This is a genomic window from Streptomyces sp. SID5464, assembly GCF_009862985.1.
In the GTDB taxonomy this organism is placed as follows: Bacteria; Actinomycetota; Actinomycetes; order Streptomycetales; family Streptomycetaceae; genus Streptomyces; species Streptomyces chartreusis_D.
This window is the reverse complement of the sequence record NZ_WWIQ01000004.1, coordinates 212,597-295,807: the sequence shown is the minus strand read 5'-3', so window position 1 is coordinate 295,807 and position 83,211 is coordinate 212,597. Positions and strand designations below refer to the sequence as shown.

Annotated in this window: 72 protein-coding genes and 2 pseudogenes (1 of these 74 running past the window's edge); 45 read left to right on the top strand and 29 right to left on the bottom strand. The window is 71.9% G+C overall.

From position 1 onward, the window contains the following. Positions 1-423: ATP-binding protein (locus GTY47_RS04920; protein WP_010039223.1), on the top strand; the 423-nt coding region annotated here is incomplete at its 5' end. Between the two features lie 144 nt (positions 424-567). On the opposite strand, the gene GTY47_RS04915 is transcribed toward GTY47_RS04920, so the two are convergent. After that, on the bottom strand, positions 568-1,623 hold the full coding sequence (locus tag GTY47_RS04915) for a type II CAAX endopeptidase family protein (RefSeq protein ID WP_231911107.1): 1,056 nt from the start codon (positions 1,621-1,623) through the stop codon (positions 568-570). Between the two features lie 559 nt (positions 1,624-2,182). Here GTY47_RS04915 and GTY47_RS04910 point away from each other — a divergent pair. Both GTY47_RS04910 and GTY47_RS04905 read left to right on the top strand, forming a co-directional pair. Continuing rightward, a complete protein-coding gene (locus GTY47_RS04910; protein ID WP_010039219.1) occupies positions 2,183-2,659 on the top strand; it encodes a hypothetical protein in 477 nt (158 codons plus the stop codon). 124 nt (positions 2,660-2,783) lie between these two features. Further along, positions 2,784-3,092, top strand: a complete 309-nt coding sequence (locus GTY47_RS04905; RefSeq protein WP_010039216.1) for a hypothetical protein — start codon at positions 2,784-2,786, stop codon at positions 3,090-3,092. A 1,772-nt stretch (positions 3,093-4,864) separates the two neighbouring features. Here the strand turns inward: GTY47_RS04905 and GTY47_RS04895 are convergent. The 7 genes and pseudogenes from GTY47_RS04895 to GTY47_RS04865 all read right to left on the bottom strand — a co-directional run bounded on the left by GTY47_RS04895 (position 4,865) and on the right by GTY47_RS04865 (position 10,324). Beyond that, positions 4,865-5,578, bottom strand: coding sequence for a DUF4145 domain-containing protein (locus GTY47_RS04895; protein ID WP_040903049.1), 714 nt, complete (start codon positions 5,576-5,578; stop codon positions 4,865-4,867). Positions 5,579-5,689: 111 nt separating this feature from the next. After that, positions 5,690-5,911, bottom strand: a complete 222-nt coding sequence (locus GTY47_RS04890) for a hypothetical protein (protein ID WP_010039210.1) — start codon at positions 5,909-5,911, stop codon at positions 5,690-5,692. A gap of 568 nt (positions 5,912-6,479) precedes the next feature. Then, a pseudogene (locus GTY47_RS04885) lies at positions 6,480-6,995 on the bottom strand (methyltransferase); the annotation flags it as partial. Positions 6,996-7,098: 103 nt separating this feature from the next. After that, positions 7,099-7,905 carry a helix-turn-helix domain-containing protein gene (locus GTY47_RS04880; RefSeq protein ID WP_010039203.1) on the bottom strand — a complete coding sequence of 269 codons (807 nt, stop codon included), beginning with the start codon at positions 7,903-7,905 and terminating at the stop codon, positions 7,099-7,101. A 69-nt stretch (positions 7,906-7,974) separates the two neighbouring features. After that, complete coding sequence (locus tag GTY47_RS04875; protein WP_010039201.1) at positions 7,975-8,415, bottom strand: hypothetical protein; 441 nt, start codon at positions 8,413-8,415, stop codon at positions 7,975-7,977. Between the two features lie 118 nt (positions 8,416-8,533). Then, positions 8,534-9,427, bottom strand: coding sequence for a hydrolase (locus tag GTY47_RS04870; protein WP_010039198.1), 894 nt, complete (start codon positions 9,425-9,427; stop codon positions 8,534-8,536). A 93-nt stretch (positions 9,428-9,520) separates the two neighbouring features. Continuing rightward, on the bottom strand, positions 9,521-10,324 hold the full coding sequence (locus tag GTY47_RS04865) for a polysaccharide deacetylase family protein (RefSeq protein WP_010039197.1): 804 nt from the start codon (positions 10,322-10,324) through the stop codon (positions 9,521-9,523). A 105-nt stretch (positions 10,325-10,429) separates the two neighbouring features. Here GTY47_RS04865 and GTY47_RS04860 point away from each other — a divergent pair, with 105 nt between their 5' ends. The 12 genes from GTY47_RS04860 to GTY47_RS04805 all read left to right on the top strand — a co-directional run bounded on the left by GTY47_RS04860 (position 10,430) and on the right by GTY47_RS04805 (position 22,764). Continuing rightward, on the top strand, positions 10,430-11,392 hold the full coding sequence (locus GTY47_RS04860) for an NAD-dependent epimerase/dehydratase family protein (protein WP_010039194.1): 963 nt from the start codon (positions 10,430-10,432) through the stop codon (positions 11,390-11,392). 151 nt (positions 11,393-11,543) lie between these two features. Further along, positions 11,544-13,202, top strand: a complete 1,659-nt coding sequence (locus GTY47_RS04855) for a carbamoyltransferase C-terminal domain-containing protein (protein ID WP_010039192.1) — start codon at positions 11,544-11,546, stop codon at positions 13,200-13,202. Further along, entirely contained in the window at positions 13,199-14,197 is a 999-nt protein-coding gene (locus GTY47_RS04850; protein ID WP_010039190.1) for a glycosyltransferase, read from the top strand. The genes GTY47_RS04855 and GTY47_RS04850 overlap by 4 nt, the downstream gene beginning before the upstream one ends. Next, a complete protein-coding gene (locus GTY47_RS04845) occupies positions 14,194-14,793 on the top strand; it encodes an HAD-IIIA family hydrolase (protein ID WP_010039188.1) in 600 nt (199 codons plus the stop codon). Before GTY47_RS04850 ends, GTY47_RS04845 begins: the two co-directional genes overlap by 4 nt. Next, positions 14,790-15,779 carry a glycosyltransferase family 9 protein gene (locus tag GTY47_RS04840; RefSeq protein ID WP_010039187.1) on the top strand — a complete coding sequence of 330 codons (990 nt, stop codon included), beginning with the start codon at positions 14,790-14,792 and terminating at the stop codon, positions 15,777-15,779. Before GTY47_RS04845 ends, GTY47_RS04840 begins: the two co-directional genes overlap by 4 nt. After that, complete coding sequence (locus GTY47_RS04835; protein WP_010039184.1) at positions 15,776-16,726, top strand: glycosyltransferase; 951 nt, start codon at positions 15,776-15,778, stop codon at positions 16,724-16,726. The genes GTY47_RS04840 and GTY47_RS04835 overlap by 4 nt, the downstream gene beginning before the upstream one ends. Then, positions 16,723-17,940: a glycosyltransferase gene (locus GTY47_RS04830; protein WP_010039182.1), complete on the top strand. Its 1,218-nt coding sequence runs from the start codon at positions 16,723-16,725 to the stop codon at positions 17,938-17,940. Before GTY47_RS04835 ends, GTY47_RS04830 begins: the two co-directional genes overlap by 4 nt. After that, positions 17,940-18,542, top strand: coding sequence for an SIS domain-containing protein (locus GTY47_RS04825; protein ID WP_010039181.1), 603 nt, complete (start codon positions 17,940-17,942; stop codon positions 18,540-18,542). Before GTY47_RS04830 ends, GTY47_RS04825 begins: the two co-directional genes overlap by 1 nt. A 1-nt stretch (position 18,543) precedes the next feature. Further along, on the top strand, positions 18,544-19,908 hold the full coding sequence (rfaE2, locus tag GTY47_RS04820) for a D-glycero-beta-D-manno-heptose 1-phosphate adenylyltransferase (protein ID WP_010039180.1): 1,365 nt from the start codon (positions 18,544-18,546) through the stop codon (positions 19,906-19,908). A gap of 86 nt (positions 19,909-19,994) precedes the next feature. Beyond that, positions 19,995-20,972: a glycosyltransferase family 9 protein gene (locus tag GTY47_RS04815; protein WP_010039179.1), complete on the top strand. Its 978-nt coding sequence runs from the start codon at positions 19,995-19,997 to the stop codon at positions 20,970-20,972. A 17-nt stretch (positions 20,973-20,989) separates the two neighbouring features. Next, positions 20,990-21,871, top strand: coding sequence for a glycosyltransferase (locus tag GTY47_RS04810; protein WP_010039178.1), 882 nt, complete (start codon positions 20,990-20,992; stop codon positions 21,869-21,871). Beyond that, the gene (locus GTY47_RS04805) at positions 21,868-22,764 is read left to right on the top strand and encodes a glycosyltransferase (RefSeq protein ID WP_010039177.1); all 897 of its coding nucleotides are present in this window, start codon (positions 21,868-21,870) and stop codon (positions 22,762-22,764) included. The genes GTY47_RS04810 and GTY47_RS04805 overlap by 4 nt, the downstream gene beginning before the upstream one ends. A gap of 10 nt (positions 22,765-22,774) precedes the next feature. Here the strand turns inward: GTY47_RS04805 and GTY47_RS04800 are convergent, their stop codons facing one another. Further along, positions 22,775-23,095, bottom strand: coding sequence for a DUF3040 domain-containing protein (locus GTY47_RS04800; RefSeq protein ID WP_010039173.1), 321 nt, complete (start codon positions 23,093-23,095; stop codon positions 22,775-22,777). Between the two features lie 85 nt (positions 23,096-23,180). Next, positions 23,181-24,089 (bottom strand): polysaccharide pyruvyl transferase family protein, encoded by a 909-nt coding sequence (locus tag GTY47_RS04795; protein ID WP_010039168.1) that lies wholly within the window; start codon positions 24,087-24,089, stop codon positions 23,181-23,183. A gap of 223 nt (positions 24,090-24,312) precedes the next feature. Here GTY47_RS04795 and GTY47_RS04790 point away from each other — a divergent pair, with 223 nt between their 5' ends. Continuing rightward, the gene (locus tag GTY47_RS04790; protein WP_010039166.1) at positions 24,313-24,900 is read left to right on the top strand and encodes a transcriptional repressor; all 588 of its coding nucleotides are present in this window, start codon (positions 24,313-24,315) and stop codon (positions 24,898-24,900) included. Here the strand turns inward: GTY47_RS04790 and GTY47_RS04785 are convergent. Continuing rightward, positions 24,787-25,383, bottom strand: coding sequence for a class I SAM-dependent methyltransferase (locus GTY47_RS04785; protein ID WP_158688406.1), 597 nt, complete (start codon positions 25,381-25,383; stop codon positions 24,787-24,789). The genes GTY47_RS04790 and GTY47_RS04785 overlap by 114 nt on opposite strands. 284 nt (positions 25,384-25,667) lie before the next feature. Then, positions 25,668-26,735 (bottom strand): LacI family DNA-binding transcriptional regulator, encoded by a 1,068-nt coding sequence (locus GTY47_RS04780; protein ID WP_231911106.1) that lies wholly within the window; start codon positions 26,733-26,735, stop codon positions 25,668-25,670. Positions 26,736-27,021: 286 nt separating this feature from the next. Here GTY47_RS04780 and GTY47_RS04775 point away from each other — a divergent pair, with 286 nt between their 5' ends. From GTY47_RS04775 to GTY47_RS04750, 6 genes are all read left to right on the top strand, one after another. After that, on the top strand, positions 27,022-28,326 hold the full coding sequence (locus GTY47_RS04775) for an ABC transporter substrate-binding protein (protein WP_010039158.1): 1,305 nt from the start codon (positions 27,022-27,024) through the stop codon (positions 28,324-28,326). Positions 28,327-28,337: 11 nt separating this feature from the next. Then, entirely contained in the window at positions 28,338-29,399 is a 1,062-nt protein-coding gene (locus tag GTY47_RS04770) for a sugar ABC transporter permease (RefSeq protein ID WP_010039156.1), read from the top strand. Next, positions 29,396-30,229 carry a carbohydrate ABC transporter permease gene (locus GTY47_RS04765; protein WP_010039154.1) on the top strand — a complete coding sequence of 278 codons (834 nt, stop codon included), beginning with the start codon at positions 29,396-29,398 and terminating at the stop codon, positions 30,227-30,229. The genes GTY47_RS04770 and GTY47_RS04765 overlap by 4 nt, the downstream gene beginning before the upstream one ends. A 23-nt stretch (positions 30,230-30,252) precedes the next feature. Beyond that, complete coding sequence (locus tag GTY47_RS04760; protein ID WP_010039152.1) at positions 30,253-31,914, top strand: glycoside hydrolase family 13 protein; 1,662 nt, start codon at positions 30,253-30,255, stop codon at positions 31,912-31,914. Positions 31,915-31,935: 21 nt separating this feature from the next. Next, positions 31,936-32,763, top strand: a complete 828-nt coding sequence (locus tag GTY47_RS04755; RefSeq protein ID WP_010039151.1) for an AraC family transcriptional regulator — start codon at positions 31,936-31,938, stop codon at positions 32,761-32,763. A 63-nt stretch (positions 32,764-32,826) separates the two neighbouring features. Next, complete coding sequence (locus tag GTY47_RS04750) at positions 32,827-33,279, top strand: VOC family protein (protein ID WP_010039146.1); 453 nt, start codon at positions 32,827-32,829, stop codon at positions 33,277-33,279. On the opposite strand, the gene GTY47_RS04745 is transcribed toward GTY47_RS04750, so the two are convergent. Beyond that, positions 33,272-34,789 (bottom strand): MFS transporter, encoded by a 1,518-nt coding sequence (locus tag GTY47_RS04745; protein ID WP_050810225.1) that lies wholly within the window; start codon positions 34,787-34,789, stop codon positions 33,272-33,274. The genes GTY47_RS04750 and GTY47_RS04745 overlap by 8 nt on opposite strands. Positions 34,790-35,086: 297 nt before the next feature. Here GTY47_RS04745 and GTY47_RS04740 point away from each other — a divergent pair, with 297 nt between their 5' ends. Then, the gene (locus GTY47_RS04740; protein ID WP_010039139.1) at positions 35,087-36,640 is read left to right on the top strand and encodes a Re/Si-specific NAD(P)(+) transhydrogenase subunit alpha; all 1,554 of its coding nucleotides are present in this window, start codon (positions 35,087-35,089) and stop codon (positions 36,638-36,640) included. 6 nt (positions 36,641-36,646) lie between these two features. Then, positions 36,647-38,080 carry a Re/Si-specific NAD(P)(+) transhydrogenase subunit beta gene (gene pntB / locus GTY47_RS04735; protein WP_010039138.1) on the top strand — a complete coding sequence of 478 codons (1,434 nt, stop codon included), beginning with the start codon at positions 36,647-36,649 and terminating at the stop codon, positions 38,078-38,080. Positions 38,081-38,161: 81 nt separating this feature from the next. Here pntB and argG read toward each other — a convergent pair whose 3' ends face one another. The 4 genes from argG to GTY47_RS04715 form a co-directional block, all read right to left on the bottom strand. Further along, the gene (gene argG, locus GTY47_RS04730) at positions 38,162-39,616 is read right to left on the bottom strand and encodes an argininosuccinate synthase (protein WP_010039136.1); all 1,455 of its coding nucleotides are present in this window, start codon (positions 39,614-39,616) and stop codon (positions 38,162-38,164) included. An 84-nt stretch (positions 39,617-39,700) separates the two neighbouring features. Further along, a complete protein-coding gene (meaB, locus tag GTY47_RS04725) occupies positions 39,701-40,693 on the bottom strand; it encodes a methylmalonyl Co-A mutase-associated GTPase MeaB (protein ID WP_010039134.1) in 993 nt (330 codons plus the stop codon). Continuing rightward, positions 40,690-42,882 (bottom strand): methylmalonyl-CoA mutase, encoded by a 2,193-nt coding sequence (gene scpA / locus GTY47_RS04720; RefSeq protein ID WP_010039130.1) that lies wholly within the window; start codon positions 42,880-42,882, stop codon positions 40,690-40,692. The genes meaB and scpA overlap by 4 nt, the downstream gene beginning before the upstream one ends. Continuing rightward, the gene (locus tag GTY47_RS04715; protein ID WP_010039128.1) at positions 42,882-44,690 is read right to left on the bottom strand and encodes a methylmalonyl-CoA mutase family protein; all 1,809 of its coding nucleotides are present in this window, start codon (positions 44,688-44,690) and stop codon (positions 42,882-42,884) included. The genes scpA and GTY47_RS04715 overlap by 1 nt, the downstream gene beginning before the upstream one ends. Before the next feature lie 383 nt (positions 44,691-45,073). Between GTY47_RS04715 and GTY47_RS04710 the strand changes: the two genes are divergently transcribed. The 3 genes from GTY47_RS04710 to GTY47_RS04700 all read left to right on the top strand — a co-directional run bounded on the left by GTY47_RS04710 (position 45,074) and on the right by GTY47_RS04700 (position 48,703). Next, entirely contained in the window at positions 45,074-46,417 is a 1,344-nt protein-coding gene (locus GTY47_RS04710; protein ID WP_010039126.1) for an MFS transporter, read from the top strand. Positions 46,418-46,567: 150 nt separating this feature from the next. Next, complete coding sequence (locus GTY47_RS04705; protein ID WP_010039125.1) at positions 46,568-47,533, top strand: YihY/virulence factor BrkB family protein; 966 nt, start codon at positions 46,568-46,570, stop codon at positions 47,531-47,533. Between the two features lie 54 nt (positions 47,534-47,587). Next, positions 47,588-48,703 (top strand): winged helix DNA-binding domain-containing protein, encoded by a 1,116-nt coding sequence (locus GTY47_RS04700; RefSeq protein WP_010039123.1) that lies wholly within the window; start codon positions 47,588-47,590, stop codon positions 48,701-48,703. A gap of 13 nt (positions 48,704-48,716) precedes the next feature. On the opposite strand, the pseudogene GTY47_RS04695 reads toward GTY47_RS04700, so the two are convergent. The 4 genes and pseudogenes from GTY47_RS04695 to GTY47_RS04680 all read right to left on the bottom strand — a co-directional run. Further along, positions 48,717-49,181 (bottom strand): annotated as a pseudogene (locus tag GTY47_RS04695) (LysE family translocator); the annotation flags it as partial. Between the two features lie 152 nt (positions 49,182-49,333). Then, positions 49,334-50,125 (bottom strand): serine protease, encoded by a 792-nt coding sequence (locus GTY47_RS04690; protein WP_010039119.1) that lies wholly within the window; start codon positions 50,123-50,125, stop codon positions 49,334-49,336. A 214-nt stretch (positions 50,126-50,339) separates the two neighbouring features. Next, positions 50,340-53,192, bottom strand: coding sequence for a LuxR family transcriptional regulator (locus GTY47_RS04685; RefSeq protein ID WP_010039117.1), 2,853 nt, complete (start codon positions 53,190-53,192; stop codon positions 50,340-50,342). 204 nt (positions 53,193-53,396) lie between these two features. Further along, on the bottom strand, positions 53,397-54,206 hold the full coding sequence (locus GTY47_RS04680; RefSeq protein WP_010039115.1) for a helix-turn-helix transcriptional regulator: 810 nt from the start codon (positions 54,204-54,206) through the stop codon (positions 53,397-53,399). Between the two features lie 125 nt (positions 54,207-54,331). Here GTY47_RS04680 and GTY47_RS04675 point away from each other — a divergent pair, with 125 nt between their 5' ends. Then, positions 54,332-56,011: an AMP-binding protein gene (locus tag GTY47_RS04675; protein ID WP_010039114.1), complete on the top strand. Its 1,680-nt coding sequence runs from the start codon at positions 54,332-54,334 to the stop codon at positions 56,009-56,011. Continuing rightward, positions 56,008-57,606, top strand: coding sequence for an AMP-binding protein (locus tag GTY47_RS04670; protein ID WP_010039113.1), 1,599 nt, complete (start codon positions 56,008-56,010; stop codon positions 57,604-57,606). The genes GTY47_RS04675 and GTY47_RS04670 overlap by 4 nt, the downstream gene beginning before the upstream one ends. On the opposite strand, the gene GTY47_RS40655 is transcribed toward GTY47_RS04670, so the two are convergent. The 3 genes from GTY47_RS40655 to GTY47_RS04655 all read right to left on the bottom strand — a co-directional run bounded on the left by GTY47_RS40655 (position 57,519) and on the right by GTY47_RS04655 (position 59,627). Further along, positions 57,519-57,857: a GNAT family N-acetyltransferase gene (locus GTY47_RS40655; RefSeq protein ID WP_010039112.1), complete on the bottom strand. Its 339-nt coding sequence runs from the start codon at positions 57,855-57,857 to the stop codon at positions 57,519-57,521. The genes GTY47_RS04670 and GTY47_RS40655 overlap by 88 nt on opposite strands. Positions 57,858-58,086: 229 nt before the next feature. Continuing rightward, positions 58,087-58,593: a GNAT family N-acetyltransferase gene (locus GTY47_RS04660; RefSeq protein ID WP_010039111.1), complete on the bottom strand. Its 507-nt coding sequence runs from the start codon at positions 58,591-58,593 to the stop codon at positions 58,087-58,089. A gap of 158 nt (positions 58,594-58,751) precedes the next feature. Continuing rightward, positions 58,752-59,627, bottom strand: a complete 876-nt coding sequence (locus GTY47_RS04655) for a hypothetical protein (RefSeq protein ID WP_029181124.1) — start codon at positions 59,625-59,627, stop codon at positions 58,752-58,754. Between the two features lie 210 nt (positions 59,628-59,837). On the opposite strand from GTY47_RS04655, the gene gcl reads away from it, so the two are divergent. Then, positions 59,838-61,622, top strand: a complete 1,785-nt coding sequence (gene gcl / locus GTY47_RS04650) for a glyoxylate carboligase (protein WP_010039109.1) — start codon at positions 59,838-59,840, stop codon at positions 61,620-61,622. 69 nt (positions 61,623-61,691) lie between these two features. On the opposite strand, the gene GTY47_RS04645 is transcribed toward gcl, so the two are convergent. The 5 genes from GTY47_RS04645 to GTY47_RS04625 all read right to left on the bottom strand — a co-directional run bounded on the left by GTY47_RS04645 (position 61,692) and on the right by GTY47_RS04625 (position 66,432). After that, on the bottom strand, positions 61,692-62,300 hold the full coding sequence (locus tag GTY47_RS04645) for a TIGR04222 domain-containing membrane protein (RefSeq protein WP_010039106.1): 609 nt from the start codon (positions 62,298-62,300) through the stop codon (positions 61,692-61,694). 179 nt (positions 62,301-62,479) lie between these two features. Further along, positions 62,480-62,716, bottom strand: coding sequence for a hypothetical protein (locus GTY47_RS04640; protein WP_029181123.1), 237 nt, complete (start codon positions 62,714-62,716; stop codon positions 62,480-62,482). Between the two features lie 311 nt (positions 62,717-63,027). Continuing rightward, positions 63,028-64,485 (bottom strand): catalase, encoded by a 1,458-nt coding sequence (locus GTY47_RS04635; protein ID WP_010039103.1) that lies wholly within the window; start codon positions 64,483-64,485, stop codon positions 63,028-63,030. A gap of 206 nt (positions 64,486-64,691) precedes the next feature. Then, entirely contained in the window at positions 64,692-65,585 is an 894-nt protein-coding gene (locus GTY47_RS04630) for a 2-hydroxy-3-oxopropionate reductase (protein WP_010039101.1), read from the bottom strand. A gap of 25 nt (positions 65,586-65,610) precedes the next feature. Next, positions 65,611-66,432, bottom strand: coding sequence for a TIM barrel protein (locus GTY47_RS04625; RefSeq protein ID WP_010039099.1), 822 nt, complete (start codon positions 66,430-66,432; stop codon positions 65,611-65,613). Between the two features lie 394 nt (positions 66,433-66,826). On the opposite strand from GTY47_RS04625, the gene GTY47_RS04620 reads away from it, so the two are divergent. From GTY47_RS04620 to GTY47_RS04550, 15 genes are all read left to right on the top strand, one after another. Next, positions 66,827-67,543, top strand: a complete 717-nt coding sequence (locus GTY47_RS04620; protein WP_078602810.1) for a gamma-glutamyl-gamma-aminobutyrate hydrolase family protein — start codon at positions 66,827-66,829, stop codon at positions 67,541-67,543. Continuing rightward, positions 67,543-68,229, top strand: coding sequence for a GNAT family N-acetyltransferase (locus tag GTY47_RS04615; protein ID WP_010039097.1), 687 nt, complete (start codon positions 67,543-67,545; stop codon positions 68,227-68,229). Before GTY47_RS04620 ends, GTY47_RS04615 begins: the two co-directional genes overlap by 1 nt. A gap of 44 nt (positions 68,230-68,273) precedes the next feature. Next, on the top strand, positions 68,274-70,073 hold the full coding sequence (locus GTY47_RS04610) for an FAD-dependent oxidoreductase (protein WP_010039093.1): 1,800 nt from the start codon (positions 68,274-68,276) through the stop codon (positions 70,071-70,073). 34 nt (positions 70,074-70,107) lie between these two features. Then, the gene (locus tag GTY47_RS04605; protein ID WP_010039090.1) at positions 70,108-71,571 is read left to right on the top strand and encodes a pyridoxal-dependent decarboxylase; all 1,464 of its coding nucleotides are present in this window, start codon (positions 70,108-70,110) and stop codon (positions 71,569-71,571) included. Positions 71,572-71,618: 47 nt separating this feature from the next. Further along, positions 71,619-72,641, top strand: coding sequence for a DMT family transporter (locus tag GTY47_RS04600; protein ID WP_010039088.1), 1,023 nt, complete (start codon positions 71,619-71,621; stop codon positions 72,639-72,641). A 437-nt stretch (positions 72,642-73,078) separates the two neighbouring features. Then, positions 73,079-73,684 (top strand): LmbU family transcriptional regulator, encoded by a 606-nt coding sequence (locus tag GTY47_RS04595; protein WP_010039085.1) that lies wholly within the window; start codon positions 73,079-73,081, stop codon positions 73,682-73,684. A gap of 327 nt (positions 73,685-74,011) precedes the next feature. Then, the gene (gene fdxA, locus GTY47_RS04590; protein ID WP_010039084.1) at positions 74,012-74,347 is read left to right on the top strand and encodes a ferredoxin; all 336 of its coding nucleotides are present in this window, start codon (positions 74,012-74,014) and stop codon (positions 74,345-74,347) included. 76 nt (positions 74,348-74,423) lie between these two features. Next, complete coding sequence (gene amrS / locus GTY47_RS04585; protein ID WP_010039083.1) at positions 74,424-75,860, top strand: AmmeMemoRadiSam system radical SAM enzyme; 1,437 nt, start codon at positions 74,424-74,426, stop codon at positions 75,858-75,860. 41 nt (positions 75,861-75,901) lie between these two features. Continuing rightward, positions 75,902-77,407 carry a radical SAM protein gene (locus tag GTY47_RS04580; RefSeq protein WP_010039081.1) on the top strand — a complete coding sequence of 502 codons (1,506 nt, stop codon included), beginning with the start codon at positions 75,902-75,904 and terminating at the stop codon, positions 77,405-77,407. A 67-nt stretch (positions 77,408-77,474) separates the two neighbouring features. After that, on the top strand, positions 77,475-78,773 hold the full coding sequence (locus GTY47_RS04575) for a coproporphyrinogen-III oxidase family protein (protein ID WP_010039079.1): 1,299 nt from the start codon (positions 77,475-77,477) through the stop codon (positions 78,771-78,773). 98 nt (positions 78,774-78,871) lie between these two features. Next, positions 78,872-79,501: a LysE family transporter gene (locus tag GTY47_RS04570; RefSeq protein ID WP_010039077.1), complete on the top strand. Its 630-nt coding sequence runs from the start codon at positions 78,872-78,874 to the stop codon at positions 79,499-79,501. Positions 79,502-79,826: 325 nt separating this feature from the next. After that, positions 79,827-80,519 (top strand): hypothetical protein, encoded by a 693-nt coding sequence (locus GTY47_RS04565; protein WP_010039075.1) that lies wholly within the window; start codon positions 79,827-79,829, stop codon positions 80,517-80,519. A 164-nt stretch (positions 80,520-80,683) separates the two neighbouring features. Then, positions 80,684-81,682 carry an acetamidase/formamidase family protein gene (locus tag GTY47_RS04560; RefSeq protein ID WP_010039072.1) on the top strand — a complete coding sequence of 333 codons (999 nt, stop codon included), beginning with the start codon at positions 80,684-80,686 and terminating at the stop codon, positions 81,680-81,682. 214 nt (positions 81,683-81,896) lie between these two features. Continuing rightward, complete coding sequence (locus GTY47_RS04555) at positions 81,897-82,259, top strand: cupin domain-containing protein (protein WP_029181121.1); 363 nt, start codon at positions 81,897-81,899, stop codon at positions 82,257-82,259. Positions 82,260-82,262: 3 nt separating this feature from the next. Beyond that, positions 82,263-83,211: the 5' portion of a class I tRNA ligase family protein gene (locus GTY47_RS04550; protein WP_010039068.1), read on the top strand. The gene runs 674 nt beyond the window's last position; only the first 949 of its 1,623 coding nucleotides appear in the window; it begins with the start codon at positions 82,263-82,265; its stop codon lies off the right edge, out of view.

The window sequence follows — 83,211 nt, the reverse complement described above, 5'->3', positions numbered from 1 at the left end:
GGCGACCGGGACGACGACATCGCGCTGCTCGCCGCCCGCTTCGACGGGATCGCACCCAGCGACGTGGCCTACTGGTTCCTGGAGCCGGATGACACGGCCCCCAGCCGGGCCCGACGTCTCGCCCGCCGCGCGCTCACCCGCTGGGGCATGGAGGAACTCACGGACTCCGTGGAACTACTGGTCAGTGAAATCGTGACTAATGCAGTGCGGTACGCCTCCCGGCCGGTCACCATGCGGCTGCTGCGCACGGACGTGCTGCGCTGCGAGGTCAGCGACGACGTGCCGCAACTCCCTCGGCTGCAGCAGACCCGCGTCACCGACGAGGCCGGACGTGGCCTGTACCTGGTGAATCGGCTGGCCCACCGCTGGGGCGCGACCCGGCTGAGCACTGGCAAGGTGGTCTGGTTTGAACTCAACCGGTGAGATTGGGCTGCCGCGAGTGTGGGAGACCAGGCAGCCCTCTGGCCAAAGTGTTCAGGCTCACTTCCTGCATGGCGCGCCCTATCAGCTCGGGGTCAGCGCCTGGCCCTGCTCATCCTGGGGTGGCAGCACCGCCGCGGGGGGCCATCAGATGCCTCTCTTTGGCGTCTCGGCGCAGTTTGGCCGGTCCCGCCCGGAAGCTGTGTCGTATGAGCAGGACCTGCCGGTCGGAGGCGTGACGAACGGCTGGGGGTACGGGTCCGGTGCCGGTGGTGCGGGCGGCGTGGCCACCGGGGGTGCGAGGTGTTGCGGGCGTTGGCGACGGGCAACTCGCAGCACGATCGCGGCGTACAGCAGGACGGTTGCCATGTCCGCGAGGGCGAGTTGCCAGGGTGCGTCGGCTGCGGTCTCGTCGGAGGACAGTCCGTCGACGACTGCGGCGGAGACGCCGAAGGCCAGCAGGTTGTTCAGGACGTGCAGGGCGATGGTGGCTTCGAGGCCGCCCGTGCGGATGGTCAGCCACCCCGCCACCAGGCCGAAGACAAGCAGGTCGATGAAGCCCCACGTGGTGCCCCAGCCGTGGGCGGTGGCGAACAGCGCGGCTTGGGGGAGTACGGCAAGCCACGGGGAGCGCAGGAAGGCGCCGACTGCCTGGGTCAACCAGCCCCGGAAGACGTATTCCTCGGCTGCGGCCTGTACCGGAACGAAGACGGCCAGGACGGCCAGGGAGACGAGGAACGATCGCCAGCCGACCCATGCCGCGGACGTTCCGGAAGCAGAACTGTCGTCCGGCAGAAAGATGGTGCTCAGCGCCAGAAGGGTCACGGGGAAGAGAGCGGCGAGCAGGCACCATGCCAGCCAGCGGATGCGCAGTCGTCCGGTAACCGAGGACAGGGTGCCGGCAGGTCGTCGCTCGGTCCACCGTACGGCGAGCAGGATGAGGGGCAGGGCGACCGCGAGGTACGTCAGGTCCAGTGCTGTGTTGCGCAGTGGGCCTAAGTCCACACCGCCGTCGGCTAGTTCCGGGTATCCGGCTGCTGTTCCGAGGGCGTAGGAGAAGGCGTACAGCAGGAGAACGAGCACGAGCCAGCTCGGGAGGAACAGCACGCTGCCGAGCACTGGCCGCCACCAGCGCTGCCGACTGGTGCGGCGGCCCATGCGGTGATACGCGAAGCCGGCGAGGTCCGGAGATGCAGTTGTCATGATCGCCAGCATCCCAACAGCGGAGTGCCGGGGCGTCCGCCCGAAGCAGGAGTGACCGCTCAGCCCAGGGGTGGATACTCCGGTCCCTTTCGAGACATCGGTACAGCGGACCGCTCCCGCCCGTGTTCCGGAAGCCACCACCAGCACCGGTGTGACGTTTTCGCGGGCCCCGCACGCTGTTGTCCACGGGAGTAACTCGGTGGGATATACGTGAGTTGAGCGGAACCTGAGGTTTCGGGGTGGCGGTAGCAGCCAGTCCGGTTTGTTCTTTCCGCCGGGCAGCTTGCCGTAGATCGTCCGGATCTGTCCGTCCGGTATGCGAAGAATCTCCTGAGTGCCCGTCCGGAGGCAAGGAAAGGTTCAGGGCATATGCGTCTCAACATCTGGAACTGATGATCGAAAGAGGGCTAGGTTCTTCACCGCCCCCGGCACAGACGCCCGGGGGTGCGGGCACCGCCATTTCCGACGCACACGGTTTCCAGGCCATCAGTGCACCGGGAGGCAGCGCCCGCACCGTCTTACCCGAAGGACCACGATAGTGAATCGTCGGCATATCCGCATGAGTGCGGTCGCTGCTCTTGCTGCCCTCACCCTGGGTGCCGCTGGTACCACGGCGGCGCAGGCGACCGAGCAGCGCCGGACGGCCGCTGCCGCCTCCGTCACCCCGGAGGAGTTCGACCCGGAGTTCGAGTTCTCCTCGCATGAGGCGTTCGTCAGCTATCTCGACTCCGCTGAGGGCCAGCAGCTCCTGAGAGAAGAAGGCCTCACCCAGGCGGAGATCGCTGCCGTCTACGCCGGCGACGACGTCGCTGCCAAGGGCTGGCTGGACAAGCTGAAGAAGAAGGCGCTGAAGAAGGCCTTCAAGGCGCTGCCCGACTCCTGGCAGAAGAAGCTGACGGACTGGGCGAAGAAGGGCAAGGGCTACTTCAAGGAGAAGTGGAACTCCCTTCCGGGCTGGGTGAAGAAGGCCCTGACCCTGGGGGGCGCGATCTCCGTCAAGACGGCCATCGAGTGGCTCATCGACATCATCCTGTGATGTACCGCTCCACCTGATGCGGCCCCTCCCCGGGGGCTGTAACACCCATGTGCGCCCCACGGTTGTTCCCCCTGCCGTGGGGCGCACGTCCATGCCGACACCTACCACGCTTCGGAGGCATCCCATGATCGATTCCAGTAGCTCTGAGAGGGTTCGGGAGTTCAGCCCGGCTCAGTACATCGCCCCCTACCTCCTGCTTATCATCGGCAACGCCGGAGTGCAGAACGCGCCGACGAGTGATCGACCCGTGCTTTTCTGGGTGTTCACAGCGATCGCCGCACTCGGTGCCGTTTCCGCCGTCGTGCGCCTGAAGCGCATGTGGAACACCCATCAGCGCCGTACCCTGCCCGCGTGGACACGATTCCTCGGCCTGCTCCTCACTCTGTACGGCCTGTACGTCGCCTACTGCATCATCGACGGCATGGGCGCATAGAACTCGGGATCGGCCCCTCCAACACCATCGCGGCCGCCCCTCCAGCCAGCTCGACCAGCCCGGCGGTGTCCTCGCCGTCGGCTCCGACCAGGGTCCCGACTGGCTCCGGCCGCTGCCGGTCGAGGCCCTGCACGGCATCGGCCCGCGCCAGGCGCAGATGCTGCGCGAATACGGCATCTACAGCGTCGGCCTGCTCGCCGCCGTCCCGGCCGCCACCGTGCAGCGTCTGTTGGGCGGCCGCGCCGGCCGCCTGGCCGCCGACCGGGCCCGCGGCATCGGCCCGCGCCGTTACCCTGCCGCTGACGTTCGCCGACGGCAGCCCCCGGTGGGAGAAGACCCGCCGCCTGGCCGAACCCTCCGCCCACGACGACGAACTGCACACCCTGGACTACCAGTTGTTGGACACCGCCGGTCTCCAACGCGGCCGGCTCACGGGGATCGCCCTCAGGGGCGAGGACCTCGTCGACGCCGGTCAGGTCGCCCCCAGCAGATCAGCCTCGATGACGCCCGTGAAGACCGGCTCGTGGCCGAAGCCGCCGTCGACCGCGTCTGCGAGCGGTGAGGCCGGTGCTGCTTGATCCGCCGGGATGGAGGACGTGGCCTCAGGCGCTGCCGCATTGGCCGTACGGGCAGGCCGTCGAACAGGCCCTCACCGACCGGGCATTCCGCCGGGCACCGTCCGGGCCGACCGGACATCTCGCGCCTACCACCAGGTCGATCGTCGCCAGACGTGGCATCCGCAACCATCTGCCTGAGGAAACCGGCCAGCAGCGCTCCCATACCCTCTCGGCCGGACAACCGCACCGCGGTCAGGAGACGGACCTTGTCCTGCGGCACGGGCAGGAGTTGGCGGGGCAGTTGCACCATGATGCCGTCCACAGCGCCGGTGTCCGCTTCTGCCCAACCGTGCCAGGGGCGCGAGGTGTCGTAGAGCGTCATCTCGCCCGCGGAGCTTGTAGTGTCGCAGCCTCCCGCCCGAAATCCGGGCAAGTGGTGGTGACCGGCAGAGAGTTGACGAACAGCTACGAGTGCGCCTGCGGCACCTGGGCCCGCATCACCCACAAGGACACTCTCGCCCAGCACCGCATGCCGGAGGGGGAGCGCTGCCCGCTGTCCGGGGAGCCGATAAGCACTCCAGCCACTCCCCGCCCCGCCGTGAAAGGGCTGCTGCGCATGGTGCCGCCCGCGCTAACCCAAGGGTGGCGGGCGGAGTCGGCCCCCAGCAGCAGTGGTTCCAGCGTGTACGCGATCCCGGCTGGCCTGCCCGGTCACGGCCGAAGGCGACGCTGACCACCTGCTGGCCGCCGCCCCGGCTGACGGACCCGCGCCCGTTTCGCGCCCCGGCCTGGTGTGTCACGCTGTGAGATCTGTGAGGCTCACAGGCCGTTTCCCCTGAGGTTGTGAGGCGCAGCTCGCGCCCGTGTGGCTCCTGACATGCGATCTTGGTCCGTTTGGTAAGTGATCTTGACCGGTTTGGGGAGCGCAAAAGATCACAGTGTTCCTCCGCGCCTGACGACGGCCGCGCCAGGGTTTCATTCCGGGACCCGGACCAGCATCGGGCAGGAGCGCCCGGACTCTGCTCCGTCGCGAGGGAGTCGATGCCCAGGATGCGGACGCGGAGGCGGGTCCTGCGCGCTGGCCCGAGTGAGCGCCCGCCCGGCGTGCTCGCCCGCCGGGGCCAGGAGTCTCCGGATTTGGCTCCGGCACACCGAGACGGCGTCGGGAAGGATAAAGAGCATTTCTTTCTCCCCGCACACCCTGGGCCCGATCGGCTACGGGTTTCCAGCAGCGAAGGCGTCGCGCCGCGCCTTGCGGGCGTCGCGCATCGCCCGTCGCTCCTCGGGCTGCACGTACAGGATGTGGACGGCCTCGGCGATCAGGCCGGCGACGTCGGCGACCTCCTCGGCGGAGAACTCCAGGCCATCGTGCAGGCTCCAGTTGCCGAGGAAGCGGGCCTCGTGGAGGTCCTCCACAATCTCTTGGGTGACGCCCCGGTTGACCAGGTCATTGATCTTGCTGGCGAGGTTGTTGCCCTCGGCGCCGAGGTCCTTGCAGATCTCCTCGACGGCAGCCCGATACATCGCCCCCGCCGCGCGGTATGCCTCGGCGGCCTCCGCCCGCGCGCCCTCCGCGAACAGGTCGCGCACCGTGTTCGGGACGGAGGTGTGCAGCTCGCGCGGCTGCCGCTCCGGCCAGACCTGGATCACCCGAAGCACATCACCGGTCTTTCCGTCTTCGTTGAAGCGGATCAGCTGGTGCAGGACCACGGTCTTGCTGCAGTGCCCGCAGATGGCGGGAATCTGCCGCAGCCAGGTGCGCATCCCGTATTTGATCTGATGCTCGACAGACGGGTGCTCGGTCTGAGGATGCGGCCAGATGTAGGTGCTAAGTCCGGAGTTTCGGACCGAGAAGCCGGTGTTCAGGTGGCAGTTCGGGCACAGGCCCGGGGGGACGAGGCCGTTCTGGTCAACGGTGAGACTGGTCATGGTCCAGGGATAGCGGACCGCCGGGGTATTCGGCAGCGAGTTTCCTGTCCCGGTCCACCATGCTCTGAGCTGGGCGGTCAAACTCACCTGGCAAACAGTCAAGATTATCTGTCAGAGGTCACCGTGCTTTCGCACACCCTGGTCCGGCCCGCCGACGCGGAGGACGATGGAGTCATGGGCGTGCACGACCAGGACCAGGGCGACGTCGCCGAACCAGCGCGGCCGCCGCTGAGTGCGGCCCGCGCCCGGGAGATGACGGTCGGGCTGCGCGAGGCGATGGACGACGTCCGGCGCTCCGTTGCGGTGCTCGTCGCTCGGGTCCGCGACGCGCACGCCGCCCGCGTCTGGTGCCGCTCAGGCATGGCAGCTGGGAGTCGTACTGCGCCGCGGAGTCGGCATCAGCCGCGCACAGGCGTACCGGCTGCTCGACGTCGCCCGCGCCCTCGCCGCGATACACGGCGCGGTCAGCGCCGGCACCGAGACGTCTCGCACGCGAGACACCGACTCGGCCACCGCGACCGCGCTCGACTACGGCCTGTCCCAGCGCGCCCTGATCGCCGTCGCCGGCCGTACCGCTGACGTCGCGGAGCTGATCACCTGTCCGACACCGAGGCGGCCGACGTCCTCGCCCAGCTCTGCGAGGAGATCGGCGAGCCCCTCGATCACGGCCTCGCCCCCGCCGCTACGCGATCTCTGGCGACCGGCGCGCCCTGCACGGCACCGTCCTCTGACGCCGCCGCTCGTGGACACCCGACTCCTGCTATGAGTCACACACCCTGTTTTCCCCTGGTGGGCGGGGAGCGCTGTGAGGCTGTCATATGTGAGGCGAGGTCGGGCAGGGCCCTGGTGCTGCTCCTGGTGGTGGTCGTCGGGTGGTGGCGCGGATGCAGCGCAGCATTTGCATGACGGCCGCCAGCAGCGTGCCGTCGCCGCCGCCGCCGACGTCCGTGACCGTGCCGAACCGGCCGAAGTCGAAGGCGTGCGGCAGCGCGGCGGCGGTCTCCGCGGTGGCCTGGCTCATCGCGGCGTTGAACTGCGCGGACAGCTCCGGTCGCCGGGCGAGGTGGCGGAAGAAGTCCGTGCCGAAGACGGTGTCGAACGCGACGTCACCGGTGCGGACGCTGTCGTCCAGGTGCTCCCAGGCGCGGATGATCGCCGGGTCGGTGAACATCCGCACGAAGGAGGTGAGCGAGCCGGGGCGGCCCGGGTCGAGGAGCGCGCCCGCGGGGGCCACGGCGAAGGTGCCGAAGCTGTGTTCCCTCAGCAGGCCGAGGCCCGCCAGGGCGCGCAGCAGCCGGGTCATGGGCTGGGGTTCGGCTCCGGCGTCGGCGGCCACGTCGGCTGCCGGGCGCGGGGTGTCGCCGATCAGCTCGACGACCCGCAGCCGGACGGCCGCGCGTACGGTCTGCGCGGCCATGCTGCCGAAGACGAGCCGTACGAGCAGGTCCCGGTCGGTCATGTCCGGTGCCGGGGCATGGGTGTCCGTCACAGGTCTTCCTCTCCTACGTGGTGTCGTCCGGTCAGCCGGCGGACGTCGCCCTGCCGGCGAGGGCGGTGGGCGTGCAGCCCGCGAACGTCAGTACGTCGCGGTGGAGATGGGGCTGGTCGACGTAGCCGCAGGCCAGGGCGACGTCGGCGGCGTTCTCGCCCGCGGTGAGGGCGCGGGCGGCGTGGTCGAAGCGGACCAGCATGGCGGCGCGCTTCGGGGTCAGGCCGATCTGGGCGCTGAACCGGGACCACAGCCGCTTGCGGCTCCAGCCGCAGGCCGCGGCGAGGTCGCCGATCCGCACGCGTCCGCGCCGGGCCACGATGGTGTCCCAGGCGGCGGCCACCTCGGGCGCCATCGCCGGTGCCCGCGCGGCCCGTCCGGCGAGGAACTCGTCGACCAGCGTGAGCCGTTCCTGCCAGGCCGGGGCGTCGGTCAGCCGCTCCGGCAGTTGTCGCTCGTCCCGTCCCCAGAGGCCCTCCAGGCCGGTGACGGAGCCGTCCAGCTCGCGCGGGGAGACGCCCAGGAGGGCATAGGCGGCCCGGGGCGACAGGCGCATCTCGACGCACTCGACGCCCTCGGCGCGGATCCGGGCCGGGCCGGGTGTCAGTGCGGCGGCGAAGCTCGGCAACTCCTCGTGCCCCCGGGCACCTGCCACCGAGAACGGGCTCTCCCCGAGCCCGATGACGACGACCACCGCCGGTTGCGGAAGCACCCGCAGGTCCAGCCCGGCGGCGGCCCGCTCACGGAACCCGGCCATACGGACGCCGTCGAGTGACAGGCCGTCGCGGGGGAGGACGACGTCCCAGCCGGGCTCGCTCTCCGCTTCGTAACTGCGCATGTCCCTACGGTCGCCGACCCGGCCGCTCCTGTCTTGGACGAAAGTTCCGCACCGGCTGCCGCCGGGGCGTCACGGACGTCTGAGCAAACGGTTCAGCGCCCGGCCGAACACGTACCGGGCCGAGGACCGCAGCACGCCGTCGAAGAGCGACGGCAGCAGCCGGATCCGGATCTCCTCCCGCCAGACGACCCGGGCACGCCCCCCGGGCCCCGGCCGCACCTCCAGCTCCGCCCAGCCCAGCACCACCCGGCCCCGCTTCTCCAGGCGGCACATCCCCGGAGCCCCGTCCTCCGGCGGCTGCCACACCGTGACCTCCATCGGGTCCTCGAAGGCCAGCGGCCCGACACCCGTCCGGGCCACGACGACGGTGCCGGGGCCGGTGAGCGCGGGCGGCACCACCGAGACCCGCGTCAACGGCACCACCTCACCGTGCCGCCGCCACTGCGTGACCCGCCGCCACGCCTCGTCGAGGGGGAGCGGGACCGTGCGTTGGAGCAGGATGTTCACCACGTCACGATCGTAGGGACTCCCCACAGCTCGGCACCCCGCTCGCCCCCTGCTCACCCACTCGGCCCAGCCGGGCGGTCGCGCGGCACGCGTGGACGGAAGAGGCCGATGACCGCTGCGGCTAGGGAGCCACCCGGGCCACCGCCCCCGTCTCCAGGGCCGCCCACACGGTGCCGTCCGGGGCCGTCGTGATGCCGTGCGGTTCGGAGTCGGGGGAGGGGAGGGGGTGTTCGAGGACCTTGCCTGAGGGGGTGAGCCGGCCGATGCGGTTGCTGCCCCACTCGGTGAACCAGCAGTCCCCGGGGGAGGTCGCGGTGATGGCGTGCGGGCGGGAGGTGCGGTCGGGGAGCGGGAACTCCTCGATCCGGCCGTCCGGGGAGGCCTTGCCGATCCGGCCCGCCGCGATCTCGACGAACCACAGGTCGGTGCCGTCGCTGGTGATGCCGACCGGGGCGGCGTCCGGGGTGGGCAGCGGGTACAGGCGGATGTCGCCGTCGACGGTGACGCGGCCGATGGCGTTGGCCTGGTTGAGCGTGAACCACAGGGCGCCGTCCGGGCCCTGGGTGATCGCCGAGGGGAACGCGCCCGTCACGGGGAGGGCGAACTCGGTGATCTCCCCGTCCGTCGTCAGACGGCCGATGCGGTCCGTGTTCATCTGGGTGAACCAGATCGCGCCGTCCGGACCCGCCGTGATGCCGTAGGGTCCGCAGTCGGGCGTCGGCAAGGCGAACGATCCGGTCTCGCCGTCGACCGTGACGCGGTCGATCCGGTGGTCCGCGAAGCGGGTGAACCACAGGGCCCCGTCCGGTCCGGGCGTGATGACCGTGGGGCGGCAGGACGGCGAGTCCAGCGCGTACTGGGTGAGCTCGCCGTCCAAGGTGAGACGCCCGACCCGGCCACGGTGGACGAGGGTGAGCCACAGCGCTCCGTCCGGCCCGGCCGTGATGCCGTACGGCCCGGCGTCCTGGTCCGCCACGGCGAACTCCTGGACGACCGGGGTGTCAGAGTGCGACAACGGATCTCCCTTCAACGCCCTGGGGGTGCCCGCACCCTCCCGGCGCGCGACAGCGGCCGCAACTCCTTTTCCGGGCCGGAGCGTTGCGCCGTCCTACCGGTACACCTTCCCCGGCTCCGCCTTTCCGGGCGCCAGCAACTGCGGCACCGTCACGAACGCGTACCCCCGCTCCTTGAGCGCGTCGATGATCCCCGGCACCGCCGGCACCGTGCCGTCGTAGATGTCGTGCAGCAGGATGATCCCGTCCCGGGACGCCTGGGCGAGGACGCGGCGGGTGATCAGGTCCGAGTCGGTCGTCCGGTAGTCCTTGGCCGTCACGCTCCACAGCACCTCGGCGAGGCCCAGCTCGCGGCAGATCTCGTGCACGGTGTCGTCGGTGCGGCCCTGCGGCGGTCGCATCAGGGTCGGGCGCTGTCCGGTGAGGCGCTCTATCTCCTGGTTGGGGCGCTCCAGCTCCTCGCGTATCTCCTCGGGTCTCAGCCGGGTGAGGACCTTGTGGTCCCAGGTGTGGCCGGCCACCTCGTGGCCCTCGTCCGCCATCCGCCGCACCAGCTCCGGGTACTTCTCGATGTGCCGCTTGCCGAGCAGGAAGAAGGTCGCCGGGACCTGTTTCTCCTTCAGGACGTCCAGCAGGCGTGCCGAGTGCTCGCTCGGCCCCGCGTCGAAGGTCAGCGCGATGCACTTGGCCTCACGGCAGTCGACGGTGCCGAAGGGGGCTGCCTGGATGTCCGCCGCCGCCCGGGCCCGGACGGCGCTGGGAGCCGTGGTGTCGGGCCCTGAGCAGCCGCCCAGGGCCAGTGCCAGGGCGGCGGTCGCCGCGAGCGTCCCGGCCGTTCGGAACGCGGTCCCCGTTTTCTTCGTCTTCCTGGTCGGAATCTTCTTGGTCAGAGAAGGCATGCCGGGACTATACACAGCGTGTATACGCACAGTTCATAGGTTTCGTACTTCTCGTCTGGTTACCCGCGCCGCCACGCAAGTGAAAGCCAGTGGGAGGAGAGACCCGTGAGCGGAGACGCCTGGCGCCGGGCCCTGGTGACCGGCGGAGCCGGATTCGTGGGGTCCCATCTGTGCGCGCGGCTGCTCGACTCCGGCACGGAGGTGGTGTGCCTGGACAACCTGTCCACCGGGCCCCGCACCAACGTGGTCGACCTGGAGCGACGGCCCGGCTTCCGCTTCGTGCGCGGCGACGCCACCGACCCGGCGGCCTGGCAGGCGCTGCCCGGCCGGTTCGACCTCGTCCTGCACTTCGCGTGTCCCGCCTCGCCCGCCGACTACCTGCGGCTACCGCTGGAGACCCTCGACGTCGGCAGCACCGGCACCCGCCACGCGCTGGAACGGGCCCACGCCGACGGCGCCCGCTTCGTCCTCGCCTCCACCTCCGAGGTGTACGGCGACCCGCTGGAGCACCCGCAGCGCGAGACGTACTGGGGCAACGTCAACCCGATCGGCCCGCGCAGCGTCTACGACGAGTCCAAGCGGTTCGCCGAGGCCCTGGTCACCGCCCACCGCGGGGCGCGCGGCACCGACACCGCCATCGTCCGCATCTTCAACACCTACGGCCCCCGCATGCGCACCGGCGACGGCCGCGCCGTCCCCACCTTCATCGCGCAGGCCCTGGACGGCATGCCCCTGACCGTCGCCGGCGACGGCGGGCAGACGCGCTCGCTGGCTTACGTCGACGACACCGTGGACGGTGTGCTCGCCCTGGCCGCCTCCGCCGAGACCGGGCCGGTGAACATCGGCGGCGGCGACGAGATCACGATGCTGGAGCTGGCCCGCCGGATCGTGGAGATCACCGGTTCCGCCTCCCGCATCCGGTTCGTGGACCGCCCCGTCGACGACCCGGGCCGGCGCCGCCCCGACACCCGGCTGGCCCGGGAACGGCTCGGCTGGCGCCCCCGGGTCGGCTGGAGCGAGGGGCTGGAACGGACCATTGGCTGGTTCTCACGGTCCGTGGCCGCCTGAGCCGGTCACCTCACGTCTCTCGCCAGGCCACAGAGGGTGACAAATCGTAACAAACACTGCCAGCTGGCTCCAAGTGTTTGAGACAGCTGAGGTGCGGCACTCGGCAGCACCGTAGTCCCCCACACGAACCACGGGACGGAGCAGAACCCCCATGCGCATCCTCGGTATCAACGCCCTGTTCCACGACCCGGCCGCCGCCCTCGTCGTCGACGGGGAGACGGTGGCGGCCGCCGAGGAGGAGCGCTTCAGCCGGCGCAAGCACGGCAAGCGCCCGCTGCCGTTCTCCGCGTGGGAGCTGCCCGAGCTGTCCGCCCGCTGGTGCCTGGAGCGGGCGGGCCTGCGCCCCGGCGACCTGGACGCCGTCACCTACTCCTTCGACCCGAAACTCGCCCGGCCGGCCCGCGACATGGGCCTGGACGACCCCTGGGACCCGCTCCGCCTGGAGTACGCGCGCCGCGCCCCCGAGTTCCTCGCCGAGGCCCTGCCCGGCCTCGATCCCGAGCGGGTCGTCTTCGTCCCCCACCACGTCGCGCACGCGGCCTCCGCCGGGCCCGCCTCCCCGCACTCCGACAGCGCCGTCCTCGTCCTGGACGGCCGCGGCGAGGCCGCCTCACACCTGGCCGGCCGCTACCGCGACGGCAAGCTCGACACCCTCGCCACCCAGGCGCTGCCCGACTCCCTCGGCCTGGTCTACGAGGAGCTCACCGAACACCTCGGGTTCCTGCGCAGCAGCGACGAGTACAAGGTGATGGCCCTCGCCTCCTACGGCACCCCGCGCTTCCTGCCGCAGTTGCGGCAGTACATCCACCCCACCGGCCACGGCGGCTTCCGCGCCCACGGCGTCGACTGGCCGGCCTTCGCCCCGCCCCGCGCCAAGGGCGAACCCTGGAACCAGGACCACGCCGACCTCGCCGCGAGCACCCAGGCCGTCCTGGAAGAGGTCCTGCTGGAGCTCGTGCACTGGCTGCACCGCGAGGCCGGCGGCGAGGCACTGACGATGGCCGGGGGCGTCGCCCTCAACTGCGTCGCCAACTCGAAGATCGCGGCCAAGGGCCCGTACCGGGACGTGTGGGTGCAGCCCGCCGCCGGGGACGCCGGCACCGCCCTCGGCGGAGCCCTGCACCTGGCCGCGTCGGAGAGCGGACAGCCCGGCCCCATGCCCGGTGCCGACCTCGGCCGCGGCTGGAGCGACGACGAACTGCGCGCCTGGCTCGACACGGCGGCGATCCCCTACGACAAGCCCGACGACATCGCCGAGACCGTGGCCGAGGAACTGGCCCGGGACGGTGTCGTCGCCTGGTTCCAGGGCCGCAGCGAGTACGGGCCGCGCGCCCTCGGGCACCGCTCCCTGCTCGCCCACCCCGGCCGCGCCGAGAACCTGGAACGCCTCAACCACGTCAAGGGCCGTGAGGAGTTCCGGCCCGTCGCCCCGATGGTCCTCGCCGACCGCGCCGCCGACCTGTTCTCCGGCGGCCCGCTGCCCAGCCCGTACATGCTGTTCGTGCACGACGTCGCACAGCGGTGGCGGGACCGCGTCCCGGCCGTCGTGCACGTCGACGGCACCGCCCGCATCCAGACCGTCGAGGACCGGCGAGAACCGCTGGTGGCGCGGATGCTGCGGGCCTTCGAGCGGCGGACCGGGCTGCCCGTGGTCGTCAACACCAGCCTCAACACCGCCGGGCGGCCCATGGTCGACGACCCGCGCGACGCCCTGGAGTGCTTCGGCTCCGCGCCCGTCGACCTGCTGGCCATCGGGCCGTACGCGGTCCGCCGCGGGCGGGCCTTCGACGCGGGGAGGGCAGCGGCATGACCTCGTACGCCGTCGTCATCCCCACCCTGGTACGGGACACCCTCGCCGACTGTCTCGCCGCGCTCGCCGCCGCGACCGGGCCGCTCCCCGAGCAGATCGTCCTCGTCGACGACCGGCCCGACCCCGAACCCGGACAGCTGGAACACCCGTTGAGCGTCCTCGGCGACCTGCGGGAGCGCACCACCGTGCTCACGGGCGGCGGGCGGGGCCCCGCCGCCGCCCGCAACACCGGGCTGCGGGCGGTGACCGCGCCGTGGACCGTGTTCCTGGACGACGACGTCCAGATCGGGCCGCACTGGTGCGACCAACTGGCGGAGGACCTCGCCGAGGCGTCCCCCGACATCGCGGGTGTCCAGGGCGTCATCGCCGTCCCGCTGCCCGGCGAACGCCGCCCCACCGACTGGGAACGCGGCACCGCGGGACTCGCCCGCGCCCACTGGATCACCGCCGACATGGCCTACCGCACCGAGGCGCTCAAGCAGGTCGGCGGCTTCGACGAACGCTTCCGGCGCGCCTTCCGCGAGGACGCCGACCTGGCGCTGCGCCTCCTCGACGCGGGCTGGCGCATCCGGCAGGGCCGCCGTACCACCCGCCACCCCGTCCGCCCCGCCTCCCGCTGGGTGTCCGTGCGGCAGCAGCGCGGCAACGCCGACGACGCCCTCATGCGGCATCTGCACGGACCCGACTGGTGGGACAAGGCGGTCGCGCCGCGCGGCCGGATCCGCAAGCACGCGGCGATCACCACCGCGGGCGTCGCCGCGTGCGCCCTCGCCGCCACCGGACACGGCCGGGCCGCCGCGGCCTGCGCGCTCGGCTGGGCGGCCGGCACGGCGGAGTTCGCCCGGGCCCGCATCGCCCCCGGCCCGCGCACCCGCCAGGAGGTGACGACCATGGTGGCGACCAGCGTGCTCATCCCGCCCGCCGCGACCTGGCACCGGCTGACCGGTGCCTTGCGATACCGCCATGCCCCCTCCTGGCAGGAGGTGGCACGATGAGCCCGGTCAAGGCCGTGCTGTTCGACCGCGACGGCACCCTGGTCGAGGACGTCCCCTACAACGCCGACCCCGACCGCGTACGCCCCGTCGAGGGCGCCCGCGAGGCGCTCGGACTGTTGCGCGAACGCGGTATCCGCACCGGAGTCGTCACCAACCAGTCCGGTGTCGCGCGCGGACTGCTCACCGACGCCGACGTCCGCCGCGTCAACGACCGCGTCGACGAACTCCTCGGCCCCTTCGAGGTGTTCGCCGTCTGCCCGCACGGCCCCGACGACGGCTGCCACTGCCGCAAGCCCCAGCCCGGCATGGTCCTGTGGGCGGCCGGGCGGATCTGCACCGCCCCCGCCGACCTCGTCGTCATCGGCGACATCGGCGCCGACGTGGAGGCCGCCCGCCGCGCCGGCGCCCACGGCATCCTCGTCCCCACCGCCCAGACCCGGCCCGAGGAGACCGCGGCCGCGGACCATGTCGCCCCGGACCTGCTGACCGCCGTCCGGGCCGTACTGGAGGGGCCGCCGAGGGGCCGCGTCCTCGCCGACGAACGCCCGATCCAGGAGGCCTTCACGGCCGCCCCGGGGCAGGGGAGGGACGCGTGAAGGCACTCGTCACCCGCCTCGACAGCTTCGGCGACGTCCTGCTCGCCGGACCCGCGATCCGCGCGGTCGCCGCCCGCGCCGACACCGTCACCCTGCTGTGCGGACCGCGCGGCGCGCCCGCCGCCCGGCTGCTGCCGGGCGTCGACGACATCCTCGTGTGGGACGCGCCCTGGGTGGGCTTCACGCCCCCGCCCGTCGGCCGCGGCGAGGTCGACCAGCTCCTCGACACCATCGACGCCGACACCGCACTCGTCCTCACCTCCTTCCACCAGTCACCCCTGCCGGCCGCCCTGCTGCTGCGCCTGGCCGGCGTGGACTTCATCGCCGCCGACAGCGAGGACTACCCCGGCTCCCTCCTCGACGTGCGCCACCACCGCGCCCCGCACGCCCACGAAGTGGAGGCCGCGCTCGACCTCGCCGAGGCCGCCGGGTTCCCGCCGGCCGACGACGGCCGGCCGCGGGTGCTCCCGCCGCCCGCCACCACCGGGCTCTCCGGCCCGGAGCCGTACGTCGTCCTGCACCCCGGCGCCAGCGTCCCCGCCCGCGCGTGGAGCCCCGGGCGCTGCGCCGAGGCGGTGCGCGAACTGGCCGCCGCCGGGCACCGCGTGGTGGTGACCGGCAGCGCGGGGGAGAGCGACCTGACCGCGCACGTCGCGGGCGCGCACGCCCTCGACCTCGGCGGCCGTACCGGAGCCGCGGAACTGACCGGCGTCCTCGCCGGCGCCTCCGTCGTCGTCACCGGCAACACCGGACCCGCCCACCTCGCCGCCGCCGTCGGCATCCCGGTGGTGTCCCTGTTCTCCCCGGTCGTCCCCGCCGAGCGCTGGCGGCCGTACGGCGTCCCGTACGTGCTGCTCGGCGACCAGGACGCCCCGTGCGCGGACAGCAGGGCACGGGAGTGCCCCGTGCCCGGTCATCCCTGCCTGGACACCGTCACCGCGCACGACGTGGTGACCGCCGTCGAGAAGCTGATGGGGGAGACATGAGGATCCTCCTCTGGCACGTGCACGGGTCGTGGACCACCGCGTTCGTGCAGGGCCCGCACACCTACCTCGTCCCCGTCACCCCCGACCGGGGCCCCGACGGGCTCGGCCGCGCCCGCACCTGGGACTGGCCCGACACGGTCGTGGAAGTGCCGCCGGAGCGGCTGCGGAACGAGGACATCGACGTCGTCGTGCTGCAACGCCCCCACGAACTCGACCTGGTCGACCGGTGGCTGGGCCGCCGCCCGCCGCTGGTGTACCTGGAGCACAACGCCCCGCACGGCGACGTGCCCGACACCCGCCACCCGGCAGCGGACATCCCCGGCGTCACCCTCGTCCACGTCACGCACTTCAACCGGCTGATGTGGGACGCCGGCGCGGTGCCCGGCACCGTCATCGAGCACGGCATCGTCGACCCGGGGCCGCTGTGGACCGGGGAGCTCGAACGCGCCGCCGTCGCCGTCAACGAGCCGCTGCGGCGCGGCCGTACCACCGGCACCGACCTGCTGCCCGCCTTCGCCGAGGCGGCCCCGCTGGACGTCTTCGGCATGGGCACCGACGGCCTCGCCGACCGGCTCGGCATTCCCGCCGACCGCTGCCGCTCCCACGAACTCACCCAGGCCGGACTCCACTCGGCCATGGCGCGGCGACGCGTCTACGTCCACCCCGTCCGCTGGACCTCCCTCGGCCTGTCCCTGCTGGAGGCGATGCACCTCGGCATGCCCGTCGTCGCGCTCGCCACCACCGAGGTCACCGAGGCCGTACCGCCCGGCGCCGGAGTGGTCTCCAACCGGATCGACGAACTGACCCGCGCCGTACGGGACTTCGTCGCCGACCCGCTGCACGCGCGCATGGTCGGCGAGGGAGCACGGGCGGCGGCGCTCGCCCGCTACGGGCTGTCCCGCTTCCTGGACGACTGGGAGCGGCTGCTGAAGGAGGTGGCCCGATGAGGATCGCCATGGTGTCCGAGCACGCGAGTCCCCTCGCCGCGCTCGGCGGCGTCGACGCCGGCGGCCAGAACGTGTACGTGGCCCGCCTGAGCGAGGAACTGGCGCGGCGGGGCCACGACGTGACGGTCTACACCCGCCGTGACGCGGCCGGCCTGCCCGACCGGGTGCCGCTGCCCGGCGGCGCCGCCGTCGAGCACGTGCCCGCGGGGCCGGCCGAGCCCGTCCCCAAGGACGAACTGTTCCCGTACATGCCCGGCTTCGGCGCCTGGCTGGCGCGCGCCTGGGCCCGTGAGCGGCCGGACGTGGTGCACGCCCACTTCTGGATGTCCGGCATGGCCTCCCGGATCGGCGCCCACCCGCACGGCGTGCCCGTCGTGCAGACCTTCCACGCCCTGGGCACCGTCAAGCGCCGCCACCAGGGCCGGCTCGACACCAGCCCGCCCGAACGCGTCGGCATCGAACGGCAGATCGGCCGCGGCTGCGCCCGCGTCCTGGCCACCTGCACCGACGAGGTGCACGAACTGGCCGAGCTGGGCGTGCCGCGCCGGCAGGTGTCCGTGGTGCCCTGCGGCGTGGACGCCGAGCACTTCCGGCCCGGGGTACGGCCCGACGGCGTCCCGGCACGCCGCGCACGGCACCGGCTGCTCGCCTGCGGCCGGCTCGTCCCGCGCAAGGGCTACGACCAGGCCGTACGGGCCCTCGCCAAGATCCCGGACGCCGAACTCCTCATCGCGGGCGGACCCGCCGCGGACCGGCTCGCCGACGACGCCGAGGCGCGGCGGCTGCGGCGGCTCGCGCGGAGCACCGGCGTGGCCGACCGGGTGCGGCTGCTCGGCGCGGTCGACCCGGCCGGCATGCCCGCCCTGATCGGCAGCGCGGACCTGGTGCTGTGCACCCCGGTCTACGAGCCGTTCGGCATCGTGCCGCTGGAGGCGATGGCCTGCGGCGTGCCCGTCGTCGCCACCGACGTCGGCGGCCACCGCGACAGCGTCGCCGAGGGCACCACGGGCCGGCTCGTCCCGCCGCAGGACCCCGAGTCGATCGCGGGCGCCGTGCGCGAACTCCTCACCGACGACGCGCTGCGCCGCCGCTACGGCAGCGCCGGCCGCGAACGCGTCCTCACCCACTACACCTGGCGGCGTGTCGCCGACGGCGTGGAGCAGGTCCACCGCCAGGTCCTCGCCGGACCCGCACAGCAGAAGGAGGTGGCGTGATGACCGTGCACCCGCCCGTCACCGGGCACTGCGACGAACTCCAGGACGCCCTGACCGCGTTCCGCGCCTCGGCCCACCTCACACAGCGGTGGGGCGAGCGCCTCGCGGCCGTGCTCACCGGCGGCGGCCGGTTGCTGGCCGCGGGCAACGGCGGCAGCGCCGCCCAGGCCCAGCACCTGACCGCCGAACTCGTCGGCCGCTACCGCGACGACCGGCCGCCGTTCTCCGCGCTCGCCCTGCACGCCGACACCTCCAGCACCACGGCCATCGCCAACGACTACGGCGTGGACGAGGTGTTCGCCCGTCAGGTCCGCGCCCACGGCCGCCCCGGCGACGTCCTGGTGCTGCTGTCCACCAGCGGCGCCAGCGCCAACCTGCTGTCCGCGGCGGACGCCGCCCGCGCGGCCGGTGTGCGGGTGTGGGCCCTCACCGGGCCCGCGCCCAACCCGCTGATGGCGGGCAGCGACGAGTCCCTGTGCGTCGAGGCGCCGACCGGGGCCACCGTGCAGGAACTCCACCTGGTCGCGGTCCACATGGTGTGCGCGGCGTTCGACGCGGCGGTGGAACGGGGCACGTGGCGCGACGGCGACGGCGGGAGGTGACATGAACGGCAAGGCACCCCTCGTCGTCGTCGGTGACGCGCTGCTGGACCGGGACGTGACGGGGCGGGCCGAGCGGCTCGCGCCCGACGCGCCCGTGCCGGTCGTCGACGACTGCGGGGAGCGGACCCGGCCCGGCGGCGCGGCACTCGCCGCGTACCTCGCGGCCCGCGACGGCCGTGACGTCACCCTGGTGGCGGGAGTGGGCGACGACGCGGCCAGCCGCGCACTGCGCCGCCTCCTGGAGCCCTGGCTCACCCTCGTACCGCTGCCCCTGACCGGCCCGCTGTCCGAGAAGACCCGCGTCCTCGCGCAGGACCGTCCGGTGGTCCGGCTGGACCGCGGCGCGGGACGCACCCGCGAGGCCACGGACGCCGCCCGCGAAGCCGTCCGCTCGGCGCCCGCCGTCCTGGTCTCCGACTACGGCCGCGGCACCGCCGACGCCCTCCGCGACGTCCTCGCCGCCCGCCCGCCGCTGGTCTGGGACCCGCACCCGCGCGGCGGTGCGCCCGTGCCGGGCACCCGGCTGGTGACACCTGCCGAGAAGGAGGCCCACGGCCTCGCCCCGCAGGACGGCGCCGCGCGCCGGGACCTGCACGCCGCCGCCCACAGCGCCGCCGCCCTCGTACGGCACTGGCGGGCCGCCGCCGTCGCGGTCACACTCGGCGCCCGCGGCGCCCTGCTGTCCTACGGCGAGCACCCGCTGCTCGTCCCCGCGCCCGCCGCGCACCACGGCGACAGCTGCGGGGCAGGGGACCGGTTCGCCGCCACCGCCGCCGGGCTGCTCGCCGACGGCGTCCTGGTCGCCGAGGCCGTCGAGGGTGCCGTCGCCGCGGCGACCGGGTTCGTCGCCCGGGGCGGCGCGGCCGGCCTGCCGAGCGCGGACGCCGCACCGGCACCGCCGCCCGGCGAGGACGACCCCTACGCCGTGGCCGCCCGGGTCCGGGCCGCCCACGGCACGGTCGTCGCCGCCGGCGGCTGCTTCGACCTGCTGCACGCCGGACACGTCGGCCTGCTCCAGGCCGCCCGGCGGCTCGGCGACTGCCTCGTCGTGTGCGTCAACTCGGACGACTCGGTACGGCGCCGCAAGGGCGGTGGCCGCCCGGTCAACCCGCTCACCGACCGGGTCCGGGTCCTGCGCGCGCTGTCCTGCGTCGACGCGGTCGCCGTCTTCGACGAGGACACCCCCGAACGCCTCCTGGCCGACTTGCGCCCCGACGTCTGGGTCAAGGGAGGCGACTACGCTGCCGCCGACCTGCCGGAAGCCGCCCTCCTGAAGGAGTGGGGCGGCCAGGCGGTCCTCCTGCCCTACCTCGACGGCCGCTCCTCGACGGCCCTCATGGAGCGGGCGGCGGAAGGAGCACGATGACCGGTGGCGCGAGGCAGGCGGCAGGACGGCACCCGATGAGCGCGGCTGCGGGGGCACACACGGAGCGCACCCGGCAGGCTGCTGGCATGACACCGGACACGGCACCCGAACCGACGTCACCCCGGCTCCTCGTCCTGCGCGCCCTGGGCCTCGGCGACCTCCTCGCCGGTGTCCCCGCGCTGCGCGCCCTGCGGCGGGCCTACCCGGGGCACGAGCTGGTCCTGGCCGCGCCCGCCGAACTCCGGCCTGTCGCCGAGGCGACGGGGGCCGTGGACCGGCTGCTGCCCGCCGCCGCGCCGGGGCGGGGCGTGCCGCACGCCCTGGACTGGAGCGGTCCGCCACCGGACGTCGCCGTCGATCTGCACGGCAACGGGCCGCCCAGCCACCGGCTGCTCCTGGCGCTGCGCCCGCTGAAGCTGCTCGCCTTCGCCCACCCGGACACGCCCGAGATCGACGGCCCGCCCTGGTACGCGGAGGAACACGAACGCGACCGCTGGTGCCGGCTGCTCCAGGCCTACGGCATCGACGCCGATCCGGGCGACGTGTGCCTGCCCCGACCGGGCACCGCCTCCCCGGCACCCGGCGCGGTCGTGCTGCATCCCGGCGCCGGGTCACCCGCCCGCTGCTGGCCCGTCGAGCGGTACGCGGCCGTCGCGGGCGCGCTGCGCGCCCGGGGCCTGCGGGTCGTCGTGACCGGTGGCCCGGACGAGAGCGACCTCGTGGCCCGGCTCGCCAAGCAGGCCGGCCTGCCCGACACCGACGTGTTCGGCGGGGGCCTGCCGTTCGGCAGGCTGTCCGCCCTCGTCGCCGACGCGAACGCCGTGATCAGCGGCGACACCGGCATCGCCCACCTCGCGGTCGCCCACGCCACGCGCTCCGTCACCCTCTTCGGCCCGGTCGCACCGAGCCGCTGGGGCCCACCGCCCGACCCGCGCCACCGCGCGCTCTGGTACGGCCCGGAGGGCGACCCGCACGGCCGCCGCCCCGATCCCGCGCTGCTGCGCATCACCCCCGAAGACGTCCTGCGCGCCGTCGACGACCTGCCCGGCATCCGACACCCGTGAGAGGGCACCCGACCACGATGACCATCCAGCACCAGGACGCGAGCCCGGTCGGCATCGTCATCGCCACCCGCAACCGCTCCCCGGCCCTGGCCGAGGCCCTGAGCCACCTCCTCACCCTCCCCGAGCGGCCGGAGATCCTCGTCGCGGACAACGCCTCCACCGACGACACGCGCACCATGCTCGCCCGCGACTTCCCTCAAGTCCGCACTCTGGCGCTGCCGTTCAACCACGGCGCCCTCGCGCGCAACTACGGCGCCCGCGCCCTGGACACGCCCTACGTGGCGTTCAGCGACGACGACTCCTGGTGGGCGCCCGGCGCCCTGGGCAGGGCGGCCCGCCTGTTCGAGAGGCATCCGAGGCTCGGCCTCATCGCCGCCCGCACCCTCGTCGGCCCCGCCGCCGACCCCGACCCGCTCAACGAGGTGCTCGCCGCCTCGCCCCTCGGGCGGGCCGCCGACCTGCCCGGCACCCAGGTCCTGGGCTTCCTCGCCTGCGCCTCCGTCGTCCGCCGCAGCGCCTACCTCGACGCGGGCGGCTTCCACCGGCTGCTGTTCTTCGGCGGTGAGGAGACGCTCCTCGCCTACGACATGGCCGCCCGAGGGTGGGGCGTCACCCACTGCCCGGACGTCGTCGCCCACCACCACCCCGCGCCCTCGGCCCGTCCCGGCCGCCCGGTCGTACAGCGCCGCAACGAACTCCTCACCGCCTGGCTGCGCCGCCCCGTGCCCTACGCACTCGCCCGCACCCGCGCCCTCGCCGCCGAGGCCCGGCACGACGACCACGCCCGGCGTGCCCTGCGCGGAACGCTGGCCCGGCTGCCCGCCGCCCTGCGCGCCCGCAGGCCCCTGCCGCCGCACGTGGAACGGGCAGCGCGCCTGCTGGAGGGAGCCGCCGCATGACCGACCGCCGTACCACCGTCGTCGTCATCACCCACAACCGGCGCCGGGAGCTGCTGCACACGCTCGACCGACTCGCCGGACTGCCGGAGAAACCACCGGTGATCGTCACCGACAACGGTTCCACGGACGGCACCGCCGACGCCGTCGCCCGCCGTCACCCGTGGGTCCGGCTGCTGCGGCCCGGCCGCAACCTCGGCGCCGTGGGCCGCAACCTGGCGATCCGCCAGGTCCGCACGCCCTACGTCGCCTTCTGCGACGACGACTCCTGGTGGGCGCCGGGATCGCTGACGGGGGCCGCCGACCTGCTCGACCGGTATCCGGCGCTGGGCACGGTCACGGCCCGGATCGTCGTCGAACCGGACGGCACCGACGACCCGATCGTCGAGGAGCTGCGCGACTCGCCCGTCCCCGGGCCCGGTTGGCTGCCCGGACCGGCCCTCGGCTCGTTCCTGGCCGCCGCGACCGTGCTGCGCACCGACGCCTTCCGGGCCGCGGGCGGTTTCCATCCGCGGCTGTGGCTGGGCGGCGAGGAGGAGCTGCTCGCCGCGGACCTGGCGGCCGACGGATGGTGGCTGACGTACGCCGACCACCTGGTGGCGCACCACCACCCGTCCGTGGCCCGGGACGCCACCCTGCGCCGGTCCCACGGCATCCGCAACACCCTGTGGTTCACCTGGCTGCGCCGCCCGGCCGGCCCCGCCCTGCGGCGGACCGTGGACCTGGCCCGCACGGTGCCGCGCGACACCGCGTCCCTGCGCGCCTTCGCCGAGGCCGCCGCCGCTCTCCCGTGGGTGCTGCGCGAACGCCGTGTCCTCCCGCACGAGGTAGAGTCCCGCCTGCGCCTGCTGGAACCGGCCCAACGCGCTTCGAAGGCCCGCCGCTACACGGGCTAGCGGGGGACGCTCAGCCCCCGCACCACCGGCACATCAGCCGGAACAGGGCGAACAGCGTGGGCGGCCAGATGACGGCGAACGCCCAGATCACCCCGGGCTCCGAGGTGACGATCCCGGCCACCATCAGCCCGGCCGACACCGCGAGCAGGACCGCCACGGTCCAGACACGGGGGCGGTAGGAGCCCAGGCGGGCCAGCAGCCGGGCGGGGTCGGGGCGGCGGCTCAGTCGCAGGGTGCGCAGCCGGCGGTCGAGGCGGCGGTCGCGGCGCAGCGCGCGTTCCATCTCGTCGAGGATGCGCTGCTCGTTCTCGGGAAGTCGGCCGATGGACACGCGCTTTCTCCTTCCGGGCGGCCGGACCGTCTCTCCTTCCGAGGGGGAGGGGACGTAAGAGCGGGTGCCCCGTGGTACCCCTGAGCTAACCGGGTACCGGCCGCGCCAGCGCCTCCACGAGCCGGTCCGCGCTGTCCGGCACGGTGCCCTCACGGAACCCGTCCCGGATCTGCCGGGCGGTCACCCGGCCGCCGGTCAGACACCAGTCCCACCAGCGGTCCAACTGCCGCACGTCCAGGCGCTCGGCGGGCACCAGCGCGGGCCAGCCGCAGGCACGGGCCTGCGCGGTCATCTTCGCGCCGCCCTCGACGGGGTCGACGGCCAGCACCGGGGTGCCGACCCGCAGTGCGATGACCAGCCCGTGCAGCCGGTCGGTGACGACGAGGTCCAGCCGGGCCAGCACGGACTGGAGCTGCGCGGGCGTGGCGCTGAGATGCCAGTCGTGCGTGTCGAGCCGGGTCTCCAGCTCCAGCCGGCCGCAGTCCTTACCGGCCAGCCAGCGCGTCACCTCCTCGGCGACCTGCGTGTGCCGCCGCAGCTCCCCGTACTCCTGCTGCCCGTGCGTGAGGATCACCCCGACGACCGGCCGGGCGGGCGCGTCCGGGGCACGGGCGGCGAGGTCCTCCACCGGCTCGCTGTCCGGCGCGTCCCGGGGCAGCACCCGGTGGAAGCCGGTCACGGCCGGACTGGCGGGGTCGATCACCGAGGTGCCGACGGCGATCCGCACGCAGTGCGCGAACCGCCGGTGCAGTTCCTCGATCTGCGGCCCGTGCAGCGGGCCGCACACGAACACCAGGTGGGAATAGTCCTTGGGCCACAGCCGGTCCAGATGCAGTGCCTCCGGACGGAAGCCGGGACTCCAGGCGACGTCGTAGGGGATGCCCGTGCCCAGCAGTACGTCCTCGACCCGGCGCAGGGCCAGCACGTCCCCGGCGGTCGCCTCCCCGTCCCGGAAGCTGAACCACCCGGTCAGCAGAACCCTGCGCGGTCGCATGCCGTCTTGTGTGTGCACACGCCCTGAGTGCCCGCCCACCGGGAAGACAATCAGGGCATTACGGGCGACGACTCCGTGGTCACTATAAGTGGGGCTCTTACCTCCGCCAACGGTTTGCGCCGGCGCGACACCCGCGGCGGGGCGGGTCGGTCATCGACGTGAAAACCATGTTCATCTAGCATGGGGTGCCGACGGACGCGCCGGTCGAGCAAGGAGTCCAGTGATGGGCGAAGCGGAGGAGAGCCCGGCCGTGGAGCGCCTCCACACACCGGGTCTGCGCAGTACGTGGCAGCGCCGGGCCGTGCTCGAGGCCCTGGGCCGCTGCCACGAGTTCGTCTCCGCGCAGGAACTGCACGCGCTGCTGGCCGACTCCGGCAGCACCGTCGGACTCACGACCGTCTACCGCACCCTGCGCGAGCTGGACCGCGCCGGGTGCGTCGACGTCGTACGTGACGAAGGCGGCGAGCGGCTCTACCTCGGCCGGCCGGCCGGCGAGCACCGCCACTACCTCATCTGCCGCCGCTGCGGCCGCAGCCGGCCCGTGGACGCGGAGGCCGTCGAGGAGTGGGCCGCCCGGCTCGCCGAGACCACGGGCTTCACGGAGCTGGAGCACACCCTCGAACTGAGCGGCGTCTGCGGCCCCTGCGGACCCGGGCCGGTCACGGTGTCCTGCCCGCCGCCGCGCCCGGCCGGCCGGTCAGCCGGAGAAGCGGGCCGTGCCCGTCAGGACGCGTACGTCGAGGTCGGTGACCGAGTCCGCGGTGAGCCGGGCGGCGAACTCGGCGCGCACCCGCTCGACGGCGGCCGGTGACAGCCCCTGGAGCATCCGGCGCGCCCCGCTGCCGGTGGCCAGCTCCCAGCCCGTCTCCGGGGACAGCGGGGCGTCGAACCGCCGCTGGACGACCCGGGGTTCGCTCCCGCCGAGGTCCGTCAGCCAGGACGCGAGGGTGTCGGCGGTGTCGATCCGGGCCGGCTGTTCCATCTGCGGCGGGCCGGGCAGGTCACGCTCCGTCAGGACCGCGCCCCGGAGCGCCCCCTGCCAGCCGCCGAGCGCGCCCTTCTCCCAGACCGTCACGACGAACCGGCCCCCGGGACGCAGCATCCGCGTCAGCGCGGCGGAGTCCCGGTCCATGTCCGGGAAGAAGAACACCCCGAGCCCGCACTGCACGACGTCGTGGCCCTGCCTGGACACGGGCCGCGACGTGACCTCGTGGCGGTGGAAGCGGCTGTTCGCCGGGCCTCCCTCGCGCGCTCGGCGCTCCCCGGTCGCCGGCAGCCCGTCCGCGAGATCCACGGCGTCCACCCGGCCCGCCGCCCCCCACGGCACGCGCGGCCGGCAGCGCCGCGGCCCGGGCCCCGCGACAGTCGTCCGGCACCGACTCACCGCCGGTCAGGGCGGCCACCTCCGCCGTCGCCTCGCCGACCGGGTCCCACAGCTCCCGGAGCCAGCTGTGGAACTCCTCCGCTCCCGCGCTGAAGACGTCTCCCACGGTGTTCTGACCGGTGGTCATACGGGTTCGCCCGCTCGTTTCGGCCGAGCCCAGGTTCGGGGCGTCCGCGGGCGCACGGCAATTTCCGTCACCCCAAGGGCAGTCGGGGCGGGTCCTCAGGTGCGCTCCGTGCGGCGGGAGGTGGCGCGGTGGTGGTCCGGGGTATCACATGGGTGGGCAGCACGACGTGCCGTTCGCGGTCCCCGCCGGGGTCGTTGACCAGCGCCAGCGCGAGCGCGCCGGCCTCCCGGCCGATGGCCGAGGGCGACTGGGCCACGGTCGTCAGATCGAACCACTGGGCCACCGGCTGGTCGTCGAAGCCGACGACGGACACCTGCCCCGGCACCTCGACGCGCGTCGCGCGCAGCGTCCAGATCACGGCGACGGCCACCTCGTCCTGCTCGGCGAAGACCGCGGTGGGCGGCTCCCGCAGCCCCAGCAGCCTGCCGACCGCCTCGGCGGCGCCCCGCTTGTCGCCGGCCGGGGTGGCGACCACCAGATCGTCGTCGAGGGGCAGGCCCGCCTCGGTCAGCGCCCGCCGGTAACCGACCAGCCGCTCCTGCGAACTGAAGGAGAAGCCACCGGTGCCCACCGTCCGTACGTAGGCGATCCGGCGGTGGCCGAGGTTGAGCAGATGCCGGGTGCCGCGCAGGGCGCCGGCCACGTCGTCGACGTAGACGCTCGGGCGTCCGTCGACATGCTGGCTGACGTACACGACCGGCATGCCGAGGCCATCCAGCCGGGAGGTCTCCTCCTCTGTCAGGTCGAAGGAGAACACCAGCAGCGCGTCCGCGTTGCGCCGCGCGGGGAGACGATCGAAGAACGCGGTGCGCTCGGCCATGCCGGGGATCACGTAGACCGTCAGTTCCATGCCGGCCGACCGCAGGACGAGGGCGAGCCCGGACAGTGCCGCGCCGACGAACCACGAACTGAGCGTGGGCACCAGCACCGCGACGCTGCACGTCCTGCCCGTCACGAGGCTCGCGGCATGGCGTGAGACCGCGAAGTTCAGCTCCCGGGCGGCCTGTTCGACGCGGGCGCGGATCTCCGGCGAGACGGTGGGCAGGCCGCGCAGGGTGCGCGAGACCGTGGAGGTGGAGACCCCGGCCCGTTCGGCGACGTCAGCCATCGTGGGGTGCCGCTGACCTGGTGGCATGCGCCGGACGCTAGCACAGGAACCCTACGGTGCACGGCCCTTGGTGACAGCGCTGTCTCACCTGATTCTTGCCTTCTTACCACGCCGCGACGCATTGACTTCCCGACCGCGCGCTCCTAGCGTGCAAACGTTGTCTCGACAGGTTCGAAGTCGCCCCGGAGGGACGCCTCTTATCCGCTGTGAGCTGCGATTTTTATCTGCGGAATGCCGTGGCAACGCAATCTCATGACCAAAGCCATTCCGGGGGAACGGACACGACTTCGGTACGTCACGACCAGGAGAGACAGTGAAGACCAGCACCGCCAGAGCGATTCAGTGTTCCGCAGCGCTCGCCGCCGCCGGACTCCTCCTCACCGCCTGCGGCTCCTCCGGCGGCAGCGGCTCCGGACAGTCGACGCAGGCCGCGGCGGCGTCGTTCAAGGGCCGCGGCCCCATCACGTACGTCGCCGGCAAGGACACCACCGGCACCGTCCAGACGATCATCGACCGCTGGAACAAGGCACATCCCAAGGAGAAGGTCACCTTCATCCAGCTGCCGACGGACGCCGACTCCCAGCGCCAGCAGATGATCCAGAACGCGGAGACGAAGTCCGACGCCTACACGGTGCTCGCCACCGACGTCGTGTGGACGTCGGAGTTCGCCGCCCACCAGTGGATCGAGCCCCTGCCCGCGAACCAGTTCCCGCTCGGCAAGATGCTCCAGCCGGTCGTGCAGACCGGCCAGTACCGCGGCAAGCTCTACGCCGTCCCCGCCAGCTCCAACGGCGGTCTGCTGTTCTACCGCACCGACCTGCTGAAGAAGGCCGGCGTCACCCAGCCCCCCACCACCTGGGCCCGGATGACCGCCGACTGCGCCAAGGTGAAGAAGCTCCCCGAGGCGAAGAACATGTCCTGTTACGCCGGGCAGTTCCAGAAGTACGAGGGACTGACGGTGAACTTCGCCGAGGCCGTCAACTCCGCCGGCGGCAAGATCGTCGATGCCGACGGCAAGCCCGACGTGGACACGCCGCAGGCCAAGAAGGGCCTGGACTTCCTCGTCAACTCCTTCAAGGACAAGACCATCCCCAAGGAGGCCATCACCTACCAGGAGGAGGACGGCCGCCAGGCGTTCCAGGGAGGCAAACTGATCTTCCTGAACAACTGGCCGTACGTGTACTCCCTGGCCCAGAAGAGCGCCATCAAGGGCAAGTTCGCCGTCGCCCCCCTGCCCGGCCTGAACGGCCCCGGTGCCTCCAGCCTCGGCGGCTCCAACCTGGCCCTGTCGTCCTTCGCCAAGAACAAGGCCACGGCACTGGACTTCATGAAGTTCTTCACCAGCGAGGAGAGCGCGACCTACTTCCTCAAGAACGCCTCCCTCGCCCCGCCCTACGCCGACCTCTACGACAACGCGTCCCTGGACAAGCAGTATCCGTACCTGCCGGACCTCAAGCAGTCGATCACGAAGGCCGTGCCGCGCCCGCGCGTCGTGCAGTATGGCGACGTGACCGCCGCGATCCAGAACGAGGTCTACGCCGCGCTCACCGGAAAGAAGAGCAGCGCACAGGCGCTGAAGGACCTTCAGGCGGATCTCCAGAAGCTGACGGCACAGTGAGGCCGCGGGTCATGGCAGGCACCGCGATCCCACCCGACACCGCCCCGCACGAGCCCGGGCCGGCGGCCGACCGCCGTCCCGGGCGGCCCCCGGCGCCCGAACGCCCCCGGCGACGCCGCCGGGCCACCGCCGGCACCGGCCGTCTGGCCGCGCTCCTGGTCTCCCCGACGCTGCTGGTGCTGACGGTCGTCGTGCTCTACCCGACGCTCATGGCACTCGACGAGTCCCTGTACGGACCCAAGGGCCTGGACCCGAAGACCGGGTTCATCAGCAACACCGAGCCGTTCGTCGGGCTGAGGAACTACACCGACATCTTCACCCAGGCCGGCGACCGCTTCTGGAACGCCTTCTGGAACACCACCTTCTTCACCGTCGTCACGGTGTCGCTGGAGACGGTGATCGGTGTCGCCATGGCGATCGTCATGCACCGGGCCTTCCGGGGCCGGGCCGTGGTGCGGGCCGGCATCCTCGTCCCCTGGGCGATCCCCACGGCCATCTCCGGACTGCTGTGGAAGTGGATCTTCAACGCCGACGGTATCGCCAACGTCCTCCTCGGCCACCAGGTCCTGTGGACCGCCGACGGCTTCTCCGCCAAGATCGCGGTCGTCATCGCCGACGTGTGGAAGACCGCCCCCTTCATCGGGCTGCTGGTCCTGGCCGGCCTCCAGGTGATCCCGAAGGAGGTCTACGAGGCGGCCCGGCTCGACGGTGCGAGCGCCCTCCAGCAGTTCTGGCGCATCACCCTGCCGCTGGTGAAGCCCGCGCTGCTGGTGGCGGTGCTGTTCCGCTGCCTGGACGCGCTGCGGATGTTCGACCTGCCCTACATCCTCATCGGCGCCCAGAAGGGCTCCGTCGAGACGCTGTCGATGCTCGCGCAGAACGAGGCGTCCAACGTCCGCTTCGGACCGGCCTCCGCGTACGCGGTCCTCCTCTTCCTCTACGTCTTCCTCATCGCGCTCGCCTTCGTGCGGCTGCTCGGCGCCGATCTCATCGGGGGCGTCGGCGGGACGAAGAAGCGCAAGTCCCACGCGGTCAGGAGACCGCGCCACCGCGTCCGGGAGGTGACGGCATGACCCTCACGGCCAAGTGGCGGCAGTGGCTGCCCTATCTGGGCATCGCCGTGGTGGTGGCCTACTGCCTGGCCCCGTTCTACTGGATGCTGGTCTCCAGCCTCCGCCGCACCGGCGACATCTTCAGCACCTCGCTGTTCCCCTCCCCGGTGTCGTTCGAGAACTACCGGTCGGTGTTCAGCCCGGCCCAGGGCTTCACCAGGGCCCTGCTCAACAGCCTGATCGTCGCCGGCGTCACGACCGCGATGTCGCTCCTGCTGGCCACGTTCACCGCGTACGCGATGGCCCGGCTGGAGTTCCGTTTCAAGCGGCTGATCCTGACCCTGATCATCGCCACCTCGATGTTCCCGGTGGTGTCGATCGTCGTCCCGCTGCTGAAGCTGTTCACCGACATCGGCTGGATCAACACCTACCAGTCCATGATCGTGCCCAGCATGTCCTTCACGCTGCCGCTGGCGGTGTGGAACCTGACCACGTTCTTCCGGCAGATGCCCGACGAACTGGAACACGCCGCCATGGTCGACGGATGCACCCGCGGCCAGGCCTTCCGCAAGGTCATCGTCCCCCTCGCCGCGCCGGGCATCTTCACCACCGCGATCATCACCTTCATCGCCGCCTGGAACGAGTTCCTCATCGCCCTGTCGATGACCAACAAGCCGAGCATGCAGACCGCGACCGTCGCCATCTCCAAGTTCTCGGGAGCGACGACCTACCAGACGCCGTTCGGCAGCCAGATGGCCGCGGGCGTCGTGGTGACCGTCCCGCTGGTCGTGATGGTGCTGCTGTTCCAGCGCCGTATCGTCGCCGGGCTCACGGCCGGCGCGGCCAAGTAGCCACACAGAAGGAGCCATTCCCCGTGTCCCCCACCGCCCCTTGGTGGCGCAGTGCCGTCATCTACCAGGTCTACATCCGCAGTTTCGCCGACGGCAACGGCGACGGCGTCGGCGACATCGCGGGCCTCCGCTCCCGGCTGCCGTATCTGAGGTCCCTCGGCGTGGACGCCATCTGGATCAACCCCTGGTACAAGTCGCCCATGGCCGACCACGGCTACGACGTCGCCGACTTCCGTGCCATCGACCCCCGCTTCGGCACCCTCGCCGACGCCGAGCGGCTCATCACCGAAGCGCACGAGCACGGGATCCGCGTCATCCCCGACATCGTGCCCAACCACACCTCCGACCAGCACGCCTGGTTCCAGGCGGCGCTTGCGGCCGGGCCGGGCAGCCCGGAACGCGAGCGCTACGTCTTCCGCCCCGGGCGCGGACCCGACGGCACCGAGCCGCCGAACGACTGGGTGTCCTGCTTCGGCGGGCCGGCCTGGACCCGGCTGCCCGACGGCGACTGGTACCTGCACCTGTTCGCACCCCAGCAGCCCGACCTGAACTGGCACCACCCCGAGGTGCGCGCGGAGTTCGAGTCGATCCTGCGGTTCTGGTTCAGCCGGGGCGTCGACGGCTTCCGCATCGACGTCGCCCACGGCCTGATCAAACACCCGGAGCTGCCCGACCTGCCGCCCCGCGCCGAACCCGCGGTGACGGGCCCGCTCACCCGCCGGGACGAGATCCGGCAGCACCTCGACCACCCGCACTGGGACCGGGACGAGGTGCACGAGATATACCGGGCCTGGCGCAAGGTCGCCGACGAGTTCCCCGGTGACCGCTCCTTCGTCGCCGAGGCCTGGGCCGACACACCGGAACGCCTCGCCGCCTACGTCCGCCGGGACGGCCTGCACACCGCCTTCAACTTCGACTTCCTCATGTGCGGCTGGGACGCCAAGGACCTGCGCGCCGTCATCGACGACTCCCTCGCCATGCTCGGCGCGGTGGGGGCGCCCGCCACCTGGGTGCTGTCCAACCACGACGTCATGCGCCACCCCAGCCGCTACGGCCGTACCGCCGCGCGGAGTTGGCTCGCCAACGCGCGGTACGAGCCCGACGGCGCCCTGGACCTGGACCTCGGCATCCGGCGCGCCCGGGCCGCCGCCCTGCTGATGCTCGCCCTGCCCGGCGGCGCCTACGTCTACCAGGGCGAGGAACTCGGCCTCCCCGAGGTCGAGGACCTGCCCGAATCCGCCCTCCAGGACCCGATCTGGGAGCGTTCCGGGCACACGGACCGAGGCCGTGACGGCTGCCGCGTCCCGATCCCCTGGTCGGGCCAGGCGCCCCCCTACGGCTTCAGCCCCGACGACGCGACGGCCGAACCCTGGCTGCCGCAGCCCGCCGACTGGGCCGGACTGAGCGTCGAAGCCCAGACCGGCGACCCGGCCTCCCTGCTGGAGCTCTACCGCACGGCCCTGCGCGTCCGCCGCGAACATCCCGCCCTCGGCGACGGCACCATGACATGGCTGGAGGCTCCGGAGGGGGTCTTGTCGTTCAGCCGCGAGCCCGGTTTCGTGTGCGTGGTCAACCTCTCGGCGGAGCCGTACGAGCTGCCCGCACACGCCCGGCTCCTCCTGGCCGGCGGCCCGCTCGAGGACGGTGTGCTGGGGCCCGACCAGGCGGTGTGGCTGGCGGTGTGACGGAGGTCCTAGGCTGGGCACATGGCTCGCACGGCGGAGGAGATCCCCGTCTCGCTCACGGTCCGGCCGTCGGCGCCGGCGCTCGCGCCGCTGATCGGGGCGCTCGGCTGTGCCGAGGGACGGTTCGCGCACTCCGCCGAGCTGGCCCTGCCGACGGGCGGGGCGCAGTTGCTGGTGAACCTCGACGGGGACACCCTGTCCTCGTCGGGCAGGCGGACCCGGGGCGCGGCTCTGCAGGGGCCGTACACGGCGCCGGCGGTGATCGACCCGGCGCAGCAGCGTGCCGTCGTGTGGGTGGCGTTCCGTCCTGCGGGGGCCTATCCGTTCCTCACCGTCCCGGTCGGTGCGGTCCGCGATCGGCTCGCCGGGCTCGACGAGCTGTGGGGCACGGACGGTGCGGTGCTGCGCGAGCGGCTGCTGGACGCCATGGCCGCCGGTGGCCCGCGGGCGTGTCTGCGGGAACTGGAGACGGTCCTGCTGCGGCGGGCGGAACGTCCCCTGGAGCCCGACCCGGCGGTCCGTCGCGCCGCTGCGCTGCTCGACCGGGGAACGCCGGTGGGCGAGGTCGCCGACCGGCTCGGCTGGACCTCCAGGCGGCTGGCCCGCAGGTGCGCGGAACAGCTGGGGCTCCCGCCGAAGCGGTATGCGCGGGTACGGCGCTTCCAGCGGCTGCTGGGCCGCGTGAACGCCGGGTCCGGGGAGCCGGACTGGGCGCTCCTGGCAGCGGAGTGCGGCTACCACGACCAGGCGCATCTGATCCACGAGTTCCGCGCGCTCGCCGGGATCACCCCGACCGCGTACGCACCGCGCTCGCCCCGGGAACCCAACCACGTCCCGCTCGCCGGATGACGGGCCCGCCCGGCCGACCGATTTCTACAATCCACGGCCGCCCCGGGTGGCGATCGTGAAGGCATGACGAACACAACCGACAAGCCGGCCCTCACCCGGCTCTACGCCCGGCTCGTGGTCTCCGACGGCCCCCGGGCGATCGACTTCTACCGGGCCGCGCTCGGCGCCGAGGAGATCGAGCGGTACACCGGTCCCGAGGGGAAGATCGTGCACGCCCTGCTGCGGCTCGGCGGCGCGGTGATCGCGGTCAAGGACGCCGACGAGAGCGACCCGGCGCCGGACTCGCTCGGCGGCAGCCCGGTGATCATGGCCCTGGACGTGTCCGACGCCGACGCCGTGGCCGAGGCCATGCTGCGGGCCGGGGCGAGCGTGGTGTATCCCGTCGCCGACCAGCACTACGGGCAGCGCGGCGGCCGTCTCGCCGATCCGTTCGGCCATCTCTGGATGATCTCCCAGGCGATCGAGGAGCTGACCCCGGAGGAGATCCAGCGGCGCACGACCGACCTGTTCACCTGACGAGTTCCGCCGCCGCGGTGGTGGTCGCCCGGCCGCCCGGGTGGCGCAGCGCGCACAGGAACCCGATGCCCAGGGCGATGGCCATGCCGTAGAACACCCACTGGTTGGCCTCGGCGAAGTCCATGCGGACGGCGCTCATGGCGTCCCGTGTCGCCTCGGCGGCGGGGCCGGTGCCGGTGGGCGGCCGGGAGTCGCCGTTGCCCGTGACCGACTCGGTGATGTCCCGGGCCACGGCGTCCGCGTCGCCGGCGGGCATGCCGCGGGATCGCAGGGTCTGCACCACGTTGTCGGTCGTGACGTGCGTCAGGACGGTGCCGTAGACGGCCAGGCCCACGCTCGCCGCGTAGTTGCGCACGGTCTGGGTGATGCCGGTGACCTCGCCGTAGGAGGCGCCGATGGCCCGGTTGACGGCGTCCGTCGAGGCGGGCGCGAGGACGAAGCCGATACCCGCCCCGGCGAGTGCCGCGTAGGGCCACTGGTCGTGCATGGACAGGTCGGTGAGCTCGTTCGCCCACAGGGCGAACCCGGCGCAGCCCAGCGCGGTGCCCAGTTTCAGGGCCGGGCGGGCGCCCTGCTTGTCGAGGATCCGGCCGCCCCACTGCGAGGCGATCGCGAAGCCGGCGAAGAAGTACAGCAGGAACAGGGCGGCCTGGTTCGGCGAAGCGCTCAGGGACACCTGGGCGTAGACCGAACTGAAGAAGAACACCGGGACGAACGCGAGCATCGCGAAGAAGAGCACCGCCGCGTCCACCGTGAACGCCTTGTCCCGGAAGACCCGCAGATCGATCAGCGGATGCCGCACCCGGCGCTCGAACCCGACGAAACCGCAGAGCACCGCGAGGCCGCCCGCTACGCACACCCAGGTCGCCCAACTGTCCCAGCCCCAGGACCAGGCCTGCTGGAAACCGAGGACGCTCAGGCCCATGCCGACCGCGATCAGGGCGGCGCCGGGGACGTCCAGGGTGCCGGACCGCCGCCGGTCGGAGATGTGCGCCAGGGCCGTGAGGACCAGCGCCACGACCGCCACGGGCACGTTGACCCAGAAGACGGCCCGCCAGGTCCAGGCGGTCAGCCAGCCGCCCAGCAGCGGGCCGAGGGCGGTCAGGGCGCCGGAGACACCGAAGAACAGGGCGAGTGCGCGTCCGCGCCGCTCGACCGGGAACACCGCCACCACCACGGCCAGGGCCGCGGGGAAGAGCAGGGCGGCCCCGAGCCCCTGGGTGGCCCGGAACACGATCAGCCAGGTCTGCGCGGCGCTGCCGGCGGGGACGCAGCCGCACAGCACCGACGACACGACGAACACCAGCGTGCCGATGACGACGATCCGGCGAGGCCCGTAGAGGTCCGCGAGGCGACCGCCTAGGGCGAAGAACGCCGCGAGGGCCAGCAGGTAGGCGTTCACCACCCACTGCATGCCGGACGACGACAGATCCAGTTCGCGGACGATGTCCGGTGCCGCGATGGACACGATGGTCTGGTCGATGAAGGTCATGGCGACGGCGAACATCATCGCCGTCAGCGCCACAGTCTGCTGCGGCACCGTGCGGGAGGGGGCCGCGGTCCCGCCGCGCCCCGGGCGCGTGCTGCTCACGGATTCAGTCTGCGCCCGGGCATGCCCTGACGCATCAGGGGTCTCTTTCCGCCCCGGACGGCACAGCGATACTCCCGAACACGTCCGCGGCAACCCCTCGGCGGTGTGAGGACGACCTCGTCGGCCATGTGACCACGCCCGCCGCGGACGCGGCGTCGGACGTGCAGGATGCGGGCACCAAGGAGGACAGACACCCGAACGACGGAGAGGCAGACGATGGTCCCAGCGGAACCGGAACCCCAGCGGATCGGCATACCCGCCGAGTCCACTGCGGGCGAGACCAGGGTGGCGGCGACGCCGGCCACCGTGGGGAGACTTGCCGCGCTCGGCTACGAGGTGGTGGTCGAACCGGGGGCGGGGGCCTCGTCCCGCTTCTCCGACGCGGCCTACGAGGAGGCGGGAGCCCGCCTCGGCGACCCGTGGCAGGCGGAGATCGTGCTCAAGGTGAACGGCCCGTCGAGCGACGAGATCGGCCGGCTGCGGGACGGGGCGACGCTGATCGCGCTCATCGGCCCCGCGTTGCACCCGGAACTGGTCGACGAGCTGGCGCGGCGGCCGATCACCGTCCTCGCCATGGACGCCGTGCCGCGCATCTCCCGCGCCCAGTCCCTGGACGTGCTCAGCTCGATGGCGAACATCGCCGGATACCGGGCCGTCGTCGAGGCCGCGCACGCCTTCGGCCGGTTCTTCACCGGCCAGGTGACCGCCGCCGGCAAGGTGCCGCCCGCCAAGGTGCTGGTCGCCGGTGCCGGGGTCGCCGGACTCGCCGCGATCGGCGCGGCCCGCAGCCTCGGTGCCGTGGTCCGCGCCACCGACCCCCGGCCCGAGGTCGCCGAGCAGGTGCGCTCGCTGGGCGGGGAGTTCCTGACGGTGGGCGTCGAGCAGGAGGTGAGCACCGACGGTTACGCGAGGGCCACCTCGGAGGACTACGACCGGCTCGCCGCGCGGCTGTACGCCGAGCAGGCCGCCGACGTCGACATCATCATCACCACCGCGCTCATCCCGGGCCGCCCGGCGCCGCGACTGGTCACCGCCGAGGACGTCGCGCGGATGAAGCCCGGCAGCGTGATCGTCGACATGGCCGCGGCCCAGGGCGGCAACGTCGAGGGCACGGTCGCCGGGAAGGCCGTCGTCACCGACAACGACGTGACGATCATCGGCTACACCGACCTGCCCGGCAGGCTCCCGGCCCAGGCCTCGCAGCTGTACGGCACCAACGTCGTCAACCTGATGAAGCTGCTCACCCCGGGCAAGGACGGCCGGCTGGTCCTGGACTTCGACGACGTGGTGCAGCGGTCGATGACCGTGGTCCGCGACGGCGAGAAGACCTGGCCGCCGCCCCCGGTCCAGGTGTCCGCCGCACCGGCCCCCGCGGGCGGCGCGGAACCGGCCGCGCCCGCCGCGGCACCGGCGAAGCCCGCGCGCCCCGCGTGGTCGTCGTACGCCCTCGTCGGCGGCGGAGCGCTCGCGCTGTTCCTGGTGACGGCCTTCTCACCGAGCGAACTCATCGGCCACTTCACGGTGTTCGTGCTGGCGATCGTCATCGGCTTCTACGTCATCGGCAACGTGCACCACGCGCTGCACACCCCGCTGATGTCGGTCACCAACGCCATCTCCGGGATCGTCGTGGTCGGCGCGCTGCTCCAGATCGGGCACGGGAACACCGCCGTCACCGTGCTGTCGTTCGCCGCGATCCTGCTGGCGAGCATCAACATCTTCGGCGGATTCGCCGTCACCCGCCGCATGCTCGGCATGTTCTCGAAGGGCTGATCACGGATGACCACAGTCACGGCCTCAGAAGCCGCCTACGTCGTCGCCGCGCTGCTGTTCATCCTCAGCCTCGCCGGACTCTCGCAGCACCGGACCTCGCGCTCGGGAGTCGTCTGGGGCATCGCGGGCATGGTCGTCGCGCTGGCCGCCACCGTCGGCCTCGCCTCGAAGAGCATCACCGCCACCGGCCTCGTGCTGATCGTCGTCGCGACCGCCATCGGCGCGGGCATCGGACTGTGGCGGGCCCGGGTGGTCGAGATGACCGGCATGCCCGAGCTGATCGCCATCATGCACAGCCTCGTCGGCCTCGCCGCCGCGTTCGTCGGCTGGAACGGCTACCTCGACGTCGACGCCGAGCTCACCGGTTCGCTGCTCGGCATCCACCACGCCGAGGTGTTCATCGGGGTGTTCATCGGCGCCGTCACCTTCACGGGTTCCGTCGTCGCGTACCTGAAGCTCTCGGCACGCATCGACTCCCGCCCGCTCACGCTGCCCGGCAAGCACGTCCTGAACATCGGTGCCCTGGTCGCCTTCGTCGCGCTCACCGTCGCGTTCGTGGCCCGCCCGAACATGGGTCTCCTCATCGCGGTGACCGTCATCGCCCTGGCCCTGGGCGCGCACCTGGTCGCCTCCATCGGCGGCGGTGACATGCCGGTGGTCGTCTCCATGCTCAACAGCTACTCCGGCTGGGCCGCCGCCGCCTCGGGCTTCCTGCTCGCCAACAACCTGCTGATCGTCACCGGCGCGCTGGTCGGCTCCTCCGGTGCCTACCTGTCGTACATCATGTGCAAGGCGATGAACCGCTCCTTCATCTCGGTGATCGCGGGCGGATTCGGGACGCCGGCGGCGGCGGCCGACGACGGCGAGCACGGGGAGCACCGGGAGATCAGCGCGGAGGAGACCGCGGAACTCCTGCGCGACGCCTCCTCGGTGATCATCACGCCGGGCTACGGCATGGCGGTCGCCCAGGCCCAGTACCCGGTCGCCGAGCTGGCGCGCAAGCTGCGCGAGCGGGGCGTCGAGGTGCGCTTCGGCATCCACCCCGTCGCCGGCCGGCTGCCCGGGCACATGAACGTGCTGCTGGCCGAGGCGAACGTGCCGTACGACATCGTTCTGGAAATGGACGAGATCAACGACGACTTCGCCGCCACCTCGGTCGTCCTGGTCATCGGCGCCAACGACACCGTCAACCCGGCCGCCACCGACAACCCGTCGAGCCCCATCGCGGGCATGCCGGTGCTGCACGTGTGGGAGGCGGCCAACGTGGTCGTCTTCAAGCGGTCGATGGCCGCCGGGTACGCCGGTGTGCAGAACCCGCTGTTCTTCCGGGAGAACAGCCAGATGCTCTTCGGCGACGCCAAGCAGCGCGTGGAGGACATCCTGCGCAGCCTCGACGCCCTGGACACCCCGCTCCGGGAGATGGCGGGCACGTCCGGCTGATCCACTGGGCACCCACACGGGAAGGCCGGCTCGACGGTGTCGAGCCGGCCTTCCCGTGTCCTCCCGCGTGCCGCCGCGCGGTCAGTCCGTGCCGGACTCCATCGCGGCGCGGTCCAGCCACGCGTCCTCGTCGGAGACCTCGCCCCGGGAGGCGATGGCCTCGGCGCCGCCCTGCGGCAGCTCCGGCATGGTGCCGATCAGCCCGGTCGCGGCCGCCTGGGAGGCGCCGATGGTCGGGCTGCCGGTGCCGATCAGGCCGATGCCGGCGTACTGCTCCAGCTTGGCGCGGGAGTCGGCGATGTCCAGGTTGCGCATGGTGAGCTGGCCGATCCGGTCCACCGGGCCGAACGCGGAGTCCTCCGTGCGCTCCATGGACAGCTTGTCCGGGTGGTAGCTGAACGCCGGGCCGGTCGTGTCGAGGATCGAGTAGTCCTCACCGCGCCGCAGCCGCAGCGTCACCTCGCCGGTGACGGCCGCGCCGACCCACCGCTGCAGCGACTCGCGGATCATCAGCGCCTGCGGGTCCAGCCAGCGGCCCTCGTACATCAGCCGGCCGAGCCGCCGTCCCTCGGTGTGGTACTGGGCGAGGGTGTCCTCGTTGTGGATCGCGTTGACCAGGCGCTCGTACGCGGCGTGCAGCAGGGCCATGCCCGGGGCCTCGTAGATGCCGCGGCTCTTGGCCTCGATGATCCGGTTCTCGATCTGGTCCGACATGCCCAGGCCGTGCCGGCCGCCGATGGCGTTGGCCTCCATGACCAGGTCGACGGGGGAGGAGAACTCCTTGCCGTTGATCGTCACGGGGCGGCCCTGGTCGAAGCCGATCGTCACGTCCTCGGTGGCGATCTCGACCTCGGGGTCCCAGAACTTCACGCCCATGATCGGCTCGACGGTCTCGATGCCGGTGTCCAGGTGCTCCAGGGTCTTGGCCTCGTGCGTGGCGCCCCAGATGTTGGCGTCGGTGGAGTACGCCTTCTCCGTGCTGTCGCGGTAGGGCAGCCCGTGGGCGAGCAGCCACTCCGACATCTCCTTGCGGCCGCCGAGCTCGGTCACGAACGCCGCGTCCAGCCAGGGCTTGTAGATCCTGAGGTGCGGGTTGGCGAGCAGGCCGTAGCGGTAGAACCGCTCGATGTCGTTGCCCTTGAAGGTCGAGCCGTCGCCCCAGATCTGGACGTCGTCCTCCAGCATCGCCCGCACCAGCAGCGTGCCCGTGACGGCACGGCCGAGCGGCGTGGTGTTGAAGTACGCCCGCCCGCCCGAGCGGATGTGGAACGCCCCGCAGGTCAGCGCGGCCAGGCCCTCCTCGACCAGCGCGGCCCGGCAGTCGACCAGACGCGCGATCTCGGCCCCGTAGGTCTTGGCACGGCCGGGCACCGACGCGATGTCGGGTTCGTCGTACTGGCCGATGTCGGCGGTGTAGGTGCACGGGACGGCGCCCTTGTCGCGCATCCACGCGACCGCGACGGAGGTGTCGAGACCGCCCGAGAAGGCGATGCCGACGCGCTCGCCGGCGGGCAGGGAGGTGAGGACCTTGGACATAGAAAGAGTATGTATCACTTTGCATATTCATGCAAGCTCGGTATGCGGAACCGTTGGCGCAACCGCCATTCCCGCTGCTCCCGGTCAGGAACCCGCCGAGCCGGACCCCCCGAGCGCCCCCAGAATCCGCTCCGCCGCCAGCGTCGGGGTCAGCTCGCCCGCCCGGACCCGCTGTTCCAGCGCCGGAGCCAGCGCCCGCACCGCCGGGTCCGCGTGCAGCCGGCCGAGGAGTTCCTCGCGGACCATGGTCCAGGTCCAGTCGACCTGCTGGTCACGGCGCTTGGCGGTGAGGCGGCCGGTGGAGTCCAGCAGCGAGCGGTGCTGTTCGAGGCGCTCCCACACCGTGTCCAGGCCGTTCGACTCCCGCGCGCTGCAGCTGAGCACGGGCGGGGTCCAGAACGCGTCCTTGCCGTGCATCAGCCGCAGCGCGCCCGACAGCTCCCGCGCGGCGGCCCGGGCGTCCCGCTCGTGCGGCCCGTCCGCCTTGTTCACGGCGATCACGTCGGCCAGTTCCAGGACGCCCTTCTTGATGCCCTGGAGCTGGTCGCCCGTGCGGGCGAGGGTGAGCAGCAGGAAGGAGTCGACCATGTTCGCGACCGCGGTCTCGGACTGGCCGACGCCGACCGTCTCCACCAGGACCACGTCGTAGCCCGCCGCCTCCATCACCACGATCGACTCACGCGTCGCCTTGGCGACCCCGCCCAGCGTGCCCGCGGTGGGGGAGGGGCGGACGAACGCCGCGGGGTCCACCGCCAGCCGTTCCATCCGCGTCTTGTCGCCGAGGATCGAGCCGCCGGTACGGCTGGAGGACGGGTCGACGGCGAGCACCGCCACCCGGTGCCCGAGCCCCGTCAGCATCGAGCCGAACGCGTCGATGAACGTCGACTTGCCCACACCCGGCACCCCGCTGACCCCGATCCGCCGGGCCCGGCCGCTGTGCGGCAGCAGTGCGGTCAGCAACTCCTGGGCCAGCGCCCGGTGCTGAGGCCGGGTCGACTCGACGAGCGTGATGGCCCGGGCGATGATCGCCCGCTTCCCGTCGAGTACGCCCTTCACATACGCGTCGACGTCGATCACAGGTCGTGCCCGAGTCCGTCCGACAGTCGCTTCACCAGGTCGTACGCCGCGTCCGGGATCACCGTCCCCGGCGGGAAGACCGCCGCCGCGCCCATCTCCAGCAGCGTCGGCACGTCCTGCGGCGGGATCACCCCGCCGACCACGATCATGATGTCCTCGCGCCCCTCCTCGGCGAGCTGCTCGCGCAGCGCCGGGACGAGGGTGAGGTGACCGGCCGCGAGCGAGGAGACACCGACGATGTGCACGTCCGCCTCGACGGCCTGCCGGGCCACCTCGGCGGGCGTCTGGAACAGCGGGCCGACGTCCACGTCGAAGCCGAGGTCGGCGAAGGCGGTCGCGATCACCTTCTGGCCGCGGTCGTGGCCGTCCTGGCCCATCTTCGCCACCAGGATGCGCGGGCGGCGGCCCTCGGCCTCCTCGAAGTCGGAGACCAGGGCTCGGGTGCGGTCCACGGACGGGGACTCCCCTGCTTCGTTGCGGTACACGCCGGAGATCGTACGGATCTGGCTCGCGTGCCGGCCGTACACCTTCTCCAGGGCGTCGGAGATCTCCCCGACGGTCGCCTTCGCCCGGGCCGCGTGCACCGCCAGCTCCAGCAGGTTGCCCTCGCCGGCGGCGGCCCGGGTCAGCGCTTCCAGCGCCTCCTGGCACGCCCTCTCGTCCCGCTCCGCCCGCAGCCGCCGCAGCTTCTCGATCTGCTGGGCGCGCACGGAGGAGTTGTCGACCTTCAGGACCTCGATCTGCTCGTCGCTGTCCACCCGGTACTTGTTGACGCCGACGACCGGCTGCCGGCCCGAGTCGATCCGGGCCTGCGTGCGGGCCGCGGCCTCCTCGATGCGCAGCTTGGGGATGCCCGCGTCGATGGCCTTGGCCATGCCGCCCGCGGCCTCGACCTCCTGGATGTGCTGCCAGGCCCGCCGGGCGAGGTCGTACGTCAGCCGTTCGACGTAGGCACTGCCGCCCCACGGGTCGATCACGCGGGTCGTGCCGGACTCCTGCTGGAGCAGCAGCTGCGTGTTGCGGGCGATCCGCGCCGAGAAGTCGGTCGGCAGGGCCAGCGCCTCGTCCAGGGCGTTGGTGTGCAGCGACTGGGTGTGCCCCTGCGTCGCCGCCATCGCCTCGACGCAGGTGCGCGTCACGTTGTTGAACACGTCCTGCGCGGTCAGCGACCAGCCGGAGGTCTGCGAATGGGTCCGCAGGGAAAGCGACTTGGCGTTCTTCGGGTCGAACTGCCGCACCAGCTTGGCCCACAGCAGGCGCGCCGCCCGCAGCTTGGCGACCTCCATGAAGAAGTTCATGCCGATCGCCCAGAAGAACGACAGCCGGGGCGCGAACGCGTCCACGTCCAGGCCGGCTTCCCGGCCTGCCCGGATGTACTCCACGCCGTCCGCGAGCGTGTACGCCAGCTCCAGGTCGGCCGTCGCGCCCGCCTCCTGGATGTGGTAGCCGGAGATGGAGATGGAGTTGTAGCGCGGCATCCGCTGCGAGGTGAAGGCGAAGATGTCGGAGATGATCCGCATCGACGGCTTCGGCGGATAGATGTAGGTGTTGCGGACCATGAACTCCTTGAGGATGTCGTTCTGGATGGTCCCGGCCAGCTTCTCGGGCGGCACGCCCTGTTCCTCGGCGGCGACGATGTACAGCGCCAGCACCGGCAGCACGGCGCCGTTCATCGTCATCGACACCGTCATCCTGTCCAGCGGGATCCCGTCGAACAGCTGCCGCATGTCGTAGATCGAGTCGATCGCCACGCCCGCCATGCCGACGTCACCGGTCACGCGCGGGTGGTCGCTGTCGTACCCCCGGTGCGTGGGCAGGTCGAAGGCGACCGACAGGCCCTTCTGCCCGGCCGCGAGGTTGCGCCGGTAGAAGGCGTTCGATTCCTCGGCCGTGGAGAAACCGGCGTACTGACGGATCGTCCAGGGCTGGTTGACGTACATCGTCGGGTACGGGCCCCGCAGATACGGCGCCGCGCCCGGATACGTGTCCAGGAAGTCCAGGCCCTCCAGGTCACGACCGGTGTACAGCGGCTTGACCGTGATGCCCTCCGGGGTCTCCCACAGCAGGTCGTCACCGCCGGAGGCGTTCTTGACCGCCGTACGCCACTCGTCGGGGCCGCCGTCACAGGCCGGGGTCCCCAGCTCGATCCCGGAGAAGTCGGGGACGGAACGGTCGGAGGGGGCGGTCATCAGGACACTCCCATGCGGTCGAGGGTCGCGGAGAGCACGGCCACGGCATCGCAGCCCGCGAAGACGTACGCGTCGACACCCGGGTACTCCCCGGGCCGCCCGGCGAGGAACACGTGTGAGGCGCCCGCCTCCCTGAGCTCCGCGGCCCGGGCCGCCGCCTGCTCCTCGTACACGGCGTCGCTGGAGCACAGCACGGCCTCCGTCGCACCGCTCTCCGCGAACGTGCCCCCGGTGACCGGCTCGATGCCGCCCGCCTGGAACAGGTTCGACGCGAAGGTGAGGCGTGCGGTGTGGGCGGCGGCCGGGCCGAGCGCGGCGAGGAAGATCCGGGGCCGGGAGCCGGTCGCGGCGAGATGCGCGTCCGAGCGGGCCCGCAGTGCCTCGAAGGCCTCGTCGCGGCGCACCCGCGGCAGGCCGCCGGACGGCCGCTCGGGCGCGCTCTCGCGCACGACCGGCTTCTCGGCCAGGTGGGGGAACTCGCTGACGCCGGTGATGGGTTCGCGCCGCTTGGCCAGCCTGGCGGTGCGCGCCCGCCAGGTCTCGGCGAGGTCCTGCTCGACGTCCCCGGAGCGCAGGGCGGCCGCCATGCCACCGAGCCGCTCGATCCGCCGGAGAAACTCCCAGCCCGCGTGGGCGAGTTCGTCGGTGAGCCGCTCCACGTACCAGGAGCCGCCCGCCGGGTCGATCACCCGGGACAGGTGCGACTCCTCGATGAGGATCGTGGAGGTGTTGCGGGCGATACGGCGGGCGAACGCGTCCGGCAGGCCGAGGGCGTGGTCGAAGGGCAGCACGGTGACCGAGTCGGCACCGCCCGCACCGGCGGCCAGCGTGGCGATGGTCGTGCGCAGCATGTTCACCCACGGGTCGCGGCGCGTCATCATCACCGGAGACGTCACGACGTGCTGGAGCTGCGCCCCTGCACGCGGCGCCCCGCAGACCTCGGCCACCCGCGCCCACAGCCGGCGCGCGGCCCGCAGCTTGGCGATCGTCAGGAACTGGTCGGCGGTCGCCGCGTACCGGAACTCCAGCTGCGCACAGGCCTGTTCGACGCTCAGCCCGGCCTCGGTGAGGTCCCGCAGATACGCAACTCCCGTGGCCAGCGAGCAGCCCAGCTCCTGGGCGGCCGAGCCGCCGGCCTCGTGGTACGGCAGGGCGTCCACGGTAATCGCCCGCAGCCCCGGGTACCCCTCGGCACACAGCCGCGCGAGCTCGGCCGCCGGGGCGACGTCGCCCTGCTGCCCGCTCCGGGCCTCATGACCCAGCGGATCCGCGCCCAGGTTGCCGCGTGCCGCCTCCCGTGCGACACCGCGCTCCTCGTACAGCCGCAGCAACTCCCGTGCCGCGGGCCCGGGTTCACGTCCCGCGTCGAGGACAACCGGGGCGAGGTCGAGAAGGACGCCGTCGAGGACCCGGCCGAGCTCCGGCAGCGGAATGCCGCCTTCCCCCACGGCCAGCCACAGGGAGGTGACGCCGTTCTCCAGATCCGTGAGCACCGCGCCGCCGTCGGCCACCGTGTGCCGCTGCCGTACGTCCCAGCCGCCGAGCGTGTTCCCCTCGGCCCGGCCGCCCCGCACGTAGGGTGCGAATCCGGGCAGACCCGGCTCGGGCGCGGTGTCGTGCGCGGTGTAGAGAGGCCGGGTGCGCAGCCCGTCCTCCAGCGCGGTGGACAGGGCTTCCTCGGCCTCGGCGCCCTCCACTTCCCTGCCCGACTTGCGCAGCACACCCGCCACAAGGCGCTGCCACTGCTCATGGGGCACGTCAGGGAAATCGCCGGCCAGCTCGAGCCCGTCGTCAGGCAGGACCGTCATGCTCGGATGCTAGGACACGGACACAGAGGAGCAGCAGTGGGCGAGGCTGTGACCTTGCCCTCCCCGTTTCTGTGATCGTGCTCTCCCCGCGATGAGGCCCCGTGGAGGTCGCGCGGACAGGCGGGAGTTGGCTCCGGTAGCATCGGCGGCATGTCTGGTGCTTCGTGCGCGGCTTGTGCTGCGGTGACGAGGACGCTCCGCTAGCGGCGGGGCGTTCGTCTCACTTCTGTTGAACGTTCCGTCGCTCCGTGGGTGAACCGGAGCGGCACGTTCGTGCTGCTCGGAACTTCTTCTGGGCAACGGAGCACTCGGTGTTTTCAGACTTTCTCTCTTCGCGCGGGGCCGGATCGTCCCCGGTGCATGCGTGGCTGGTGCTGTGCTGCATGGCCATGCTGCAGTTCTTCATCGCGGTCGACGTGACCGTGGTCAATGTCGCCCTGCCCTCGATCGGCGCCGACTTGGGGGTCGAAGGCCACGCCCTGACCTGGGTCGTGGTCGGGTACACGATCACCGGCGGCGGGCTGCTGATGCTCGGCGGCCGGCTGGGCGACGTGCTCGGCAGGCGCCGCATCCTCCTGCTCGGCACAACTGTCTTCGGCGCCGCGTCCTTGCTGGCCGGGCTCGCGCCGTCCTTCGCCGTGCTGGTGACAGCCCGGCTGCTGCAGGGCGCCGGAGAAGCGATCGCGCTCCCGGCAGCGATGGCAGTGATCGTGCTCATGTTCCCCGAGGGGCCGCGCAGGTCGCGGGCGCTGAGCGTGTGGGCGGCCGTCGCGAGCTGCGGCCTCGTCCTCGGGTTCGTGGTCTCCGGGATCATCACCGAACTGCTCGGCTGGCGCTGGATCTTCCTGGTGTCCGTGCCGTTCATCCTGGTGGTACTCGCTGCTGCGGCCCTGCTCGTGCCGAGCGACCGGCCCGCCGGGCCCACACCGCTGGACCTTCCCGGTTCGTTCTTGCTGGTCGCGGCTCCGCTGCTGTTCACCCTCGGCGTCATCGAGGCGGGAGAGGCGGACGGCACGCCGCCCTGGCTGCCGCCGGCGGCGCTGGCCGGCGCGGTGGCAGCCGGAGCCCTGTTCGTCAGGGTCGAGCGCCGTTCACGGGACCCGCTCGTGCCGCTGCGGCTCTTCCGCAACCGGCCGCGCGTCCTGGCCAACCTCGCCACCGCCCTGCTGAGCGCGGCCCTGTCCACCTCGTTCCTGCTGTTCACCTACTACCTCCAGGACCGGTCGGGCGCCGGCCCGCTTCAGGCCGGTCTGACGATGCTGCCCCTGGCGGTGTCCCTGATCGCGGCCTCGGTGCTGGTTCCCCGGCTGCTCGGACGGTGGGGCGCCCGGGCCTGTGTCCTGGCCGGGATCGGCTTCACCGTGCTGGCGATGGCAGCCATCGCTGTGGTCTCCGCGCTCGGGGCCACCGGTTGGGCGATGATTCCGGCCATGACGCTCATCGCGGCCGGAATGGGGTTCGGGATCGTCGGGCTGCAGTACGTCGCGGTGACCGGCGTGACCGAGGACGACGCCGGCATCGCCTCGGGCGTTCAGCGAGCCGCCGACCAGCTGGGCGGTTCCACCGGCGTCACGCTCTACGTCGGCATCGGGTTCGCTCCCGCCCTGGGCGGCGCCGACCCGTTCCTCGCCAGCAGCCTCCTGGCCGTCGCCGGGCTCGCTCTGGCCGGGTGCGTCGCCTGGCGGATCTCCCTGCCCGCCGCGGTGATGGACCAAACGCCCGGGTGATCTCGGGCGGAGCTGCCCGATGAGCCGACCGCCGGATGGCGGAACCGGCCCGGAATTCCCTGGCAGGCCGGTACCGGCCGGATGCGAGAGGGGAGAGGTTCACGGGGCAACCGGACAAGGAGCAGCCCGACGACAAGGAGCGTCCACGCCATGGGTACCGCCGTCCACGTCCCGCAGACCCGGGACATGATCGGAGACGAGCTCTCCGGAGACGAGGCGTTCACCGCCCTGCGCCACTACGGAGGGCTGCGGCTGCTGGCCGACTCCTTCACACGGTTCCGATACGCGGACGGCTTCACCAACGCGCGGGCCCTCGCCTTCCAGGTGGTGCTCGGGCTGGTCCCGTGCACCGTGGCGCTCGTCGGGCTGGCCACGTCGGTGCACACGGAGGGCGTGGGCCGGGTCATCGAACTCACCCTCGGCCGGATCGTGCCGGGTGCCAGCGCGCAGATCGTCGAGGACGCCTTCGAGGGGACGCGGCGCACCGCGCACGGCGATGTCTGGAGCACGCTCGCCCTGTGGCTCGGACTGGGCTTCGCGCTGCTGAACCTCGCCTCGGCCATGGGCCAGATCGAGCGCGGCGCCAACCGCATCTACGGCATCGAGCGCGACCGTCCCTTCCCGCGCAAGTACGGGCGGGCGATCGCTCTCGCGCTCGCCGCCGGCCTGCCCCTGGTACTGGGGTTCGTCGTCCTCGTCGCGGGCGAGGCCGTGGGCGACGCGGTGGCGGACTCGGCCGGCTGGCAGGACAGCGGGTCGCGGTGGTGGGGCGTGCTCGACATTCCCGTGGGGCTCGCGCTGGCCTGGGTGGCCTCCGCCGTGATCTTCCGCTGGTCGCCCCGCCGCGTCCAGCCCGGCTACACCTGGCTGGCCTTCGGCTCGGCCGTGCATCTGCTGCTGTGGGTGTCGGCCACCTGGCTGCTCGCGCTGTACGTCGAGGAGAGCGGTGCCTTCGGCGCCGTGTACGGACCGCTCACCGCCTTCATCGCCCTGCTGCTGTGGGCCAACCTCACCGCCGTCGCGCTCTTCCTCGGCATCGCGTTCGCCGCCCAGCTGGAAGCGGCCCGCGCCGGCATCGAATCCGCCGTCCAGCCGGACCCCGGACCCGGCGCGTGAGGTCCGCGACCATCGCGGCCAGAACCTGTCCGCGACTCTCGCTACCGTGCCCCCATGACGAACAGCAAGCGGAGCGTCGCCGGCCCGGCACCCCACCTCGGTACCCGGGCCCTCAACCGCGCCACCCTCGACCGGCAGCTGCTCCTGCGCCCGGCCCGGATCTCCGCCGCCGCGGCCGTCGAGCACCTGGTCGGCCTCCAGGCGCAGAACGTCAAGCCTCCGTACTACGCGCTCGCCGCCCGCCTCGACGGCTTCGCCCCCGAGGCGCTGTCCCGGCTGATGGCCGATCGCGAGGTCGTCCGGATCGTCACGGTGCGCTCCACCATCCACACCCACACCGCGGACGACTGCCTCACCCTGCGTCCGCTGGTGCAGCCGGCCCGGGACCGGGAGCTGACGAACTTCCGCAAGGGGCTCGCCGGTGTCGACCTGGACCGGCTCGCCGCCCTCGCCCGCGACCTCGTCGAGACCGAGCCCCGCACCATGAAGCAACTGCGCGAGGCCCTGCTCCAGGAGTGGCCCGACGCCGACCCGCAGGCCCTGGCCGTCGCCGCCCGGTGCCGTCTGCCGCTCGTGCAGGTGACCCCGCGCGGCCTGTGGGGCCACAGCGGGCAGGTCAGCCTGACCACCGCCGAGCACTGGCTCGGCCGCCCCGCCGGACCGGCCGCCACACCGGATGCGGTCGTGCTGCGCTACCTCGCCGCCTTCGGCCCGGCCTCCGTGCGGGACATGCAGACCTGGGCCGGACTGACCCGGTTGCGCGAAGCCTTCGAACGCCTCCGCCCGCGACTGGTCACGTTCCGGGACGCAGGAGGCGTCGAGCTCTTCGACCTGCCGGACGCCCCCCGCCCCGACCCGGACACCCCGGCCCCGCCGCGCTTCCTGCCCGAGTTCGACAATCTGCTGCTCTCCCACGCCGACCGCACCCGCGTCGTCCCGCCCGAGTACCGGGGCCGCGCCTGGCAGGGCAACGTCGCCCACCGCACCCTCCTCGTCGACGGGTTCCTCGCGGGTCTGTGGCGACTGGAGGAGCACGCGCTCGTCATCGAGCCCTTCGGCCGGCTCACCGGGGCGCAGCGGGACGAGGTCACCGCCGAGGCGGAGCGGATGCTGCGGATGATGCACCCGGAGACGTCCTACGACATCCGCTTCGGCGCCGTACGCACCTGACGGGAGCGGCGGCTCAGTCCGCCCGGCCCGTCACCGCCACCGTCACGCCCAGGCCGATCATCGTGCAGCCGCCCGCCCCGCCGATCAGCGAAAGGCGGCGGTCGGAGCGGGCGAACCAGGTGCGGGCCGCCGACGCCGTCAGGCCCCACAGGGTGTCCGTGACCAGGCCGATCGAGATCGGTACGAGACCCAACAGGAGCATCTGGAGGGTGACATGGCCCGCCGAGTGCTCCACGAACTGCGGCAGGACGGCGGCGAAGAACAGCACGCCCTTCGGGATCGTGACACCGACGAGGACCCCGTCCAGGAGCGTACGGAGGCCGCCGCGGGCCGGTTCGGCCGGCCGGGTGCTGATCTGCGACGCCTTGAGTTGCTTGCGGTGCCGGAACGCCTGCACACCCAGGAAGACCAGATACGCGGCGCCCGCCAGCTTCACCGTCAAGTACACCGCCACCGACCGCTCGACCAGCGAGCCGATCGGCGGAAACCATGAGCATCACTCCCGTCTGCGGCCCATTCAAGCCCCCGAACCCGGACGATGACATGGAGAGGGGGCGTTGCGGGCCGCTCGTGGAGGCCCGCAACGCCCCCTGGTATTTCACCTGAGGGGTGCTCAGGAGCTTTGCCCGGCTACGAGTTGACCTGCGTCGTGACCAGGTTGGAGAAGGTCGTCAGCCGGGTGTATATACCCGGGTAACCGGCCTGGGCGCAGCCCTCGCCCCAGGAAGTGATGCCTGCCAGGACGCCCCCGATGAGCAGGGGGCCGCCGCTGTCGCCCTGGCAGGTGTCCACGCCGCCGGAGGTCTTTCCGGCGCACACCATGTCGCTCTGCACGAAGTCGGAGCCGTAGGAGCTCGCGCAACTGGAGTCGGACACGGTCGGTACGGTCGCGGTGCGCAGCTGGTTGGAGGCGCTGCCGCCGGAGGAGGTGGTGCCCCAGCCGAGGATGCGGGCGGTGGTGCCGGCCGCGTACACCGAAGTCTGCGAGGAGGAGACGAACTTCGCCGGCGTGTACGGCATCGACGTCGACAGTGTCAGCACGGCCACGTCGTCGCCGTTGGTGACGTCGGTGTAGCTCGGGTGGATCCAGATCTTGCTGACTCTGCTGACCGTGCCGTTGGTGCCGTTGCGGTAGGTGCGGCCGCCGACGACGCGCACGCTGCTGGTGGTCTCGCCGACCATGCAGTGGGCGGCGGTGACGACCTTGGTGGGCGAGACCAGCGTGCCGCCGCAGAACTGGCTCTGTGAGGCATCCGTGATCTGCATGACGAACGGGTACGCGGTCGTCGTGGTCGTGGTACCGCCGACGATCGGCTGGGGCGCGGCGACGGCGGCGGGAGCGGCGAGCAGCGCGGTCGCGGCGGCGGCAGCGGTCGCGGTGGCGACGGCGGCGGCCTTCTTGGCACGGTCGAACCCGAACATGGGTCTCCTCGGGGAGTTGCCGGTGGGGGGTCGCGCGGGTGGGTGGTGCACGGTGACCCTGACGCCGTTGTTCGGATCTCCGTGTGCCCGGCGAGCGGCACGCGACAAAGCTAGAGCCCGGCAGGGCGGGCTCCCAATGAGGGAACCCCCTAAGGGAGTTGGGCAGGGAAAACCCTCGGTCGGGCCTCGTCGGCCCTGGTGGGCGCGGGTGGGGTCAGGTCGTGCGGCGGCCCGCCGCCAGCCGGACGATGTCCACCCGCGAACGGATCCCCAGCTTCCGGTAGACCCGGGTCAAGGTCGCCTCGACGGTCTTGACGCTGATGAACAGACGGGCCGCGATCTCCCGGTTGGTCGCGCCCTCCATCACCAGTGAGGCGACCTGACGCTCCATCGACGCGAGACCCTCCAGCGCGTCGAGCGCGACGGGCGGGGCGACGGAGACCGGCTCCACCGCCGCGGGACCGGCAGCGGCGGCCGCGTCGACCTGCCGCAGCCAGGGCAGCGCCCGGCAGCGCCGGAACAGCCGGGCGGCCTCGTCGTACGACGCCGGTCCCGGCAGGGGAGTCCCGCCGGTGCGGACGAGACCCACGGTCCGGGTGCGCAGCCGGGCCAGTGCGAAGGCGGCCCGGGCCTCCTCCAGGCCGTAGCCCAGCCGGCCGAGCCGGTCCTGAACGGACGTCAGCCGGACCAGGGCGGCCTCGTGTTCGCCGCGTGCCGCCCGCACCAGCGCCTCGGCCCGGTCGAGGACGGCCAGCACGCTCTCCCGGCCCAGCCGCAGCGCGTGCACCCGCGCCGTGTCGATGACGTCCTGGGCCTCACCCGGTTCGCCGACGCGGACCAGGGCCTCGGCGAGGTCGCCGTGCCAGCGGCCGCGCGCCGGGTCCGTGATGCCGAGGCCCTGCTCCAGTTCCCGCACCCGGCGCAGCGAACGGACCGTGGCCGCCGGGTCCCCGGCCACCAACTGGGCGTAGCCCAGTGCCGCCAGGGCGCGGGACAGGTACATCTGGTCGCCGTCGACCTCGGCGTGGTCCGCCGCCTCACGGGCGAGGGCCAGCGCCCGGTCGACATCCCCGGCCGAGGCCTCCGCGAGGGAGGTCAGCATGGCGGAGGCGCCCTCGCCGATCCCCGAGTCGCGGGCGAGCCGCAGGCTCTCGCGGGCCAGGTCCAGGGCCCGGCCGCAGTGCCCGGAGCGCAGTTCCGTCTCGGCGAGGAAGCGCAGGAAGTGCACCTCGCTCTCGACCATGCCGCGTCTGCGCACCTCGCGCAGCAGGGCGGTGATGGTCGCCCGCGCCTCGGGCAGCTGGTCGCTCATGATCAGCCACCGGAACCGGGCCGAGCCTGCGCCGTTGTGGTGGCAGGCCACATACGGGTCCTGTGGTTCCTTCAGTGCCCGTTTGACGGTCGCCGGGGCGTCCGGGTGGCCCATCAGGGTCTCGGTGGAGGCCTGGAAGGACAGCGCCATCAGCTCGGTGCGCCGGTCCTTGCCGCGGGCGGCCAGCTCCGCCGCGTGCGCGGCCTCCTGCCGGGCCTCGGCGAAGTCGCCCTCCACGACCAGGCCGCGCCAGGCCAGCTGGTAGTGGACCAGGGCGAGCAGCCGCGGGTCGTCGCCCGCGTCGGCCAGGACCTGCGGGAAGACGGCGTCGACGTCACCGAGCGCCTGCCCGGCCGCCTCGATGACCACCATCCACGCCCGCACCCGCTCCGCCGGCACGGTGGCCCGGGTCAGCACGTCCCGGGCGATGTCCCGGGCGAGATCGGCCTCGCCGGCCGTGATCGCGTCCTCCGCGGCCTGGAGCCGCCGCTCGTCCGGGCCGGGCGTACTGTCCGCCGGGGTGTGCCGGGCCGCGAGCAGCCCGAGCGAGGCGGCCACCGACGGCGCCCCGCGGTCCCGGGCCAGCGCGGCGGCCTCGGCGAGCCGGGCCGCCACCTCCGGGTCGGTGCCCGTGGTCGCCAGGGCCAGGTGCCGGGCCCGCTCGATCGGGTCGGAGGCCGCCGTGGAAAGGGCGGCGTGCACGGCCCGCCGCTCCCGGGCCGGGGCCTCCGCGTACAGCGCGGCCGAGATCAGCGGGTGCGCGAACCGTACGGCGGGACCCTCGCCCTCGGTCGCCAGCAGCCCCAGCGCCGCGGCCTGGGCGGTCTCGGCCTCGGCGTGCTCCCGGCCGGCGGCGTGCAGCAGCGCCAGCGTGGGACGGGCACCGGCACTGGCCACGAGCAGGGTGCGGCGCGCCTCGTCGGACAGCATCTCCAGCCGGCTCAGCACCAGCGCCCGCAGCGAGGTGGGCACGGGCAGCGGCTCGCCGGGCCGGGGCCGGGTGGGGCTCTCGGCGAGGGCGCGGCCCAGCTCCAGCGCGAAGAGGGGGTTGCCGCCGCTGGTGCGGTGGATGTCGCGGATCGTGGAGCGGGACAGGGGGGTGTAGCCGCGGTGGTCGAGCAGGGCGGAGACCTGGGTACGGGACAGCGGGCCCAGCCGGACGGCGAGCGTGTCGGGCGGAGACGCGCGTAGATGGCGGTCGTACTCCTGGCCCTCGGTCCGCACCGCGCACAGCATCTGCACCGGCGTGTCGCCCAGCCGGCGGGCGGCGAAACCGAGCAGTTCGGCGCTGGCCGCGTCCAGCCACTGGAGATCGTCCGCGACGACCAGCACCGGGCCCTTGGCGGCGAGGGCGCGCAGCGCCGACAGCACGGCGAGGCGCAGCGCGAGCCCGTCGCGCTGGAGGGTGGACTCGCCGCGCCCGGTGAGCGCGGACTCCAGGGCGGTGCGCTGAGCGGCGGGCAGCGCGCCGGAGACCTCGTCCAGGACCAGGCCGAACAGGTCGGCCAGCGCCAGGAAGGGCAGGTGGGATTCGGACTCGGTGGCCGAGCAGCGCAACACGGTCCGGGCCGCACCGGCGTAATCCGCGGCCAGCGCCCGCAGGACCGTCGACTTTCCAATTCCCGCGGGGCCGTGGAGCAGCACACTGCCGCCTCGGCCGAGCTGCTCACGCGCCGACGTGAACAGGTCCTCCCGGCCGATGACCAGGTCGGGGCGGCTCCTGGGAGGCTCCTGGAAGTCCCGTGGCACGGTCACCGCTCCCCTCCGTGTGTCGTGTCCTGGCCAATATTAGGCAACAGCTCTTTGAATTTCGGAGGGACGGCGTGGTGAGGGAAATAACAACGCAGGTCCGCGCGCGAATTCATTGGGCTCCCTAATGCGGCGGAACACGACGGTGGCGCCCGGTCGGGAACCCGTCGGCATATCGAACGGGCAGGGGCAACGGAAAACATCACAAACCTACGGCAACCATCCCGCCCGGCGCGCCGCGACCACGGCCTCGCCCCGGGTCCGGGCCCGCAGCTTCCGCATGGCCGACCGCAGATACCCCTTGACGGTCTCGGGCGTCACGCCCAGCCGCTCGGCCGCGACCGCGTTCGTGGCCCCCGCGGCGACGCACGCCAGCACGTCCACCTCGCGCGGCGTGAGCCGGACCCGGTCCGAGGGGGTGGTATCGGCCGTCAGCAGGGCACAGGCGTCGAGCAGCTCGGCCCGCAGCCCGGGATCCGCGATCTTCGGGGCCAGCGCCCGCAGGGCCGCGTGCGCCTCCCGCACCTGCTCCCGTCCCGCGCCGGGCCGGCCCTCCGCGGCGAGCGTGCGGGCCTCCTCCCGCACGACCAGCGCCCGCTCCACGTCCCGCGCCGCCTCGACGGCCTCGTCCAGCATGCGCCCGCCCAGCGGCAGGGCCGTCCGCAGCGCCCCGTACAGCACCCCGCGCACCGAGTGCCGCACCACCACCGGCACGGCCAGCACCGAGCGCAGTCCCTCGACCGCCACCGGGGCGTCGTACTCGTGGCTGATCTGCCGCGACACCGAGTAGTCCGTCACCACGCACGGCCGGGCGAGCACCAGCGTCTTGCCGCCCAGCCCGTTCCCGGACGTCACCACCAGCGAACGCAGGGCGTGCGTCGCCGTGCCGCTCAGTTCGCTGATGCGCATCTGCCGCCCGGCCTCCATCAGGCCGCCGAAGGCGACCGGAAGGCCGGTGGCGCGCCGCAGACGGAGCAGCGCGTTCCGTATCTCGACCGCGTCGGACGCGTCTGCTGTCACCTGCTCGCCCCTTCACGACGGCTCCTGTGCGGGCGCACCCCCCGTTCGGGGGTAGTGAGACCTGCATCACGGATTACACGATGGCTCGGAGCCGCCCGGCAATGGTCCGGCACCAAGGAGGACGCATGACATCGGCGACGGAGGCGTTCCGCAGCGCGCGGGACTTCCTGCTGGAACACCGCGAGGACTACGGCACGGCCTACCAGGGCTTCCGCTGGCCCCGTCCCGACTGCTTCAACTGGGCGCTCGACTGGTTCGACGAGATCGCGCACGGCAACGCCCGCACCGCGCTGCACATCGTCGAGGAGGACGGCCACGAGACCCGGCTGTCCTTCGAGGAGATGTCCGTACGCTCCGACCGGTTCGCCAACTGGCTGCGCGCCCGGGGCGTGCGCGCCGAGGACCGGATCCTCGTGATGCTGGGCAACCAGGCCGAACTGTGGATCACCGCGCTCGCGGCGATGAAACTGCGCGCGGTGGTCATCCCGGCCACTCCGCTGCTCGGCCCCGCCGACCTGCGCGACCGCGTCGACCGCGGCCGGGTCCGGCACGTCATCGCGCGCTCCGAGGACACCGGCAAGTTCGCCGAGGTCCCCGGCGGCTACACCCGCATCGCGGCGGGAGCCCCGGGAGCCGTGCCCGAGGGCTGGCTGCCGCTGGAGGACGCCCACGGTGCCCCGGCCGACTTCACGCCCGACGCCCCGACCCGGGCCGACGACCCGCTGATGCTGTACTTCACCTCGGGCACCACCGCCCGGCCCAAACTCGTCGAGCACACCCACACCTCGTATCCGATCGGGCACCTGTCGACCATGTACTGGATCGGCCTCAAGCCCGGCGACGTGCATCTGAACATCTCCTCACCCGGCTGGGCCAAGCACGCCTGGTCCAACCTCTTCGCCCCCTGGAACGCCGAGGCGACCGTCTTCCTGCTCAACTACACGCGTTTCGACGCGGCCCGGCTCATGTCCGAGATGGACCGGGCCCAGGTCACCACCTTCTGCGCCCCGCCCACCGTCTGGCGCATGCTCATCCAGGCCGACCTGACGCAGCTGCGCACCCCGCCGCGCGAGGTCGTCGCCGCCGGTGAGCCGCTCAACCCGGAGGTCATCGAACAGGTCCGCCGGTCCTGGGGCGTCACCATCCGGGACGGCTTCGGCCAGACCGAGACGGCCGTGCAGGTCGCCAACAGCCCCGGCCAGCCGCTCAAGACCGGCTCGATGGGCCGGCCGAGCCCCGGCTACCGCGTCGAACTGCTGGACCCCGTCTCGGGCGCGCCGGGCGCGAGCGAGGGCGAGATCGCGCTCGACCTGTCGGACCGCCCCGTCGGCCTGATGACCGGCTACCACGGCGACGCGGACCGCACGGCGGAGGCGATGGCCGGCGGCTACTACCGCACGGGCGACATCGGCGCGCGGGACGCCGACGGCTACATCACCTACGTCGGCCGCGCGGACGACGTCTTCAAGGCGTCCGACTACAAGATCAGCCCCTTCGAGCTGGAGAGCGCGCTGCTGGAGCACGAGGCGGTGGCCGAGGCGGCCGTCGTGCCCGCGCCGGACGAGCTGCGGCTCGCGGTGCCGAAGGCGTACGTCGTCCTGGCCGCGGGCTGGGAGCCCGGCCCCGACACCGCGAAGGTGCTGTTCGAGCACTCCCGTGAGGCCCTGGCCCCCTACAAGCGCATCCGCCGCCTGGAGTTCGGGGAGCTGCCCAAGACCGTCTCGGGCAAGATCCGCCGCATCGAGCTGCGGGAGGCCACGGCGGCCGGCTCGGACGCCGAGTACCGCGAGGAGGACTTCCGGTGACCTCGTACAGTCATGGAACCAGCGAGACCGCTCTGCTCGGCGACACGGTCGGGGCCAACCTGGACCGGGCCGTGGCCGCCTGGCCGGACCGTGAGGCGCTGGTCGACGTGCCCTCCGGGCGGCGCTGGACGTACGCGCAGTTCGGCGCGGCCGTCGACGAGCTGGCCTCCGCCCTCCTCGCCTCCGGGGTCGCCAAGGGCGACCGGGTGGGCATCTGGGCGGTCAACTGTCCCGAGTGGGTCCTCGTCCAGTACGCCACCGCCCGCATCGGCGCGATCATGGTGAACATCAACCCGGCCTACCGCACCCACGAGGTCGAGTACGTCCTCAAGCAGGCCGGGATCTCCCTCCTGTTCGCCTCCCTCAGCCACAAGACGAGCGACTACCGGGCGATGGTCGACGAAGTGCGGGGCAGATGCGCCGACTTGCGCGAGGTCGTCTACATCGGCGATCCGAGCTGGGACGCGCTGCTCGGGCGGGGGACTCCCGGCGCCCGGATCACGGAGGACGGCCTGTCCTGCGACGACCCGATCAACATCCAGTACACGTCGGGCACGACGGGCTTCCCCAAGGGGGCCACCCTCTCCCACCACAACATCCTCAACAACGGCTACTTCGTGGGCGAGTTGATCGCCTACACCGAGCAGGACCGGATCTGCATCCCGGTGCCGTACTACCACTGCTTCGGCATGGTCATGGGCAACCTCGCCGCCACCTCGCACGGCGCCTGCATGGTGATCCCGGCCCCGTCCTTCGACCCGAAGGCCACGCTGGAGGCGGTCCAGCAGGAGCGCTGCACCTCGCTCTACGGCGTCCCGACCATGTTCATCGCGGAGCTGAACCTCCCCGGCTTCGCCTCGTACGACCTCTCCTCCCTGCGCACCGGCATCATGGCGGGCTCGCCCTGCCCGGTGGAGGTGATGAAGCGGGTGGTCGCCGAGATGCACATGCAGCAGGTCTCCATCTGCTACGGCATGACCGAGACCTCCCCGGTCTCCCTCCAGACCCGGATGGACGACGACCTGGAACACCGCACCGGCACGGTCGGCCGCGTGCTGCCGCACATCGAGGTGAAGATCGTCGACCCGGCGACGGGCGTGACCCGGCCACGCGGCACGGCGGGCGAGTTGTGCACCCGCGGCTACAGCGTGATGCTCGGCTACTGGAACGAGCCGGAGAAGACCGCCGAGGCCGTCGACGCGGGCCGCTGGATGCACACCGGCGACCTCGCGGTGATGCGCGAGGACGGCTACGTCGAGATCGTCGGCCGCATCAAGGACATGATCATCCGGGGCGGGGAGAACATCTACCCCCGCGAGATCGAGGAGTTCCTCTACGCCCACCCCAAGATCCAGGACGTCCAGGTCGTCGGCGTCCCGCACGACCGCTACGGCGAGGAGGTCCTCGCCTGCGTCATCCCCCACGACCCCGCCGACCCGCTCACCCTGGACGAACTGCGGACCTTCTGTCAGGGCCGCCTGGCCCACTACAAGATCCCGACCGGGCTTCAGCTCCTCGACTCCTTCCCGATGACGGTGTCCGGGAAGGTTCGCAAGGTGGAACTGCGGGAGAGGTTCGCGGGCGGGCAGAGATAGAAGAGCTCGGGGTCGCCGTCGTCGAGGCCGTGGACCAGACCGGTGGGTTGCCAGCCGGCCCTCAGGAGCAGGTGCTGCATGGGCTGGTTGGAGACGTTGGTCGAGGTGAACAGCTTGGGCGTGATGCACGTCGCTTCGACGGCCGTGAGAAGCCGTGTGGCCACTCCCTGCCGGCGTGCGGCGGGCGCGACCGTCAGCAGGGTGAGGAAGCCCTGCTCGAAGAAGGTGTACTCCAGCACGGCGTAGCCCACGGGCCCCGCGCGTCTTCGGCCAGCAGGGCCCGGCCCTGCTCGCACCAGCGCCGGATGCTCGCGCGGCGCGCCCGGTCTCCCGCCGCCGCGATCGGGTCGGTCCCGGTCAGTGCCGTGTGGTCCGGCGGCTCGGCGTGACGCACGACGAGCGTGCCGGGTTCGATGTCGCCCATGGGGCGCATCGTGGCAGCAGTGCGGGCCGGGCCGCGCGCGGATTACCGCGGCTCGGTCACAGCGGTGCGCGCATGCACACGCGGGGCCAGCGGTCGAGGCCGTGTTCGGCCTCCGTCGCGCGGATCTCGCGCAGGCCGGGGGTGAGCCCCGCCTCCGTGAGGGTGCGGAAGCCGAGACGGGCGTAATAGGGGGCGTTCCACGGAACCTCCGTGAAGGTGGTGAGCGTCAGGGCTGCCAGGCCCTCCTCGCGGGCGCGTTCGGCGGCGTACGTCAGGAGGGCCCTGCCCACGCCCCGGCGCGCGGCGCGCGGGTGGACCGAGACCTGCTCGATGTGCAGGGCGCCGTCCACGGGTTCGGCGACGAGGTACGCCACCGGGGCATCCCGCTCGTCCACGGCGACCCAGCATCGGCCCGCCCCGCGGAAGCGCTCCAGCACGTCGAGCGAGGGCGGTTCGTCGTCGGCGATCTCCGGCATGCAGAGGTCGCGGAAGGGGAGCCCGGCGGCACGCTCGATGTCCTGGAGGGCGGGGAGTTCGGCGGCGGTCGCGGAGCGGATACGCATGGGGTGAGTATGCGGCGCGGTGCACGCCGGGATCCTGTGGTTTCTCGGGCGACGTGGCGCCCAGGCCGTGCACTGGCCGGCAGCGGATGGACCGCGCTCACCGCCGCGCCCGGTCGGAGCGCGTGCGGGAAGGGGCGGCGGCGAACTGCTGCGGTGCGTCAGGGCGCCCGGTCCCCGGTGCCGGTGGCGTCCAGTGCGTCGGCCGGGGCGTTCACCGGCCGTGGGGTGCCGGTGAGGTCGAGGACGAACAGCGGGACGCCGAGGGCGTCGGCACGGGCCCGGGCGTCGTCCGCGTACCCGGCGAGGGTGAAGCACAGGCAGTCCGCCGACTCCGTCATGGCCGTCAGCCACAGGCATTCCACGTCCCGCAGGGTCGCGGGGCGCACGGCAGGGTCGACCAGCGCGACGACGCCGCGGGCGGCGAGGCCGATGCCGGACGGCGGCCGCTGGTCGGCCCGCCGGACACGCCGGTAGCCGAGCCGGCGCAAGTACAGCGCGGCGGCGGTGACGGCGTCGAGCGGGGTACGGATCGCGACGGAGCGGAAGGGCGGCCGGGCGGCAGCGGCACCGTCGGCGACGTCGGCACCGGCGTCCGCAGGGGCAGGGTCCCCCTCGGCGGCTGCGGCGTCGTGCGGCCCGGTCGCACCGCCCGGGACCGGCGCGCCGTCCCGGCCGTCGTCGGCGTCCGGGTCGACCGTGTCCCGGTCAGACCTGAAGCCGCCGTCAGCTGCCGTGTCCTGGCCCGTCCTGCCGCCCCGGCCGGCCACACCCCGCCCCTCCGTCACCGGCACCCGCAGTACCGTCCCGCACGGGCACCCCACCTCCGGCCGTGGCCACTCCCCGCGTCGGCCGCAGGACTCGCACCGTACGGTCACCCAGTCGTCCTGCCAGACGCGATGAGAGACGGGCGTCACCGTCCCGTCCGGGTCGAGCCGCGGGGCGACGGGCGCCCCGCACACGCACGGGTACGACGGGGCTGTGAAGCGGTGCTCCCGTCGGCAGGACGGGCAGCGCACCGGCACGCTCTTGGCCATGCCCACTCCAGTACGGCGTCACATCGGGTCGGCGCGTCCATCGTGCTTCAGCGAACCCGCGGCTGTCCGCCGCTTGCCCGTCTCTTGACGCCCTTCACCCGCCCCGCATACATTCATTCCAGATAGTAGAAGTTACTTTCCGCATTACGGAAGAGCTCACCGCGGGGCGCGACGGGAGTGCGAATCCGACAGTCGAAGCAGGAGTACTCGATGGCTCGAATGACCGCTGCCCGCGCGGCAGTTGAGATCCTCAAGCGTGAGGGCGTCACCGCCGCGTTCGGTGTCCCGGGCGCGGCGATCAACCCCTTCTACGCGGCGCTCAAGGCCTCCGGCGGCATCAACCACACCCTCGCCCGCCACGTGGAGGGCGCCTCGCACATGGCCGAGGGCTACACCCGCACCCACGCCGGCAACATCGGCGTCTGCATCGGCACCTCCGGCCCGGCCGGCACCGACATGATCACGGGCCTGTACTCCGCCACCGGCGACTCCATCCCGATCCTGTGCATCACCGGCCAGGCCCCGACCGCCGTGATCCACAAAGAGGACTTCCAGGCCGTCGACATCGCCTCGATCGCCAAGCCGGTCACCAAGATGGCCGTGACCGTGCTGGAGGCGGCGCAGGTCCCCGGCGTCTTCCAGCAGGCCTTCCACCTGATGCGCTCCGCCCGCCCCGGCCCGGTCCTGATCGACCTGCCGATCGACGTCCAGCTCACGGAGATCGAGTTCGACCCGGAGACGTACGAGCCGCTCCCGGTCTACAAGCCCGCCGCGACCCGAGCCCAGATCGAGAAGGCGATCGGGATGCTGAACGCCTCCGAGCGACCGCTGATCGTCGCGGGCGGCGGCGTCATCAACGCCGATGCCGCCGAACTGCTCGTGGAATTCGCCGAGTTGACAGGAATCCCGGTCGTCCCCACCCTCATGGGCTGGGGCGTCCTCCCCGACGACCACGAGCTGAACGCCGGCATGGTCGGCCTCCAGACCTCGCACCGCTACGGCAACGCGACCTTCCTGGAGTCCGACTTCGTCCTCGGCATCGGCAACCGCTGGGCCAACCGCCACACCGGCCGACTCGACGTCTACACCGCCGGACGGACGTTCGTGCACGTCGACATCGAGCCCACCCAGATCGGAAAGATCTTCGCGCCCGACTACGGCATCGCCTCCGACGCCAGGGCCGCGCTGGAGCTGTTCGTCGAGGTGGCGCGCGAACTGAAGACGGCCGGCAAGCTGCCCGACCGCTCCGCCTGGGCCGCCTCCGCGCAGGAGCGGAAGGCGACCCTCCAGCGCCGTACGCACTTCGACGACATCCCGATCAAGCCGCAGCGCGTCTACGAGGAGATGAACAAGGCCTTCGGCCCGGAGACCCGGTACGTCTCCACCATCGGCCTCTCGCAGATCGCCGGCGCCCAGATGCTGCACGTCTACCGGCCCCGCCACTGGATCAACTGCGGCCAGGCCGGCCCGCTCGGCTGGACCATCCCGGCCGCGCTCGGCGTCGCCAAGGCCGACCCGGAGGCGTCCGTCGTCGCGCTCTCCGGCGACTACGACTTCCAGTTCATGATCGAGGAACTGGCCGTCGGCGCGCAGCACAAGATCCCGTACGTCCACGTCCTCGTCAACAACTCCTACCTGGGCCTGATCCGCCAGGCGCAGCGGGCGTTCGACATCGACTTCCAGGTCAACCTGGAGTTCGAGAACATCAACGCGCCCGAGCTCGGCGTCTACGGCGTCGATCACGTCAAGGTCGCCGAGGGCCTCGGCTGCAAGGCGATCCGCGTCACCGACCCGGCCGGACTCGGCGCCGCGTTCGAGCAGGCCAAGAAGCTCGCCGCCGAGTACCGGGTCCCGGTCGTCGTCGAGGCGATCCTGGAACGCGTCACCAACATCTCCATGTCGACGACCAACGACATCGGCAACGTCGTGGAGTTCGAGGAGCTCGCCACCGAGCCCGGCCACGCACCGACGTCGATCAGGACGCTGAAGGTCTGACGCCCGCGCAGGCGAGGGGCGGCCCGTCCGGAAGGACGGACCGCCCCTCGCGCGTGCCCGGACCCGCGGTCACTCGCCGCCCCCGCCACCGCCCCCGCCGCAGTAGGAGTAACCCGCGCTGCCCCCGCCCGTACCGCGCGGTGAGTGCTTGAGGAGGGGCTTGCCGCCCACCTCGGCCCGTCGCATCAGCCCCGCCCGCAGGGCGAAGCGCGGCACCAGGAGCCGGAGGGCCGCCTCGCCGTGCAGGGCGACGGCCAGCAGGCGGTCGTGGTCCGTCAGACCGCGTCTGCTCGCGGGCAGCGGGTGATCGAGCCGTAGCTCACGAACATGGCGGCGGGCGGCGCGCGTGGGGCCGAGCAGCGGGTAGCGCAGCAGGCCCGCCTCGGCGAGCGGGATGCGCATCAGGGCCACCGCGAGCCGTATGTCCGGATTCTTGACCAACGTCCGCAGACCGGCCGGCCGGCGCAGGGCCCCGTGCACCGCCTCCGCCAAAGGGGACGGCGGCCGTTCCCCGGTCACGGCGTCCGCGATGCCCCTCCGCATCGTCCCCGGCCGGTCGGCCTCCACCAGGCCCCGCAGATACAGGTCCACCACGGCGACGGTGACGGCGGCCCGCGGGCCGTCCCCCAGCAGTGCGATCTCGTGCGGCTCCAGCGGGACCGCCGTACCGTCGCTCATGGCTTCACCCCCGTGCCGGGGCCCGCCGCCCCCGTGCCGGCGGGTCCCGTGTGACGAGAATGTGCCCGGCCCCGGGGGCGGTTGAAGCCCCCGGGGCCGGGTTCAGAGGTTCATTTGAGGGTTCCGTACGGGGTGTACGACCGGTGCCGTACGCGCGCCCACGTGGGCGCGGGGTGTCCTCACGCCTCGTGGTGCTCCGACAGTCCCGGCCAGTCGTCCGGGCCGCCGCCCTGCCACTCGACGAGGTCGCTCTCCTCGACGTCCGTGACGTAGAGGTCGGCCAGCCGCAGGATCTCCGCCACGTCATCGACGTGCGTGGCGATCCCCAGGGCCTCCTCGCCCAGGGTGACCCGGCGGGATCCGTCCAGGGCGGGGGCGTGGACCACGACATGCGGGTGCTCGGTTGGATGTGCCATGCCTTCAGGCTGCTGCGGCCGGGCCGGTTCCGCACCCTGAGGGAGGGACTGGCCGTCCGACGGCGCGAGGCTGGGCGCGACAGGACGTTCGCGCCGCCGGACGGGGTCGTGGGGGAGGGGATCGGGTATGAGGACCGCGGCGGGTGCGACGGAGTCCGGAACGGTCTTCCCTCAGGTCGACAAGCCCGTCCGGGTCCTTCACCACCGCACTGGCTCGCACGCCGCCGCGGTCCGCGCCCTGCCCGCGTCCGTTCCCGGGGCGACCACCCCTCATCCGGGTCGCCCCGGGCGGTCGGACGCGGTCAGGGAGCTCAGTCCTCGCGCAGGGCGCGGACCGCCTCCTCCACGCGCCGCCCGTACTCGGGATCGGCGGCGTGGAAGTGCGCGAGGTTCTTCTCGATCACGTCGTCGCGGGAGACCTGCGAGAGGCCGCCGGCGATGTTCGCGACCAGGCGGGACTTCTCCTCGGCGGACATCAGCCGGTACAGCTCGCCCGCCTGGAAGAAGTCGTCGTCCTTGGTGTGGAGGGGTGCCTCGTGGGTGCCCGTGTGGCCGGTCACCGCCAGCGGCGCCGACAGCGGGCGGCCGGTCTCCACCGGGCCGTCGTAGGAGTTGGGCTCGTAGTTCTTCGCGTACCGGCCCTGGGCGTTGGAGGCCATGAAGCCGTCCCGGCCGTAGTTCTGGGCGGTCGTGGCCCGGGGCGCGTTGACGGCCAGCTGCGTGTGGTTGACGCCCAGGCGGTAGCGGTGGGCGTCAGCGTAGGCGAACAGGCGGCCCTGGAGCATCTTGTCGGGCGAGGGCCCGATGCCCGGCACGAAGTTGTTCGGGGAGAACGCGGCCTGCTCGACCTCGGCGAAGACGTTGTCCGGGTTGCGGTCCAGCACCAGCCGGCCCACACGCCGGAGCGGGTAGTCCTGGTGCGGCCAGACCTTGGTCAGGTCGAACGGGTTGAAGCGGTAACCGTCCGCCTCGGCCGCCGGCATGATCTGGACGTAGAGGGTCCAGGACGGGTGCACACCACGCTCGATGGCCTGGAGCAGGTCCGTCTGGTGGGAGTTCGGGTCCTTGCCCGCGAGCTCGGCGGCCTGCTCGCTGCTCAGGCAGCGGATGCCCTGGTTGGTCTTGAAGTGGTACTTGACGAAGAAGGCCTCGCCCCGGCTGTTCGTCCACTGGTAGGTGTGCGAGCCGTAGCCGTTCATGTGCCGGTACGAGGCCGGGATGCCGCGGTCGCCCATCAGCCAGGTCACCTGGTGCGTGGCCTCGGGGGAGTGCGCCCAGAAGTCCCAGACGTTGTCCGGCTCCTGACGTCCCGTGAAGGGGTCGCGCTTCTGCGAGTGGATGAAGTCCGGGAACTTGATCGGGTCCTTGATGAAGAACACCGGGGTGTTGTTGCCGACGAGGTCGTAATTGCCCTCCGCCGTGTAGAACTTGACCGCGAAGCCGCGCGGGTCACGGACCGCGTCCGCGCCGCCGAGGCTGTCGGCCACCGTCGAGAAGCGCAGGAACACCTCGGTCCGCTTCCCGGTCTCGCTCAGGAAGTCGGCGTGGGTGAAGCCGGTGACGTCGTCGGTCACCTCGAAGTGGCCGTAGGCGCCGGAGCCCCGGGCGTGCACCACGCGCTCCGGGATGCGCTCGTGGTTGAAGCGCGCCAGCTTCTCCAGCAGATGCTGGTCCTGGAGCAGAAGCGGGCCGCCGACGCCGGCGGTGGCGGAGTTCTGGTTGTCGGCGACGGGGGCGCCGGACTCGGTGGTGAGCACGCGCTGCGACATCGTGACCTTCCGTACGAGAGGGCAGCGGAAAAATGTTTCCGCTTTGTGGAGCCTAGGGTCGGGGCGATCGGAGCGTCAACAGTTTGTTGAAGCGATGGGCATGGCTGGTCCGGGCGGCGCCGCCCCTTTGGGCGCGACAGGACAGGTGTCAGGGGCGACGCCGCCCGGGGACTGAGGGACCCCCCGGGGCGCGAGGGCCGAAAGGGTCAGATCCGGGTGCCGGAGAGCCGCTCCACGGCCCGCAGCAGCGCCGAGTGGTCCAGGCCGCCGTCGCCCTGCGCGCGCAGGGACGCGACCAGCTGGGCGACCACGGCGCCGACGGGCAGGGCCGCGCCGACGTTGCGGGCGGCGTCGGTGACGATGCCCATGTCCTTGTGGTGCAGGTCGATCCGGAAGCCCGGCTTGAAGTCCCGGCCCAGGAAGTTGTCCTTCTTGCGGGCCAGCACGGTCGAGCCGGCCAGGCCGCCGCCCAGGACGTCCAGGGCCGCCTTCAGGTCCACGCCCGACTTCTCCAGGAAGACCACGGCCTCGGCGCACGCCTGGATGTTCACGGCGACGATCAGCTGGTTCGCGGCCTTCACGGTCTGGCCCGAGCCGTGCGGGCCGCACAGCACGATGGTCTTGCCGAGCGCCTCGAAGACCGGCTTGGCCTGGTCGAAGTCGGCCTGCTCGCCGCCGACCATGATGGACAGCACGGCCTCGATCGCACCGGCCTCACCGCCGGACACGGGGGCGTCCAGGACGCGGATCCCCTTGTCCTTCGCCGCCTTCGCCAGGTCGACCGAGGTCTGCGGGGTGATCGAGGACATGTCGATCAGCAGGGCGCCGGACCTCGCGTTCTCCAGGATGCCGTCCGGACCGTAGGCGATGGCCTCGACCTGCGGGGAGGCCGGCACCATCGTGATGACGACGTCGGCGTCCCGTACGGCCTCGGCGATGGAGGCCGCGGCCGTGCCGCCGACCGCGGCGAGCCGGTCGAGCTTGTCCTGCTCGAGGGTGTAGCCGGTGACCTGGTAGCCCGCCTTGATCAGGTTCTCGGACATGGGGGAGCCCATGATGCCGAGACCGATCCAGGCGACCTTGGGAAGTGCGTTGCTCATGATGGGGTGCCTTTCGGTGCGGGGGTCAGCGGGGCAGCCAGTCGAAGGCCTCGGCGCTCGGGCGGTCGCCCGGCTTGTACTCGAGGCCGACCCAGCCGTCGTAACCCGCCTTGTTCAGCTGGTCGAGGAGGTCTTCGAGGGGCAGCGAGCCCGTCCCGGGGGCGCCGCGGCCGGGGTTGTCGGCGATCTGGACGTGGCCGGTCCGCGCGGCGTACCGCTCGATCGCCTGCGGCAGGTCCTCGCCGTTCATGGACAGGTGGTAGAGGTCCATGAGGAAGCGGGCGTTGCCCAGCCCCGTCGTGTCGTTGACCTTGTCGACGACGCCGACGGCGGCCGGTGCCGACACCAGCGGATATGCCGGCGACTCGGGCTGGTTGAGCGCCTCGATCAGCAGGATCGCGCCGATGCGGTCGGCGGCCCGGGCCGCGAGCACCAGGTTCTCCAGCGCGAGCGCGTCCTGCTCGGCCGGGTCCACGCCCTGGACGCGGTTGCCGTACAGCGCGTTGAGCGCCGTGCAGCCGAGGGAGGCGGCGAAGCCGGCCGCCACGTCGATGTTGGCGCGGAACCTCTCCGACTCCTCGCCGGGGATCGACAGGGCGCCACGGTCGGGGCCGGGCAGCCGGCCGGCGTAGAAGTTGAGGCCCGTGAGCTGGACGCCCGCGTCCTCGACGGCCTTCCTCAGCGCGTCGAGCTCCGACTGATCAGGGGTGGGTGAGTCGACCCAGGGCCACCACAGCTCGACCGCTGTGAAGCCGGCCGCGGCGGCGGCCGCGGGACGCTCCAGGAGCGGGAGTTCCGTGAAGAGGATCGACAGGTTGACGTTGAAGCGCTGGTCTGCGAATCCCATCGGGCCGCGCTCCCTTCCGCTGTGTTTCGCATTGTGGAAGTTGCTTTCTGCTTACCGGAAGACTGCCGCTGGGCGTCGTGGCTTGTCAAGGGCGCGGGGAGCGGGTCTCGCGAGGCGGGTGGGTGGGGTGTGTCCCGCCGCGGCGGGACACACCCCACCCACCCGCGGCTCGTCGGAAGGGTCGGACGGAAAAGCCGTGTCCGGTTGTCACCGTCGAATTCGAGCCAGTACGGGGGTGCGGTTTCCGGGAGTCAGGCCTATCCCGCTGACCGAAAAACGCCCTTCTTCACACATGGCGGAAGGCCCGGGTCGCGGATCTTCGATCTTGCAGGCCGGAACGGCATCAGTTAGCGTGTCTGCGCTTTGCAATCCGCGTCATCAACGGGGGTAGGTCATGAAACCGCGGATCGGTATCACCGCGCGCTTTCGCTCGGCAATAGACAGCCATTGTCTGCATGCCGGATATGTCAATCACGTCGTCCGGGCGGGAGGTATTCCACTCGTCATTCCCTGTGTCGACGACAAGCTCGCCGATTCATATCTCCCGCACCTCGACGGCCTCATGCTCACCGGCGGTGAGGACATCGACCCCGCACATTGCTCGGGCACCGAGAGGCAGCCGGACTATCAGTACCAACCCGGCCGCGACGTCTTCGAAATCCGGCTCGCCGAAGCGGCACTCGAAGCCGGGCTGCCGGTGCTCGGTATCTGCCGCGGCTGCCAAGTCCTCTACACCGCCACGGGCCATCCGCTCATTTCCCACATTCCGGATGTCAACGGCGGCAGCGTCGCCCACCGGATTTCGCTGACGGAGACCTCGCGGCACCGCGTGACCCTCACCGAGGGCAGCGCCGTCGCGGCGGCGTACGGCAAGCCCGCCGTGACCGTCACCTCCTACCACCACCAAGGCCTGGGCCCCCTGGCGCCGGACGGCCACCCCTGGCGCGTCACGGCCCGCTCCGACGACCGGCTGACCGAGGCGATCGAGCACCCCGGCGACGCCTGGGCGGTGGGCGTCATGTGGCACCCGGAGCTGCCCGTGGAGGACACCGGCGACCTCGCCGACCCGCTGATCTCGGCATTCGTGGCGGCGGCGGGAGGCGAGCGCTGATGTTCGAGGTCCGACGCCTCGACCCCGCGGACCTCGATGCGCTCCTGGACCTCCAGGAGCGCATCAAGTCCTCGCTCCCCGAACCGGACGTCTTCCAGACCAGCACGCCCGAGTTCATCTCCTACTGCCTCGCCGACGGCGGGCTCTGCTACGGCGTGTCGCACGGCTCCGACACGGTCGCCTACCGGATGGTCTACTTTCCGCGCGACCGGGATTTCAACCTGGCCAAGGACACCCCGCTGCCGCCCTCCGAGTACGCCCGGGTCGCACACTGGGACACCATCGCGGTGCTGCCCGAATGGCGGGGCCACGGACTTGCCCGGCTGATGAATACCAGGGCCCTCGCCGACGTCGCCGCCCTCGACATCCGACATCTCTACTCGACCAGCTCGCCGATGAATCCGCACGGCGTCGGATCGCTGATGCGCGCGGGCTTCCGCCCGGTCCGGCTCGTGACCAAATTCGGCGGAAAACTCCGCTTCCTCTTCTATCGCCCCACCCCGGCCCCCTGGCCTCCGGCGCGGAACGGGCAAGAGGAGCGGTCCATCGGCCTCTCCGCCACCGGAGAACTGGAAAAAGCCTTCCTCGAAGGCTGGGTCGGCGTCCGTCTCGGCGCCGACGACCGGTCGAACCCGAGCCTTTCCCTGCAACGACATTCGCTGCCCTTCACCGACGAGCAGTCCTGAACAACAACGGTGGAATTCACGCACCTCTTACGGAAAGCGGAACGTTGAAGACGATCATCACCACCCCGAGTTCCGAGCTGGCGTACTCCGACTTCCTGCGCGGCGGAGACATCGTCCACCTCCCCGATCTGGACACCGCGCCCGCCGACGAGCTGCTGCGCGAGGTGACCGCCCACGGCGCACGCGGTCTGATCATGTCCAGGCGGCCACCGGAAGCCTTTCTGCGGCACTGGTGCCAGAGCGTGCCCGGGACCACCTACCTCTCGTACGTCACCGGCACTCCCAGCCGCTCCGCCCCCCGGGACCTCGTCGAGTTCAACCACCCCGACGGCGGCCTCGCCTCGATCGCGACGGCCCTGAGCGGTTTCGAACGGCGCTTCACCCTCCAGCACGCCCCCGCACACCCCGCATTACCCGCCTCGGGCAGCCGGGAGACCGTGCTGATCGGCGCCGGCGTCGTGAACCTGGTGACGGCCCTGTACCTGTGGCGGGACGGCTACCGGGTCACCGTCCTCGACCGGTCCCCGGCCCCCGGCGGCGAGCACTGGCGCCGGTACGGCTGCACCCACGCCGGCGACGACGCCCGCATGTTCACGTTCACCGAGATGGACGGCTACAACAATCAGGACTTCCACGGCCGTCCGCCGGCGCACTTCCGGCTGCCCGTCGACCAGGGAGGCTGGCTCGCGGCCGGCGACCGGCCGCTGTCCCCCTCGGAGCGCGCCTGGATCGACGAGTTCGAACGCGTGCCGTCCTGGCTGGCCCGCGCCTACAACCAGGACATCTTCGCCTTCACCGCCGAGGCGTTCCACGAGTGGACCGCCCTGCGCCAGGAGCACCCCAACCTCTTCGAGGACGTCGTCCTCACCGACGGTGTCCTGCGGCTGTACGCCGATCCGGACCACCACCGGGCCGCCCTCGCCCGGCACTGCGCCCTCGGCGCCCTCGCCCGCGAGCTCACGCCCGGGCAACTGAGCGAGGAGTTCCCGGGACTGGCCGGCGCCTTCGAGACCGGCGCCCTGGCCGGGGGGTTCCTCGTGCCCGGCTTCACCGTCGGAGTGCACCGGTTCACACAGCGGCTCGTCACGTTCCTCCAGGAACGCGGCGTGGTGTTCCACTGGGACACCCCGGTGCGATGGGTCAGGCGCGACGGCACAGGCACCGTGACCGGGTTCGACTGCCCGGTGCCCGTACCCGCGGACGCGCACGTCGTCGCCTCGCCCGGAGTCGACGGCCAGGCCCTGCTCATGGGCTCGCCCTGCGAGGGCCGGATCCAGGGCGTCCTGGGCGGCTGGATGCGGATCAGCAACGAGCACGCACGGCTGCCGCACTCGCTGAAGGTCGGCCGCAAGGGCCATGTCACCGAGGACGCCAACGTGACGGTCGCCCGCGACGGCGACGGCCGGCCGACCCTGATCGTCGGATCCGGGTACGGCTACACCGGCGTCGGCACCGACGCCGACGAGGCCCAGCTGGACGCCATCCGGCTCGGCATCATCGACACCATCGAACGGCTCTTCCCCGACCAGGCCCACCGCTCGGCGTCCTCACGGCCGGCCGACAACTACGACTTCAAGTACTGCGTCCGGCCCTGGACCGCCACGTCACTCGGCATCTACCACGCGGAGACCACCGCGCACGGCGGCCTCTTCGTCATCAACGGCGGCCACAACACCGGCGGTTTCGCACAGGCACCCGCCGTCGCCCGGGCCGTCCTCGCCTCCCTCGGCGACCAGCCGCACCCGATGCACGCCCTCTACCACCCGGAACGCTTCACCGCCTTCATGACGGACGCGGCATCCGCCACCACCGCCCCCAGGGCACCCGCAGCGTCCCGCATCTGACCACCGCCGCAAGACCGCCAGGAGGCAAGGCACGGTGTCCCCGCACGAAGAGACCACCCCCCTCGACCCGCCGGACTGGGAGGAGTTCAAGGCCCTGGGCCGGCGCATCGTCGACGACATGGCCGACTACCTCGCCGGCATCCGCGACCGGCCCGTCTGGCAGCCCGTACCCCCGGACGTCCAGGCCCGGCTCGGCACCGCGCTGCCCCGGACCGCCACCCCCATGCAGGACGTCTACGAGGAGTTCCGTACGACGGTCATGCCCTACCCGCGCGGCAACATCCACCCGCGCTTCTGGGGCTGGGCCAACGGCTCCGGCGTGCCCGTCGCCGCCTACGCCGACCTGCTCGCTTCCGTCGTCAACTGCACGCTCGGCTCGGGCGAGAACGCGGCGATGATGGTCGAGCACCAGGTGCTGGAGTGGCTGAAGGAGGCCATGCACTGGCCCGCCGACGGCTCCGGCATCCTCACCAGCGGCGCGTCGATGGGCCAGATCATCGCGCTCGCCGCCGCCCGCCGGGCGAAGAGCGGCACGGCCGACATCCGCGGCCTGGGCGCCCTCGCCGACGGCCGGCAGTTCACCGTCTACGGCTCCGCGCAGACCCACCACTCGGTGGAGAAGGCCGTCGAACTCCTCGGCATCGGCGGGCAGTACTTCCGGCAGATACCGGTCGACGCCGACTTCCGGATCGACACCGGCGCCCTGCGCCGGGCCGTCCGCGCGGACCGCGACGCCGGGCTCCACCCCCTGTGCCTGGTCGGCAACGCCGGCACGGTCAACACCGGAGCCGTCGACCCCCTCGACGAACTGCTCGCCATCGCCCGGGAGGAGGACCTCTGGTTCCACGTCGACGGCGCGTTCGGCGCCTTCGCGCAACTGCTGCCCACCCACCGGACCCTGCTGGCCGGGATGAGCGAGGCCGACTCGCTCGTCTTCGACCTGCACAAGTGGCTCTACATGCCCTTCGACGTCAGCTGCGTCCTGGTCCGCCGGGCCGACGCGCTGGAGAGCACCTTCAGCTCCAGCGCCGACTACATCAGCAGCACGGACCAGGGGCCCGCCGCCTACTCCCTCGCCTTCTCCGACCGGGGCATCGAGCAGTCCCGCCGGTTCCGGGCGCTGAAGGTGTGGTTCGCCCTCAAGACGCACGGCATCGAGTCCTTCGCCGCGTCGATCGCGGGCAACATCGGCCAGATCGCCCACCTGACGAAACTGGCCGACAGCTCCGACCGGCTGGAGGTCGTCTCCCGCAGCGACCTCAACATCGTGTGCTTCCGGTATGTGTGGCCGGGCGCCACAGCGGACGAGCTGAACCGTGTCAACCGGGCCGTGCTGACCCGGTTGCAGGTCGAGGGACTGGCGATGCCGTCCCATACAGTGATCGACGGGAAGTTCGTCATCCGCGTCGCCAACAACAACCACCGGTCGGAGCGCTCCGACTTCGACTTCCTCGTCGAACAGGTCGTGGCGATCGGCGACGAGCTGGTCGCCGCGTGACGGTGACACCCCGTACGACGCCCGCGGACCGAGGAGAGGTGACGGACATGGACCCGACGCGGCGGCGGCGCCGGTCCGTGCCCGCCCTCGTCGGGCTGTCGGCCGCGCTCCTCGCCACGGCCCTGTGGGGCTTCACCTTCCTGGGCCCCGCCGCCGTCGACCCCGTCAACATCTACTACCTCGTCCTCGGCCGGTACGCCGTCTTCGGCCTGATGTCGGCCGCCGTACTGCTGGCGCGGCCCGGCAGGCTCCGCGCCCTGGGGAAGCGAGACGTCCTCAAGGCGATGCACCTGGGAGTCGTGGGATACATCGGCTTCTACCTGCTGCTGTCGATGTCCGCGTCCGTCGGCGGCGGCGTCCTCGCCTCGGCCATGACCGGTCTGATCCCCGTCATGGTCTCGCTGATCTCCAACGCCGTCGAGAAGGTCTTCGCCTGGCGCAGCGGGCTGCTGCCCATCGCCGTCATCGCCGCCGGGCTGTTCCTGGTGAACGGCGGTACCGCCTCCCTGGGGACGGCGGGCGACGGGCAGGACCGGCTCGCGGGCGCGGCGCTCGGGTTCGCGGCGTGTGTGGCCTGGTCGTACTTCGTCATCGCCAACCGGATCATCCTGCGGCGCGCGACCCGCGTCCCGGACAACGCCACGTGGACGGCCTGCATCGGTATCGGCGCCTTCCTCGGCTCCCTCGTCCTGCTGCCGCTGGCCGAGTCCGCCGAGGGCACGTCCCCGTTCGCCGACGCCGGCACGCTGGGGTCGTTCCTCGCCTGGTGCGCGGCGCTTGCCGTGCTGGGCTCGTGGTGCGCCACGTGGTTCTGGAACATCGCGTCGAAGCGCCTCCCGGCGACGGTCATGGGCCCGATCATCGGGATGGAGGCGGTGTTCGGAGCCTTCTTCTACCTGATCTGGGAACAGCGCCTCCCCACCGCCCAGGAGCTCTGGGGCGGCCTGCTGGTCATCGGCGGTGTCTTCTTCAGCTTCCACGTCTTCGACCGCGCCAGACTCCCCCGGCCGGCCCCGGAGCGCCCTCCGAGCGAGACCCCGGCCGGCCCGGGCGGGGGCAAGGGGCGGTAGCGCAGCGGGGGTTCCGGGCCGGCGCATCGAGAGCCCGGGAACAGACCGGACCGGCGGGTTCCGGCCATGCCATGCCATGCCATGCCATGCCATGCCTGCCGACCCGGCCGACCGGGCAGGGGCTGACCGACGAGCAGCGGCACACCGCGGTCACCCACCGAAGCGAACCGGTGGGATGTGACCGGCGTCGGCGTGTTGCAGCAGCATTTTCAGGCCTGTCCTGAACAGGGCAGCAGGATCTGCGGCGCGTCCAGTAATGGGCTGGAAGGCCTTCGGCGTGGCGGGTGCGGAGCGATTCGGCCGTGCTGGCCGACCGTCGCCTTCGGGCCAGACTCGCGGCTGACGGCTCGACGGCCTGGACCGCGGCCGGAACCCGGTGTCAGACTCCGTCGCGATCAGAGCAACCTGTCCTTCCCCGGAGAGAAGGGGGAACCGGCTTGGGCAACTCGACCGCGCTGCACAGTGTGTCCGAACACCCCGTCATCGGAGCCGCTGTCACCCGGCGCACCAGTCTGGTCCTGCCACCCGGCTTTTCCCTGGCGGAGTGGAAACGCGTCGGAAAACACCTCTTCCTGATAGCGGATTCCTCCTGCTGGTGGCACGGTGACTGGCTCGTGTACGGCCAGGAAAGATACCCCGGAAAGTACCGCCAGGCGATGGAGGAAACGGGTCTCGACTACAAGACCCTGCGCAACTACGCGTGGATCGCCAGGCGTTTTCCGGCCTCCGAACGGCATCCCAGACTCAGTTTCCAGCACCACGCCGAAGTGGCCTCCCTGGCCCCCGAGGAGCGCCGCAGCTGGCTGAACCGAGCCGCCCGGGAGGGCTGGTCCCGCAACCGGCTCCGGCACGAACTGCGCAAGGAACTGGCCGATCCGTCCGACGTCCGCGAACCGCGCCACGTGCGGCTGCAGTTGCGCACCACCGCGGAGCAGGAGACCGCCTGGACCAGGGCCGCCGAGCGCGACGGTCTCGAACTGGCCGAATGGATCACCGCCAGTCTCGACCGGGCGGCCGGACTCGACGACGGGGCCGAGCCCTGAAGATCCGTCCCCGGCCCCACCGCCCGCGCCGGCCACGGCTGCTTTCGGTCATCCTCGGGCGGCGGCCGGCACCGTCCGGCCCCCTCCCGGAGGCAAGGTGCCCTGGTCGGCGAGGACGGCGAATTCAATAAGGCTTGCCTTACCTTCGAGAAATCCAGTCAGCAGTCTCAATGCGATCTCCTTGACGCGTCCGCAATTCCCCCGCCACTCTTTGCCGAGCCGCGCCCCGATCAGCCGCGCTGCTCCTGCGAAACCGAAGCTCTTCCGCACGTCAGCGCGGCACCACCTTTCGGGTACTTCACCGTGAGCATGGCAATGGGGGAACTGTTGACCTTCGTAATCGCCCAGCCCTGCGTCGACGTCAAGGACAAGGCGTGTCTGGACGTCTGTCCCGTCGACTGCATCTACGAGGGCTCGCGCACCCTGTACATCCACCCCGACGAATGCATCGACTGCTCGGCCTGCGAACCGGTCTGCCCGGTGGAGGCGATCCACCGGGACACCGAACTCCCCGAGGAGTGGCAGGTGTACGAGCGAGTGAACGCCGAGTTCTTCACCGCCACGACCGACCTCGGCTCACCGGGCGGCGCCACGGAGGTCGGCCCCGTCGCGGCCGACCACGAGCACATCACCGAGCTGCCCCGGTCGGCAGCCCACGCCTGACGCGCCGACGAAACGGTTCCGCTCCGCACCACCGCACGGCACAACTGCCCACCTCTCCCTGACGGAAGGACAGTCCGTGACGCAGACCACCTGGAACCAGGAACCCCATCCAGCCCGGCTGGAGGAACGGCTCGACGACGACGTCGTGCGATGTCACCTCAGCCCACGCAACTGCCGCATCCGCCCCGGCCAGCACGGCTTCTGCATGGTGCGCGCCAACCGCGACGGACGCCTGGTCACCCTCAACTACGGGCGTTCGGTGCACGCCACCGAGGAGACGATCGAGACCGAGGCGGTCTTCCACTACGCGCCCGGCGCCCGCATCCTCTCCATGGGCAACGTCGGCTGCATGCTCAACTGCGACTACTGCCACAACTGGAAGACGTCCCAGGCGCGTTACGTCGAGGACAAGGACGTCTACCACTACACGCCCGAGGAAGTCGTCGACATCGCCGTCCGGCACGGGATCAAGGTCATCTCCTGGACCTACAACGACCCGGTAGTGTGGCACGAGTTCGTCGTCGAGACCGCCGCCCTCGCCAAGGCCGCCGGCATCGTCAACCTCTACAAGTCCGCGTTCTTCATCAGCGGCGAGGCGATCGAGGAGCTCATCCCCGTCATCGACATCTTCTCGGTGTCGATCAAGTCCCTCGACCCGAAGTACTACCGCAAGATCACCAAGGGCTGGCTGGAGCCGGTGCTGGAAGGCACCGAGCAGGTCTACCGGGCCGGAAAGCACGTCGAGGTCTCCACGCTGATGGTCACCGACCTCAGCGACGACGAGAAGACCGCCCGCGAGATGGCCACGTTCGTCGGTGAGCGGCTGGACCCGTCGATCCCCACCCACTTCGTGCGGTTCCACCCCGACTACAAGATGACGGACACCATCCGCACGCCCGTGGACCGCCTGGAACGCGCCCGCAAGGTCGCCCTCGACATGGGCCTGAACCACGTCTACCTCGGCAACGTCTACGACACCGAGTCCACCAACACCTGGTGCAGTCAGTGCGGCCTGCTCCAGGTCACCCGGTACGGCCTGAACGCCGACCTGGTCGGGGTGGACGCCGACGGCAACTGCGCATCCTGCGGCACCCGCGCGCCCCTCAAGCTGCTGCCGGACGCCCGGCGCCGCAACAAGGTCCAGGACCTGCCCGCCGGTGTCGACCTCGACGTGGCGTCCTTCGACTGGCACGGCGACGTCCGCGCCCTCCACGTACAGATGCGCAACGAGTCCGACGCGCCCGCCACCGCGTACACCCGCCGCTACGGCGATCCGGCCGCGGACGGCAGCTGGGAGATCGTCGAGCTCAAGCCGCGGGAGAGCTTCCGCTACATCGCGGCCAAGAGCACGCCCGACGAGCTCGGCGTCCAGGTGGCCATCCCGGACCGGTGCACCTCCAGCCTCCACCAGGTCTTCGACCGGGCCCACTTCCCGACCGTGGAGGTGGCCGCCGGCACCCTGAACGAGGACGTGTCGCCGCTGCCCCTCTTCCAGCCCGGCACCCGCCGCTGAGCCCCGGTCCCGGCAACCAGGGAGACAAGGGGGAGACACACATGAAGCACGGAACCGACTACCGCGTGCTGCCCTTCAGCGACGACACCTCCGCGGTGTTCCTCACCGACAACCACCGGCTGCTGCTGGCCCCGGCCGGCACCGCCGAGCGCCTGGAGTCAGGCGTCGACAGCCTGTTGCCCCCGGAGCGGCAGGCGTGGGAGCGCATGCGGCAAGCCGTGGGCGCGGACGAGGGCGTCAACCGCTCCCGGCTGCGGGAGAGTTCGCTGTCCGACGGGGCCGATTTCGCGGTCAACGTCAACCTCACCAACGTCTGCAACCTCGCCTGCACCTACTGCTTCGCCGAGGGCGGGGACTACGGCCGGATCACCGAGGCCATGGGCGAGCACTCGATCGCCTGGATCTTCGACTTCATCGAGCGCAACGCCGTGCCCGGACAGCGTGTCCGCTTCGAGTTCTTCGGCGGCGAACCGCTGGCGAACTTTGCCGTGATCCAGAAGATCTGCGAGCGCGCCCGGACCGTCTCGCAGCGGGACGGCACCGAGTTCGTGCACCGCATCTCCACCAACCTCACGCTGATGCCGCAGGGCATCGAGGAGCTGTTCCGCGCGTACCGCTTCATCGTCTCGGTCTCCATCGACGGCGGTCGCGAGGTCCAGGACGCCAACCGGCCCTCCAAGAACGGCATGGGGTCCTACGACCGGATCATGCGCAACCTGTGGCGGCTGCGGGAGGCGTGCGGCGACGACATCACGCTGGTGGCGCGGATGACGATCGCCACCGGCGAGCCCAGCCTCAAGGACAGCGTGCACGACCTGTGGCAGCTGGACCTGTTCGACTACTTCCAGATCTATCCGGGCGTGTACCCGGTGGAGAAGGACACGAAGGTCCCCATCGCCCTCACCCTCGGCGACCGCAAGCTCTCCGAGCCGCAGGGCATCCAGTACATCAACCACTTCCTCCAGCCCGGCATCGTCGAGCAGTTCAAGGACTTCCTGCTGCACTACCCGTCCCTCTTCGCGCCCGACAACCGCTTCAAGGGCGTGCTGGAGTACGAGCGGACCGTGCAGATGGTCACCGAGGGGGCCACCGCCCTCGCCTTCTGCTCCGGCGGCCGGACGTACTACACGCACTCACCCGACGGCAGCATCAGCCCCTGCCACCGCCTCGTCGGCGACGAGAGCTTCGACGTCGGCACCGGCTCCGAGGGGATCACCCGGGAGCACCCCGAGTGGCGGCGCTCGGTCGACGAGCACCCCGTGTGCGGCGCGTGCTGGGCCCGCTACCTGTGCGGCGGCGGCTGCCGGCAGGAGAACCACGTGGCCTCGGGCGACGTCAACGTCCTCAACGACGAGTCGTGCCAGTACCAGCTGATGCTGGCCGAGGAGGTCATCAAGATGCTGGCCAGGTCCACGGCCGACTACCGGGCGCGCTCCCGGGACCGGTACGACGACCTGTTCGTCTCCTGCGGCCGCCCCGTGGTCCCCAACGACCGGCCCGCCCTGGACCAGCCCACCGGCTACGAGCCCTTCCGGGTGCTGTGCTGACGGCCCCCCTCCCGCCCGGTCACCCCTCCGCCGCCGCACGGCGAGCCTGACAAGGAGCAGCAGCCAGATGGCCGAGAAGATCGTTCGCCGCAACATCCACACCTACCCCTTCAAGTACCGCAAGCACGAGTACGAGGAGTACTTCCGCCCCGAGAACGCCGTGCTCTACCTGCACGTGCCGTTCTGCATCACCAAGTGCGGGTTCTGCGACTACACCGTCTACATCAACAAGAACGAGCAGCACTTCGCGCAGTACGTCGACGCCCTGGAGAAGGAGATCCGCGCCTTCGCCGCGAACCGGGTGTTCCCCGCCTTCCGTGTGGACGCCGTCTACTTCGGCGGCGGTACGCCCGGCATCCTCACCGGCGACCAGACGGCCCGGCTGCTCGACGTGTGCCGCGAGTCCTTCGAGTTCAACGAAGGGGCGGAGATCGCCCTGGAGTTCGACCCGTCGACGGTGGACGAGGCCAAGATCGCGCGGATGCGCGAGTCCGGCTTCAACCGGCTCAACCTGGGGGTCCAGGCCTTCGACGACCGCCTGCTGCAGATCTGCAACCGTTCGCACGACCTGGCCACCGCCGAGCGGGCCTACCGGACCATCGTCGACGGCGGTTTCACCCACACCAACATCGACCTGATCTTCCCGCTGCCCGACCAGTCCCTGGACGACTGGAAGCACAGCGTGGACCGGGCGATCGAGCTGGAACCCGCCTGCATCACCGCCTACGGCCTGGAGATCTGGCCCAAGACCGCGTTCCACTCGCTGATCAAGTCCGAGAAGATGGCGCTGCCGACGCCCGAGGACGAAGAGCGCATGTACGTGTACGCCATCGAGGCCCTGGAGGCGGCCGGGTTCAAGCGCCGCAGCTCGACGGGCTATTACCACCCCGACCGCTGCGAGGACTACTCGCGGTTCCTGGAGTACTACTGGCGCACCTGGCCGATGATCGGCTTCGGCGTGTCGTCGAAGAGCGTGATCCACGACCGGCTGTTCGTGAACGTCAAGCCGCTCAAGCAGTACTACGAGCTGGTGGAGGAGGGGAAGGTCCCGCTCGATTTCGCCACGTATCTCACCAAGGAGCAGGAGATGCGCCGGGTCATGATCCGTGGCCTGAAAATGTGCGAGATCTACCGTCACGACTTCGAGAACCGGTTCGGGGTCACGATGGAGGACGTCTTCGGCAGCGAACTGGAACAGCTTCTCGACAAGGGCTGGCTGGAAAAGCAGGGCGACGACGTGTATTCGTTGACCCGGGCCGGCCAACTGCTGTCCACGAATGTCTACGAGATGTTCTACGCGCCGGAGGACCTGAGTCCCGCGGCCCCCGGTGAGGTACGCTTCGGCATATCCGAACTCGTCGAATGACCTGACCGACGGGTGTGCCGCAAGGAGGCGGGGGAATTGGCGCAAACCCGTTTATCGGGGGCCGGGGTGAACGGCGTGGTGCGGCGGGGGAGCAGACGGTGAGCGTGATTCCGGCCTGGAGCGCGGGTCTGGGACTCGGCTTCCTCGTCGCACTGCCACTCGGTCCCATCGGGCTGCTGTGCGTGCGCAGTGTGCTGCGCAACGGCTTTCTGTGCGGATTCGCCATCGGCCTCGGCGCGGCGGCCATCGACGTGCTGTACGCCGGCCTGGGCCTCGCGGGTGTCGGCAAGTTGCTGGACATCTCGGTGCTGCGGACCGCGCTCGGGCTCGCCGGTGCCGTGGTCATGGCGTATCTGGGCTTCCGCTCCGTGCGTTCGGCCTTCCGGGCCAGGAGCGCGGTCGTCGACACCGAGGGCGAGACGGTGCAGCCGTGGGAGGCCTTCCGTACGGCTCTCACGGCGACGGCGGCCAACCCGGCGACGATCGGCTACTGGGCGGCGGCCTTCGCCGCCGCCACGGCGGCGAACGTCACCGACACGCTCGCGGACTCGCTCGCCATGCTCGTCGGCGTCGGCTCCGGCACGCTGCTGTGGTTCACCACCCTCAGCGCCGGGGCCATGCTGTTCCGCCGCTGGTTCACCTCCCGGATGCTCCAGGGCGTGGACCTCCTGGCGGGCGTGGGCGTCATCTTCTTCGGCGGCGTGCTCGCGTACCAGGCCATCGGCTGACGGAGCGACGAGGCCGTACCGTCATCCGGCGTCGGCGGACGCGTGGCGGTACGGCGGTCCGGCGCGGCCCGTTCCCATCCGGGCCGGACCGCTCGATGCCGCCACCGCGACCGGCCGGGAGCAGCGACCGTCCGCCCTGGCCCGGTCCGTCGACTCCCCCGCCCCGGCCTGCCCGGACCTGGTTCCGCCGCAAGCCCCGTCTGCCGCCACCGCGCGGCCTCACCGCTGAACACCGCCCACCGTCGGCCGCCCGGACGGCAAGCCCGGTGCGGGCCCGGGGGTGTCTGTTGTGCCCGAGCAGACCGGACGAAGGAGGTCGCCCCGGATGACCGGTACGGCGGAGCGTGTGCACCGGGCCCTGACGGACGTGGAGATGGCGGCGATCACCGCCGCCGTCGACGCGGTGGGCAGTGTCAAGGACCTGGTGCCGGCCACCGCGCGGGCCCTGTACACCGCGCTCGCCCCCTGGGCGGCGTCCACCCCCGAGGCGGACCCCGGCCGCACGGATCCGCCCCCGCAGCGCTCGCGGTTCGCCATACCGGAGACGCAGTGGCTCGCGATCGCCGAGATCTGCCTCGCCCGGGCCGAGGCGTTCGGGGCCGGGGTGCACGCCGCGCTGGAGCTGCACCGCGTGATGCCCGCCCGCTACCCCGATCCCGAGGTGACCGTCGCGCCCCGCCCCCGCAGGGACCACCGGCCGCCCGTCCACGACCTGACCGTGACCAGGGAAGCGGCCGACACGATCGGAGCGGCGTCCCGGCACTGCGAGCGGCTGGCGTCGTACTTCGGCCACGGCTCCCCCGAGCACACCGAGGCCGTCCGCAGCTGGCAGTGCGGCCTGTCGCAGCTGTTCGCGATGTCGTTCGGCGCGTGCACCAGGATCGAGCGCGCCGACGAGCTGTCCCTCACCGTCACGTCCGAGACGACCGGCTTTGTGCACGGCCTCCATTTCCGGCCGCACCCCGGGCCCCGTCCCGCCCCCGTTCCGCAGCCGGGGCGCTGGGAGAGTGTTTTCTGACCGGCTGGAACACATTGCCCACGGCCCGTCGCGCAATGGCCTGTTTCTTCTGCGCACCGGACCTGTCAGCAGTGTTCACGGGAAACACTCTTGACTGCGAATTCGACGAAGGTAGCCTTGCTGCGCCTGGAGATGTACGGACCGCCTCCCGAGGAGAGACGTACATGGACACCTTCGAATTCGTGCCGTCGCCCGCTCAGCTCAGCTGGACGTTCGGCGGGGCGCAAGCGATTTCCCGATTACGCCCCGGAACGGCCCTGAGACTGTGGACCGAGGACGCCTTCAGCGGTCTGCTCCACAAGAATTCCCACCTGCCCGGCGAGAGAATCCGGAACGGCAGATTCAATCCGCAGACCGGCCCTTTCCACGTAGCAGGGGCGGAACCCGGCGACACCCTGGTCCTGCACATCGCCGAGCTGACCCCGGCCCGTGACTGGGGCGTCTCCACCCTCGTCGCCGGATTCGGCGGGCTCACCTCCACCGATCGCACCGCCACCTTGCAGGACCCGCTCCCGGAACGGACCTGGATCTACCAGGTCGACCCGGATGCCGAAACGATTCGCTTCGAGGCGGCGGCCGGTGAGTTCACGGTCGACCTGCCCCTGGCCCCCATGCTCGGCACGGTGGGCGTGGCCCCGCAGGGCGGGGAGGTGCGCTCCTCGCTGGCGGCGGGCGCCCACGGCGGCAACCTCGACACCCCCGAGATGCGGGCCGGTGTCACGTGTTACCTCGGGGTCAACGTCGACGGCGCGCTGTTCTCCGTCGGCGACGGCCACTACCGGCAGGGCGAGGGCGAGTCGTGCGGCACCGCCGTCGAGGGCGCCATGAACGTGACCCTCGTCGTGGACCTGATCAAGGGCGGCGCGCCCGCCTGGCCGCGCATCGAGAACGACGCGTACCTGATCACCCTCGGGTGTGCCCGGCCCCTGGAGGACGCCTGGCGCGTCTCGCAGGTGCAGATGGTGAACTGGCTGAGCGAACTCCACGGCCTCGACCGGCTCGACGCCTACCAGTTGCTCTCCCAGATCTCCCGCACACCGCTGGCGAACGTCGTCGACACGGACTACACCGTCGCCACGAAGGTGCCCAAGGCCCTGCTCCCGGACAGACCCGGGTACGGCGGAGCCCACCGCCGGATGCGGGAGATCGCCGCCCGCCTCTGAGGCGCCCCGGCCGCGGCACACCTCCCGCGGCAGGCCGGACACCGCCGTACGCCCCCGCCCACAGCCCGTGCCCACCCGGCTGCCGCTCCACGACTCCGACGTACTCCGGCAGCCGGCCCCCCGCCTGCCCCGGCCCTCCGGGCCCGTACGGCCGCGGCACGCCCACACCCGACCCACCGCGACGCCCACACCGACACCGAGATTGGTGACCACCATGGAAATGCGCAGCCTCGACCGCGGCACGCTGGGGCCGGAGAACGGCTTCTCGCAGCCCCTGCTCCCCTGGTCCGCCCTCAACGCCCCCTTCAAAGGCGCCTGGTGCGTGGTCCACCCGGGATCCTCGACCACCCGGCACGCCCACCCCGACTACGAGATCTTCATCGCCCTGTCCGGCGAGGCGGTCCTCGAATCCCGGGGCGAGCGCGTGCCCTTCCGCGAGGGGGACATCGTCCACTTCCCGCCGGACACGGACCACCAGGTGCACAACGAGGGGACGGAGGACTTCCAGATGTACACGGCCTGGTGGACCCCCGAGACCGCGGAGGGCTTCCTCGCCCGGCACCGCGGGGAGGCCTGAGTGATGGCAGGGACCTCACCGGGGGGTTCCCGGCCCGCCGTCATCATCGACACCTCACCCACCCCCAACGGCGACCTCCACATCGGGCACCTGGCCGGTCCGTTCCTGTCGGCCGACATCCACGCCCGGTACCTGCGCGCCCGCGGCCGACCCGTCGTCTTCTCCACGGGGACCGACGACAGCCAGACCTACGTCATGGCCGGCGCGCGCCGCAGCGGCACCACCCCCGAGGAACTGGCCGCCGTCCACCACGCGGCGATCGGGCGGACCCTCCAGGCCGCCGGCATCTCCGTGGACGGCTACGCCCCCTACGACGACGCCTACCGGGCGAACGCCCTGCGCTTCGTCACCGACCTGTACGACGCGGGCAAGCTGGAGCTGCGTACCGTCTCCTTCCCCTGCGACGCGCGCACGGGTGAGGTCCTCGTCGAGGGACTGGTCGGCGGCTACTGCCCGGTCTGCGTCACCGAGAGCCGCGGCGGCGTCTGCGAGATGTGCGGCCACCCCAACAACTTCGACGAACTCATCGACCCGTGGTCCACCCTGGACCCGGCCGCACCCGTCACCACACGCGAGCATCAGGTGCTGGTGCTGCCCATGGAGCAGTACCGCAAACGGCTCACGTCCTTCTACCAGACCCGCGAGTCGGGGCTGCGGCCCCGCACCCTGAAGTTCCTCCGCGAGGCACTGGCCCGGCCGCTGCCCGACTTCCCGGTCACCTACCCCGTCGCCCACGGGCTGCCCTCGCCCTTCCCCGGCACCGAGGGGCAGCGGCTCAACGCATGGGTGGAGGGCATCCCGGCGGCGATGTTCTGCACCGACTACGCGGCCCGCCGGGTGGCCGACCCGCGCGTCGCGGGCAAGGAGCTCTGGCACCCCGAACACGACCCGGAGATCATCTACTTCATCGGCTCCGACATCGTCTACTTCTGGGGCCTCACCCACCTGGCCC

Bases quoted from the DNA above. Each gene is read 5' to 3' on its own strand.
- GTY47_RS04915 (WP_231911107.1), bottom strand. From the start codon at position 1,623: ATGACAACTGCATCTCCGGACCTCGCCGGCTTCGCGTATCACCGCATG.
- GTY47_RS04910 (WP_010039219.1), top strand. From the start codon at position 2,183: ATGAGTGCGGTCGCTGCTCTTGCTGCCCTCACCCTGGGTGCCGCTGGT.
- GTY47_RS04905 (WP_010039216.1), top strand. From the start codon at position 2,784: ATGATCGATTCCAGTAGCTCTGAGAGGGTTCGGGAGTTCAGCCCGGCT.
- GTY47_RS04895 (WP_040903049.1), bottom strand. From the start codon at position 5,578: ATGACCAGTCTCACCGTTGACCAGAACGGCCTCGTCCCCCCGGGCCTG.
- GTY47_RS04880 (WP_010039203.1), bottom strand. From the start codon at position 7,905: ATGCGCAGTTACGAAGCGGAGAGCGAGCCCGGCTGGGACGTCGTCCTC.
- GTY47_RS04865 (WP_010039197.1), bottom strand. From the start codon at position 10,324: ATGCCTTCTCTGACCAAGAAGATTCCGACCAGGAAGACGAAGAAAACG.
- GTY47_RS04855 (WP_010039192.1), top strand. From the start codon at position 11,544: ATGCGCATCCTCGGTATCAACGCCCTGTTCCACGACCCGGCCGCCGCC.
- GTY47_RS04850 (WP_010039190.1), top strand. From the start codon at position 13,199: ATGACCTCGTACGCCGTCGTCATCCCCACCCTGGTACGGGACACCCTC.
- GTY47_RS04845 (WP_010039188.1), top strand. From the start codon at position 14,194: ATGAGCCCGGTCAAGGCCGTGCTGTTCGACCGCGACGGCACCCTGGTC.
- GTY47_RS04835 (WP_010039184.1), top strand. From the start codon at position 15,776: ATGAGGATCCTCCTCTGGCACGTGCACGGGTCGTGGACCACCGCGTTC.
- GTY47_RS04830 (WP_010039182.1), top strand. From the start codon at position 16,723: ATGAGGATCGCCATGGTGTCCGAGCACGCGAGTCCCCTCGCCGCGCTC.
- GTY47_RS04825 (WP_010039181.1), top strand. From the start codon at position 17,940: ATGACCGTGCACCCGCCCGTCACCGGGCACTGCGACGAACTCCAGGAC.
- rfaE2 (WP_010039180.1), top strand. From the start codon at position 18,544: ATGAACGGCAAGGCACCCCTCGTCGTCGTCGGTGACGCGCTGCTGGAC.
- GTY47_RS04815 (WP_010039179.1), top strand. From the start codon at position 19,995: ATGACACCGGACACGGCACCCGAACCGACGTCACCCCGGCTCCTCGTC.
- GTY47_RS04810 (WP_010039178.1), top strand. From the start codon at position 20,990: ATGACCATCCAGCACCAGGACGCGAGCCCGGTCGGCATCGTCATCGCC.
- GTY47_RS04805 (WP_010039177.1), top strand. From the start codon at position 21,868: ATGACCGACCGCCGTACCACCGTCGTCGTCATCACCCACAACCGGCGC.
- GTY47_RS04795 (WP_010039168.1), bottom strand. From the start codon at position 24,089: ATGCGACCGCGCAGGGTTCTGCTGACCGGGTGGTTCAGCTTCCGGGAC.
- GTY47_RS04790 (WP_010039166.1), top strand. From the start codon at position 24,313: ATGGGCGAAGCGGAGGAGAGCCCGGCCGTGGAGCGCCTCCACACACCG.
- GTY47_RS04780 (WP_231911106.1), bottom strand. From the start codon at position 26,735: ATGCCACCAGGTCAGCGGCACCCCACGATGGCTGACGTCGCCGAACGG.
- GTY47_RS04770 (WP_010039156.1), top strand. From the start codon at position 28,338: ATGGCAGGCACCGCGATCCCACCCGACACCGCCCCGCACGAGCCCGGG.
- GTY47_RS04765 (WP_010039154.1), top strand. From the start codon at position 29,396: ATGACCCTCACGGCCAAGTGGCGGCAGTGGCTGCCCTATCTGGGCATC.
- GTY47_RS04755 (WP_010039151.1), top strand. From the start codon at position 31,936: ATGGCTCGCACGGCGGAGGAGATCCCCGTCTCGCTCACGGTCCGGCCG.
- GTY47_RS04750 (WP_010039146.1), top strand. From the start codon at position 32,827: ATGACGAACACAACCGACAAGCCGGCCCTCACCCGGCTCTACGCCCGG.
- GTY47_RS04745 (WP_050810225.1), bottom strand. From the start codon at position 34,789: ATGATGTTCGCCGTCGCCATGACCTTCATCGACCAGACCATCGTGTCC.
- GTY47_RS04740 (WP_010039139.1), top strand. From the start codon at position 35,087: ATGGTCCCAGCGGAACCGGAACCCCAGCGGATCGGCATACCCGCCGAG.
- pntB (WP_010039138.1), top strand. From the start codon at position 36,647: ATGACCACAGTCACGGCCTCAGAAGCCGCCTACGTCGTCGCCGCGCTG.
- argG (WP_010039136.1), bottom strand. From the start codon at position 39,616: ATGTCCAAGGTCCTCACCTCCCTGCCCGCCGGCGAGCGCGTCGGCATC.
- scpA (WP_010039130.1), bottom strand. From the start codon at position 42,882: ATGACCGCCCCCTCCGACCGTTCCGTCCCCGACTTCTCCGGGATCGAG.
- GTY47_RS04715 (WP_010039128.1), bottom strand. From the start codon at position 44,690: ATGACGGTCCTGCCTGACGACGGGCTCGAGCTGGCCGGCGATTTCCCT.
- GTY47_RS04710 (WP_010039126.1), top strand. From the start codon at position 45,074: ATGGCCATGCTGCAGTTCTTCATCGCGGTCGACGTGACCGTGGTCAAT.
- GTY47_RS04705 (WP_010039125.1), top strand. From the start codon at position 46,568: ATGGGTACCGCCGTCCACGTCCCGCAGACCCGGGACATGATCGGAGAC.
- GTY47_RS04700 (WP_010039123.1), top strand. From the start codon at position 47,588: ATGACGAACAGCAAGCGGAGCGTCGCCGGCCCGGCACCCCACCTCGGT.
- GTY47_RS04690 (WP_010039119.1), bottom strand. From the start codon at position 50,125: ATGTTCGGGTTCGACCGTGCCAAGAAGGCCGCCGCCGTCGCCACCGCG.
- GTY47_RS04675 (WP_010039114.1), top strand. From the start codon at position 54,332: ATGACATCGGCGACGGAGGCGTTCCGCAGCGCGCGGGACTTCCTGCTG.
- GTY47_RS04660 (WP_010039111.1), bottom strand. From the start codon at position 58,593: ATGCGTATCCGCTCCGCGACCGCCGCCGAACTCCCCGCCCTCCAGGAC.
- GTY47_RS04655 (WP_029181124.1), bottom strand. From the start codon at position 59,627: ATGGCCAAGAGCGTGCCGGTGCGCTGCCCGTCCTGCCGACGGGAGCAC.
- gcl (WP_010039109.1), top strand. From the start codon at position 59,838: ATGGCTCGAATGACCGCTGCCCGCGCGGCAGTTGAGATCCTCAAGCGT.
- GTY47_RS04645 (WP_010039106.1), bottom strand. From the start codon at position 62,300: ATGAGCGACGGTACGGCGGTCCCGCTGGAGCCGCACGAGATCGCACTG.
- GTY47_RS04640 (WP_029181123.1), bottom strand. From the start codon at position 62,716: ATGGCACATCCAACCGAGCACCCGCATGTCGTGGTCCACGCCCCCGCC.
- GTY47_RS04635 (WP_010039103.1), bottom strand. From the start codon at position 64,485: ATGTCGCAGCGCGTGCTCACCACCGAGTCCGGCGCCCCCGTCGCCGAC.
- GTY47_RS04630 (WP_010039101.1), bottom strand. From the start codon at position 65,585: ATGAGCAACGCACTTCCCAAGGTCGCCTGGATCGGTCTCGGCATCATG.
- GTY47_RS04625 (WP_010039099.1), bottom strand. From the start codon at position 66,432: ATGGGATTCGCAGACCAGCGCTTCAACGTCAACCTGTCGATCCTCTTC.
- GTY47_RS04620 (WP_078602810.1), top strand. From the start codon at position 66,827: ATGAAACCGCGGATCGGTATCACCGCGCGCTTTCGCTCGGCAATAGAC.
- GTY47_RS04615 (WP_010039097.1), top strand. From the start codon at position 67,543: ATGTTCGAGGTCCGACGCCTCGACCCCGCGGACCTCGATGCGCTCCTG.
- GTY47_RS04600 (WP_010039088.1), top strand. From the start codon at position 71,619: ATGGACCCGACGCGGCGGCGGCGCCGGTCCGTGCCCGCCCTCGTCGGG.
- GTY47_RS04580 (WP_010039081.1), top strand. From the start codon at position 75,902: ATGAAGCACGGAACCGACTACCGCGTGCTGCCCTTCAGCGACGACACC.
- GTY47_RS04575 (WP_010039079.1), top strand. From the start codon at position 77,475: ATGGCCGAGAAGATCGTTCGCCGCAACATCCACACCTACCCCTTCAAG.
- GTY47_RS04565 (WP_010039075.1), top strand. From the start codon at position 79,827: ATGACCGGTACGGCGGAGCGTGTGCACCGGGCCCTGACGGACGTGGAG.
- GTY47_RS04560 (WP_010039072.1), top strand. From the start codon at position 80,684: ATGGACACCTTCGAATTCGTGCCGTCGCCCGCTCAGCTCAGCTGGACG.
- GTY47_RS04555 (WP_029181121.1), top strand. From the start codon at position 81,897: ATGGAAATGCGCAGCCTCGACCGCGGCACGCTGGGGCCGGAGAACGGC.